The 112,345-nt window shown below is 57.9% G+C and carries 111 protein-coding genes and 4 pseudogenes (1 of these 115 cut by a window edge); 66 read left to right on the forward strand and 49 right to left on the reverse strand.

Translation table 11 applies throughout. The features are described from left to right. Window positions 1-556: 556 nt before the first annotated feature. Window positions 557-1,084 carry a JAB domain-containing protein gene (locus tag CR159_RS04290; RefSeq protein WP_102072788.1) on the forward strand — a complete coding sequence of 176 codons (528 nt, stop codon included), beginning with the start codon at window positions 557-559 and terminating at the stop codon, window positions 1,082-1,084. A gap of 125 nt (window positions 1,085-1,209) precedes the next feature. Here CR159_RS04290 and herA read toward each other — a convergent pair whose 3' ends face one another. Beyond that, the gene (gene herA, locus CR159_RS04295) at window positions 1,210-2,979 is read right to left on the reverse strand and encodes an anti-phage-associated helicase HerA (RefSeq protein WP_102072789.1); all 1,770 of its coding nucleotides are present in this window, start codon (window positions 2,977-2,979) and stop codon (window positions 1,210-1,212) included. Next, a complete protein-coding gene (locus tag CR159_RS04300; protein WP_102072790.1) occupies window positions 2,976-4,211 on the reverse strand; it encodes a DUF4297 family anti-phage-associated protein in 1,236 nt (411 codons plus the stop codon). The genes herA and CR159_RS04300 overlap by 4 nt, the downstream gene beginning before the upstream one ends. A 684-nt stretch (window positions 4,212-4,895) precedes the next feature. Here CR159_RS04300 and CR159_RS04305 point away from each other — a divergent pair. Both CR159_RS04305 and CR159_RS04310 read left to right on the forward strand, forming a co-directional pair. Further along, the gene (locus CR159_RS04305; protein ID WP_102072791.1) at window positions 4,896-5,720 is read left to right on the forward strand and encodes a DUF932 domain-containing protein; all 825 of its coding nucleotides are present in this window, start codon (window positions 4,896-4,898) and stop codon (window positions 5,718-5,720) included. Between the two features lie 83 nt (window positions 5,721-5,803). After that, the gene (locus CR159_RS04310) at window positions 5,804-7,876 is read left to right on the forward strand and encodes a ParB/RepB/Spo0J family partition protein (RefSeq protein WP_102072792.1); all 2,073 of its coding nucleotides are present in this window, start codon (window positions 5,804-5,806) and stop codon (window positions 7,874-7,876) included. Window positions 7,877-8,293: 417 nt separating this feature from the next. On the opposite strand, the gene CR159_RS04315 is transcribed toward CR159_RS04310, so the two are convergent. After that, on the reverse strand, window positions 8,294-9,544 hold the full coding sequence (locus tag CR159_RS04315) for a hypothetical protein (protein WP_102072793.1): 1,251 nt from the start codon (window positions 9,542-9,544) through the stop codon (window positions 8,294-8,296). A gap of 259 nt (window positions 9,545-9,803) precedes the next feature. Further along, window positions 9,804-10,058 carry a hypothetical protein gene (locus tag CR159_RS04325; RefSeq protein ID WP_102072794.1) on the reverse strand — a complete coding sequence of 85 codons (255 nt, stop codon included), beginning with the start codon at window positions 10,056-10,058 and terminating at the stop codon, window positions 9,804-9,806. A 271-nt stretch (window positions 10,059-10,329) separates the two neighbouring features. Between CR159_RS04325 and CR159_RS04330 the strand changes: the two genes are divergently transcribed. Beyond that, window positions 10,330-10,644, forward strand: coding sequence for a DUF736 domain-containing protein (locus tag CR159_RS04330; RefSeq protein ID WP_102072795.1), 315 nt, complete (start codon window positions 10,330-10,332; stop codon window positions 10,642-10,644). Window positions 10,645-10,716: 72 nt separating this feature from the next. Here the strand turns inward: CR159_RS04330 and CR159_RS04335 are convergent, their stop codons facing one another. Further along, a complete protein-coding gene (locus CR159_RS04335) occupies window positions 10,717-11,013 on the reverse strand; it encodes a helix-turn-helix domain-containing protein (RefSeq protein ID WP_102072796.1) in 297 nt (98 codons plus the stop codon). A gap of 300 nt (window positions 11,014-11,313) precedes the next feature. Between CR159_RS04335 and CR159_RS04340 the strand changes: the two genes are divergently transcribed. The 4 genes from CR159_RS04340 to CR159_RS04355 all read left to right on the forward strand — a co-directional run bounded on the left by CR159_RS04340 (window position 11,314) and on the right by CR159_RS04355 (window position 14,037). Next, window positions 11,314-11,664 (forward strand): DUF2958 domain-containing protein, encoded by a 351-nt coding sequence (locus CR159_RS04340; RefSeq protein WP_102073059.1) that lies wholly within the window; start codon window positions 11,314-11,316, stop codon window positions 11,662-11,664. A gap of 344 nt (window positions 11,665-12,008) precedes the next feature. Beyond that, window positions 12,009-12,797, forward strand: a complete 789-nt coding sequence (locus CR159_RS04345; RefSeq protein ID WP_102072797.1) for a DUF2285 domain-containing protein — start codon at window positions 12,009-12,011, stop codon at window positions 12,795-12,797. Between the two features lie 83 nt (window positions 12,798-12,880). Beyond that, window positions 12,881-13,165 (forward strand): helix-turn-helix transcriptional regulator, encoded by a 285-nt coding sequence (locus CR159_RS04350; RefSeq protein ID WP_102072798.1) that lies wholly within the window; start codon window positions 12,881-12,883, stop codon window positions 13,163-13,165. Window positions 13,166-13,191: 26 nt separating this feature from the next. Next, a complete protein-coding gene (locus CR159_RS04355) occupies window positions 13,192-14,037 on the forward strand; it encodes a replication initiator protein A (RefSeq protein WP_102072799.1) in 846 nt (281 codons plus the stop codon). Window positions 14,038-14,199: 162 nt separating this feature from the next. On the opposite strand, the gene CR159_RS21525 is transcribed toward CR159_RS04355, so the two are convergent. Next, the gene (locus CR159_RS21525; RefSeq protein WP_158238502.1) at window positions 14,200-14,349 is read right to left on the reverse strand and encodes a hypothetical protein; all 150 of its coding nucleotides are present in this window, start codon (window positions 14,347-14,349) and stop codon (window positions 14,200-14,202) included. On the opposite strand from CR159_RS21525, the gene parA reads away from it, so the two are divergent. The 7 genes from parA (at window position 14,348) to CR159_RS21530 (ending at window position 18,993) form a co-directional block, all read left to right on the forward strand. Continuing rightward, window positions 14,348-14,986 (forward strand): ParA family partition ATPase, encoded by a 639-nt coding sequence (parA, locus tag CR159_RS04365; RefSeq protein ID WP_102072800.1) that lies wholly within the window; start codon window positions 14,348-14,350, stop codon window positions 14,984-14,986. The two genes, CR159_RS21525 and parA, sit on opposite strands and share 2 nt — an antisense overlap. After that, complete coding sequence (locus CR159_RS04370) at window positions 14,983-15,258, forward strand: chromosome partitioning protein ParB (RefSeq protein WP_102072801.1); 276 nt, start codon at window positions 14,983-14,985, stop codon at window positions 15,256-15,258. Before parA ends, CR159_RS04370 begins: the two co-directional genes overlap by 4 nt. Then, the gene (locus tag CR159_RS04375; protein WP_102072802.1) at window positions 15,255-15,800 is read left to right on the forward strand and encodes a DUF2840 domain-containing protein; all 546 of its coding nucleotides are present in this window, start codon (window positions 15,255-15,257) and stop codon (window positions 15,798-15,800) included. Before CR159_RS04370 ends, CR159_RS04375 begins: the two co-directional genes overlap by 4 nt. Then, the gene (locus tag CR159_RS04380; protein WP_102072803.1) at window positions 15,797-16,348 is read left to right on the forward strand and encodes a S26 family signal peptidase; all 552 of its coding nucleotides are present in this window, start codon (window positions 15,797-15,799) and stop codon (window positions 16,346-16,348) included. Before CR159_RS04375 ends, CR159_RS04380 begins: the two co-directional genes overlap by 4 nt. 150 nt (window positions 16,349-16,498) lie before the next feature. Continuing rightward, on the forward strand, window positions 16,499-16,822 hold the full coding sequence (locus CR159_RS21645) for a hypothetical protein (RefSeq protein WP_199173236.1): 324 nt from the start codon (window positions 16,499-16,501) through the stop codon (window positions 16,820-16,822). Further along, window positions 16,803-18,749: a relaxase/mobilization nuclease and DUF3363 domain-containing protein gene (locus tag CR159_RS04385; protein ID WP_102072804.1), complete on the forward strand. Its 1,947-nt coding sequence runs from the start codon at window positions 16,803-16,805 to the stop codon at window positions 18,747-18,749. The genes CR159_RS21645 and CR159_RS04385 overlap by 20 nt, the downstream gene beginning before the upstream one ends. 97 nt (window positions 18,750-18,846) lie before the next feature. Beyond that, window positions 18,847-18,993 (forward strand): ACT domain-containing protein, encoded by a 147-nt coding sequence (locus CR159_RS21530; RefSeq protein WP_158238503.1) that lies wholly within the window; start codon window positions 18,847-18,849, stop codon window positions 18,991-18,993. A gap of 152 nt (window positions 18,994-19,145) precedes the next feature. On the opposite strand, the gene ccmI is transcribed toward CR159_RS21530, so the two are convergent. From ccmI to CR159_RS04440, 10 genes are all read right to left on the reverse strand, one after another. Beyond that, window positions 19,146-19,997, reverse strand: coding sequence for a c-type cytochrome biogenesis protein CcmI (ccmI, locus tag CR159_RS04395; RefSeq protein ID WP_102072806.1), 852 nt, complete (start codon window positions 19,995-19,997; stop codon window positions 19,146-19,148). Beyond that, window positions 19,994-20,449, reverse strand: a complete 456-nt coding sequence (locus CR159_RS04400) for a cytochrome c-type biogenesis protein (protein WP_102072807.1) — start codon at window positions 20,447-20,449, stop codon at window positions 19,994-19,996. The genes ccmI and CR159_RS04400 overlap by 4 nt, the downstream gene beginning before the upstream one ends. Continuing rightward, window positions 20,446-20,970 (reverse strand): DsbE family thiol:disulfide interchange protein, encoded by a 525-nt coding sequence (locus tag CR159_RS04405; RefSeq protein ID WP_102072808.1) that lies wholly within the window; start codon window positions 20,968-20,970, stop codon window positions 20,446-20,448. The genes CR159_RS04400 and CR159_RS04405 overlap by 4 nt, the downstream gene beginning before the upstream one ends. Further along, entirely contained in the window at window positions 20,967-22,928 is a 1,962-nt protein-coding gene (locus CR159_RS04410) for a heme lyase CcmF/NrfE family subunit (RefSeq protein WP_102072809.1), read from the reverse strand. Before CR159_RS04410 ends, CR159_RS04405 begins: the two co-directional genes overlap by 4 nt. A gap of 5 nt (window positions 22,929-22,933) precedes the next feature. Then, window positions 22,934-23,374, reverse strand: a complete 441-nt coding sequence (gene ccmE, locus CR159_RS04415; RefSeq protein WP_102072810.1) for a cytochrome c maturation protein CcmE — start codon at window positions 23,372-23,374, stop codon at window positions 22,934-22,936. Further along, window positions 23,358-23,654 (reverse strand): heme exporter protein CcmD, encoded by a 297-nt coding sequence (ccmD, locus tag CR159_RS22185; protein WP_369406244.1) that lies wholly within the window; start codon window positions 23,652-23,654, stop codon window positions 23,358-23,360. Before ccmD ends, ccmE begins: the two co-directional genes overlap by 17 nt. Next, on the reverse strand, window positions 23,549-24,286 hold the full coding sequence (gene ccmC, locus CR159_RS04425; RefSeq protein WP_102073061.1) for a heme ABC transporter permease CcmC: 738 nt from the start codon (window positions 24,284-24,286) through the stop codon (window positions 23,549-23,551). The genes ccmD and ccmC overlap by 106 nt, the downstream gene beginning before the upstream one ends. 11 nt (window positions 24,287-24,297) lie before the next feature. Beyond that, window positions 24,298-24,981: a heme exporter protein CcmB gene (gene ccmB / locus CR159_RS04430; protein WP_102072812.1), complete on the reverse strand. Its 684-nt coding sequence runs from the start codon at window positions 24,979-24,981 to the stop codon at window positions 24,298-24,300. After that, complete coding sequence (gene ccmA / locus CR159_RS04435) at window positions 24,978-25,592, reverse strand: cytochrome c biogenesis heme-transporting ATPase CcmA (RefSeq protein ID WP_102072813.1); 615 nt, start codon at window positions 25,590-25,592, stop codon at window positions 24,978-24,980. Before ccmA ends, ccmB begins: the two co-directional genes overlap by 4 nt. Window positions 25,593-25,834: 242 nt before the next feature. Further along, window positions 25,835-28,540: a heavy metal translocating P-type ATPase gene (locus tag CR159_RS04440; protein ID WP_304528617.1), complete on the reverse strand. Its 2,706-nt coding sequence runs from the start codon at window positions 28,538-28,540 to the stop codon at window positions 25,835-25,837. A 151-nt stretch (window positions 28,541-28,691) separates the two neighbouring features. On the opposite strand from CR159_RS04440, the gene cadR reads away from it, so the two are divergent. Then, the gene (cadR, locus tag CR159_RS04445) at window positions 28,692-29,102 is read left to right on the forward strand and encodes a Cd(II)/Pb(II)-responsive transcriptional regulator (RefSeq protein ID WP_102072815.1); all 411 of its coding nucleotides are present in this window, start codon (window positions 28,692-28,694) and stop codon (window positions 29,100-29,102) included. Between the two features lie 96 nt (window positions 29,103-29,198). Here the strand turns inward: cadR and CR159_RS04450 are convergent, their stop codons facing one another. The 3 genes from CR159_RS04450 to CR159_RS04460 all read right to left on the reverse strand — a co-directional run bounded on the left by CR159_RS04450 (window position 29,199) and on the right by CR159_RS04460 (window position 30,765). Next, complete coding sequence (locus tag CR159_RS04450; RefSeq protein ID WP_102072816.1) at window positions 29,199-29,789, reverse strand: class I SAM-dependent methyltransferase; 591 nt, start codon at window positions 29,787-29,789, stop codon at window positions 29,199-29,201. 96 nt (window positions 29,790-29,885) lie between these two features. Then, complete coding sequence (locus tag CR159_RS04455; protein ID WP_102072817.1) at window positions 29,886-30,431, reverse strand: rhodanese family protein; 546 nt, start codon at window positions 30,429-30,431, stop codon at window positions 29,886-29,888. Window positions 30,432-30,453: 22 nt separating this feature from the next. Continuing rightward, window positions 30,454-30,765, reverse strand: coding sequence for an ArsR/SmtB family transcription factor (locus CR159_RS04460; RefSeq protein ID WP_102072818.1), 312 nt, complete (start codon window positions 30,763-30,765; stop codon window positions 30,454-30,456). An 81-nt stretch (window positions 30,766-30,846) separates the two neighbouring features. On the opposite strand from CR159_RS04460, the gene CR159_RS04465 reads away from it, so the two are divergent. Beyond that, window positions 30,847-31,716 carry an MBL fold metallo-hydrolase gene (locus tag CR159_RS04465; protein WP_102072819.1) on the forward strand — a complete coding sequence of 290 codons (870 nt, stop codon included), beginning with the start codon at window positions 30,847-30,849 and terminating at the stop codon, window positions 31,714-31,716. A 146-nt stretch (window positions 31,717-31,862) separates the two neighbouring features. Here the strand turns inward: CR159_RS04465 and cueR are convergent, their stop codons facing one another. The 4 genes and pseudogenes from cueR to CR159_RS04485 form a co-directional block, all read right to left on the reverse strand. Next, window positions 31,863-32,309, reverse strand: a complete 447-nt coding sequence (cueR, locus tag CR159_RS04470; protein ID WP_102072820.1) for a Cu(I)-responsive transcriptional regulator — start codon at window positions 32,307-32,309, stop codon at window positions 31,863-31,865. A gap of 19 nt (window positions 32,310-32,328) precedes the next feature. Further along, window positions 32,329-34,841 (reverse strand): annotated as a pseudogene (locus CR159_RS04475) (heavy metal translocating P-type ATPase). Between the two features lie 248 nt (window positions 34,842-35,089). Further along, entirely contained in the window at window positions 35,090-35,281 is a 192-nt protein-coding gene (locus CR159_RS04480; RefSeq protein WP_102072821.1) for a heavy-metal-associated domain-containing protein, read from the reverse strand. Between the two features lie 65 nt (window positions 35,282-35,346). Continuing rightward, window positions 35,347-35,529, reverse strand: a complete 183-nt coding sequence (locus CR159_RS04485) for a hypothetical protein (protein WP_199173237.1) — start codon at window positions 35,527-35,529, stop codon at window positions 35,347-35,349. A 340-nt stretch (window positions 35,530-35,869) separates the two neighbouring features. Here CR159_RS04485 and CR159_RS04490 point away from each other — a divergent pair, with 340 nt between their 5' ends. Together CR159_RS04490 and CR159_RS04495 are read left to right on the forward strand one after the other, a co-directional pair. Next, window positions 35,870-36,958, forward strand: a complete 1,089-nt coding sequence (locus CR159_RS04490; protein ID WP_102072822.1) for an LLM class flavin-dependent oxidoreductase — start codon at window positions 35,870-35,872, stop codon at window positions 36,956-36,958. A 297-nt stretch (window positions 36,959-37,255) separates the two neighbouring features. Then, window positions 37,256-38,422, forward strand: a complete 1,167-nt coding sequence (locus tag CR159_RS04495) for an MFS transporter (protein WP_102072823.1) — start codon at window positions 37,256-37,258, stop codon at window positions 38,420-38,422. 19 nt (window positions 38,423-38,441) lie between these two features. On the opposite strand, the gene CR159_RS04500 is transcribed toward CR159_RS04495, so the two are convergent. From CR159_RS04500 to CR159_RS04530, 8 genes and pseudogenes are all read right to left on the reverse strand, one after another. After that, complete coding sequence (locus CR159_RS04500) at window positions 38,442-38,993, reverse strand: cysteine hydrolase family protein (protein WP_102072824.1); 552 nt, start codon at window positions 38,991-38,993, stop codon at window positions 38,442-38,444. 145 nt (window positions 38,994-39,138) lie between these two features. Continuing rightward, on the reverse strand, window positions 39,139-40,116 hold the full coding sequence (locus CR159_RS04505) for a GlxA family transcriptional regulator (RefSeq protein ID WP_102072825.1): 978 nt from the start codon (window positions 40,114-40,116) through the stop codon (window positions 39,139-39,141). Between the two features lie 131 nt (window positions 40,117-40,247). Next, entirely contained in the window at window positions 40,248-42,116 is a 1,869-nt protein-coding gene (locus CR159_RS04510) for a heavy metal translocating P-type ATPase (protein WP_304528619.1), read from the reverse strand. 117 nt (window positions 42,117-42,233) lie between these two features. Beyond that, window positions 42,234-42,410, reverse strand: a pseudogene (locus CR159_RS22305) (cation transporter); the annotation flags it as partial. Window positions 42,411-42,459: 49 nt separating this feature from the next. Beyond that, on the reverse strand, window positions 42,460-43,596 hold the full coding sequence (locus tag CR159_RS04515) for a c-type cytochrome (RefSeq protein ID WP_102072827.1): 1,137 nt from the start codon (window positions 43,594-43,596) through the stop codon (window positions 42,460-42,462). After that, a complete protein-coding gene (locus tag CR159_RS04520; protein WP_102072828.1) occupies window positions 43,586-44,437 on the reverse strand; it encodes a c-type cytochrome in 852 nt (283 codons plus the stop codon). The genes CR159_RS04515 and CR159_RS04520 overlap by 11 nt, the downstream gene beginning before the upstream one ends. Window positions 44,438-44,444: 7 nt before the next feature. Beyond that, the gene (locus CR159_RS04525; protein ID WP_102072829.1) at window positions 44,445-45,098 is read right to left on the reverse strand and encodes a cbb3-type cytochrome c oxidase subunit II; all 654 of its coding nucleotides are present in this window, start codon (window positions 45,096-45,098) and stop codon (window positions 44,445-44,447) included. Further along, on the reverse strand, window positions 45,095-46,690 hold the full coding sequence (locus CR159_RS04530; RefSeq protein WP_102072830.1) for a cbb3-type cytochrome c oxidase subunit I: 1,596 nt from the start codon (window positions 46,688-46,690) through the stop codon (window positions 45,095-45,097). The genes CR159_RS04525 and CR159_RS04530 overlap by 4 nt, the downstream gene beginning before the upstream one ends. Before the next feature lie 246 nt (window positions 46,691-46,936). Here CR159_RS04530 and CR159_RS04535 point away from each other — a divergent pair, with 246 nt between their 5' ends. The 27 genes from CR159_RS04535 (at window position 46,937) to CR159_RS04660 (ending at window position 76,762) form a co-directional block, all read left to right on the forward strand. Continuing rightward, window positions 46,937-47,614 carry a response regulator gene (locus CR159_RS04535; RefSeq protein WP_102072831.1) on the forward strand — a complete coding sequence of 226 codons (678 nt, stop codon included), beginning with the start codon at window positions 46,937-46,939 and terminating at the stop codon, window positions 47,612-47,614. Continuing rightward, window positions 47,611-48,969: a sensor histidine kinase gene (locus tag CR159_RS04540; RefSeq protein ID WP_102072832.1), complete on the forward strand. Its 1,359-nt coding sequence runs from the start codon at window positions 47,611-47,613 to the stop codon at window positions 48,967-48,969. Before CR159_RS04535 ends, CR159_RS04540 begins: the two co-directional genes overlap by 4 nt. Window positions 48,970-49,078: 109 nt before the next feature. Then, window positions 49,079-50,929, forward strand: coding sequence for a protein-disulfide reductase DsbD (gene dsbD, locus CR159_RS04545; protein WP_102072833.1), 1,851 nt, complete (start codon window positions 49,079-49,081; stop codon window positions 50,927-50,929). After that, window positions 50,926-51,759, forward strand: a complete 834-nt coding sequence (locus CR159_RS04550; RefSeq protein WP_102072834.1) for a TlpA disulfide reductase family protein — start codon at window positions 50,926-50,928, stop codon at window positions 51,757-51,759. Before dsbD ends, CR159_RS04550 begins: the two co-directional genes overlap by 4 nt. Window positions 51,760-51,764: 5 nt before the next feature. After that, window positions 51,765-52,307, forward strand: coding sequence for a TlpA family protein disulfide reductase (locus CR159_RS04555; protein WP_102072835.1), 543 nt, complete (start codon window positions 51,765-51,767; stop codon window positions 52,305-52,307). A 35-nt stretch (window positions 52,308-52,342) separates the two neighbouring features. Beyond that, window positions 52,343-53,116, forward strand: coding sequence for a thiol:disulfide interchange protein DsbG (gene dsbG / locus CR159_RS04560; RefSeq protein ID WP_102072836.1), 774 nt, complete (start codon window positions 52,343-52,345; stop codon window positions 53,114-53,116). A gap of 49 nt (window positions 53,117-53,165) precedes the next feature. Beyond that, window positions 53,166-53,969, forward strand: a complete 804-nt coding sequence (locus tag CR159_RS04565) for a sulfite exporter TauE/SafE family protein (protein WP_102072837.1) — start codon at window positions 53,166-53,168, stop codon at window positions 53,967-53,969. Between the two features lie 82 nt (window positions 53,970-54,051). Then, entirely contained in the window at window positions 54,052-55,419 is a 1,368-nt protein-coding gene (locus tag CR159_RS04570) for a dihydrolipoyl dehydrogenase (protein ID WP_102072838.1), read from the forward strand. A gap of 35 nt (window positions 55,420-55,454) precedes the next feature. Continuing rightward, window positions 55,455-55,778 (forward strand): DsrE family protein, encoded by a 324-nt coding sequence (locus CR159_RS04575; protein WP_102072839.1) that lies wholly within the window; start codon window positions 55,455-55,457, stop codon window positions 55,776-55,778. 170 nt (window positions 55,779-55,948) lie between these two features. Continuing rightward, window positions 55,949-57,598 (forward strand): apolipoprotein N-acyltransferase, encoded by a 1,650-nt coding sequence (gene lnt, locus CR159_RS04580; protein ID WP_102072840.1) that lies wholly within the window; start codon window positions 55,949-55,951, stop codon window positions 57,596-57,598. A gap of 103 nt (window positions 57,599-57,701) precedes the next feature. After that, window positions 57,702-58,631 (forward strand): LysR family transcriptional regulator, encoded by a 930-nt coding sequence (locus CR159_RS04585; RefSeq protein ID WP_102072841.1) that lies wholly within the window; start codon window positions 57,702-57,704, stop codon window positions 58,629-58,631. Between the two features lie 11 nt (window positions 58,632-58,642). Then, window positions 58,643-58,897, forward strand: a complete 255-nt coding sequence (locus tag CR159_RS04590) for an EexN family lipoprotein (protein ID WP_102072842.1) — start codon at window positions 58,643-58,645, stop codon at window positions 58,895-58,897. Between the two features lie 233 nt (window positions 58,898-59,130). Continuing rightward, entirely contained in the window at window positions 59,131-61,125 is a 1,995-nt protein-coding gene (locus CR159_RS04595) for a conjugal transfer protein TraG (protein WP_102072843.1), read from the forward strand. Continuing rightward, window positions 61,122-61,586 (forward strand): ribbon-helix-helix protein, CopG family, encoded by a 465-nt coding sequence (locus CR159_RS04600; protein WP_102072844.1) that lies wholly within the window; start codon window positions 61,122-61,124, stop codon window positions 61,584-61,586. The genes CR159_RS04595 and CR159_RS04600 overlap by 4 nt, the downstream gene beginning before the upstream one ends. Then, window positions 61,583-62,647, forward strand: a complete 1,065-nt coding sequence (gene trbB, locus CR159_RS04605) for a P-type conjugative transfer ATPase TrbB (RefSeq protein ID WP_102072845.1) — start codon at window positions 61,583-61,585, stop codon at window positions 62,645-62,647. The genes CR159_RS04600 and trbB overlap by 4 nt, the downstream gene beginning before the upstream one ends. Then, window positions 62,634-63,011, forward strand: coding sequence for a TrbC/VirB2 family type IV secretion system protein (locus CR159_RS04610; RefSeq protein ID WP_102072846.1), 378 nt, complete (start codon window positions 62,634-62,636; stop codon window positions 63,009-63,011). The genes trbB and CR159_RS04610 overlap by 14 nt, the downstream gene beginning before the upstream one ends. Further along, window positions 63,008-63,280, forward strand: coding sequence for a VirB3 family type IV secretion system protein (locus CR159_RS04615; RefSeq protein ID WP_102072847.1), 273 nt, complete (start codon window positions 63,008-63,010; stop codon window positions 63,278-63,280). The genes CR159_RS04610 and CR159_RS04615 overlap by 4 nt, the downstream gene beginning before the upstream one ends. A 10-nt stretch (window positions 63,281-63,290) precedes the next feature. Then, window positions 63,291-65,747, forward strand: a complete 2,457-nt coding sequence (gene trbE / locus CR159_RS04620) for a conjugal transfer protein TrbE (protein WP_102072848.1) — start codon at window positions 63,291-63,293, stop codon at window positions 65,745-65,747. Further along, on the forward strand, window positions 65,744-66,484 hold the full coding sequence (gene trbJ / locus CR159_RS04625; RefSeq protein WP_102072849.1) for a P-type conjugative transfer protein TrbJ: 741 nt from the start codon (window positions 65,744-65,746) through the stop codon (window positions 66,482-66,484). The genes trbE and trbJ overlap by 4 nt, the downstream gene beginning before the upstream one ends. Window positions 66,485-66,496: 12 nt before the next feature. After that, a complete protein-coding gene (gene trbL / locus CR159_RS04630) occupies window positions 66,497-67,699 on the forward strand; it encodes a P-type conjugative transfer protein TrbL (RefSeq protein ID WP_102072850.1) in 1,203 nt (400 codons plus the stop codon). 11 nt (window positions 67,700-67,710) lie between these two features. Then, complete coding sequence (gene trbF, locus CR159_RS04635; protein ID WP_102072851.1) at window positions 67,711-68,415, forward strand: conjugal transfer protein TrbF; 705 nt, start codon at window positions 67,711-67,713, stop codon at window positions 68,413-68,415. Continuing rightward, a complete protein-coding gene (gene trbG, locus CR159_RS04640; protein ID WP_102072852.1) occupies window positions 68,412-69,404 on the forward strand; it encodes a P-type conjugative transfer protein TrbG in 993 nt (330 codons plus the stop codon). The genes trbF and trbG overlap by 4 nt, the downstream gene beginning before the upstream one ends. A gap of 2 nt (window positions 69,405-69,406) precedes the next feature. Then, window positions 69,407-70,717 carry a TraB/TrbI/VirB10 family type IV secretion system protein gene (locus CR159_RS04645; protein WP_102072853.1) on the forward strand — a complete coding sequence of 437 codons (1,311 nt, stop codon included), beginning with the start codon at window positions 69,407-69,409 and terminating at the stop codon, window positions 70,715-70,717. Further along, on the forward strand, window positions 70,714-70,845 hold the full coding sequence (locus CR159_RS22310) for a hypothetical protein (protein WP_439650486.1): 132 nt from the start codon (window positions 70,714-70,716) through the stop codon (window positions 70,843-70,845). The genes CR159_RS04645 and CR159_RS22310 overlap by 4 nt, the downstream gene beginning before the upstream one ends. Before the next feature lie 103 nt (window positions 70,846-70,948). Further along, window positions 70,949-71,158 carry a DUF2274 domain-containing protein gene (locus tag CR159_RS04650; RefSeq protein WP_102072854.1) on the forward strand — a complete coding sequence of 70 codons (210 nt, stop codon included), beginning with the start codon at window positions 70,949-70,951 and terminating at the stop codon, window positions 71,156-71,158. A 196-nt stretch (window positions 71,159-71,354) separates the two neighbouring features. Next, window positions 71,355-75,017, forward strand: a complete 3,663-nt coding sequence (locus CR159_RS04655; protein ID WP_143705441.1) for an AAA domain-containing protein — start codon at window positions 71,355-71,357, stop codon at window positions 75,015-75,017. Then, window positions 75,017-76,762 (forward strand): phospholipase D-like domain-containing protein, encoded by a 1,746-nt coding sequence (locus CR159_RS04660; RefSeq protein ID WP_102072856.1) that lies wholly within the window; start codon window positions 75,017-75,019, stop codon window positions 76,760-76,762. The genes CR159_RS04655 and CR159_RS04660 overlap by 1 nt, the downstream gene beginning before the upstream one ends. A gap of 82 nt (window positions 76,763-76,844) precedes the next feature. Here the strand turns inward: CR159_RS04660 and CR159_RS22315 are convergent, their stop codons facing one another. After that, the gene (locus tag CR159_RS22315; protein ID WP_439650487.1) at window positions 76,845-77,111 is read right to left on the reverse strand and encodes a Fic family protein; all 267 of its coding nucleotides are present in this window, start codon (window positions 77,109-77,111) and stop codon (window positions 76,845-76,847) included. A gap of 158 nt (window positions 77,112-77,269) precedes the next feature. Then, window positions 77,270-77,866, reverse strand: a complete 597-nt coding sequence (locus CR159_RS04670) for a DUF6088 family protein (protein ID WP_102072858.1) — start codon at window positions 77,864-77,866, stop codon at window positions 77,270-77,272. Between the two features lie 710 nt (window positions 77,867-78,576). On the opposite strand from CR159_RS04670, the pseudogene CR159_RS04680 reads away from it, so the two are divergent. The 5 genes and pseudogenes from CR159_RS04680 to CR159_RS04700 all read left to right on the forward strand — a co-directional run. Beyond that, window positions 78,577-79,116: pseudogene (locus CR159_RS04680) on the forward strand (tyrosine-type recombinase/integrase); the annotation flags it as partial. A 411-nt stretch (window positions 79,117-79,527) separates the two neighbouring features. Further along, entirely contained in the window at window positions 79,528-79,776 is a 249-nt protein-coding gene (locus tag CR159_RS04685; RefSeq protein WP_102072860.1) for a FitA-like ribbon-helix-helix domain-containing protein, read from the forward strand. Continuing rightward, window positions 79,773-80,198, forward strand: a complete 426-nt coding sequence (locus tag CR159_RS04690; RefSeq protein WP_102072861.1) for a PIN domain-containing protein — start codon at window positions 79,773-79,775, stop codon at window positions 80,196-80,198. The genes CR159_RS04685 and CR159_RS04690 overlap by 4 nt, the downstream gene beginning before the upstream one ends. Before the next feature lie 291 nt (window positions 80,199-80,489). Further along, window positions 80,490-81,020: an NADPH-dependent F420 reductase gene (locus tag CR159_RS22200; RefSeq protein ID WP_369406246.1), complete on the forward strand. Its 531-nt coding sequence runs from the start codon at window positions 80,490-80,492 to the stop codon at window positions 81,018-81,020. Continuing rightward, complete coding sequence (locus CR159_RS04700) at window positions 81,013-81,417, forward strand: ester cyclase (protein WP_102072863.1); 405 nt, start codon at window positions 81,013-81,015, stop codon at window positions 81,415-81,417. The genes CR159_RS22200 and CR159_RS04700 overlap by 8 nt, the downstream gene beginning before the upstream one ends. A 69-nt stretch (window positions 81,418-81,486) precedes the next feature. Here the strand turns inward: CR159_RS04700 and CR159_RS21400 are convergent, their stop codons facing one another. Beyond that, the gene (locus CR159_RS21400) at window positions 81,487-81,729 is read right to left on the reverse strand and encodes a hypothetical protein (RefSeq protein WP_143705442.1); all 243 of its coding nucleotides are present in this window, start codon (window positions 81,727-81,729) and stop codon (window positions 81,487-81,489) included. Between the two features lie 137 nt (window positions 81,730-81,866). Between CR159_RS21400 and CR159_RS04710 the strand changes: the two are divergent. Continuing rightward, window positions 81,867-81,974: pseudogene (locus tag CR159_RS04710) on the forward strand (IS3 family transposase); the annotation flags it as partial. Between the two features lie 186 nt (window positions 81,975-82,160). Further along, the gene (locus tag CR159_RS04715; protein WP_102072865.1) at window positions 82,161-84,365 is read left to right on the forward strand and encodes an OsmC domain/YcaO domain-containing protein; all 2,205 of its coding nucleotides are present in this window, start codon (window positions 82,161-82,163) and stop codon (window positions 84,363-84,365) included. Here the strand turns inward: CR159_RS04715 and CR159_RS04720 are convergent. Further along, entirely contained in the window at window positions 84,352-84,792 is a 441-nt protein-coding gene (locus CR159_RS04720) for a winged helix-turn-helix transcriptional regulator (protein ID WP_199173239.1), read from the reverse strand. The genes CR159_RS04715 and CR159_RS04720 overlap by 14 nt on opposite strands. Before the next feature lie 134 nt (window positions 84,793-84,926). On the opposite strand from CR159_RS04720, the gene CR159_RS04725 reads away from it, so the two are divergent. From CR159_RS04725 to CR159_RS04735, 3 genes are all read left to right on the forward strand, one after another. Then, window positions 84,927-86,288 (forward strand): NTP/NDP exchange transporter, encoded by a 1,362-nt coding sequence (locus CR159_RS04725; protein WP_102072866.1) that lies wholly within the window; start codon window positions 84,927-84,929, stop codon window positions 86,286-86,288. After that, window positions 86,278-87,195, forward strand: coding sequence for an SDR family oxidoreductase (locus tag CR159_RS04730; RefSeq protein ID WP_233208172.1), 918 nt, complete (start codon window positions 86,278-86,280; stop codon window positions 87,193-87,195). Before CR159_RS04725 ends, CR159_RS04730 begins: the two co-directional genes overlap by 11 nt. A gap of 326 nt (window positions 87,196-87,521) precedes the next feature. Continuing rightward, window positions 87,522-88,679: a metallophosphoesterase gene (locus CR159_RS04735; protein ID WP_102072867.1), complete on the forward strand. Its 1,158-nt coding sequence runs from the start codon at window positions 87,522-87,524 to the stop codon at window positions 88,677-88,679. Here the strand turns inward: CR159_RS04735 and CR159_RS04740 are convergent, their stop codons facing one another. From CR159_RS04740 to CR159_RS04765, 6 genes are all read right to left on the reverse strand, one after another. After that, complete coding sequence (locus tag CR159_RS04740; protein ID WP_102072868.1) at window positions 88,680-89,705, reverse strand: XdhC family protein; 1,026 nt, start codon at window positions 89,703-89,705, stop codon at window positions 88,680-88,682. It lies immediately after the preceding gene. Next, window positions 89,692-90,324: a nucleotidyltransferase family protein gene (locus CR159_RS04745; protein WP_102072869.1), complete on the reverse strand. Its 633-nt coding sequence runs from the start codon at window positions 90,322-90,324 to the stop codon at window positions 89,692-89,694. Before CR159_RS04745 ends, CR159_RS04740 begins: the two co-directional genes overlap by 14 nt. Window positions 90,325-90,330: 6 nt before the next feature. Then, entirely contained in the window at window positions 90,331-92,601 is a 2,271-nt protein-coding gene (locus tag CR159_RS04750) for a xanthine dehydrogenase family protein molybdopterin-binding subunit (protein ID WP_102072870.1), read from the reverse strand. Continuing rightward, window positions 92,601-93,071: a (2Fe-2S)-binding protein gene (locus CR159_RS04755; protein WP_102072871.1), complete on the reverse strand. Its 471-nt coding sequence runs from the start codon at window positions 93,069-93,071 to the stop codon at window positions 92,601-92,603. Before CR159_RS04755 ends, CR159_RS04750 begins: the two co-directional genes overlap by 1 nt. Window positions 93,072-93,116: 45 nt before the next feature. Further along, on the reverse strand, window positions 93,117-94,955 hold the full coding sequence (locus CR159_RS04760) for an ABC transporter ATP-binding protein (protein WP_102072872.1): 1,839 nt from the start codon (window positions 94,953-94,955) through the stop codon (window positions 93,117-93,119). A 141-nt stretch (window positions 94,956-95,096) separates the two neighbouring features. Beyond that, window positions 95,097-95,990, reverse strand: coding sequence for a LysR family transcriptional regulator (locus CR159_RS04765; protein WP_102072873.1), 894 nt, complete (start codon window positions 95,988-95,990; stop codon window positions 95,097-95,099). Between the two features lie 220 nt (window positions 95,991-96,210). Here CR159_RS04765 and CR159_RS04770 point away from each other — a divergent pair, with 220 nt between their 5' ends. The 3 genes from CR159_RS04770 (at window position 96,211) to CR159_RS04780 (ending at window position 98,224) form a co-directional block, all read left to right on the forward strand. Next, window positions 96,211-96,369 (forward strand): hypothetical protein, encoded by a 159-nt coding sequence (locus CR159_RS04770; RefSeq protein WP_199173240.1) that lies wholly within the window; start codon window positions 96,211-96,213, stop codon window positions 96,367-96,369. 96 nt (window positions 96,370-96,465) lie between these two features. After that, window positions 96,466-97,515 carry an NAD(P)-dependent alcohol dehydrogenase gene (locus CR159_RS04775; RefSeq protein ID WP_102072874.1) on the forward strand — a complete coding sequence of 350 codons (1,050 nt, stop codon included), beginning with the start codon at window positions 96,466-96,468 and terminating at the stop codon, window positions 97,513-97,515. Between the two features lie 52 nt (window positions 97,516-97,567). Beyond that, on the forward strand, window positions 97,568-98,224 hold the full coding sequence (locus CR159_RS04780) for a DsbA family oxidoreductase (RefSeq protein ID WP_102072875.1): 657 nt from the start codon (window positions 97,568-97,570) through the stop codon (window positions 98,222-98,224). Between the two features lie 8 nt (window positions 98,225-98,232). On the opposite strand, the gene CR159_RS04785 is transcribed toward CR159_RS04780, so the two are convergent. Together CR159_RS04785 and CR159_RS22205 are read right to left on the reverse strand one after the other, a co-directional pair. Beyond that, entirely contained in the window at window positions 98,233-98,583 is a 351-nt protein-coding gene (locus CR159_RS04785; protein WP_233208173.1) for a putative quinol monooxygenase, read from the reverse strand. Window positions 98,584-98,977: 394 nt separating this feature from the next. After that, complete coding sequence (locus tag CR159_RS22205) at window positions 98,978-99,187, reverse strand: type 2 periplasmic-binding domain-containing protein (RefSeq protein ID WP_369406245.1); 210 nt, start codon at window positions 99,185-99,187, stop codon at window positions 98,978-98,980. Between the two features lie 99 nt (window positions 99,188-99,286). On the opposite strand from CR159_RS22205, the gene CR159_RS04795 reads away from it, so the two are divergent. Further along, window positions 99,287-100,291, forward strand: a complete 1,005-nt coding sequence (locus CR159_RS04795; protein ID WP_102072877.1) for a zinc-dependent alcohol dehydrogenase family protein — start codon at window positions 99,287-99,289, stop codon at window positions 100,289-100,291. Window positions 100,292-100,359: 68 nt separating this feature from the next. Further along, entirely contained in the window at window positions 100,360-101,859 is a 1,500-nt protein-coding gene (locus tag CR159_RS04800) for a catalase (protein WP_102072878.1), read from the forward strand. Window positions 101,860-101,899: 40 nt separating this feature from the next. On the opposite strand, the gene CR159_RS04805 is transcribed toward CR159_RS04800, so the two are convergent. From CR159_RS04805 to CR159_RS04820, 4 genes are all read right to left on the reverse strand, one after another. Beyond that, the gene (locus CR159_RS04805) at window positions 101,900-102,853 is read right to left on the reverse strand and encodes a rhodanese-like domain-containing protein (RefSeq protein ID WP_102073065.1); all 954 of its coding nucleotides are present in this window, start codon (window positions 102,851-102,853) and stop codon (window positions 101,900-101,902) included. Window positions 102,854-102,873: 20 nt separating this feature from the next. Continuing rightward, complete coding sequence (locus tag CR159_RS04810) at window positions 102,874-104,100, reverse strand: alpha-hydroxy-acid oxidizing protein (RefSeq protein ID WP_102072879.1); 1,227 nt, start codon at window positions 104,098-104,100, stop codon at window positions 102,874-102,876. A gap of 10 nt (window positions 104,101-104,110) precedes the next feature. After that, window positions 104,111-105,097, reverse strand: coding sequence for a glutathione S-transferase family protein (locus CR159_RS04815; RefSeq protein ID WP_102072880.1), 987 nt, complete (start codon window positions 105,095-105,097; stop codon window positions 104,111-104,113). Window positions 105,098-105,159: 62 nt separating this feature from the next. Then, the gene (locus CR159_RS04820) at window positions 105,160-105,738 is read right to left on the reverse strand and encodes a YceI family protein (RefSeq protein ID WP_102072881.1); all 579 of its coding nucleotides are present in this window, start codon (window positions 105,736-105,738) and stop codon (window positions 105,160-105,162) included. Window positions 105,739-105,925: 187 nt separating this feature from the next. Between CR159_RS04820 and CR159_RS04825 the strand changes: the two genes are divergently transcribed. Then, window positions 105,926-106,864 (forward strand): LysR family transcriptional regulator, encoded by a 939-nt coding sequence (locus tag CR159_RS04825; protein WP_102072882.1) that lies wholly within the window; start codon window positions 105,926-105,928, stop codon window positions 106,862-106,864. Between the two features lie 86 nt (window positions 106,865-106,950). Beyond that, window positions 106,951-107,724: a DUF72 domain-containing protein gene (locus CR159_RS04830; protein WP_102072883.1), complete on the forward strand. Its 774-nt coding sequence runs from the start codon at window positions 106,951-106,953 to the stop codon at window positions 107,722-107,724. A 27-nt stretch (window positions 107,725-107,751) separates the two neighbouring features. Here the strand turns inward: CR159_RS04830 and CR159_RS04835 are convergent, their stop codons facing one another. Both CR159_RS04835 and CR159_RS04840 read right to left on the reverse strand, forming a co-directional pair. Continuing rightward, window positions 107,752-108,558: a DUF72 domain-containing protein gene (locus CR159_RS04835; RefSeq protein WP_102072884.1), complete on the reverse strand. Its 807-nt coding sequence runs from the start codon at window positions 108,556-108,558 to the stop codon at window positions 107,752-107,754. Between the two features lie 361 nt (window positions 108,559-108,919). After that, a complete protein-coding gene (locus CR159_RS04840) occupies window positions 108,920-110,134 on the reverse strand; it encodes a PQQ-dependent sugar dehydrogenase (RefSeq protein WP_102072885.1) in 1,215 nt (404 codons plus the stop codon). Between the two features lie 124 nt (window positions 110,135-110,258). Between CR159_RS04840 and CR159_RS04845 the strand changes: the two genes are divergently transcribed. The 3 genes from CR159_RS04845 to CR159_RS04855 form a co-directional block, all read left to right on the forward strand. Further along, on the forward strand, window positions 110,259-110,954 hold the full coding sequence (locus CR159_RS04845; protein WP_233208174.1) for an MFS transporter: 696 nt from the start codon (window positions 110,259-110,261) through the stop codon (window positions 110,952-110,954). Between the two features lie 115 nt (window positions 110,955-111,069). After that, window positions 111,070-111,678, forward strand: coding sequence for a TetR/AcrR family transcriptional regulator (locus tag CR159_RS04850; RefSeq protein ID WP_004393990.1), 609 nt, complete (start codon window positions 111,070-111,072; stop codon window positions 111,676-111,678). Continuing rightward, window positions 111,675-112,345: the 5' portion of an efflux RND transporter periplasmic adaptor subunit gene (locus CR159_RS04855; protein ID WP_003056109.1), read on the forward strand. The gene runs 481 nt beyond the window's last position; 671 of the gene's 1,152 nt are visible here — the first part of the coding sequence; its start codon is at window positions 111,675-111,677; its stop codon lies off the right edge, out of view. Before CR159_RS04850 ends, CR159_RS04855 begins: the two co-directional genes overlap by 4 nt.

Genomic DNA, 112,345 nt, shown 5'->3' on the forward strand with positions numbered 1-112,345 from the left:
CCGCTTCCATCCCGACCTTGGCCTTGAATTCTGCGCTGTGAACCTTGCGTTTCCTGACTTCGACCACCTTGTAATCCTCCTCGGACTACAGCTTAAAGCGCTGTCTCGATTCCAGGGTCCACTTTAAGGCTCTAACCTTTTCATGGCTGTTGAACGCAATAGCACTGCTTACGAATGTATCAAAAATAAACAAGATGGTGTTGTCGCTTTTGAAATTCATTGCCTGATTAAGCCATTGCGTCTGTGCTTTGCACACCGCGCTGCTCCAGGTTTCGCTATACGCTCATCCCTTAACGGGACGGGCCATGCCCGCCTTGCACATCGCTGACGCCTGCCGCGTGCCGGTCGGCACTTACCTAACCCCGAGATCGTTGGCTGTTGGGGGAGGGGCGGCCTTGCTTTCCTCCTAGTGTTTCACGCCGGTCTGGCCGTCAAGGGCGGCGCGCATAGATGCGCTTGCGGCCGGTGGCCGTCTGCGACCCTGTGACGGCTGGCGCTGCGGCGTGACCCCTTCGGTTCCAGGCAATTCCGCCTGAGTTCTGAACCGGAGGCAGTTATGCAGCAATATTCTCTTTCCCTTGATTCCGATACTTTGAATGCCGGCGCGTTGCTGGTGCGTGAAGCCGATGGTGGCGTGCGGGCGGCCAGCCGTAAGGAAATCCTGACGGTGGCGCGCGAGCTGGTCAATGTCGATGAACTGCATGGGCAGGATCTGTCCCAGCCCAGGCTTGTTAAAGACTTTCTACGAGTGCGGTTGAACGCCGCGCTGGAGCACGAAGTCTGCGGGCTGATTCTGCTGGACAGTCAACATCGGCTGATCGACTATCTGGAGCCGTTTCGCGGCACCATCAATCAGGCGTCGGTGTATCCGCGGGAGATCGTGAAAATTGCCCTGCATCGAAACGCGCTGTCGATCTTCCTGGTGCACAATCACCCAAGCGGGCTGGCCGAAGCGAGCCAAGCGGATATTGCGCTGACCAAGCATCTGAAGCAGGCGTTGGCGCTGGTTGATGTCCGGTTGCTGGATCACTTCATTGTGGCGGGGTCCACGGTGCTGTCGATGGCGGAGAGGGGGCTTTTCTAAGTCATTATCGGCAAGCCTGCGGGCTTGCCTTTTTCTGCGGTGATGGAGTCGATGGCACGACGCTGCCCGCCCGTCTGCTGCCATTATTGCCGACGTTTGCAAACCAGGCGGGAGTGTTGCCCTCGCTATTCCTTGAGCCAAGTCTTCTTGATGCCTGGAAAGTCAAGCTTCTTCCACTCTTCTTTCCAGAGCTGGTAATACGGAATGTCGGTGGACGAAGGAGCTGGGCTACATGGGTCGACCTTCACCAGCGATGGCATTACGACAGCCTCACCAATGAGCAAGGCTTCTCCCGCTCCCAAGGTGGGTAATTTCTCACAGAGATTGCCAAGCGTGTCTGGTAGCAGGCGCGACACGTAGCTTTGGTCGCTCGGGTTAGTCAGCCGCATAGCTAGGAAGTTGCTGCATTGTGAGAAGATCGTCTCGGAAATCTCAGATGGGCGTTGGCTTGAAAGTAGCAGTGTGACGCCGTACTTCCGCCCCTCCTTAGCGATCCGCTCAATTGAAAACTTCGAGGCTCGGAATCTGGCAAGGTCGCTGTTAGGCACGTATTTATGCGCTTCTTCATAGACCAGAAGAAGTGGGGCATCGTTGTTGATTGACTCGTTCGCATTGGTTCTCATCACCTTGTAGTGATAGCCATACTCGAACAGAATCCGGGAAATCAGCGAAACGGTGATACTGAGCACTTCAAAGGGCACGCCACTCAGGTCGACTATGGTGACATTCGACGAAGTGTCGCCATAGCCGAGCAGGCTCATCAGTGTACCTTCAAGAGTCGCCGTATCTGCGGTAGGACCAAACAAGAACTGAAGCCGATCTTGAGCGACTTTCGATTCGAAGCGAGTGAAGAATTTGTCGAGAGATTTATCCGCGTAACTGCCGGCTGTGATGCTATGAGTTTTCGTTGGATGGAACGTGAGCCGGCTCGCAAAATATTTGTCGAGTCTCTGATCTGCGTCCAGAAGAAGGCCATGTGTTGCATCCGTCTTCCCTTCAGTAAGAAGCGAGTATGAGCCATCGGCCACCATGTACCGCGTCTCATTTTTGGAGTTCACGGTTTCGTTCTTGATATTGTGCAGCGCGTTCAACACTTCGTGAATGTTGAACTTCAGTGGACTATCGTAGAAGACGAACTTCGCCCCGGCGTTGTGCCTTTTTTTGTTCTCCGTGACGAGTTGGCGAAACACGGCTTGTTGATTGTAATTGTCACGTTCCCCGGTATCCAGAAGCACCTCCTCAAGCTCATCGCTGTTGAGGAGCCAATATGGTAGCGTCAGGTTGCTCGCATCGAGAAAATTTGCGTTTGGAAACGCTGATTTATATTCGGAGTGGATATCAAAAATGACAACGTGAGAATTATTGAGAGCGTAGTCTCCATCCTTCGCACTAACAGCTGTCTGAACAATTTTTGCTATCGTGTGCGATTTTCCCGCGCCTGTCGAACCGACAACAGCGATGTGCTTGTTGAAAAAACGATCACCGTTCACTGGCACCTTAATTGCCGCATTGGAAACTAACGAGCTGAATTCAAATTTCAGCTTGGGCTCAACGGAGTCTTCAAAAATCTTTTTGATATCGGCTTCTGTTGCTGGCGCCACTCCTGTCGGTGGGATAGTGAGCGTGTCACCGCCACGGATAAATTTTCCATCAGTAATGATGCCGAGTGGTAGCGCTTCAATGATGTGGCGACGTTCTGCTTTCTCGGTCACTTCAATGCAGAAGTTCTCGATGATTGCGATCAGCGCGCAGTCTTCGCTATCAGTAATCCGTAAATAGGAGCCGACGCGAATGCTTTTACCATCAGAGAATGCTGCGATGTCGCTTACCGAGATCCTCACTTTATCGGGGAATACTGCAATCACCTCTGCTTTTATATCGCTTAAATCGCTCATGCTTGTATGACCTCTTGAATGAAATAGGAACTGTTGCTTTTGATCGGATGATACGTTTTTCCCTTTGGGATAAACGTATCGCCTAACGGTATTGATTTGTAGAAGTCGTAGACTTCAATCTGTGATCCCGCAATTGCAGAGACGGTCGCCATCAAATGGTCTTCGGAGGGAATGAACTTAACTCGCCAGAGGTTTTCCTTAGTTGGATCAGCTACGAGCAGAGTGGCGGAAAAACCCGCTCCCTGGAACGGATATCCTTCGTCAAACTTGACCCCTTGTTTCCAAAGATTTTCTTTGAGTTCGATTAGTTCTGCGGGGTCGAGACCTCGTAGCAATACGTATGGACAGAATCTATCCTGCTGTGGGGTTCTAACAAGCTCTTTGTGCGAAAAAAAGTCTGCAAGTCTGATAAGCATCGCAGCCGCCTTGCGCGCTTCATACTCGCCATTCATGTCAATCACAAAGATCCTCGACGCCTTCGGCATTTTTGTTGTCTTGGATTTGAAGAATTTTCTTCGAATCATTTTTGCGTAGTGGTCGGCACCGAATTTCTGTTGTAGCCAGCCGCTGAAGACCATTTCTTTGCGATTTATTGCTTTGAGAAATTCGCTTCTGGTGACAGTGCGCTTCGCCTCATCAGCTTCGACGGCCAGCCCCTGAATTACGTTTATCGCGGCCGGGTAATAGAAGACCTCAGCATCAGTAGCATTGCAGTCAGGGATTTCAGAGATCAAAAGATCGACAATCTTTTTTTGCTGATTCTCATAGGCAGGCGCGCTCAGATCAATTTCCAGAAGTGCTAAAAAAGCGGCGAGCTGCGAAGGCTTTATTGATAACTCTTCATGAACTTTATGCTCTTTCTTTTCGTGTGAGTAAGTCAAGAAATTGTTAATCAAGAAAGCTTCCGTGACAGGGAGCTCAAGCTTGTGCTGTCCACCTTTGTAATGTCCATAGAGACGGTACTTGAAAACTTGATCGCTCGGGCACCCTGCTGCATGAAAGTGTCTGAGCATGTGAATCACAGCTTGCTTGATGACCGAGTGGTTATATTCGGTTCCTTCGTAATATTTGCACTGGACAAATGAGCTCGCGCTTCCGTCGTTCAGGTCTATATCCTCAATACCCTCGACCGTTACGCTCCCATGTTTAGTGGCTTCGAGCAGCCGCACGATCGTTTGGTCGAACTGGTAAAAATAGCCTTTTATGGTTGCTGTAGCGCTGCGATCTGTCACGGTTAGTCCTGTAAGTCTTTAACTTCGGGAGCGAGGAAGGATTAAATTTCGGACCTTCGCACGGCTCAAAGCCATGTCGCTTGCTCTTACTAGCCGCTTTGTTGCCAATGCATTGGCAGTTATTGGCTATTCTCATCCAATCGTATCAAAAATAAACAAAATGATGTTGCCGGTCTTGAGACTCATCACGTAAGCAAGCTATAGCGTCTGCGCATAGCGCACCGCGCTGCTTCAGGTTCGCTCCTCGCTCATCCCTTAACGGGACGGGCCCACGCCCGCCTTGCACATCCCTGACGCCTACGGCCCGACTTCCAGCTTCGGGCCTGCGCGCTCGCGCTTGCGTGCGGGCAGCACCAGATAACGGCCGTTGCCTGCCTAGCCATCTTTCCTGACCTCATCACCTTGTCCGCGACTGTAGCCAGTGTCCGCGTGCCGTCAAGGCGCGCCAGGCCGTGTCCTCGGCTGCGCCTGCGGGCCGCACCTACCTGACGCTTGTTTCCTTGACGGCCCACGTTCGTGGGCTTCTGACCGTCGCGGGCGACGAACTCAGGAAAGACGGTGGCAACGAGGCCAACCGGGTTCTTCGTGCCGACCGCACAACAACAGCTCAAAAGCGCTGGGCTTCCGAATCTAGAAATCCGGTGTGCGGTTTGAACAGCAACCCTTTTTGTCAGGAGAAACACCATGCTTGCATCCCGTTTTGCTTCCCGCTCCCCGGTGCTTCGCAGCGACACTCCGCTGTCGGACGATCAGATCAGGGCCGTGGTTCCGTCCATCTATGCCGAGGCACCCCACGAAAGCCGTTCAGAACGCTACTGCTACATCCCGACGGTGGCGGTACTGACGGAACTGCGGAAAGAGGGGTTTCAGCCCTTCATGGTGACGCAGACCCGCGTGCGCAACGACGACCGGCGCGACCACACCAAACACATGATTCGTTTGCGCCATGCCAATCAGGTCAATGACAGCATCGCCAACGAAATTATCTTGCTCAATTCCCACGATGGTTCCAGCAGCTACCAGATGCTGGCCGGGGCGTTTCGTTTTGTGTGCAGCAATGGACTGGTGTGCGGCGACACCGTGGCCGATGTACGCATCCCGCACAAGGGCGATGTATCCGATCAGGTGGTGCAAGGCGCTTACGAGGTGCTGCAAGGTTTCGAGCGGGTGCAGGAATCCCGCGAAGCCATGCAGGCCGTGACGCTCGATGAAGGCGAAGCCCAAATTTTCGCCCGCGCCGCGCTGGCGCTCAAGTACGACGACCCCGACAAGCCCGCGCCCATCACCGAGAACCAGATTCTGCTACCGCGCCGGTTTGACGACCGCCGCCCCGATCTGTGGATGGCGTTTAACCGTGTGCAGGAAAACCTCACCAAAGGCGGTTTGCGTGGCCGCAGCGCCAATGGTCGCCGCCAAAGCACCCGAGCGGTGCAAGGCATTGATACCGACATTCGCCTGAACCGCGCCCTGTGGCTGCTGGCCGAGGGCATGCGCCAGTTGAAAGCCTGACCCCCTTACGTGGCAGGGGCAGGCAGCAACCCTTGCCGCATCTTTCATTGCTGCATTTTCCGCAAACTGCAAGGAGTTTTATCATGAACGCAATCACCCAAACCGAAACCCAAGCCATCGCCACCCCCGCGCAGGAAGTCGCTGACCCGGCCAAGAATATGATGCTGGTGTCGTTGTCGCGGCTGGTGGCACGGCCCACGGGCCGCAACGTGCGGAAGCAACCGCGCATGTCGATTCCCGAACTGGCCGCCAGCATCCAACGAGTCGGCCTGCTGCAAAACCTGATCGTGACTCTGGCCGCCGATGGCGAGCATTACGAAGTCGTGGCCGGTCGCCGCAGGTTGGCCGCGCTAAAACTGCTGGCCAAAAAATGCCGCATCGCCAAGGATTGGAACGTGCCGTGTTTGCGGGTGGCCAACGCCAGCGCCCGCACCGTGAGCCTGACCGAAAACGTACAGCGCGAAGCCATGCACCCGGCCGATCAGTTCGAGGCGTTTTCCGCGCTGGTGTTGGAGGGTCGGCCCATCGAAGACATTGCCGCCGATTTCAGTGTCACGCCGCTGGTGGTGCAGCGCCGCTTGAAATTGGCGAACGTGTCGCCGCGTCTGTTGGCCGATTATCGCGCCGATGCGGTGAACCTTGAGCAGTTGATGGCGCTTGCCATCACCGACGATCACGCCGCGCAGGAAGCCGCGTTTTACGAAGCGCCGCAGTGGCAGCGCCAACCCCATGCCTTGCGTGAGCGACTGACCGAACGCGAGATCGATGCACAGCATCCGCTGGTGCGTTTCGTGGGGCTTAACGCCTACGAAGCCGCAGGCGGTGGCATTCGCCGCGATCTGTTTGCCGAGGACGATAGCGGTGTCTATATGACCGATACGATGCTATTGGAAACGCTGGTGCGCGAGAAGCTGGACAGCCACGCTGCCGAGGTCAAAGCCGAAGGGTGGGCATGGGTGGATATAGCACCCGCTGCCACGTATGCAGACTTGCAATCTTTCCAGTCGGCCCCGCGAGAGCGGCGCAGCCCGACCAAGCGGGAAAGCGAACGCATCGGAAAACTGGAAGCCAAGATGCAAGCGATTGGCGAAGCCGTCGATGCCGCGCTTGAAGCCGACGACGAGGAAAAAGCCGACGCCTTGCAGACCGAAGGCGACCGCGTAGGCGAACAGTTGCAGGCGCTGGAAGAGGGCTTGCTGAACTACAGCCCGACCGTCAAAGCCGCCGCCGGAGCCATTGTCACGCTAGACCGGCAAGGCGATATTGTCGTGCATCGCGGCCTGATGCGGGAAGCCGAAGCAAAGGCGCTGCGCACTTTGGAACGCTTGCGCCAAGGCTTTGGCAACGAGGAGGGCGCGCACGATGACGAGGGCGACACGGCAAATGAGCCGCCCACGAATGCCGTCCTGTCCGACCGACTGGCGCAGCGCTTGAGCGCCCATCGTACCGCTGCCCTTCAAATTGAACTGGCCCGGCACCCACACGCGGCGCTGGCGGCGGCGGTGGTGCATGGCATGGTGCAAACCGTCTGGCAGCCTGACCGCTACCATCGTGAGCGCTTGCCGTTGAGCATCAGCCTGACCGTGCAAGACCGGCTCGAAAGCATGGCTCCCGATTGGCCGAAGTCGCCCGCCGCCGTGGCGTTGCGCGAATGGCAGCAGGTCGCGGGCCAAGCCTTGCCGCAGGACAGCGCCGACCTGTTCGCCGCCTTGCTGGCGATGCCGCAAAATGAACTGGTGCGGCTGCTGGCGGTCTGCGCCGCCGTTTCGGTCGATGCGGTGACGCCCCGCGCCACGTCGCCGCAACCGGGCGGGGCACTGGCGCAGGCCGTGGGGCTGGACATGGCGGCGTGGTGGCAACCCACCGCTGAAGGCTACTTCAAGCATGTGTCCAAGGCGGTCATTCTGGAAACTGTGGGCGAGTTCGCGCCCGAACAGGTTTCCCGGCTGGCGAAGCTGAAAAAGGCCGATATTGCCAGCGAAGCCGAACGGCTGGTCGACGGTACAGGCTGGATGCCCGACGTGTTTCGTCTCGATGCCTGCGCCACGGTGACGGCCCGCGCAGCGGATGACGATGTACAGGCCGTGGTGCATGACGATGAAACCGGTGATCACGACGCCATGCAGGCCGATGCGGTAGTGCCTGTGGCTGCTTAAGCGAATCGCCCGGGTTTGACCGGGCGAGGGTAGGCACCGGGCCGGCCTGCGGGCAGGCCCGGTGCCGGGAATTCAAGGCCTTGCATCGCAAAACCGCCCCGGTCCCATCCCTGATCGGGTGGGGCCGGGGCGGCCCGCGTTGGGTTGCCCACGCGGGCAGAGGCGCTTAGCGTCGCCGCTGGCTGACCGCGCCTGAAATCAGGCGGCCATGGCCGCACTGGATAAACGCCGACCCAGTTAGGCGTGTGGCACGCGCTATAAGGCTTGTCATAAAAACTTCACCAGTTATGCACAGGCTTGCGCACAGAATATGTGGATAAGCTTGGGCAGGGAGGCGACCTACACGCCCGGTACGGTGCGTGCCCAATCTTAAAGGCCAACTGCCCAGCATTTGAGCTTGGTGCAGCGATACGCCTTCTACACTTCGCTTGAGCCTTGGTCGCGTGACAAAGCCTTTGCGTCATTCATGCCAAAGCGGAGCCGTGGAAATGATTTAAGCCGGCGTGCGTTGTCGAATACCTGAAAGTAAGCGCCCAGAAAGCTACTTTCGTCTTTGCAAAAACTTGTGTAACTGTGTAGTTCCGCATAATCAAGTGCGATGCACGGCAGGTTGATTTCATCGAAAAATCTGAATAGCTCCTGGCTGTATTCGTCATACATATCGACAAAAAGTTCTCGTACTATCGCCAAGGAGAGCACGTTGCGTTTGCCGAGATCGATTGAAATCTCTTGCTCACTCATGAGCATCCGAAGCGGGCGATTCCTGTCAACATACTTTACGGCACCGGAGAGTTGCTTTAGCGCATCTTTCAGCATGTGTGTTGATGCCAGTCGTTTTCTTTGTAGCGTGCGATTCAGCGTTAGCTCGGTATTGGGTGCGTCTTTTGCCTGAATTATCAGGCAGGTTGTGTCGGTGATGACCACAATATCGGCAATCTCTTCCTTGTCGTAATATCTTTTGGGCGCGTGATAAATCTGATCGGGCCGAAAGACCCTCTGAAGCAAATTAATGATGTCCCTTTCTTGATAGAGGCCAGGATCAGTTCTTTCAAGAGAGGTGAAGCCGTATCCCTTGCTCCCATGAAACTTATGCAGGTCAGGTCGCATATCTAGGACGGTTAGATCTTCAGGAAATAGAGGCTCAATGACGCGGATGTGAATGGCTTCGGCATCATCTTGTGTACTTCTCAAGCCAAACCATGCTGTTGCCTGCTCATGCGCGACGTTATAACTCTCATGAGTGAGGTCAGGGTTCCTAGCGTGTTCCAGCCGAATTTTTGCCATTAGCGGCATGTCAATTTCAGCAAGATAGCCAAGCAACTCCCGATTCTGATCGTCAAACAGGTGCAATAAAACTTCGTGTTTGGTGAGTGCATGTAGCAGGTCTAGGGTTTCGCTGCCTGAGTCCAATAACCGCCAGCATACTAACGGGTTATCGGCATCTTCAAAAAATGCACACATCAGACCGATAGAGGAACTTCCAGACACATCGACAGGTACTGCGTAGATTTTGAAGTTCTTGTTGATTTTTATCGGCAACAGGTAGTTGGCCGGTAGCTTCAAAATAATCCGCGGTCTATTTTCTCCAGGTAGGCGAATACAGTGGATCCCACCAGGGAATTGCAGAATTTGCTGGCATAGCTCGGGTTTTTCAATGGAAAGCATCATAGGGGCTCGCGTATGGATCACAATTTAATGGTGCTCTGATCATTTGTATCAGCGTACTCTGTTATGCGATTTCCTGTTGCATGGGGAGAAGACTTTAGCCGTGTCGGCGCAATGCGCCGCCGGGCTTTCGGGCTGCGCCCCGTGCTGACTTCGCTGTCACGGCCATTCGGCTTTAATCCCTCACGCCTTCGCGCCTAGGGCGCTGCGCGCTTTGCTTGCGGTAAAAGCAGCGCCTCGCCAAAAGGCGGTGCGGGTAACGCTACGCCAGGGCTTGCTGCGGCAGGTTGCACGCAAGCGTGCCGTCCTCGATGCTGGCAGTTCCTTTTCTGGACATCACGAGGGGCGGTTCACCGACATGCCGCTCAGCCTGCTTATGGAACTTGTACACCACGCCTTCAATGCAGCGCCGCACTCTGCGGCGGGGGCGTTTGCGCCCATCATTGGGGGGCTGGAGCCCGCCCATGTCAGGACACACACCGGTAAAGCCGTCATGCGGAGAAACCGAGTTCGCCATCTCTCCTTGCAGGATGATCGACCGGTACGTCCTTGTCTTGTCGTGAATCCTGGCGGGGGACGGCAAGGCCTTGGACTTATTGGCCGCAACCCTTCAGCACAAACAATTTCCCCGCCGCCGGGGCCGGCTTCCTCGCGAGACAAATTCTTTGTGCTTCCCGGTCCTTCACCTTGTTGCGGCCGCTGTCGCGGTGCGTCCAGCCCACCCCCGCCGACCGGATCACAACAAGGACGCACTGGCGCGACCTTGATTCACTGAAAGGAGAATGACCATGGCCAACATCGGCACCTTTACCGCAGACAAAGACGGCTTCACCGGCACACTGCGCACCTTGACGCTTAACGTCAAGGTTAAGCTGATACCCAACGACAAGGGCGAAAACGGCAAAGCCCCCGATTTTCGCCTTCAAGTGACCGGTTATGACATCGGCGCGGCGTGGCGTAAAACCAGCGAGGCTGGGCGGGAATACCTGTCTGTGACTCTGGATGACCCCTCGTTCTCGGCCACGATCTATGCTCGCCTGATCGAAAACGAGGACGGCACGCACGACCTGCTCTGGTCGCGCAGCAAGCCGCAAGCGGCTTAACACACCGCGCCCCGCCTTTTGGCGGGGCGCATGTCCACCCAATGGCTAATAGCGGCGCCGCCGCCGTAGACCTTACCGTTGGTCCTGACCGTCGGTAAGCTGGCCTTCGGTTTGGGTCATGAGCACGGCCGTGCCGCATTCCAGCGCACGGGCGATCTTGAAAATGGCCGCCAAGGTGGGCGTGTGTTCGCCACGCTCGATCTTGCCCAGGTGGGAACGCTCGATGCTGGCCAGGTTCGCCAGCGTTTCCTGGGCGATGCCGCGTTCCGTGCGTAGCGCACGCACCGCCATGCCGAAGGCTTGCGCCAACTCGGCGTCAAAAGTGGTGGCGCCGACGGGTCGGCCGCGCTGGATGGATCGCTTCTGCATAGACAGAAGCGTCGTTTGTCGGCACAATTAAAACCACGTTATATTTAACTCATTCATCTGTATTTCATCTTCTTTTTGTGTAATGACGGAAATCCGTATGGGTGGATTTCCTCAAAACCAGGAAACCGCTACCGTGCTTTCTATGACTCGCGCAGAAACGACTTTACGATTACACGATTCCACGGATTTAATGGAAGCCGCCTCCATGTCTTTGCAGGAAAGCACGGATACAGATTGGCGGCTTTGCGCTTGGGTGGGCCAGCGTTTTTTCGCATCGATGGCTTGGTGGGCAGCGCAACCATGAACAACCCACTCATCACCGACGAAGAACGCGCACAATTGCTGGCCAACGGGCAAGCCCGCATCGCCGACTCAAGCATCGACCCGCTGCCGGTCGTGCGGCTTTTTACTCCGGACGCTCATGTGACTTGGCTGCTCGTTTCGCTTGACCCTGAAGACGGCGACACGGCCTATGGCCTGATCGACTTGGGGTTGGGAATGCCGGACGTGGGAACCGTGCAGCTCTCCGCCTTGGCGTCCATCGTCGGGCCGCGTCAACAGCCCGTGATGCACGACCGCTATTTCCGGGCCACGCGCGCGCTGTCAGACTATGCGCGGCTGGCACAGGCCAACGGCTCCATCGTTGATTGACCGGAGCCGTCCGTAACCCTGCAAGGCTGGGCATTGAGACTCTTTTCTTCTCACTTCAGACCGATTCGGTCTGAATTAGGGGTGTTGCACTAAAGCGATGTTGTCCTGACGTAAACAGTCATGATCTTTGGCGCGGAATACGGCATGGTGCTTGATGTTGCATCCTGATTTTTCAGCGGTGCCAGCGTCGCATAAGGATGATCTGCGCAACGGTTAAGACTCAATCGGACTTGATTCTTTTAGTTTCATTTTAATTAATTAGCAATCAAATATTAACTAATTGAAACTTCGTTGTGCTCGTTTTGTTCGGACGTCGCCCCCGCTGAGCCACGGAGGTTTGCGTTATGGCTGATTCGAGCGCCAAACATTGGCATCCGACCGCCGCGTATCTTTACGTGCTGCATCTTGATGGCCCAGCTCTTGCCTGGGAGTATTTGCGCCGCCATCCCGATTACCGGCGCGACTGGCTGCGCCGTCGCCGCCGGCAAGAGGCCGCCGAGTGCTGGGGGTTGCGCGTGCTGGAAGATCCCGGCCTGGATGCACGCAACGCGCACCCGGCCTGGTTTCCCGATCACGATAGTGTGGTGCAGCTCTATCCTGATGCCGATCCGCCGCCAGATGCCCTGGTCTTCGAGTTTTGGCGTATTCCTGGCGACAAGCGCCTGATCCATGATGGCAAGCGCTTGGTGCTGGTCACGCAGTGGCCAGGCTACTGCGTGCGGCTGGCTTTCGCGCCGGGCTTGGGCGATGGCATGGCCTACGTCCATGCCATCCGCGCCTGCGTTACGGCTTATCCCCGTTATCAGGCACTTGTCGCGGAGTTGGATAAGCTGGTCATCGGTGCCGTGCTTGCAACCGCCAAGCCGCGGCCATCTCCGGCGTCGCTGCTGGAGTTGCACACCTTACAGGCGCTCGACGCCACTCTGGCGGGCGCGTCCCTGCGCGAGGTGGCCGAAGGACTGTTCGGCGCAGAGGCGGTGGCCGAGGGCTGGTACACCGACGGTGGCTTGCGCTCCAAGGTGCGCCGCCTGGTGCGGCGCGGCAAGGCGCTGATGAGTGGTGGCCATCGTCGCTTGGCACAGTTCGAATGCCCTGGGGAGGGTCGTTCTGCACGCACGGCAAAACGACCCTGAGCAAGCCGCCCACATTTCTTGAGACTACCTCCATCCGGTCGCGCTGTGTGGCCGGGCTTTCCTGACCGATGGAGGTCTACCCCATGCGACCCGCACCTGTCCGACCCGCTACCGCTGCCGTCATCACGACCGCGCAACCTCAACGCTACCTGACCAACGACGAAGCTGCCGACTACCTGCGCCTGTCGCCCCGCACGCTGGAAAAGCAGCGCGTGATCGGCGGCGGGCCGAAGTTCCGCAAATTCGGTCGCCGCGTCATGTACGCGGTCGCCGACCTCGATGCCTGGGCCGATGCGCGCAGTTTTGAAGCCACATCCGATCCTGAATACGCTGAGCGTTACCCGGGTGATTACCGTGATGGCCGCTGATCGTCGGCGCGCTGGTAGCCATCGCCATGTCCAGCCCACCAGGGCAAGCCTTGCCGTCACGGGAACAGCTCGACCTGTTCCAGGCGCTGCCGGGGGACATGGCGCCGCGCGACGCTCAGGACTTGATGGCCTATCCGTTTTTTTCGCTGGCGAAGTCGCGGCGCGTAGCGCCCATCGACTTCCGCAATGGGAACACCATACTTCGTGTGGAGGGCACGGCCGAGCACGGCATTGCCACGATTTGGGATGCCGACATCCTGATCTGGGCCGCCAGCCAGATCGTGGAGGCGAAGGACGCGGGCTTGCCCACCTCGCGGCTGATGCGGGCCACGCCCTACGAGATACTGCGATTTATCGGGCGCGGCACGGGCTCGCGCGACTACCAGCGCCTCAAGGCCGCGCTGGATCGGCTGCAATCGACCACGGTGGCCACGTCCATCCGCGAAACCACCGGGCGGCGACTGCACCGTTTTTCCTGGATCAACGAGTGGAAGGAACTGGCCGATGCTCAGGGTACGCCGTTGGGCATCGAACTGATTCTGCCAGACTGGTTTTATGCGGGCGTGGTGGATGCCGCCCTGGTGCTGACCATCGACCCGGCGTATTTCAAGCTGACCGGCGGCATCGAACGCTGGCTGTACCGTCTGGTGCGCAAGCATGGCGGCCGACAGGAAGCCGGCTGGCAATTCGACTTTCGCTATCTGCACCAAAAATCCGGCAGCCACGCGCGCTTTTCGGATTTTGCCTACGACCTGCGCGCCCTGGTGGCCAAGCAATCCTTACCCGGCTACGAGTTGGGCATCGTGTGCAGGCCCAAGGACCACAGGGAGTTGCTGACGTTTCGGCCCGTGCCGCTCACGGCACGGGGATAACCACGGGAAAACCTGTGAATAGTGTCGTGCTATCGGGAGTAAGGGGTATCGTGCTATCGGGAGTACGGCTATCGTGCTATCAGGAGTATGAAGTCGCTGCAAAGCCAATAAGGACGCTGGTTTGCGGGCGCTCTAACTTAGGTAACTTCACTACTCTAACGTTTAGAAGGGCGCCATTCCGGTGGATAAGTGCTCAAAAGCATAAAGCGCTGCCACGCCAACAGCAAAAAAATCTGCAAAAACAGCCCCAAAACCAACCCCGTTCAGCAGAACAAAAACAGGCCAGCTTTCCTGACAGGAGGGCCACGTCATGATCGTCGCCTTACTCAACCAAAAAGGCGGCGTGGGTAAGACTACGCTTGCCACGCACATCGCCGGCGAATTTGCGCTGCGCGGTCAGCACGTGGTGTTGCTGGACGCCGACCCCCAGGGTTCATCACTGGATTGGACACAACGGCGTAGCCAGCAAGGCTTGCCAAGGCTGTTCAGCGCTGTAGGTCTGGCAAGGGAAACCCTACATCAGGAAGCGCCAGAGATCGCCAGACGGGCCGATCATGTCGTTATTGATGGCCCACCCCGAATCGCCGCGTTGGCACGCTCCGCGCTGCTGGCAGCCGATTGCGTGCTGATTCCGGTGCAACCCAGCCCCTACGACCTGTGGGCCAGCGCCGAGATGGTGGCGCTGATCCGCGAGGCGCAGGTGTTCCGACCCCAGCTTGCCGCCGCCTTCGTCATCAATCGCCGTGTCAGCACCACGGTGATCGGACGCGAAGCCCGCAAGGCGCTGGCCGATCAACCGCTACTGGCGCTGCGCGCCGAGGTTCGTCAACGCATCGTCTTTGCCGACAGCGTGGCGGCCGGTCGGCTCGCGCGTGAATTGGCACCGGACAGCGCCGCCGCACGCGAAGTCACCGCATTGGTGGATGAACTATTGCGGTGGTCGCCATGAGCAGCGAAAGCAACACGTCGAACGGCAAACGCATGGGCAAGCGCATCACCATCGGTGCGCGTCCGCCCACGAATCCGCACGCCGAGGCGTGGATTCGCCAGGGCGATACCGTCGACCTCCAGAAAGGCGACCCCCACACGGCCCGCCTGACCATCGACATCACACTCGCCTTGCGGGCGCGCATCAAGGTCTCGGCCTTCACGCAAGGCGTGACTGTGGCCGCCTTGCTGCGCGCACTGCTGGAGCGCGAGTTCCCGGAGAACACACCATGACTGCAAACCACGAGGCGCAGCCGGTAGCAGAATCGGCTGTGCTAACACAACCGCCGCATAAACTTGCCAGCCCGACCGACAGCGTGCCACTGATTCGCGTCTCGCTGGCGTTCGTCGAACGGCGTTTCAATCTCTACCTGCGCTTTGGCGAACCGGTGCGCACGCTCCAGCTCGATCGCTGGCGGCGCTGTGCAATGTTCCTGCCCGCGTCCATGTTCTGCCGCATCCGCTGGGAATCCAATCACTACGGAACGATCCGCTGGCAGCTTATGGTGATGCAGGCTTGCACGCCACTGGACGCGGTGCAGCGCATCCCCGGCGTACAGCCCGGCGCGCGCCTGCTGCTGCACGTCGAGGGCGAACAAAAGGTGCGCGCCGTGCTGGAGAGGATCGACGCTATCGAAGCGTTGGGTATCGCCGCCATTGACGTGTCGCCCGCGTACTGGCGCACGCTGGGCAACCGCGTGGCCGCGCGCCTTTCGCTGCCGGATTACAGCGCTGGGCGGCACATCGCTTGGATGGCCGGGAGGGGATTGCAATGACAGTAGAACCTCGCTCGCGCCTGCGCGTTCGCATCGTGCTGGCCGTCCTGTCCGCCTGCGGCCTCGCCGCGTTGGCCTGGGCGTCCTTCGTGCCGTCTGCGGTGCATATCATCTACAACCCCTCCGACAGTGTTTCAGTCGGCTGGTATCGCATCGAGCGTGCCGATTCGCTGTCACGTCCGTTGTCCGTGGGCAGCATCGTTCTGACCCGGCTTCCGGCAGACGTAGCCGCACTGGCTGCACAGCGCGGCTACCTGCCGTTGCACATCCCACTGCTTAAACGAGTGGGTGCCGTTGCGCCGCAACATGTTTGTATCATCGCCGGCCAAGTGTGCATCGACGGCGTGCCGGTGGCTGCCGTACGGCCTGCCGACCGCATGGGCCGGTCCTTACCATCCTGGCCGCAGTGCCGCCCGCTGGCCGATGGCGAACTGTTTTTGTTGAGCACGACCAATCCGGCGTCGTTCGACAGCCGCTACTTCGGACCGATCAATGCATCCGCCGTGATCGGCACCGCGCATCCTATCTACCTGGAGACGCAACCGTGACCTTGGTTGACTTCCGGCCTCGCTGGCGCGTTGGCCTTCGTTTTCCATGCAGCCCATCCGTCGCGCTGCCGCCTGTCGTTGACGTGCTATCAGGCATGCCGATCGACGTGTGTTCGCCGTGTCGTCATGCGCGCTTCGGCGTGCATCCCCATGTGCAGATTGTTTGCCCCGAACGTACCCAGCGAGCGGCATCGCGTGCGTTCAGGCGGGCTGGCTGCCAGCAGCGTAGTACCGCCGGACCGCCGATGCCAGGAGCGGCAGCGAGGGGCAAAGGCGGAAGGCAAGATAAAAGGTCGCGGCACGTCGTTGCGCGAAAAAGCAGTCTGCACGTGGGGGCGACGCGGCACGCGCCGGTTGCGGCACCGTGCCGCGTGGATAGTCAATGCCTTGTCGATGTTGAAGAAAGCGCGTGCCTCGCACGCTTGGCTGCGACCGTCTTGGATGGGGGCACCGCATGAGCCGCAACGACGATGACCGTTTCCGCCTCCACCCAGGGGCGCCCAAGCAGCGCGGCGATGCCTTCATCAGCCAGGTGCTGCGCCAGACAAGCAAGGCCGGTGTCAAGGCCGCCAAGGCAAGCCGTCGACCCGGTGCCCGACTGGGACGCGGGCACGTCGCGGCCCGCTTTACCAGCGCTTCGCTCACCACTGGTTTCCGGCGCGTGACCATTAAGACTCGGCTGGTCAATCTTGCCAAGGCCGGGCCGCGTTCGACGGCGACGCACCTGCGCTATGTCGAGCGCGAAGGTGTGGGGCGCGATGGCGAACCGGGCAACGCCTATGGCCCGGCGACTGATGATGCCGACTTGGCTGCCTTTGAGGAACGTGGCCGCGAGGACCGGCACCAGTTCCGCCTTATCGTCTCGCCCGAAGAGGCCGAACAGCTCGACGATCTGCGCACCTACACCCGCCACCTGATGGCCCGCATGGAAGCCGATCTGGGAACCCGACTGGAATGGGTGGCGGTCGATCACTGGAATACCGACAACCCGCATACGCACGTCGTGCTGCGCGGCAAGGACGACGGTGGCCGCGACCTCATCATCTCCCGCGACTACATCAGCCAAGGCATCCGCGAGCGGGCTTCGGAGCTGGCGACCGAATGGCTGGGGCCGCGCACCGAACTGGAGATCCAGCGAGGCATGCAGCGTGAAGTGGATCAGGAGCGGTGGACGGGTTTGGATCGCACCTTGCAATGCGAGGCGGTGGATGGCCTGGTGCGCACCGAACGGCTGGAAGCGGAACCCCGGCTGCAACGCCAGCGCCTGCTACTGGTCGGCCGATTGCAACGCTTGCAGCGTATGGGGTTGGCAAGTGAAATCCAGACTGGCGTATGGGCCATCCATGCCGATGCGGAGTCCACCTTGTGGGCGATGGGCGAGCGTGGCGACATCATCCGCACCATGCAGCGTGCCATGAGCGGCAAGCCGCGTGAACTGGCCGTGTTCCAGCCTAGCGAGGATGGCCGCACCGTTGTCGGTCGGGTGGCCGGTAAAGGACTGGCTGACGAGCTGTACGACAAGGGTTATTTGATCGTCGATGGTACCGATGGCAAGGCGCATTATGTGGCGCTGCCTTCCAGGACAGAACTGGAGCAATACCCAACAGGGGCTGTGGTGGAGGTTAAGGGATCGACCGCCGTGCGCGCAGCGGACAAGACCATCACCGCGTTGGCCGTTGATGGCATCTACCGCACCGATCACCATCTGGCGGTTGCCAGTGCCCAGCCACACCCAGACCGGCATCCGCACGAAGTGGTTGAAGCCCATATCCGGCGGCTGGAAGCCTTGCGTCGCGCTGGCCTGGTGGAACGGCAGAGCGAAGGCGTCTGGAAAGTACCGAATGATCTGCCGGAGCGCGGCCGCCAGTACGACGCGCAGCGCCTGGGCGGCGTGGCCGTGGAGCTGAAATCACATCTACCCATCGAGCGGCAAGCCCGCGTGATCGGCGCGACCTGGCTAGATCAGCAGTTGATTGGCGGCGGCAAGGGGCTGGGCGATATGGGTTTTGGTAGCGAGGTAAAACAAGCCTTGCAACTGCGCGGCGATTTCCTGGGCGAACAGGGGCTGGCCGAGCGGCGTGGTCACCGCATGATCCTCGCGCGCAACCTGCTGCGAATGCTACGCAATCGGGAAGTGGCGCAGGCCGAACAGGATATTTCCGTCGAATCTGGTCTGGAACATCGTCCCGTGGCCGATGGGCAGCGCGTGAGCGGCATCTACCGCCGCAGCGTCATGCTAGCCAGCGGGCGCTACGCCATGCTTGATGACGGCATGGGGTTCAGCCTGGTGCCGTGGAAGCCAGTGATTGAGCAGCGGCTGGGGCAGCAGATTGCCGCGACGGTGCGTGGCGGCGGGGTGTCATGGGAGATTGGGAGGCAACGAGGACCAAGCGTTTCGTGATACTCCCGCTTTGCTCCTCTCACCGGGTATCCTCTGCCTGTCCGTCGGCGACGGCCGATACAACCGTACTTGGTTGCTGGTCAATGAGGACCGGGGGTTGCCGCAAATTATCCGCCAGATCGAAAAGCTCGAAGATGTCACCGCAGTGAGCCGGCACTATGCTGAGCATGCGGTATTCGCGCAACTGGAAGGATTTTTCCAGCCTGTTGAGCCAACCAGTGGGAAAGGTTTGATGCGTTATTAGCATATACCGCGTAGCACCTGAGACGGTGAGAGCCGACAGTCGGATGCTCTGTGCACCTTTTACAAAGAACTCGACCAAGGCCGCGTCAAGAACGAATCGCGTAGCGCTTAGGTAGACTGTTCCATCGTTGCTTGCTACTCAATGCCAGCAGTTTATGGAGTCATAACGCTGGCCTTTTCCTGCTGTATTTGCTCAATGGTGTTTGCGACAGCTTGTGCCGCATTTGAGTCAACCGGCAGTTGCTCAAGCAATTGTTGCCAGTGATTAATAGCCGATTGATAGTCGCGGCGCTCAAGTGCTGCGGCACCCGCCAAAGTCAGGGCGAATGGTTCACGAGGATTGAGCGTTAGAGCGCGCTCCAGCAATTGCGTCGGCTCTCCTTTAAATCCCATTTGATTGATTCTGGCGAGTGTTTCGGCATACTCGGTTAACGCCAGCGGATCCGCCTGGACGATGGGCGAGGCCTTATCGAAAGCGGTGGCTGCATTTTCATACTTTCCGAAGTAACGGTAAGAACGGGCCAGCATGAGCCATCCAGCGGGATCGTCAGGATTGCTTGCCAGACGGGCCTCAAGTCCATTGACCATGGCTTGTACATCGGCTTGTGTCATCGCGGGAGCGCTTTGCACCGGCGTTGGAAGAGTCGCCGCCGGATTGCCCAACGAGTAGTATGTTAATGCGGTGGCCAGAGGTAGAACGATAATCAAAGCCACCGCGGCGCGCTTGCCGCCAAGGCTTTTTTGGGATAGGTTCGTATTGGGTTCTGCTTCGTGGAGAGCCCGTCGCTGCAGCTCTTGCTTTGCGTCAGCGAAATCGCGCGAAGATAAGATACCGTTGGCGAAGTCTTGTTCCAGCTCAGCCAACTGGTCACGCAGTACCGTCGCATTGACGGCATGATGCTCAACATCGCTATCGGATGTTGGGCCGCGCCAAAGAACTCGCCCCAGCCAAAGCGCAACACACACTAGAAGCAGTGTCGCACCACTGAGAAAAATTAGATTCATGGTTGATTTCCGGTATTTATTGAGTGCCCTAGCAGTGTCTCGGCTCTTTTCTGCTCGTCGTCGCTTAGCGCCAACTCGATGACGCTAAGCTTTAGACGGCGCAGCGTTCTTACCAATATGAGCAGCCCCGAAAGCAACAACAGCATGGGCCCGAACCATAGCAATAACGTGGTGGCCTTTAACGGCGGACGGTAGAGTATGAATTCGCCATACCGGGCGACCATATAGGCCTGGATCTCGGTGTCGCTTTTTCCCGCATCGATCTGCTCACGGATTCGCTCACGCAAGTCCACAGCAAAATCAGCGCGTGAAGCGGCGATCGTTTCGTTTTGACACACAAGGCAGCGTAGCTCGGTGGCTATATCCAGCATACGTGCTTCCGTTGCGCCACTATTGCCGAACGAGGGCAGGGAAACAGCGGCACAAAGCAGAAACAGCCATAGACGTTTCATTGCTGAAGCTCGCGTATTAGCGGCATGATCGTGTCGCGCGCTTCGCTGTAGCTTACCGCTCCGGTATGTTTATAACGGATGACGCCTGATTTATCGATAACGTAGGTTTCGGGTACGCCATAGACACCGTAGTCGTTACCAGCCAGCCCTTGCTCGTCGGATACCGACGTCTCATAGGCATTGCCATGGCGTTTGAGCCATGAGATTGCGTCTTCGGGTGCATCTTTGTAGTTAAGGCCGACAATGGACAATGCATGCGTTGTCGCCAGGTCCGTAATGACAGGATGCTCCTCAAGGCAAGGCGGACACCAAGACGCCCATACGTTCAACAGCCACACCTTGCCTTTCATGTCTTGTGGCGTGAATGTTTCGTCCGCAGAGGCCAACTGGGGCAAGGTGAAATCGGGCGCCGGATTATTAATGAGGGGCGAAGGTACGTCGCTGGGTTTTAGCGTCAAGCCAACCGCCAGAAAACCGACCAGCACGATAAAGGCCGCTAGCGGCAGTAAGAAGCGAGTCATGGCGTGGCTCCTTTAGCAACTAAAACTTTTCGCCGTTCGCGACGCTTAAGCCGATAGCGGCGATCACTAATGGCTAATAGCCCTCCCACAGCCATCAAGATGCTACCAATCCAGATCCAGTCAACGAAGGGCTTATAGTAAATACGCACCCCCCAAGCTTCGTTGTCAATAGGTTCGCCCAAGGCGACGTAGATGTGGCGTAGACCGTTGGCATCAATCGCGGCTTCCGTCATCGGCATATCCGATGAAAGGTAAGTGCGTTTCTCGGGATGGAGGGAACGTAAGGCACGCCCATCTTTTGACAGCAAGACATCACCGACGTCCGCCTTGTAGTTTGGGCCTAAAGCTTTATTGACACCCTGAAACGTCAGTTCATAGCCTCCCGACGTAGCGGTATTGCCAGGCACCATGCGCAGGTCCTGTTCCGTTTCGTAGCCCGTGACTAGTGTTACACCTGCTACGAACACGGCGATGCCCAAATGTGCCACATGCATGCCTAGCCAGCTACGCGGCTGAGCCAGCAGACCGCTACGGGTCGCACGCATACGTTGAAGGATGCCGGTAACGACCGCCGTGGCTATCCACCCGGCCACGGCCACACCCATAGCCACGGCTACAGACCAGCGCCCCATCAGAAATGGCACGCCGATACCAACGATCACCGCGACCCCAGCGGGTAGACGCAGTTGTTTTATCAGAGCCTTAACCTTTGCCGATTTCCAGTTAGCCACTGGCCCCACGGCCATGAGCAGCAAGGCGGGTACCATCAACGGTACGAAGACGGTATCAAAGTAGGGCGGCCCGACAGACAGCTTGCCCAGTCCTAGCGCGTCAAGAATAAGTGGATATAAGGTTCCAAGAATGACAGCGCCGGTGGCGACAACCAACAACACATTGTTCGTCAGCAAAAGAGATTCACGCGATAACAACGCGAATCGGCCTCCCATTCCGATTTGGGGCGCACGCAAAGCGAACAAAAGCAATGACGAGCCCGTCACCACCGCGAACAGCATCAGGAGAAACACGCCTCGGCGCGGGTCGGTAGCAAAGGCGTGGACGGAGGTCAGCACCCCTGAGCGCACCAGGAAAGCGCCCAGCAACGACAGCGAGAAGGTACTGATGGCAAGAAGTACTGTCCAGTTTTTAAAGCTGTTGCGTTTTTCCGTTACAGCCAGCGAATGAATCAACGCCGTACCCACCAGCCATGGAACAAATGATGAATTCTCTACAGGGTCCCAGAACCACCATCCACCCCAGCCCAGTTCGTAGTAGGCCCACCAACTGCCCAATGTGATGCCCAAGGTTAGAAACAACCATGCTGCCGTCGCCCAGGGTCGAGACCATCGGGCCCAGGTCGCATCCAATTGTCCAGCCAGCAGGGCGGCAATGGCAAATGCGAAGACCACAGAGAATCCGACATAGCCCATATAAAGTAGCGGTGGATGCATGATCAATCCAACATCTTGGAGCAGTGGATTCAGATCCATTCCTTCCAGCGGCGCAGGCACCAGGCGCTCAAAGGGGTTGGAGGTCAGCAACACAAAGAGCAAGAACCCGGCGGTGACCAAGCCCAACACCCCGAGTACGCGGGCGACCATGGCATCGGGCAGTTGTTTTGAAAATATGCTTACGGCATACGCCCAACCGGTTTGCATGAGCAGCCACAGCAAAAGCGATCCTTCATGGCCACCCCACGTGGCGGCTAGCCGGTAAAACCAGGGCAATTGTGTATTAGAGTTATGGGCGACGTATGCCACTGAAAAGTCGCTAACGGCGAATGACCACACAAGCACCATAAAACTTATGATGACTAGTAGAAACTGCACGCGCGCAGCTGGCCGAGCAAACGCGATCCATGCCGAATTGTTGCGCGCGGCACCTGCAAGGGCTATGCCCCCCTGTGCAAGCGCGACGAATAACGTCAAAATCAAAGCGAAATGGCCGAGTTCAGGAAACATAATGGTTATGGACTCGCTGTTAGGATGTTTTTACTGGCCTCATCCAAGGCATGTTGTGCTTCCGGCGGCATATAGTTCTCATCGTGTTTGGCGAGCACTTCTTGAGCTAGGAACCGGCCATCAGGTTCTAGCTTGCCTTGGGCAACAACACCTTTTCCTTCGCTGAACAGATCGGGAAGTAGCCCCGTGTAACTTACCGGTACCATTTTTGCGTTGTCGGTTACGATAAACTGCACCGTAAGTCCATCGCGCTGCACACTGTCTGCTTGTACTATTCCTCCCACGCGAAAAGTGCGTTCTTGAGGTGCTTCGCCGGCGCTGACTTGTGTCGGTGTAAAAAAGAACACAAGATTGTTTTGGAACGCATTGAGCACCAATGCCGTGGCTAGGCTGAGTGCGACCAGGCCGCCTGCGATGAGTGCGATACGTTTATGACGATTCTTCATTGAGCAACCTTTTGTCCAGACTGAGTTCATGCTTTACCTGTGTTAAGGCCCCTTTACGGCGTTGGCGAAGCAAAAAGCACTCGATGTAGATAACCGCGATGGTCACACCTAGGGATCCCCATACGTATGTCCCATAATCGCCCATGGCGAAGAATTCGGCGGGGCTTGACCAGATCATCGCTTTATCTCCTTTAATTCGTTTAACCAACCCGCATGGCGCTCGCGTACCAGGATGACGCAACGTATGCGTATCAGTGCGACCGTGATCGTATACATCCATGACGCTAAAGCCATAAGCAGCATGCCTGCCAGCATGATCGTGGCCATGGAGGGCGCCTGCGTTAATGAGACAGAGGCTCCTTGATGCAAGGTGCTCCACCATTGAACCGAAAAGTAAATAATGGGAATATTCACCACGCCGACGAGCGCAAGCACGGCACCAGCCTTGTCTGCCCGCCGAGGCTCTTCCACGGCTGACTGAAGCGAAATGAAGGCCATATACAAGAAGAAAAGGATCAGTTCGGACGTCAGGCGCGCGTCCCAGACCCACCAGGTTCCCCACATTGGCTTACCCCACAAGGCACCCGTCCATAAGGAAAGGAAAGTGAACATGGCACCGGTGGGCGCCAAGGCCGACGCCATCATGGCGGATAGGCGGCTGTTGTATACCAATCCGACTCCAGACCAGAAGGCCATGATCAAATAAATGAACATCGACATCCAAGAGGCTGGAACGTGCAGGAAAATTATGCGGTAGCCCTCGCCTTGCTGGGCGTCGGTAGGCGCCACAAAGAAACCCACATACAGGCCTGCGGCGGCCAGAAGTGCTGCCGCCGCGCCAAACCAGGGAATAAGCTTCCCGGCAAGCGGATAAAACATTCTTGGTGATGAGTACTTAAACCAATTGATCATGTGTCTGGCCATTACTCCAATGCAATTCGCAACGCCGCCGTGGTGGCCCAAGGCGCGAAAAAGCTGGCCAAAGCCAGTATGGCCGCCAGTAAGGAAAGATTTGCGCTGGCGCTTGAACCGGCTGCAGCGGCATCAACAGCACCGGTACCAAAGATCAGAACTGGCGTATAAAGCGGCAATACAAGTAATGCCACCAGAACGCCGCCACTTCGCAGACCCAGCGTTAGGCTCGCTCCGATTGCTCCAATCAGGCTAAGTACCGGAGTGCCGATTAACAGCGCAATGGCCAGTACAAGTAAAGACGGAGTCGGCAAATCGAACTGCAAGGCCAAGAGCGGCGCAAGCAATGTCAATGGCAAGCCCGTCAATAGCCAGTACGCGATCACCTTACCCAGCACCAGCACTCCCAATGGAGACGGTGAAAGGACCATTTGCTCCAAAGTGCCATCGATATAGTCTTGTTCAAACAACCGGTTGAGCGATAGAACGGTGGCCAACAAGGCGGCCACCCAGAGAATGCCAGGGGCGATTTGTCGAAGCGTATCGCGTTCAGCGCCTATGCTTAGTGGGAACAGGCTGACCACGATCACAAAGAACGACAAAACTGTCAGCACATCGGACTTGCATCGCATGGCAAGCCTTAGGTCTCGCTTAATGATCCCGTAAAGCGCGGTCAGACCGAGCGCGTCAATCATGCGCCGACTCGGATGGTCTGCGTTGCATGCGCCAACTTCATGTCTTGATGCGTCGTCAAAACGGCAATGCCGCCGTCGCCCAGATGACGGTCGATCAATTCGACTATCCACCGACTTGCCTTCGTATCCAATGCGGTCAAGGGCTCGTCCAGCAGCCACAACGCACGTTTCTGGAGTAATAACCTGGCTAAATTTACGCGGCGTTTTTGTCCCTGCGACAAGGCTCGTACTGGAAGGTGTTCGCAACCCCGTAATCCCGCTTGATGCAAGACGTCATACACAGTAGATGAGCCAACCTGTATATCCGCTAAGGCTGATCCGAAGGTTAGGTTTTCTGTTGCACTTAGATCTTCTTTCAAACCCGGAGAGTGACCGCAATAAAGTAGTTCGCGTCCATATTCGTCGCCCCATTGTTTTATCGGCCGTCCATTCCAATGGACGGTTCCGGTAGTCGGAGGTGTTAGGCCGACGAGCATACGTAGTAGGCTGGTTTTGCCACTGCCGTTTTCGCCCTGAAGCAATAAGCACTCGCCAGCCTTGAGCTGAAAGCTCAAGCTATCAAATAGACTGCGCTCACCGCGCACGCACTGCAGATTAATGACTTCAAGCAACGCCGACCTTGTTTCCAAGTTAAATGACCGTCTCAGCAGTCGTCAGCTCACTACATAATTGCTAAAGACTTTTTGAGACAACGCATATAACGCAACCCGCTGGATGCGCTATTGCGTAGCATACGTTGCTCCGATTAACCGAGAGTTAAGAGACTTGCTTGGCCGAAGTCATGTTATGTAGAGAGGGTTATGGTGGAGCCGCTGACCCAGCTTCTTGTCAGCAGCCCTTATCGGTGAATAGGTTAACGGCTCTGAATCGCTGCCAATGGGCGAATCGCTTCGCCTTTGTTACGGCTATTATCTGCCGCGTTTGCGCCCTTGAAGCGTAGCAGACGCAATGCATTAAGCGTAACAATGGCCGTTGCTCCAGTGTCGGCCAACACGGCGACCCATAGGCCGGTGAAGCCCAGCACCGTGGTGACCAGGAACACGCCCTTGAGACCCAGTGCGAATATCACGTTTTGGTGGATGTTCGCCATGGTTGCACGCGAGAGGGCGACCAGGTGGGCCACATCGGTGACGCGACTTTTCAGCAGCGCTGCGTCGGCTGTTTCGATCGCCACATCGGTGCCACCGCCCATCGCGATGCCGACATCCGCCGTTGCCAGTGCCGGTGCATCATTGATGCCATCACCCACCATGGCGACTTTGGCGTTCTGCTTCATCTCATTGATCAGGCGCAGCTTGTCCTGAGGCAGGAGTTCGGCTTCCCATTCCATGCCCAAGTGGCCAGCGATGGCCTGGGCGGTAAGGCGGTTATCGCCCGTGAGCATGACTGAGCGCACGCCCATTGCTTTGAGCTGGGCCACGCCTTCTTGCGCGTCTTGCCTGGGCTCGTCGCGCAGCGCCACCAGCCCAAGTGTTTCACGGGTCTGCTCGTCCAGCAGAACGGAAACGGTTTTTCCGTCATATTGCAGCGCTTCGATGCGCGCGCGTTGTCCGGGTGTTAGGGTTGCTGCCTGGGCGGCGTAGACAGGCGACCCTATGGCCAGAAGGCGTCCGGTCACGGTCGCATGCACGGCTTTACCCGCCGTAGCGGAGGCGTGCGAGGCCGCAGGGATGATGATGCTGGCCGCTTCGGCATGGTTGACGATGGCTTTGGCCAGCGGGTGATTAGAGCCGGACTCCACGCTTGCGGCGAGCGCCAGAACCTCGTCCTCGCCCCCTTGCGTAAAGGCAACGACATCGGTGACGCGTGGCTTGCCTTCGGTCAGGGTGCCGGTCTTGTCGAACGCAATCGTTTTCACCCGACCGATGATTTCCAGGGCATTACCGCCCTTGATGAGCAATCCACGGCGCGTCCCGACAGCCAGACCTGAAGCGATAGCCGCCGGTGTTGAGAGCACGAGTGCGCAGGGGCAAGCAATCAGCAACAGCGCCAGGCCGCGATAAAGCCAGGTTCCCCAGTCTGCCCCCACTGCCAGCGGCGGAACGACCACGATCAGCGCGGCAATGACCATCACGGCCGGCGTGTAGTAGCGGCTGAACTGTTCAATGAAACGGGCGGTGGGCGCTTTGGAGGCCTGCGCCTGCTCGACCAGCTGAATGATGCGCGAAATCGTGTTGTCGGCGGCGGCTTTGTCGACGCGCACCTGAAGTACCCCATCGACGTTAATGGAGCCCGCAAATACGCTGTCGCCCGCAGCCTTCGCGCGAGGAATGGACTCACCGGTGACGGGCGACTCATCAAGGCTGGATGTGCCTTCGATAATGACGCCATCGGCCGATACCCGGTCGCCAGGGCGCACGAGCACATGGTCATTCACGCGCAGCGAAGCTGCGGGGACCTCGCGTTGCCCACCCGCTGGATCGAGTAAAACCGCCGTTTTCGGAACCAATGAGTCCAAGGCTCTGATACCGGCGCGAGCGCTGCCGGCAGCCACGCTCTCCAGCAGCTCACCGACGGAGAACAGAAATACGACGGCCGCTGCTTCTTCCGCTTCACCAATGAAGAGGGCGCCAAGCGCGGCCACAGACATCAGTGTCTCGATCGAGAAGGGCGAGCCAGACCTGGCCAGCGCAAGCGCTTTGCGCGCAAAGGGAAAAACTCCGACAATCACGGCTGCAGAGAACACCCAGCTTCCATAATCGGGGAAAAACAGCGCCATCGCGTAAGCGGCGCCCATCAAGATGCCGAGTCCGACGACCTGTTTGCCTTTCCTGGTTTGCCACCAACGCGGGTGGCGTGCGACGGCTGGATTGTCGGCTTCAATGCCTGACGCGGTCTTTTGGCTGGTGCTGGCGGAGACGCCAAAGCCAAGACTCTTGATGGTTTTTTCGATGTCACTGATCTGAGTGGCTGAATCGGGCGCGAGCGTCAGTTCCAGCTTCTCTGTGGCAAAATTTAGTCGAATGTCAGAGATCCCAGGCATGCGTGTTAGAGCCGTTTCTATCTTGCCGACGCAACTTGCGCAGTCCATGCCTTCTACCTGCCAGGAGATGCTCGGATGCATCTCCTGGGCGACATCAATGTCCGACGCGGTCTTTTGGCTTGTGCTGGCAGATACGCCAAAGCCAAGGCCCCTGATGGTTTTTTCGATATGGCCGACCTGAGTGACCGAATCGGGCGCCAGCGTCAGTTCCAGTTTCTCTGTGGCGAAGTTCAGCCGAATATCAGAAACGCTGGGCATGCGTGCCAAAGCCGTTTCAATCTTGCCGATGCAGCTTGCACAGTCCATGCCGTCTACCTGCATGGAGACACTCAGAGGCATTCTCTGGGCGGGAGCGGGGGCCACGCTGTTGGCGACCGGCGCATCGCTTCCACGCGGCGGGTAACCTGCCTGGTGCAAGGCGGCTTCAAGCTGTGCGCTTGTCGCTGATGAGGTGACTTGCACGCTGCGCGTGGGTGGATCGGTAATGACTTGCGCGTTTGGGTCAACCGAGTGGATGGCTTTGACGACCTTGCCCGCGCAACCACCGCATGTCATGTCTTCGATATGAAACTGCATGAGAATTTCTCCTGTGAATGGAGTCATTAGAAACCCTCTTGCGACTTCAGAGTCAAGCGTTTTCATTCCACCTGCACCCAATCCAATGACCTTGATTTCTTTGCTGTTCAAGTCTATAGTTACTGTAATGTTTTAGAGGATGGAGACCCTCATGCCAATCAAGATCGGTGAGCTTGCTAAACGTACAGAATCCACGGTGGAAACCATTCGGTATTACGAAAAGGAGGGGCTGCTGCCGGAGCCTGCTCGTAGCGACGGCAATTATCGTTTGTATGGCGAGGCGCACATTGAACGCCTACGATTTATCCGGCATTGCCGCACGCTCGATATGGCGTTGGACGAAGTGCGAACCTTGCTTCAGTACCGGGATACGCCCAATGAAGAGTGCGGCGATGTGAATGCTTTATTGGACGAGCATATCCATACAGTAGAAACACGCGTCGAAGAATTAATGCAATTAAAGCAGCATCTACTGGCTTTGCGCCAAAAATGCGCGAGCACGGCACCAATTGCGTCATGCGGGATCTTGCTCGCCCTTACTGATAGTTCTTGCCATAGTTAGAAGCATCGATTTTACGGCGTAGAGGCTGTTTGATCCCACGGCAGCGATGCGGGGATATATGATGCCCTGAAACGACTACAGTCGTTTGAAGGCATATCACTTTGCTTTTCTTTTTCCGATAAATTGTACGACGCTGGCCAAACCTGTATGGAAACTGCCTTCAATGACTTCTCGCTCTACCTCGCGGGACAGGAGCACTTCGAAATCCGGAAATTCCTGTTCGATATCCGACTGAGCCAACAGCATGTCGGCATCTTTGGGGCCACCTGTGTTCCGATTGATCTGTGCTTGGCTGTAACCCTCCAGCATTATCACCCCGCCGGGCTTTATTGACTGCGCGACCAGCCAATGCAATCTTTTGCGTACTTGGCTGGGCAAATGAGCAGAGATTGAAACGACAGCACCGAAGGAATCAGCCGGCGGTGTATAAGTCGCGAGGTCAACCGTTGCCGTTTGAATTGATACTCCCTTCAACGCTGCAAGTTTCTGTGCCTTCGCTAGTCCCACAGTCGAGCTATCGACACCCAATACCTGAAGGCCCAACGACGCCAAAAAAACAGCGTTTCGCCCCTCGCCTTCCGCAAGGCTTAGCACCGGACCAGAAAGCATGCTTGCATGTTCCATCAGAAAATCATTCGGTTCTGTTCCATACGCAAACACATCACTGGCATAGCGTTCGTCCCACATAGTATTTCCTCAATGATTGAAAGCAATCTTTTTTATTGTACGTAATGGATTCATTTGGCTTGATCGAGCATCAGTAGTGACGCAGAGAATGTTTATTCAATCCCCTGACCGCATGTGGGCGGTAACGGGGCTTTGATTCCACGGCATTTTCATGAGCACACGGGCCAGGCCGCAAAAGCCAGAGACTCCCGCAAACACCAGTCCCGCACCGACAAAACCAGAGAGCAAGAAGAACCATGGCGAGACCATGGCTCCCAACGCTGTTCCGAGCACAATCATTGAGCCTGCGGCGATCTGGACTTGCCGCTGCAACTCCAGCGGCTGCGAGGCATCGACTACGACGGGAAGCCCGGCTTTCTTCCACGCATCTAGGCCGCCTTCAAGCACATAGGCCTCGCCGGTGACGCAGGCGCTTAGTATTTGCGCGCTCATTTGTGTTCGGTTGCCAGAGCGGCAGTGAAAGACGACGGCCTTCGCGTTCTGGAGGGCGGCCGCGCCTTCGGTCAACTGCTCCATCGGAATATGGCGGGCCTGTGCAATATGTTCACGGGCATACTCATCCGCAGAGCGGATGTCTACGAGCAGGGCGCCCTGATCCAGATGTTGACGGATGGCTTGGGGAGACAGTGGCTTCAGAGACATACAGTGTGATTCCTGGTAATGGTTATGGGCAGAAGATTTCTTTGAGCGTGGTAACAATCTTGGCGACGGCTGGGTTATTGATGCGGTAGTGCAGGGTTTGTGCTTCGCGCCTGAATGCTACTAAGCCTTCCTCGCGCATTTTGGCCAGGTGCTGGGACAGCGCGGACTGGCTCAAGGCAACGTATTCATTTAGGGCGCCTACAGTCATTTCGCCATGCTCAATCAGCAGGCACAGCACCAGTAATCGGTGCTCGTTGCCAATGGCGCGGAGTAAGGCGGAAGCCTTCGAGGCACCTTCCTGCAGAAATAGATTATCTTGATTTTTTGTTGGCATGATGCGTTATTATATTAGAATTAGGTAAATTAGTATATTCTAATATTTGTTGAGTAATCACCTAGAAGAATGGATCACACTATGCAATCAGCCGCTCAGATTCAAGCGTTCTTTGACAAGTCCACCAATACGGTGACCTATTTGGTGTCCGATCAACGAACGGGGCTTGCCGCTGTAATTGATCCCGTACTGGATTACAACCACTCCAGTGGCCAGGCATCGACTGCGTCAGCAGATCGTGTTTTACAGGCTGCGAGCCAAGCGGGCTTGCGCATTATCTGGGTGCTTGAGACCCATGCGCATGCAGACCATCTGAGTGCGGCGCCGTATATTAAGCAACGCACTGGTGCGCAAGTTGCCATTGGCGAGCATATCCGTGAAGTGCAAACGATTTTTCGACCTATATTCAACCTTGACGATGTGTCGGGGGACGGCAGTGAGTTCGATCGATTGTTGAGTGACGGAGACACTTTTATGATCGGCGAGTTGTCGGTAGAGGTATTGCACACGCCTGGTCATACTCCTGCTTGTGTGTCCTACCGTGTTGGAGATGCCGTGTTTGTTGGCGACACGCTTTTCATGCCCGACTACGGTACCGCTCGCGCTGATTTTCCAGGTGGCAGCGCACAGATTCTGTACCGCTCGATCAGGCGGATATTAGCGCTGCCAAAGGACACGCGAGTGTTCGTGTGCCATGACTACAAAGCCCCCGGACGTGATGCCTACGCTTGGGAAAGTACGGTGGCTGAGGCGCGTGCGCGTAATGTCCACATTCATGATGGCGTGTCTGAAACGGATTTCGTTACCATGCGTCAGCGGCGCGATAAGACGCTGGCTGCGCCCGCTTTGTTGCTACCGTCGGTCCAGGTCAATATCCGCGCAGGCCAACTACCCAAAGCAGAGTCCAATGGCGTTACTTACTTGAAAATCCCAGTTCGTCTGACCGAATAGGTTCCGACGACTAAGGAGCGACTTTAGCGAGCATCAGGGTTTGTATGAGCAATACCAATGTATCTGGAGCCCAATAGCGCACGCTGGAATAGTTCGTCCGCCATGTCACGCTTCTACGACGTACCTGCGGTCCTCTGCAGTCATAGTTAGTGCCGTAGATTCTTTAAGCTCCCTGGTGATGGATTGGAGAGCTGCTGCCTATCGGCTGTGTTCTCGAGATCGGCCAAAATCGGACAATCGGGACGGTCATCGCCGGTGCAGCACTCTATCAGGGTCTGAAGCGTGCTAGCAATTTGTTCTAGGCTATCGATCTTCTCGCGCAGTGCTGTCATGTGAGCCGTCGCGATCCGTTTTACCTCAACGCTCTGGCGCGATCTGTCGCGCCAGAGGCCCAAAAGCTCATTGATCTGTGCCATCGGAAAGCCCAGATCGCGCCCCCGGCGGATAAACCGCAGCATATGCACGTCAGACGCAGAATAATGGCGATAACCCGACTCCCTGCGATTCGCCGGGGGGATCAGTCCGATCTGTTCATAGTAGCGGATCATCTTCGCCGAGATCCCCGAGGCTTTCGCCGCTTGCCCGATATTCATTTCAATGCCTCCTTTCCATTTACGCCGACTTCGCCAGATGAAAGGACTCGGTTGCTTCTATCGGTGGGCGGAACCCACGCAAGCGCAGCGCGTTGCCCAGGACGAAGACACTCGAAAGCGCCATCGCCCCGCCGCGAAAATCGGTGACAAGAGGATGCCCCAGGCGGGATACAGCACACCCGCCGCCACCGGAATCAGGGCAGTGTTGTAGGCGAAGGCCCAGAATAGGTTCTGACGGATGTTGCCGATGGTCGCCCGCGACAGTGCGATGGCAGTGGGCACACCCATCAGGTTGCCCGACATCAATACTACGTCGGCCGCCTCGATGGCGATGTCCGTGCCGGTACCCACAGCCAGGCCGACATCGGCTTCGGCTAGTGCAGGCGCGTCGTTGATCCCGTCGCCCACGAAGGCAAGCCGTCCGTGCTCGGCTTTCAGCTTGCGTACGGCGTCGACCTTACCTTCCGGCAGGACTTCGGCGATCACTTCGTCGATACCCAGCTGGCGTGCGATGGCTTCTGCAGTGCGGCGGTTATCGCCCGTGATCATCGCGACCTTCAGGCCAAGACTGTGCAACGCTTTGATGGCATCGTGTGTCGTTGCCTTGATGGGGTCGGCAACCGCGACGATCGCAGCCAGCCGGCCGCCAATAGCCGCATAAAGTGGCGTCTTGCCTTCATTGCCCAGGCGCTCGGCGCTAGCCGCGAAAACGCCAACATCGAGCCCTAGTTTGCGCATGTAGCGGTCCGCCCCGACTTCAACCAACTCCCCATTCACGTGGGCTTTTACGCCAAAGCCGGTGATCGATTCGAAGTCCGTGATGTCGGGAATGGTGATCCCTTCGTTGTCGGCGGCCTCGACGATGGCGCGCGCGATGGGGTGCTCGGACTTCGCCTCGACAGCGGCGATCCGGCTAAGCACGTCCTGGCGCTCGAAGCCTTCGGCGATGTCCAGATCGGTCAGCGTCGGGCGGCCCTCGGTCAGCGTGCCGGTCTTGTCCACGGCGACGACCTTGGCGTCTTTGAGCAATTGCAGCGCCTCGCCTTTACGGAAAAGCACGCCCAGCTCCGCCCCGCGCCCGGTGCCCACCATGATAGAGGTGGGTGTCGCCAGGCCCATGGCGCAAGGGCAGGCAATGATCAGCACGGCCACGGCATTGACGAGCGCAAAGGTCAGCGCCGGCTGCGGCCCGAAGACGAGCCAGACAAGAAAGGTCAATGCGGCGGCCGCCATGACAGCCGGTACGAACCACATGGTCACCTTGTCCACCAGCGCCTGGATGGGCAGCTTCGACCCTTGCGCCTGCTCGACCATGCGTATGATTTGCGAGAGCACGGTGGCGCCACCCACCGCCGTTGCGCGGAAGGACAGCGCACCCTTTTGATTGACGGTGCCCCCGACCAGCTTGCCGTTCACCGTCTTTGCCACCGGGATGGGCTCGCCGGTGATCATGGACTCATCGACATAGCTTTGGCCCTGCGTGACTTCGCCATCAACGGGAATGCGCTCCCCAGGCCGCACCTCGATGATGTCGCCGGCCACGACATCGGCGATCGGAATTTCCAGCACCATACCGTCACGCTGGACGCGCGCAGTTTTCGCCTGCAAACCGACCAGTCGCTTGATGGCCTCAGACGTGCGGCCCTTGGCGCGTGCTTCCAGAAAACGGCCAAGCAGGATTAGCGTGACAATGACAGCCGCCGCTTCGTAATACACATTGACCGTGCCCGCGGGCAGTAGCGATGGCGCGAAGGTGGCGACCAGGGAATAGGCATAGGCCGCGAACGTGCCGACCGCGACCAGCGAGTTCATGTCGGGCGCCAGACGCAAAAGCGCCGGAACGCCCTGGCGGTAAAAGCGCAAGCCCGGCACCGCCAATACCAGTGTGGTCAGCACAAACTGGATATACCAGTTCCATTGCATGCCCATGGTGCGCAGGATCAACTCATGCACGCCGGGAATCAGGTGCGACCCCATTTCCAACACGAAGACCGGCAGCGTGAGAGCGGCGGCAAGGGCCAGGTCGTGCTTGAGTGCCGCGCGCTCAGCGTCTTTGCGAGCATTCACGGCCTCGTCGTCGGCGGATGCGCCAGCGTCGATGGGCCGCGCTTCATAGCCTGCCGCCGCGATCGCGGCGATCAGGGTGTTGGGATCGACGCTGCCGCGCACGTGGGCGCGTTCGGTGGCCAAGTTCACCGTGGCCTCGGCAACACCGGGAATGGCTTTGAGCGCTTTTTCGACCCGGCCGACGCACGATGCGCAGGTCATGCCTTCAACCGAAAGGTCGATGGTGGTCGCGGGTACGCTGTAACCGGCGGCCTCGATAGTGTCGACGAGCGCCTGGCGGTCAAGCGGGCCGCTCGCCTTGATGTCGGCTCGCTCGGTCGCCAGGTTGACCGTTACCGAGTCAACGCCGTCGACCTTGCTGAGGGCTTTTTCGACGCGGCCCACGCACGATGCACAGGTCATGCCTTCGATCGGAAGACTGATCGCGGTTACCAAATCGCTTTCTTGATGGGTCAGGGCATTCAAATCGCACCTCCTTGTCGTTCAATTCAACTAGATTAGGATGAGAATAAGGCTTCCCATCGTTGGAAGGTCAAGCGAAAAAAATCAGCAGCATGGAAGTCGAGACAGGCGTCGACGGCTACCACAGACATCGAGACGTGGTGTTCTCCAAAATATACGAAATGGGGTGATGTCCTTGCGGTCATCACCCCATTCGTTCACTGCCTCATTCGCGCCGCTCCTTGATAGAACGATCGGTGGCAACGTACCACTTACACCCGCGGTGGGTAACCTGCTTCTCGTAAGGCCGCTTCAAGTTGTTCTTGGGTAGCAGACGATGTGATCTGCACGCGACGGCTGGGCGGATCGGTCACGATTTCGGCGTTGGCATCCACCGATTGGATCGCCTTGGTCACGCTGCGCGCGCATCCGCCGCACGTCATGTTGTCGATATGAAGTTGCATGAGAGTCTCCTTTGAATGATCTCAATAACAGCATAAAGCTTGCTACCGTTGGAAGGTCAAGCGGCTTAGAATTCGACGGTAGCGCCGTCCTCAGGGATTTCGACGCGATCCTGTATGCTCTTTTCCTTCACGTATTCCCTCAGTTCTTTACGGCTTTGGAACATATGATTGATCGCATCCATGTGCGTGGCGACGATTGTCGCGTCAGGAGCTGCTTGAGAAGCGCGTAGCACGTCTTCCTTACCCATGATTATGGAGTGGTCTGGATAGTCGCAACTGGGAACGTCGCCATCAAATTATCGACGCAACTTCTGCAAAACGTTGGGGCCGACAGGGCAACTGTAAGCTTTGCGCGCCGAGGCCGCTTAACGTCACTGGAGCTGTCCAGGCAATCAAGGTCAATGACGGTCACCAAGCCGCTGGCATACCGACATGCGCGCCCTCTGAGCGCGAGTTGGCCCAAATTAATCTAACATTGTCATTCAGGTCAATTGTGGGAAACGTGAGTGTCACGCAAACTCTCAGGTACTTACCGGACAACTCGCGTTTGCACAGTCCGGACGACTGAACCTTCAAGAGAGAAACAACGTGAATGATTCGATTAAGGGCGTGCGCCAGGGCGCGGCGCCATTTCCCCTATCCATCCTGGACTTCGCCATGGCGGGCAAAGGTCTGACAGCCCGGGAAGCTCTGGCCGCCAGCATCGAGCTGGCACGCCTGGTGGACCGGCGTGGCTTCACCCGCTACTGGGTCGCTGAACATCATTCCAGTCCAGGCGTCACCACCTCGTCGCCTGCGATGCTGCTAGCACGCCTGGTTGGCGAGACGAAACGGATACGCCTGGGGGCGGGCGGCATGATGCTGCCCAATTTCCCGCCGCTGGTCGTCGCCGAGCAGTTCGGGTTGCTGGCGTCCATGGCGCCGGGGCGCATCGACTTGGGCGTAGGCCGAGCACCAGGCACGGATATGAACACGGCGGCCGCATTGCGGCGCGGCCAGGTCGGTGCCGAGGACTTCCCGGCGCAGCTTATGGAGCTGCTGGCCTTCCTGGACGACGACTTTCCAGACGACCACCCGTTCAAGGCCGATGTGTATGCCGTGCCCGGGCCCAGGCAGGACCAGGAGAATGGTGTGCCGCGCTCGTTCGCACGTCCGCCGGTCTGGCTGCTCGGGTCGTCGGACTACTCGGCGCGCCTGGCTGCAAGGCTGGGCTTTCCGTTCGCCTTCGCGGCGCACCTGGCGGACCAGAACGTAATGATGGCGCTTGATATTTATCGCCGCTCCTTTCAACCCTCAGCCGTGCTTGACCAGCCGTATGTAATCGCCAGCTTTGGCGTCATGGCTGCGGACGATGAGCATGAAGCGCGACGGCAGGCTTGGGCCTACTCCCACGCCATGATGCGCATGAGCACACGTCGCCCGTTCGTTGTTCCTACGGCGCAAGAAGCCGAAATCTACGACTACTCGCCCACCGAACACCGGATCACCGATATGTGGAACGCCAAGATCATGAGCGGCACCGGTGCGCAGGTTATTGAGCAGCTCAATGCCTGGCAACAGCGCGTCAACGCCGATGAGCTGATGATCCTGAACCTTGGGCATTCCCCGCAAGCCATTTACCGTTCGACCGAACTGATAGCCGACGCATATGGCATGCCGCAGAACATCGTGGAGTAAGGCAACCTAGGTTTTCAAGTGTTATCTTTGTCAGTTTGGGTGTATAGTCTTCGGCTATTAGTTTATATCTAAAAGTAATAAGTATTCGGCGCTGTGGGACACTATCTCCCAGTTGAGATGGGCGGGTAGATCGCGTGAACGATGTTCGAGTCGGTGAAATCAACGTGGTCGATTCGTCAACGCAGGCACAGCTGCCGGAACGCCTTTCACACGAGATACATCTTGACGAACACAGCCTCCCCAGCCGGACAAACAGAATCCCCCACGTTGTCGGAAGGTGTGCAGCGCGGCAACATCATGCGCTTGACAGTGGCGCAGGCACTGGCTGGTGCGAACTCAGTAGTCGTTTACGCCACCGGGGCCATCATCGGCCACATGCTGGCGCCCGACAAGACGCTGGCGACCTTGCCGATATCCATCTTCGTGGTGGGCATGGTCGCCAGCATCTTGCCGGCTGGTGCAATCGCACGTCGGTATGGCCGTCGCATGGCTTTTCTTGCGGGGGCCGGTTGCGGTGTCCTGGTGGGTGTGTTGGCGGCGCTTGCGGTGATGATCGGCTCGTTCTGGCTGTTCTGCCTGGCGACCTTTTTTGGCGGGGCCTACGCTGCCGTCGTGCTCTCGTTTCGCTTTGCCGCTGCCGATGGTGTCAGTCCCGCGATGCGGCCACGCGCACTGTCTTTCGTGATGGGCGGAGGCGTGGTCGCAGGCATTGTCGGACCGCAGTTGGTCACCTACACCATGAATTTGTGGCCTGCGCATATGTTTGCGGCCACCTTTATTGCCCAGGCGGCCGTCGCTGCGGTGTCTGCCCTTGTGCTCTTCGGTGTAAAGCTCCCTAGGCCCACGGCGGCAGAACTCGCCGGAGGCAGGCCGCTAGGCGTCATTGTGCGCCAGCCGCTCTTTGTCACTGCGGTGATTTGCGGCGCGGTCTCGTACATGCTCATGAATTTCCTCATGACGGCTGCGCCGCTAGCGATGCAAATGTGCGGCCACTCGCAGGAAAGCTCCAATCTCGGCCTTCAGTGGCACGTGATCGCCATGTACGCGCCCAGTTTTTTTACGGGTCGGCTCATCATACGTTTCGGCGCCGGGCGAGTGGTGACGGCTGGCTTGGTGCTTACTGGCGCGGCTGCCGCCGTGGGCTTGACAGGCCTGGATGTCGCCCACTTCTGGCTCACCTTGATCCTGCTCGGAATTGGCTGGAACTTCGGTTTTGTGGGCGCTTCCGCGCTAGTGCTGGAGTGTCATCGTCCGGAAGAGAAAACGCGGGTTCAGTCATTCAATGACTTCATCGTTTTCGGCACGATGGCGATAGGCTCGTTTGCCTCCGGTGGATTGTTGGCGGCCTACGACTGGGACATGGTGCTTTGGGTGTCGTTCGTTCCGCTCGCGCTGGCCGTCGCCGTGATGGCGGCGACCTCGGCAAGTAACAGGCGGGCTCCGGCGGTGCAGAGCCGCGGTTGATGCGCCCGCCGTCGCCCAATCAAGCGGCCGAAAGGTAGTCCTGCGTGGACTTCACTGTACCGTAGCCGAACTCGAGGGCCGCCATCATTGCCGCATGCACATGGGCTGCGGGTACCGTCACGCCGCCAAAAGTGAGATCAAGCGTGGCACAGGCGTCATGCAGTACCGTAGCCGGGTAACCCATGTCGACCGCGGCGCGCACGACAGCGTCAATACACATGTGGCTCATTGCACCAACAACCACAACCTCTTCGACACCTTTCGCATCGAGCTGTTGCTTGAGATCGGTTTCGCGGAACGAATTGATGTGGTTCTTGACGATGACCGGCTCGTCTCCGACCGGAGCCACGGCCGGCTGAATCTCCACGCCATCGGAGCCCGGAACAAACAAGGGGGCATCGGCAGTGGGAAATTCGTGGCGGATATGGAAAACCGGAATGCCCTTGCTTCGGGCGTCGGCGATGGCTAGCGCCGCATTGGCGGTAGCATCCTCGATGCCCGACAGTGGTAGCTTGCCAGTGGGCAGGTATTCGTTTTGCAGATCGACGACGATTAGACCGTGCTTTTTCATGGTTCCATTCTCCTGATTTGAGTAACTGAGAACTTGTATCTTCGCCTGTAGACCGTTCGACGTGAAGTGGCGCCATCGACAATATGAGGGTCAATATCGACATCAGGCTCGAGCGCGGCGGATACTATTGCTGACCCCCTCATGCTTATTTGACAGCGCCTTGGCCAGCACTAAAGCGGCGACGGTATTCGCTCGGGGATAGTCCCACGATGCGCGTGAAGACCTTTCGAAAGGCGCCTGGATCGCTGTAGCCGACTTCCCAAGCCACGCGCTCGACGGACGCGTTTCCGAACTGCAGCAGCTCTCGCGCTTTGCCGACCCGCAGGCGTTGAGCGTACTCGGTGGTCGTCATGCCGGTCGCCTTCTGGAAGCGGCGCAAGAAAGTCCGCTCTTCCAACCCGGCCTGGGCGGCCAGTGTGGCAAGGGCTACATCCTTGGCTTGAGTCGCCTGCAACCAGTGCTGCACTTTGAGCACCGCCGCATCGCCGTGCGTCAGGCGGGGGGAGAACACGCTGTAGTAGCGTTGTTCACGGCCAGGAGGGTCGACGAGCAATATGCGCGCTGTCTCGAACATGACCGTCGGGCCGAGAAAACGATCCACCAACTTCAACCCCAAGTCGGTCCACGCCATGAGGCCGCCGGCCGTAATGACATCACCGTCATCGATAATCAGTTGATCGGCATCCACGGACACCTCTGGAAAGCGTTCTTGGAGCAACTCGGCATGGGACCAATGGGTAGTCATCCTGCGGCCGGCCATCAAGCCGGTGGCCGCGAGCACGAATGCGCCAGCGCAAACCGAACCCAATGCGATCCCGTGCGCATGCCGATTCCGCAGCCAGGCTGTTAACGAGGCGGCATCGTCCACGCCGATCGGTTCGCTTAAGGAGGGCGGCAAGATCAGGGTCGACAAAGCCTCAGGAGGCTCATCCGGACAACTGTCGAACACACAGTTTGGCGGGCGATTGGAGTCATCTTGGCGCCAGTGAGTGATGCGCAATGCCGGCACTCGTTCTTTCTGGTGGGAAACCACTATCCGGTTCGCGACGCCGAACAGGTCTGTCAGCCCCAGCACGGCGGCCTGCTGTGCGCCTGGGTAAATTACCAGTCCGATGCCAATCATGTTTTACCTCCTTTGCGGGAGTGTTGCATGCGTTTCAAGTACCCCTCCTTGCTTATTCATTTTAGCGGTGCAGGTACGCCTACGGGCAGTTAGCATTGAAACTGGCTTAAGCTAGGCGTGGCATCGCTTATTTATGGAGCAAGCGGTCGCATCGAATTGCCAATGACGGTCAGGCTGCTAAGACACATGGCGATGGCGGCCGCCAAGGGAGTGACGCCGATATGAAAGAAAAGCCCCACGATGGCGACGTTGTAGATAACCGAAAAAAATAGGTTCTGACGTACCCGTCTCAGGATATGGCTAGCCAGGTGTCGTGCTCGGACGATTTGTTCTACGCCGCCTTTCGTAATCACGACGCCGGATGCCGTGACGGCGATGGGGTTTGCGCCATTTATAGCTACTCCACAACCTGCGGCAGCCAGGACCAGCGTGTCATTAACGCCATCGCCCACAAATGCGGTGTCTTGGCCATGCTGCTGCAGGATCTGAACTTTCTCGTCGGGGTCGCACGCCGCGTATATGTGTTGCGGTGTGAAAGCCAGTTCTTTGCCGACCCAATGGGCGGCTGCTGAATGGTCTCCTGTCACCAGCAAAGTCTGGCATCCTTGTGTGCGTAAGTCGTCCAACGCTGCCAAGGAACTGTCTCTGATGTGGTCGTGCAGGTCGAGTCGTCCTTCCCATTGGCCGTTGCAGGATATGTGCACAATGGCGCTTGGCGCGTAGGCTGTATTAAGGGCAGGGCATGTTTGCTCGGCGATATCGTGCACACTCTGCTGCGCCAGCCAGCTCGCTGTACCGAGCAGCCACACCGCCCCATTTGGTGCAACGTAGCGCACACCTGCCGCGTGCCGCTCAACGTTGTCCGCCGGAAACAGGTCATTGATTCCCTGAGATTGTGCATAGCTCACAATGGCATTAGCCACTGGGTGTGCAACACCGCTTTCTGCACTGGCGACGATGCGTATTAGCTCATCGGGCGGAAGGCGTGTGCTGGTGACCTTTGTGATAGCCAACTGCCCGGTAGTCAGCGTGCCCGTCTTGTCAAAGGCGAAGACCCGCGCACGCGCCAAAGCTTCGACGCTTGCAGGGTCACGAAACAGAATGCCCGCATGCGATGCTCGTGCGCTGCCCGCCGAGAATGCCAGAGGCAGGGCAAGTCCCACAGCGCAGGGACAAGCGGCTACGAGCACAGACAGAGAGGCCAGCAATGCGTAGTCGATAGCCATGCCCATCCAGAGGTGCCGGATCAGGGCGAGCGCAGCGACTGCGCATACGACAGGCAACAGCAATCGCATAAACCGCTCGGCCATTTTAGACATCGACGACTTGGCACCGAACAGTTCAAGCATTCGCAAACCCAGTGTGTCGATGCGGCGTTCTCCCTGGCTTTTTTCCACCCGTAACAGTAGCGGCGATTGCAGGTTCACCATACCAGCATGCACCGGTTCGCCAGCTTCTCGCCGAAGAGGCAGGGATTCGCCCGTCAACAAAGACGCGTCGAGTTGCGAGCTGCCGGTTTCTATGATGCCGTCGACGGGGATGCGCTCGCCAGCCTGCACATAGACCAGCGCGCCAGGCTGTATGTTTTCGAGCGGAAGCAAATCTTTTTTCCCATCAGCGCGGACTAAGCGTGCTGTTTCGGGAAGGAGCTGACGCAAAGCGTCGATCGCCACCAAATTGTGCTTGCGCGCATGGATTTCGATCAGACGTCCTATCAGCAAGAAGGTGACCAGCATCGTGGCCGCATCGACATAAACTGCCGCTGAACCGCGTGACAGGTTCCATATTGATAGAAGCAGTGATCCCCAGACACCAAGGGACACCAGGGCATCCATGCCAGGCACGCCAGCGCGTAAGGTTTTCCAGCCCGCCCGGTATAGATCCAGGCCGCTGTAAAGTATCACGGGCAGACTGGAAACCGTGGCTGCCCACCCCACCCACAGAGCATTAATGCCCGTTACGGCGTCCATGCCAAAGTAGAGCATCCACGAACCAAGCATGCTCCACATGCCGAAGAATGTCCCAATAATTAATTGGAGCCGAATCCGCGATGCCTGAGCCAGCAACGATTGATCCAGTTCACTACTGTCTAATAGCGGTGATAGCTCGTAACCTAAAGCATGAACGCGGTTGAAAAGACTTTTGAAAGCAAAACTTTCTGGGTCCCAGCGTACCATCGCCGCTCCAGACGTGAAGTTCACGTTAGTGTCCAGGACCCCAGGTACTTTTTCGATAACGCGCTGCACCGCCATGGCGCAGCTGGCACAGAACATTCCACGCACGGAGAAAATCATCCGCCCCGCAGGATGCAGCTGTTCCAAGTCGGGCGAATCAGGACTAGAGTTAATCACTGCGCTCGACTGCCCGGGCTAAAGACTGTTCGTGGCTTACGCCGCCACCAACAATCTTCCCGCTCACTTCCTTGCCATAGTAGCTTTCTTCATCTTTGTGAAACTTCAGACGGGCCTCTTCCAATGTGCCGGTTTGCCGCGGATCTTTGGGGCGTTCATGGCTATTAAGATACGCTGCCACATCCCAGGCTTCTTGATCGGTAAGCGAAAACGGCTTGCCCAATGGCATGTTGGCCTTGATGAAGCCTGCGGCGGTATCGATACGCGCCATGCCGGCGCCCCAATTGTATGAATCTGGCCCCCATAGGGGAGGGAAAACCACACCACTTTCAGAATCCCGCTGACCCTGGCCGTCAGCACTATGACAGAGCGCGCAGTTCTGCGCATATACCTTCCCGCCCCGGATCAGGTCGTAACCTTGCTCTGGTTTCTTAACCTTGGGGTAACCCGCGCCGGGCATCTTTTCACCCGTCGGTGCGCCATCGGACATCCAGTAAAAATACGTCATGAGGTCACGATAAACATCGCTGCCCGCTGCCGGAGGTTTGCCGGAGGGGGAAGCCTGCGCATTCATAGAGTAAGTAAAGCATCCGGTAATACGATCTTCGAGTGTGCTGATCGACTTGGTTTTGCCACGGTAGGCCGGATAGCGCACATAGGCACCCCACATGGGGGCCGAATTCTCACGCCGACCTGCATCGAGATGGCAGTTGACGCAAGATAGTGTATTGCCGACGTGGTCGGATACCTGGGAGGGCGTTTCCAGGAAAATGGCGCGACCTCGCCGGACGGCGTCGCCATAGGGAGTCTCTGGGATACTTTTCTCAGATGGGGGCAAGTAATAACCGTCAGAACCGACGGGCGTACTGGCCGTGGGGGTAGTCCTGTCCTTGCTATGCGTGCCACGATCGGATTCCATTGCTTCACGCGTATAAACGGCATTGCCGATTTGTGTGGTGCCAGTCTTTTGTGAGGTGAATGAAAAGGACAGCAATCCACTACTGTCGATCGCGTAGCCAACACCAAACAGCACAATGCCGAGCCCGGCGGCCCACGCCAGTCGGCGCGCGCCAGACATTCGTTGTGGCTTGGCTGTTTCAAATTTGTCCGAAGATTTATTATCTTTCATCTGAATTCTCTGTACTAAGATTCACGAGGGAGCCGCCACCAGGATGACGTACAGACGCCGCGTAATACGAAACGGCATATAAGTCCTCGTATGAAAGTCGGCTGGCAATGTCATCCATCAAATTTTGCGGCGAGTTGTGCCGGTGCCCGCCTTTCCAGGCTGTTAATTGGCTGAACAGGTACTCAGGTTGCTGGGCCGCGAGCGGCGGGAACGCCGCGCCTACGCCTTCACCCTGGCTACCATGGCAACTGATGCAGGCTGGCACGTCCAGTTTCCAGTCTCCTTGTTCGAACAACAAGCGTCCTCTTTCGAGATCGGCGTCTGACGGTGGCAATACCAACAGGGGAACCGGCAAGCGGGCGTAGTAGGCGGCAAGTTCGGTGATGTCCCGCTGCTGCAGTTCGCGGGCAACATAATGCATGGATTCGTGAAGCCGCTCGCCGGACGCGAAATCGTGCAGCTGCTTGGTCAGATAGTCTGGCGATAGGCCAGCGAGCCGCGGCGTTATGCCTGCTCCTTCGCCTTGGACCCCATGGCACGATGCACAACTCCAAACACTGCCGGCGCCGCTGTGAACCAACTCCGGCGCGTCACCATGGACCGAGCCGACGGGCAGCGGATATTGAGTCAAGGGCGCGACTGGGCCGTTGGCGACTGTATCGGGCGATCCAAAGTCGGTCCACGGCGCAAGGTCGCTTAAGTACATGCCGACGCCAGTGATCGCCAACGCGACCAGGATGCCCAGTAAAAAAATAGGGATAGGGCGAGACGGCTCCCAAGGCTCGAAAGTGGGATCGATGTCTTCGACCCGTGGCAATGTTGGTTCAGGTTCAGTGTTCATGCTGTTTCTATCCGGCATTTGAAGGAGTCTCCGTGGTTTCCGGACGGTGGTCATAGCCCCTATCCCGTTTTTGCAGCTCGCCTTCACTGGCTGGATAGGTGCGATCAAGACTCAGAAGGTAGTCCACCAGATCCAGTGCTTCTTCGCGTGCGACGACGACCCTGCCGCCCGAGGGCTGAAACTGGGCGGGCAATCGTACGACGACATCGTCTGGAGCCGCTTCGTCTTTCACCTCGAACATATACGGGTACGAGGGCATGAGGCTCCAGTCAAAAATTGCGCGTGGTTGGTACAGGTGAGTCAAGTGCCAGTCACGGCTTTTCATACGAGCCCCGATATTCAACAAGTCAGGACCAGTACGCATCGTGCCCAATAAGTGAGGGGCATCGTAGAAGTAATCGCCTGGGGTAGAGGCCCGTCCCCATCCCTGTGCGCCATCGAATAGCGTCTGTCCGGTGGAACGGGGCTGCTGGCTGTGACAGTAGATACATCCGTTGGCAACGTATTGCTGGCGCCCGAGGAGCTGCTGCTCGGTGTAAGGCTGCAGTCGTTGCGGTGGTTCCGCCGTACGCATCTGCCAAGCGGGCAGGATGACCAACATCAATGTGGCAAGTAGCAGGACGCCAATCGCGCCAATAAGGAGGGGCAACAGTTTATTCATGACGCTTCGGCAGGAGCAAAGGTATCAACAGCTTTACTGCGGCCTTCTTTTTGTAGCAGCAATAAGGCGAAATGGGCGGCAAAGACGAAGTGACCCAATGTCATCAGCGTGCCGCCAATGGAGCGGCCTTCAAGATAGGGCACCATCGTCTTCGTGATCTCGGCAAAGCTTGACCCAGGATCCATTAGGGCTGTGCCTTGGAGTATGCCCGCAGTGGTAAGTGATACGAAGTAGATGGCGAATCCGACCACCACAAGCCAGAAATGGGTTTGGATCAGCTTCGGGTACGGCCAGCGGCGGCCCAGAATGTGCGGCATCATGTAGTACACGGTGCCAAACAGCACCAGTGAGACGAAGGCGTAGGCGCCCAGGTGTGCGTGACCGACCGTATAGTGAGTGAAGTGGGTAATCGAATTCATAGACCGCAGTGCTTCGAGCGACCCCTGAAAAGACGACAGCGTATACATCAGTGCGCCAATCCATACAAAGCGCAAGGCCATTGATTGTTTGAACGCCCACATGTTGTTGGCTACGGTAACGTGCTGGTTGATTGCCACGGCAATTACGGGGACAAACATCATGATGCTATGAACAACAGACAACGTAACTGCCCACGTCGGAATCGGCCCGCCCATAAGGTGGTGAATGCCCACTTGGCTGTAGAACAGCGCCAGTCCCCAGAAACCTAGAAGCGAAACGCTATATGAGAAGACGGGCTTGCCGATTATTTTAGGGATGACGTAGTAGGCCGCCCCGACGCCGATTGGCGTGAGCCACAGTCCAAGCACGTTATGGGCAAACCACCAGTTCACGGTTGCCTGCTGTGCTCCCATATGTAGTCCCGGGATGTTCGCCACCAGAAAAAGAAACGGAAACCACACCATGCCAGCCAGAAAATACCAGCCTGAGACATAAATGTGACGGGATTTTCGACGTGCTGCCGTTTCAATAGCGGGCCAAGCCAGAAAGAAGCCGCCCGCTGCGAGCAATATATCGATCTGCCACGGAAACTCCAGCCACTCGATGCCGTCCGACCAGCCACTGGCGATGGCTAATGTGCCGCCGAGTACGCCCAGCGTCCATAGAAAGGCGCCGAGATACGCCATATTGGGGCGGCGTAAGGGTGTATGGAAAATGCGGGGCAGAACCCATAGCGCCACGCCTATACCAGTTACCGACAACCAGCCATAAGCAACGATGTTCAGGTGCAACGTTCGCGCCCGGCCAAATGTAATGGGCGCAATATCCGCGAGCCAATCGGGCCAGTGCAGTTTCAGTGACGCTATAACGCCGAATACAGAGCCAATCAACAACCACAGGATGCCGGCAGTTACCAACACCATGACCGGTCCTTTACCCGCGCGGTCAATGCCGGCTCTAAGCACATCAAAGCGGTGCGACTGTGCTTCGTTCTCACCGCCAAAGGACGCGCTGTCGTCCGGATGGCCAATTTCACCCTCCATAAAGATGGTGGACGCTTCAGCCTTACCAGCAAATATCAAATTGTTGGCGACTGCCCAGATAAGAATGCCCAGTGCGACCAGAGATGCGACAAAGCTTGTCGCTAACAATATTCCAAGTATTGGAGTCATAGCCTATTTGCTCGATGTTTCATGACAGCCGAGTCATCCCTTGTGCTGCAATGGGGCTTGCAGCACACTTGCCAAGCGGAACTTTGGTGGACGAAGCAGCGAAATTGTTGACACCTTAAGCAGTCAGGATTAAGGCAGGATTAAGAGATGTTCCGAGGAGGGTGGATCTGGAAAGCCTGATAAGATATTTGCTCTCGTTGCAATAGCTGCGAGGATTTTTAGGGCCGGCAGGTCAAGGAAAACAATATGCATGTTCTGCTCGTCGAAGACGACCCACTGGTGGCTAGCGGCATTGAAACCGGGTTGAAACTGCACGGTTTGACGATAGATCATGTCGGTACCGCCAGCCAGGCCGACACCGCTTTAGCGTTGTCGCATTTTGATGTTTGTATTCTGGATCTTGGACTACCCGATGAGGACGGCATGGAGCTGTTGCGCCGCTGGCGCGACCAAGGCCGTAACCTGCCCGTTCTCATCCTGACTGCCCGTGACGCGCTGAGCCATCGTATAGATGGATTGCTTGGCGGCGCCGATGACTATTTGATCAAGCCGTTCGACTTGGACGAGCTGCAAGCCCGTTTGCATGCCTTGACACGCCGGATGGCCGGTCGCAGTAAAGACTGTATCGAGCACGGAAGCTTGGTTTTTTGTTCTTCGACGGGCGAGGTGTGGCTCGATGATGCGCCCGTCACGCTGGCTCGTCGCGAGCTTTCTTTGTTACGTGCGCTATTGCAGAATCCTCGCGCTATTCTCAATACACAGCAACTTTGCGATAGCGTCTATGGCTACGAGCAAAATCTGGAAAGCAATGCGATCAACGTCCATATTTATCATCTGAGACGCAAGCTTGGGAACAATATCGTTCAGACGGTGCGGGGGCTTGGCTACCGACTCGGCTCCGCCGAGAAGGTAGAAGAACAATGAGTCTGCGCCTGCGGCTTTTGCTGATTATCGGTATTTCACTGTCGGTGCTGTGGGCTGCAGTGGCTGGCTGGATGTTCATGGATGCACGGCAATCCTTGCGCGACGCGCTAGACAATCGGTTGGCCGCCTCGGCTCGGATGGTGGCCGGGCTGGTCTCTCAGTTTCCCGAGCCCGGAGATATCGCTGCAAACAGCAGTAAACCGTTGGACGTCGTGGCGCGCGATGGGGTGGCTTGTGAAGTGAGCCTTGTGCGTGGCGAAGTGACGATCGAAACCGTCGCCCGTACAGCAGGCAGCCCCGACCTGACTCGGGCTACTCCGGGGTTTGGCACGCATGCATACGGAAATAAGCGTTGGCGAACTTATGTGCTGCGTCAAGGCAATATTCAGATTGCCACGGCGGACAGCATTGAAGTGCGAGAGGCCCTGGTTAAAGAGTTGGTGCTATCGGCGGGCTTGCCATTTGTTGTCGCTCTGTTTGGAACGCTGGTCCTGCTCTGGATTGGCATTACTCACGGGCTGGCTCCCGTGGAGCGTATTCGTCTTCTATTGGCGCGGCGCCGCCCGGGTGACGATAGTCCCTTGCCCAAAGTCAAGGCGCCGGTTGAGCTCCAGCCACTCCTGCATACTATCCAGCAGCTCCTTGAAAGATTGCAGGGCGCAATCGTGCGTGAACGCCGCTTCACTGATAGCGCCGCACATGAATTGCGCACACCTCTCACAGGCATTAAGACACACATTCAGGTCGCAAAGCTGGCATCGCAACGGCCCGAGGAAGGTGCAACGCTGGACGCTGCGTTGGTCAAAGCCGATCAGGGAGTGCAGCAGTTGCAGAATATTCTTCAACGTTTGCTCGAGCTGGCGCGGCTGGAGGGTCAGCCTGTTGAAATTGAGATCAGTGACCCGTTTGACGCCGTGTACGCTGCGATCGAGGCGGTGCAGCCTCTTTACGCCGATGCTACAAGCAGGGTAATCGTACAAGGCGCTGCTTATTCCCGCCCGGTACGTGTTGCACGGCCCCTCTTACTGGCAGCCCTTCAGAACCTGATTGATAATGCAATACGCTATGCGCCTGCAGACACGTCCATTACTATTCACATCGAAACGCAAAGCAATGACACTCTGCAGATCAGCGTACTTGATGAAGGACCAGGCCTGGATGCGGAAGGGCGGATTCAAGCGGTTAACCGGTTCTGGCGTGGAAATATAAAAATCCCGGGCTACGGTCTGGGTCTGTCGATTGTCGATGCCATTGCACGCCGACATGGCGGCACGCTTGAGCTTCTGGAGCGGGATGGCCCAGGCCTCGAGGCTAGGCTTGTGCTGCCTCTTGCACTCAAAACTACGGCTTCTTGATGCTCCGTCCCGCCGGGGCGAGCTTCCACCTTGCGAATATTGCTTCGCCTTAAGCTTCTCTTAATCCTACAGGTGCATTATCTACGGAAATCACTTGTAGGAGTTGAGCTTGTCTGTCTATCGGATCGCCCGTGCGGCTATTATCCTGTGCTGTTTTGCCATAGGGAGTGCCTCGGCAAGTAGCAGTCTATTCTCTTCGGGTAACGAGCCCGAATTTCTCGACCCTGCAGATGTCTTCACGTTGGAGCAAGTTCAACAGCAAGGAGACGAGTATGTGGTGCAAGGGCATGTTGCCGATCGCTACTATGTTTACCGTCATTCATTGAAGCTGGTCGACGCTCAAGAGAATGATGTCAAGTTGGCTATTCCTGCTGGAACCGCCAAGCACGACGAATTCTTTGGCGACACGGAAATCTATACAGGCAACACCGCCCGCATGCGTTTTCCCGCGATAGCGTCTGGTCCGCTGACGCTGCATTGGCAGGGGTGTGCGGAAGAGGGTATTTGCTATCCGCCGCAGACCATACAGATCAGCGCGGCAGCGGCAACCGCGGTTGTTGAGGGGCAGACGGACGCACAACCGCCTGAGGCATCGCCGTCTGAACTGGCCTTAGAGGGCGGGCGTGATTCGGCCGGCATGTCTTCGGGTGCTAGCGTTGGCGAGGATCAGGTGGCGGCTCAGCGGCTTGCGGCGCTGGGGCCTGTCGCCGGCACACTGCTGTTCTTCGGATTCGGCCTGCTGTTGGCCTTTACGCCTTGCACTTTGCCGATGATTCCCATCGTCTCCACCATGGTCGTTGGTAGCCAGGCCAAGCCGCGCCAGGCTTTTTTTCTATCTTCATCGTACATCCTGGCGATGGCTGGCACATACGCGGCGGTGGGGGTGGCGGCTGGCCTGGCGGGTGCCAATTTACAAGCCACGCTGCAGTCGCCATGGCTTCTCGGCTCTTTCGCCGCGCTGTTCCTCATCCTGGCCAGCTCACTATTCGGCCTATTCGAGTTGCGCTTGCCATCCGCCCTAATGAATCGCCTCCAGTCCACGGGGCCTACACGTTCAGGCGGTAGTGTCACAGGTGCGGCAGCGCTGGGTTTTCTGTCGGCTCTTTTGGTCGGCCCGTGCATGACGGCCCCCTTGGCAGGCGCGCTGTTGTATATCGGGCAGACGGGCAGTGCGGTCCAAGGCGGACTGGCCTTGTTTGCGCTGGGTCTGGGAATGGGCCTGCCGCTATTGGCTATTGCGGTGTTCGGCGCCCGTGTCCTGCCCAAGCCCGGCGCGTGGATGGATCGGGTACGCGTCGCCTTTGGCTACGTCATGGTGGGGATGGCGGTGATGATGTTGACGCGTTTCCTGACAGGCGCGATGAGTCTGTTGCTCTGGGGGGGCTGGATATTGTTAGTGGCAGTTGGTCTCGTCGCCTGGGCGCAAGCCGTGGCGGCCAGGCGACGGTTGGTGTGGGCCTTGCGTTCGGCGGCGGTATTCACCGGCCTGTGGTCCGTCTTGATGCTTGTGGGTGCCGCTTCAGGGGGCGATGCCATTTTGCAGCCCCTGACGCATCTGCGCGGTGCGCCGGTTGCGGCTGCGGCAACAGCAGAGGTCACCTATGTTCAGGCAAAATCGGTGACTGACGTCAATGCGCGTCTGGAGGAGGCGGCCGCGCGCGGCCAGTGGACACTGATCGACTTCTACGCCGACTGGTGCGTCAGTTGCCACGTGATCGAGCGCAACGTGTTCGGTGACGCCGTCGTTGCAGCACGGATGGCGAACATGCAAATCGTGCGGCCCGATGTGACGCGCAATGACGCGACAGATAAGGAGTTGCTCAAGCACTGGGGCGTCATGGGTCCGCCCACGCTCATACTGGTGGGGCCGGATGGTACGGAGCGCCGGGATCTGCGCGTGGTGGGCGAGATTAATGCGAGTGACTTTCTGGAGCGCCTAAACACGGCAGGTGTGTCATGATCGGTATAGGGCCATTCCCCATACATGTCTTCACTACCATCGCCGCTGTGCTGCTGGCTTGGATGACGGCGCGCATGGTGGCCCGACGGCTACCTGATGTGTCTTACAAGGCCGCCGGCTCAATGATTCTTGATGCCGTGGTTTGGGGGCTGTTGGCGGCCCGGCTGGCATATATCGCCCAATGGTGGGAGGAATACTCAGCCACGCCCATGTCCATGATCGCCATCGGCGATCGCGGATTTACGTGGTGGGCCGGTGTCTTGGTGGTGGTTGTCTACATCTGGCGGCGAACCCGCCTGACCCAGGCGTTGCGCGGTCCTGTGCTGGCAGGCGTCATGGCGGGTGTCGTCGCCTGGGTTGTCGCGGGTGGTGTGCTCGATCTGATGCAAGGCTCCGCGCCACCTTTACCAGACTTGCAGTTGGTTACGCTGGATCAAAGTCCCATTTCACTGAGTGAGTATGCGGGACGTCCGGTCGTGCTTAATCTTTGGGCGAGCTGGTGCCCGCCATGCCGCCGCGAGATGCCGGTATTCGAACAGGCCCAGACGGAATTTTCGGACGCTGCTTTCGTCATGATCAATCAAGGGGAAAGTGCGGAGCAGGCACAGGCCTTTCTTGAAAGCGAGAATCTGACTTTGACGGATGTGCTGCTCGATCCATCATCCAGCACCATGCAAGCAATGCGTTCACGCGGCTTACCAACGACCTTGTTTTTCGATGCGCAGGGGCGTTTGGTGGACTCGCATTTGGGCGAGATCACCATGCCCAGCCTTAAGGACAAGATGTCGCGTCGTTTCGACTTGCCCTCCGAATCCAGTACTGATAAGTGATAACCATGTTTACACAGTCTTTACGATTGTCCTTCATCGCCGTCTTCAGCCTTCTGCTGTTAACCGGCTGTAATCAAGCGGACAACTCTGAAAGTCCGTTAGCCACCCAGACACTAGAAGCCGACAAGATGGCGCAGCAGGCCGCGCCATCTTTGCCGGACTTGCAGTTGGTGACGCTGGAGGAGCGTCCTGCTCACTTGAGTTCGTATATGGGAACGCCGGTCGTGCTCAACCTTTGGGCCACCTGGTGCCCGCCATGCCGGCGCGAGATGCCGGTACTTGAGCAGGCCCAGACGGCGTTTCCCGACGTTGCCTTCGTCTTAATCAACCAAGGAGAAAGCGCGCAACAGGCCAAGATGTTTCTTGAGAGCGAAGGCCTGAATTTGACGGATGTCCTACTCGATCCATCGTCTGAGGCTATGCGGGAAATGCGTACAGGCGGCTTGCCCACGACTTTCTTTTTTGACGCACAGGGGCGCATGGTGGATTTACATTTAGGCGAGATCACCATGGCTGATCTTGAGGCCAAGATATCACGCCATTTTTGATTAATCATCGAACCCAATACGGATAAGGAATGACTATGTTTGCACAGCGTGTGCTCTTCTCTTTCATTACGGCGGCTCCTCTCATTCTGATGCCGAGCGGCGGTCAGGCCCAGGCTACGGACAAGCCGCCGGTTATCGAGGCGTTGGAAGACCAAGGTGTCACCTTCAAGCAGGAATTTGACGCGGGTGAAGGCGTGCGTGCCTTCGCCGGAATCGTGGGCGACAGTCCCATCGCGGTCTACGTTCTGGCGGATGGGAATGCAGTTTCGGGCACGCGCCTTAACGCCAAGGGCGAGCCGATTGACCACGCGACACTGCAGAGCTTGGTTGCCAAGCCGATCAGCGATCAGGCTTGGGCGGATCTCGAGTCGGCCACGTGGGTGTTGGATGGCAAGGCCGATGCGCCGCGCGTTATCTATACCTTTACCGATGCGAATTGCCCCTATTGTCACCTGTTCTGGGAGGCCGCGCGTCCTTGGGTGGATGCCGGAAAAGTCCAACTGCGCCACTTGTTAGTCGGGCTCATCAAGGAGGACAGTCCAACCAAAGCGGCGGCGATTCTCGGCGCGTCCGATCGATCAGCGGCGCTGCGAGAAAACGAAGTCAAGTACGACCAGGGCGGTATAACGCCCGCCAAGAGCGTTCCGGAGGATGTGCAGCGGACCCTCGACGATAACCAGATGCTCATGCTTTCCATGGGGTTTCGGGGCACGCCTGGCATCATCGTTCGGGATGGCGAGGGGCTGATCCAGAAATACAACGGCATGCCGCAGCAGGGCGTGCTGGCCGAAGTATTGGGCCCACGCTGATGGGCAGCCCGAATGCAGACGTGTGGAACTATTTGTCCATTGGCGATACATGATGCTTATTGGCGGATTGCTCGGCCTTGTAATTGGCGCTGTTCTGGGATTGACAGGGGCTGGAGGCGGCATCTTCGCCGTGCCAGCGCTGGTGTTTGGGCTTGGTATGGACATACGTGGAGCCACTCCCGTGGCGCTCATGGCCGTTGGCTCCGCAGCGATGCTTGGTGCATTGCAAGGGCTGCGCCAAGGTCTTGTCCGCTATAAGGCCGCTATTGTCCTGGCGGCAGCGGGTACCATCACTGCGCCGCTTGGCGTCAGGCTAGCTAACTGGCTTCCGTCCCGGTGGCTGAACTTGATCTTTGTCGTCGCCATGCTTGTGGTCGCCTACCGCATGTTCATGTCTTCACGTGGCGCCCGAAACGATGGTGAGTTGTCCGTGGCGCAATCTGGAGTTTGTAAAGTATCCAAGGATACTGGGCGCTTCATCTGGAACCTACGCACCGTGACAACGTTGGCCAGTATCGGAGCAGTCTCGGGTCTTTTCACCGGCATGTTGGGTGTTGGCGGTGGATTCATCATCGTCCCGGCGTTGGGGTACTTCAGCGAACTTCGTATGCACAGTATCGTCGCGACATCTTTGTTGGTGATTGCGCTACTGTCTGCCGTCACCGTCTTCATTACATTCGGCCAGAGCCTTTCGCTTACCGCTCCGACCTGGGCATTCTCGGCAGTCGCACTCGTGGGCATGGCGGTCGCTCGTTTTCTGGGAGCGAAGATTCCCTCAACAGCACTGCAACGAATTTTTGCGATCGCCTGCATCGTGGTGGCGATCATGATGCTCATGCGCAACATGGGATAACGGCTCATCGACCTGCGCATCATCACAAAGCGGCTCGGCGTGCTCAACAGTATGTTTTCTTTACTATGGATAGGAGTGATCAATGCAAACGAGGAAAGTAGATGTTGCCATCATTGGCGCAGGAACGGCGGGGATCTCCGCATTTCATGCGATCAAGGCTGCGGGTAGGCAGGTGGTACTGATTGATCGAGGGCCGTTGGGAACGACGTGCGCCCGTGTGGGGTGCATGCCGTCGAAGGCTGCCCTGCATGCGGGTATGCGCTGGCTGACCGCCAGACAACTGCCTGTGGGTGCCGCACTATCGGCGCAAGGACCACAGGCTTTGTGGGCGCACGCTCGTCAGACGCGGGACGCGTTGGCCAGCGGCGCTGCGGAACGTATACACAAGGCTGCGGGCGAGAGCTTGATCATGGCCGAAGCGCGTTTTGTCGCGCCTGGCATTCTGGAGGCGGGCAATCAACGCATCGAAGCTGATGCCTTCATTGTCGCGACAGGTTCCAGCCCGGTGGTGCCTCAAGCACTCAATGCTGTAACGTCTCGAATTTTGACTACCGACACGCTTTTTGAATTGGATATCCTGCCGAAACGACTGGGAATTGTGGGGTTGGGTGCAATCGGGCTTGAGCTTGGGTTAGCGCTGTCGCGTCTGGACGTGGAGGTGATAGCGGCCGATCAACTCTTCACTGTTGGAGGCATTGAGGATCCCGATGTTCAGAATAGGGCGATCTCAAGATTCATGGGTGAGTTGCCGATGTGGCTAGGTTCTTCTATTGATGTCAGTATGGCCGGGGAGGATGTGCTCATGCATACGGGCGAGCACAGCGCCATCGTTGACCATCTTTTGGTCGCCACGGGACGCACGCCCAATACGACTGCGCTAAATTTGGCCGCAGCAGGCGTTTCGTTGGATGATGCGGGTCGACCGAGCATCGACCCCATCACCATGCGCGCCTCAGACGCACCGATCTTCTTTGCGGGCGATGTGCAGCCGGATCGTCCTTTGATGCACGAGTCGGTGGACGAAGGCCGGATGGCAGCGCAAGCGGTCTTATCCAGTTTGTCCGGCGGGCCATGGCATGGAGCATCCCGGCGCGTGCCGATCTCCATTCTGTTCACTGATCCAGACATCTGCGAGGTAGGCTTGTCCTACGACGAGGCGATGCAGCGGGGCGCAGTTATCGGCGTGGCCGAAGGCGGTGGCAACGGGCGTTCCAAGATATTGGGAGCACCATATAACTTGCTACGAGTTTACGTCGCCCCGGACACAGGACGGTTACTTGGAGCCAGCATGTTCCTGACTAAGGGCGAGCATCTGGCGCATCAGGTCGCATGGGCGATCCAGGCAAAGCAGACCGTCAGCGACATGCTGGCGATGCCGTACTACCACCCATCCATCGAAGAAATGCTGCAGAGCGCTTTGATATCTGCCTCCCATCAGATTAATCCCTGAGACAACCAACCTTTACCCACTTACTCTTTCTGATCATGACACAAGACACGCAACACCAAGAACTGAAGGTAATTTTGCATGCACCGACGCCTGCAGCCCTTGAGCGAGCACGCAACAACGCGGCCAACCTCCGACGAGAGGTTCCCGAGGCGGACGTACGTATCATTGTCAATGCACAAGCCGTAGCTGAGGCGTTGGATGTGGCGCACCCGGACCTGGATGCGCTCACCTGGGTGTGTCCGAACACCTTGGCGAGGACAAACAGGAAGAACCGGGCACCGCTTCGCCTGCTGGACGGGGCTGCTGTTCTCGAGATTGCGCGCTTGCAGCAGGGAGGGTGGGGCTATATTCGATCATAGTCGCGATAATATCGAATTTGTACGTACAAGCAGGTTTGCCGCGTTGCTCATTGGCGGGCGTGTGATCTGATATGCGTGAAAGACACACCCGGGCTGATACGCACCGTACGCTGTGGCGTAAGCAGCGTTTACAGCAACCCGTCAGCATCTTTCTTCGCGTGTTAGTAGGAATGAGCGTAGCCGTTCGCCGCCCCACGCGTTTGCGTGCTACCGCAGCGCTGGCGCTGGCCGGCGGCGTACATGCCTTGGCATTCGCTGTCGACCCGTTGCCGTCTTGGTCATTGGCCATTGTACAAGTCCTAGCGCTAGCCGTGCTAATACGCGCCGCCCGCGATGCCGCGTGCGCCTGGCAGGCTTTCGTGCGTGGCTGGTGGTTCGGCCTGGTGAATTTCGGGGTCGGCTTGTACTGGCTCTTCATTAGTATGAACCACTATGGCGGACTCTCAGCTCCGCTGGCGGTTGCTGGCGTGGTCGCGCTATCGGGCTTCCTGGCGTTGTTCACCGCCATGGCCTGCGGGTTGTTCGCCTGGTTGCGCCCCGCCTCTATTCGGGGAGCGTCGCTGGTTCAGGGGCTGGCTTGGTCGGGGGCCTGGGCGAGCATGGAGTGGCTACGCGGCGTGCTGTTCTCAGGCTTTCCGTGGTTGAATATCGGCTATGGCCATGTCGACGGCCCTCTAGCTGGATGGGCGCCGCTCCTGGGCGTGCACGGAATGGCGCTGCTGGCCGCATTTGCTGCGGCCGCCGTGGCTGCCTTGCGTCTGCCTCCCTCCGCTTCGACGCGCTCCACCGCTCCCGCGGTCACCATGGCGTTCGCCCTGGTTGCAGCAGGCGGGCTGCTTTCTCCTATCGATTGGTCGTCTAACGACGGAAAGCCGCTGAACATACGTCTGGTACAGGGCAATATTGAGCAGTCGCAGAAGTTTGATCCGGCATTGCTGGAACAGGGCATCATCAGCCACCTGCGCCTCGCGGCGCAGCCGCATGGCCCCGACGAGCCTCCTCCAGACCTGATCGTGCTGCCCGAGACAGCGCTGCCGGTATTTCAGGACCAGCTTGATTCGGATGTTTGGGAAGCTTGGCGCGGCGTAGCCCAGAGCCAGGGTAGCCCCATCGTTATGGGGCTACCCCTGCGCACTATGGAGTCGGACGACAGGCAGCGGTATACCAATAGTGCCATCAGCTTTGACGCCAATACACCGGTACAGCAACTCACCGCCGGAACTATGCCGCAACGCTACGATAAGCGCCACTTGGTGCCCTGGGGCGAATATGTACCGTCTGGCTTTGAGTGGTTCGTCCAGATGTTGGACATGCCGCTGGGCGAATTCGATCGTGGCCCCGTTCGTCAGACCCCATTCGAGGTGAGCGGGCAGCACTTGGCTCTCAACATTTGCTACGAGGATGTGTTTGGTTCCGAGCTGCTCCCAGCGCTGCTACCTGGCACTGACCACGGCTCGAGCGCGAGCATTTTGATTAACTTGAGCAATCTTGGCTGGTTCGGTGATACATGGGCGCTCCGCCAGCATCTACAGATTGGCCGACTGCGCAGCATCGAGACAGCTCGCCCCATGGTGACTTCCACCAATACCGGCATTACGGCCTCCATTGATCCCCATGGTCGGGTGATGGCCGCACTGCCGCCACACCAAGCGGGAGTGCTACCGGTCACCGTACAAGGTATGGCTGGCTTGACACCGTATACGCGCTTCGGCGATGTGCCGGTGCTGCTGCTGTCTGGCGCGTTTCTCATCATCGCTGCATGGTACCGCTTTAGGCGTGGCTCTTCCAGCGAAACAGCAATTCGGCAGTTCAAGGAATGACAGATTTTTTGACCTTTCCGTGATGGAAAAGTCTCAGGCGTCTGGTGTCGACGCCTGCTACCGACCATAGGCTTGGTAAAGCTATTGCATAGGGAGGTTTGTAATGGAACTTCGTCATCTACGTTGCTTTCTGGCGGTTGCCGAAGAACTCCACTTCGCCCGCGCCGCCGAGCGGCTGCACATCGAGCAGTCGCCGCTGTCGCGGGCCATCAAAGAGCTGGAAGAGGAACTGGGTGTGTCGCTGTTTGCACGCACGACACGCAGTACCCGACTGACCCGTGCGGGCACGCTGTTCTTGGAGCATGTGCCCCGGGTTTTCGCGGCACTTGAGCAAACGCGTGACAGCGTAAGGGCTGCGGCCAATGGTTTTCATGGTCAGCTACGCATTGCCTTGTCCGACGGCATTTCGCCGTCGCGCCTGCCCGCTTTGTTGGCACAGTGCCGTCTGGACGAACCCGAGGTCGATATTCGTTTGTTCGAGGTGCCACTGTCGCAGCAGCTCAAGGGTCTGAATGATGACCTGTACGACGTGGGTTTCGCGCAGTCAGACGAAGTGGGTGATGGCATCCTCGCTAAGCCGGTCTGGCGTGATCCGCTGATGGTCGTGGTGCCCGCTCGGCATCCGATCCTAAGCCACAAACGCATTCCACTGGACGAGGTGCTGCGGTATCCATTGGTGATGTGTGATCCAGTGGTATGCGAAGGTCATGCGCGTCAGATCGCCCGCGTGTTACGGGCCGTGGATGTAGAGCCATTGGTGGCCGAACAGGTCACGTCTTTGGACTTGATGATGGCACTGGTGTCGGCAGGTTTTGCCCTGGGACTAGCGGGTGCCTCGCAAATTGCCGCCAACCGTGAACCGGGCATTGTGGCGCGACCGCTGGCTGGAGGTTTGCCGATGTTGACTACCTATCTGTTGCGCCTAGATGGTGAGCCTTTCGAAACCTTGGCCCGCTTCATTGAGCGGGTCGGCGGCATCGAGTCACCCGCCGACAGCAAGCACGCCATACCTGCCCGACCTGATACCCTGTAGGAAATCGAGTCATGAAGAAAATCATACTGCTTTTGTTCACCGCAATGCTGGGGGCCTGCGGCCCATCCGAACCGACCGCCACTGAGACGGTGGAGTCGCTGGTATCAAATCCCGAGCGATTAAAGGAGCTGCGCCAGCAGTGCAAGCTGGAGCGCGCAAAGCTGGGCGACGAGCTATGCAACCGAGTGGCACAAGCCACCCGTAAGCGGTTTTATGGCGACGGCAAGGTGCCGTACACGCCATCGGATAAGCCACCAAAATTCTGATTGTTGGCAGTTAGCCTCACATTTCCTGTTTTCTCGTCCAACACGCCGCAACGCGCCTTCGCAGGCGGCGTTTTTCTTGTGTTCGCCCCTGCGCGAATTCATGCGTTTTTCTCGACCTTTGTCCTGATAACGGTCTTTGACCGGCACTGACCCGGCACCGATCCTGACCTTTGCGGCACGTGGTTGTGCCGTCTTTCAGCGCAGTGTTGCGCAGAAGAAATCGGAGGCCGGGAATGCAAGGGACGAACGTGCTGTTCGGGCAGATCGCCGTGGTATTCGGCATCGTGATCGCCGGTGTGTGGAGCGCCACACAATGGACAGCCGCCGCCCTGGGCTATCAGCTACGCCTGGGTTCGCCCTGGTTCGATTTCTTCGGTACGCCGGTCTATCACCCCTGGAAGCTGTTCGAGTGGTGGTTTTTCTTCGATGCCTATGCGTCGCAGGTGTTTGATATTGGCGGTGCCATCGCTGGCGGCAGCGGCATGGTGGCCGTGGTGGTCGCCATTACCATGTCCGTATGGCGTTCGCGCCAGTCCAAACTGGTTACTACCTACGGATCCGCCCGTTGGGCCGATGCCGTTGAAATCCGCAAGGCCGGGTTGCTCAACCCGGCAGGCGTTTTCCTCGGCCTGTATGACGATCAGTACCTGCGCCACGAAGGCCCAGAACACATCCTGACCTTCGCACCCACGCGTTCGGGCAAAGGTGTAGGGCTGGTGGTGCCCACCTTGTTGAGCTGGCCCGCGTCTGCCGTCATTCACGACATCAAGGGCGAGAACTGGGCCATCACCGCCGGCTGGCGCTCGCGTTTCTCGTACTGCCTGCTGTTCAACCCCACCGACCCTCAGTCCGCCGCCTACAACCCTTTGCTGGAAGTACGGCGTGGCACGCATGAAGTGCGCGACGTGCAGAACATCGCCGACATCCTGGTCGATCCTGAAGGTGCGCTGGAAAAGCGCAATCACTGGGAGAAAACCTCGCACGCGCTGCTGGTCGGCGCCATCCTGCATGTGCTGTACGCGATTGAGGACAAGACGCTGCGCGGCGTCGCCAACTTCCTGTCCGACCCGGCGTGTCCGTTCGAGTTGACGTTGCACCGGATGATGACCACCCGCCATCTGGGCGAGAGCGTCCATCCTGTTGTCGCATCGGCCGCCCGTGAAGTGCTCAACAAGAGTGATAACGAACGCTCGGGAGTGCTGTCCACGGCCATGTCCTTTCTGGGTCTGTACCGCGATCCCACAGTGGCTGAAGTCACCTCGCGCTGCAATTGGCGCATTGCCGATCTGATTTCTTCTGAGCACCCAGTGTCGCTGTACCTGGTGGTGCCGCCCTCGGACATCAGCCGCACCAAGCCACTGATTCGGCTGATCCTCAATCAGATCGGGCGTCGTTTGACGGAATCGCTCGACGGTTCCGACGGGATTGAGCGCCGCCACAAGCTGCTGCTGATGCTCGATGAGTTCCCGGCGCTGGGCCGGCTGGACTTCTTCGAGACAGCGCTGGCCTTCATGGCCGGCTACGGCATCCGCAGCTTCCTGATCTCGCAGTCGTTGAATCAAATCGACAAGGCTTACGGCCAGAACCATTCGATTCTGGACAACTGCCATGTGCGCGTGACCTTCGCCACCAATGATGAGCGCACCGCCAAGCGGATTTCCGAAACGCTGGGTACCGCCACCGAACTGCGCGCGCAGCGTAACTATGCCGGCCACCGGCTCGCGCCGTGGTTGGGCCATCTGATGGTGTCGCGTCAGGAAACGGCGCGCCCGTTGCTCACGCCCGGCGAAGTGATGCAACTGCCCACGGATGAGTCGGTGGTGATGGTGTCGGGCCATGCACCGATTAAGGCCGAAAAGCTGCGCTATTACCTGGACGTCAATTTCAAGCGACGGGTACTGTCGCCGCCGATGCTAGCTGACGGTGGCTATGCCGATATGCCTCCTGCCCGGCCCGATGACTGGAGCGGACTGGCGGTTCCTGCCGTGCCTGCCACCGCGGCTACCGTATCCGCCGATGGCGTGGGCAACGCCGATGATGGTGGCCCGCGCCAGCAGCCCGAATTTTCTGAAGTCGCCGCCTACGGTCCCGAGCCCGAATACCCAGTCAGCGACCTGTCGCTGCTCGATGACGACGTGCCGCCCATTTTCCCCAGCCAGCTCGATCCGACCCTGCAACGCACGGCCCGGCTGGCGTCCCTCGACCCTGACGACGGAATCCAGCTATGAGCCAATACCGCTTGAACCTCTTTATTCAACCCGAACACGCCAAACGGCTCGATGAACTGGCCGCCAAGAAAGGCGTCTCGAAATCGAGCATCGTTGCCGCCGCTTTGGCGTCCTGGCTGTCCCCGGACGCTGGCGACCAGCGCGAGGCGGCCATCGCCAAGCGGCTGGATAGCCTGTCGCGTCAGACCGAGCGCCTGGAGCGCGACCAGAACATCCAGATCGAAACCCTGGCGCTGTTTATCCGCTACTACCTGACCGTCAGCACGCCGGTGCCAGAAGCCCACCAGGACGCTGCCCGTGCTCACGGCAAGGTGCGTTTCGAACAGTTCGTTGAACAGCTTGGCCGCCATCTGCTGCGCGGCCGCAGTCTGGTGCGCGACGTGGTGGAGGAGCTGCACCCCGACCCGATGCGCATGGATGACGCCGCACTGTCGGCTGAAGCCAGAGAGCGTAGCTCATGAACGCCGTACCGCAGTTGCCGCCCGAGCCGCGCTCATCCGCTGCGACGTCACTGGATCGCCGCATTCAGATGCTGCGCACGGCGATGGGGCCATTGATCGCCGCCGCGCTGGAAGACCCGGACGTGGTGGAAATCATGCTTAACCCTGACCGCACGCTTTGGGTGGATCGGCTGTCATCGGGCCGTGCGCCGCTGGGCGTGGAACTGTCCGAGGCCGATGGCGAACGCATCATCCGACTGGTGGCCGCCCACGTCGGCGCGGAAGTGCATCGTGGTCAGCCGCTGCTGAGCGCGGAGCTACCAGAAACGGGCGAACGTTTCGAGGGCATCCTGCCTCCGGCTGCACCGGGGCCGGCCTTCGCATTACGCAAACGCGCCGTGGGCGTGATTCCGCTGGAGCGCTACGTCACTGACGGGATGATGACCGCCGAGCACGCGGACTTTTTGGTGCGCGCTGTGCATGAGCGGCAGAACATCCTGATTGCCGGTGGTACCAGCACCGGCAAGACCACGCTGGCGAATGCTTTGTTAGCCGAAATCGCCGCCACGGGCGACCGCGTGCTGGTGCTCGAAGACACCATCGAACTGCAATGCACGGCGCGCGACCATGTGCCGCTGCGCACCCGTGCCGGGGTCGTGACTATGCAGGAACTCGTGCGCGCCACGATGCGCCTGCGCCCGGATAGGGTAGTCGTCGGCGAGGTGCGTGGCGGGGAGGCGCTGGATCTCATCAAAGTCTGGGGCACCGGCCACCCTGGTGGGATTGCCACCATCCACGCCAGTTCCGCGCTGGGCGCGTTGCTGCGCCTGGAGCAACTGATTCTCGAAGTCGCCGTGAACCCGCCTCGGTCGCTGATCGCCGAGGCGGTAAATGTCGTGGTCTACATCGCCGGACGCGGCCGCAAGCGCCGCATCGACACCATAGCCCATGTCGTTGGCTTCGACGGTGCGGGCTACCGACTGGCGGATGCGCTGGAAGCGCCGTTTCCCGAATTGCCACCTGTTTCAGATCTTCCTGCCTCAACTCCCACCACTCTGGAGAATAGCCATGACGCCCGTTGATGCTTTCCGTATTTCCGCCAATCCGCTTTTCAACTTGGTACGGCTGCGCTGTCTGGCCCGTCCTGCTGGACAGGGACTGTTGCTGGCCGCTTTGATACTGCTATTGGCCAGCACGGCGCACGCCGCCGGTTCCAGCATGCCTTGGGAAGGGCCGTTGGAGTCCATCCTCGACTCCATCCAGGGGCCGGTGGCACGCATCGTGGCGGTCATCATCATTATTTCTACTGGGCTGGCACTGGCTTTTGGGGATACATCAGGAGGCTTTCGCAAGCTGATCCAGATCGTCTTCGGCCTGTCGATCGCCTTTGCCGCCTCCTCATTCTTCCTGTCGTTCTTCAGCTTCTCCGGCGGAGCCATCGTATGAGTACGCCGGAGGAATTTGCTGCCGGCTTTGAAGTGCCGCTGCATCGCTCGCTGACCGAGCCGATTTTGCTGGGCGGCGCGCCGCGCACGGTGGCCATTGTCAACGGCACGCTGGCCGCCGCCGTGGGGCTGGGCCTGCAACTGTGGATTCCGGGCGTTGTGTTGTGGATCGTCGGCCATTGCCTGGCGGTCTGGGGCGCACGGCTCGATCCCCAGTTCATGGCCGTGTTCGCCCGGCACATCAAGCACAAACCCCTGTTGGACGTATGAGGAGAATGCCATGTTGAATCTTGCCGAATACCGCCAGCGTCCCGCGCTGCTGGCCGACTGGCTGCCCTGGGCCGGGCTGATCGCGCCCGGTGTGGTGCTCAATAAAGATGGGGCGTTTCAGCGCACGGCGCGTTTTCGTGGGCCGGACCTGGATAGCGCCACGCAAGGCGAACTGATCGCCACCTCCGCACGCTTGAACAATGCGCTGCGCCGCCTGGGTTCGGGCTGGGCGCTGTTCGTGGACGCCAAGCGTCTGCCTGCGGCGGACTATCCCCACTCGGATTTTCCGGAAAGCCTGTCCTGGCTGGTCGATCAGGAGCGCCGCGCCGCGTTTGATCAAGCGCATAGCCACTTCGAGAGTAGCTATCACTTGACCTTGATGTATTTGCCGGCTGAGGAAGCCCGCGCCCGTGCGGCGGGCTGGCTCTACGAGAATCGGCCATCGCAAGGCGTGGACTGGCGCGGGCGGCTGGACGCCTTCGTCTCGGAGACGGATCGCGTCTTTGACCTGCTCGATGGTGTCATGCCGGAAATTGCCTGGGTGGACGACAGCCAGACGCTGACCTATCTGCATGGCACCGTCTCGACGCGCCGCTATGGCGTGGGCGTGCCGCAAGTGCCGTTTCACCTGGATGCGCTGCTGGCCGATTGCGCGCTGGTGGGCGGCCTGGCGCCGACGCTGGGCGAGGCGCATCTGCGCGTGGCCTCGGTGCGCGGCTTTCCAACCTCCACCTGGCCGGGGATTCTGGATGACCTGAACCGCTTGGGCTTTGCCTACCGCTGGAGCACGCGCTTTCTGTGCATGGACAAAGCCGAGGCCGAAAAGGAGCTTGTCCGCCTGCGCCGTCAGTGGTTCGCCAAGCGCAAGAACGTGGTCGCGCTGCTGCGGGAAACGATTTTTCAGCAGGAGTCGCCGCTGGTCGATACCGACGCAAGCAACAAGGCCGCCGATGCCGATGCCGCCTTGCAAGAGCTGGGCAGCGATCACGTCGCCTTCGGCTATGTCACCACCACCGTGACGGTGCTCGATGCCGACCCCGTCGTGGCCGACGAGAAGCTGCGCAGGGTGGAGCGCGTCATCCAGGGGCGCGGCTTTGTCACCATTCCCGAAACGCTGAACGCGGTGGATGCGTGGCTGTCGTCCATCCCCGGCAATGCCTACGCCAATGTACGGCAACCCATTGTGTCGACATTAAACCTGGCGCACATGATGCCGGTCTCGGCGGTGTGGGCCGGCCCCCAGAGGAACGACCACCTGGATGGCCCGCCGCTGATTGTCACGCGCACCGAAGGCGCGACACCCTTTCGGCTGGTCACGCACATCGGCGACGTGGGCCACACCCTGGTCGCCGGACCGACCGGCATGGGCAAGTCGGTCTTGCTCGCCGTCCTGGTTAAGCAGTTTCGTCGCTACCCTGGCTCGCGCGTGTTTGCCTTTGATATGGGCCGCTCGATGCGCGCCACCATCTTGGGTCTGGGTGGCGAGCACTACGACCTGGGCGCCGATGGCGGCATGGCTTTCCAGCCGCTCGCCCGCATCGACCAGGAAGGCTACCGCACCTGGGCGGCGGAATGGGTTGAAGGCCGCTTGCTGCATGAAGGCGTGGCCGCGAGCCCCGATGACAAGGCCGCCATTTGGTCCGCGCTGGGCAGTCTGGCCGGTGCGCCGGTCGAGCAGCGCACCATGACGGGCTTGTCCGTACTGCTGCAATCGAACGCCCTGCGCCAGGCGCTGGCGCCTTACGTGCTGGGTGGCGCGCACGGCAAGCTGCTGGATGCCGATCATGATCGGCTGGGCAAGGCCGACGTGCAATGTTTCGAGATGGAAGAGCTGATGCACAGTCCGGCTGCCGTGCAGGCGGTGCTGCGCTATCTCTTCGCCCGGTTCGATGAGCGTTTCGACGGTGCGCCCACGCTCTTGATTCTGGACGAGGCGTGGCTGTTTCTGGATGAGCCGGCGTTTGCCGCACGCATCCGGCAATGGCTCAAAACCCTGCGCAAGAAAAACGTCTCCGTGATTTTTGCCACGCAGTCGTTGGCCGACATCAAGGATTCAAGTATTGCGCCGGCCATCATCGAGAGCTGTGCCAGCCGCATCTTCCTGCCCAACCCGCAGGCGACCGAACCGCAGATTCGCACGATCTACGCGGGCTTTGGCCTGAACAGCCGGCAGATCGAGATTGTCGCGACCGCTGTCCCGAAGCGCGATTACTACTACCAATCTCGCCTGGGCAACCGCTTGTTCGATCTTGACCTGGGACCGGCCACGCTCGCCTTTGCGGGCGCGTCCACCCCGCAAGACCAGCGCGACATTGACCGCATCCTGCTGGATGCCGGCGTGCCCGGCTTCGCGGGCGCTTGGCTACGCCATCGCGGCCTGGACTGGGCGGCCGATCTGCTGCCGTCATTTCCCGGCTTGGCCACTGCTTCCTCTTTGCCCCCTTCATCACCGGAGAACCTGTCATGAAAACCCGCACGCTATCGCTGTCGCTTGCCTCCGTGCTCACGGCGTCCTTGCTGGCCGCGTCGCCCGCCTGGGCGTGGAAAACCGTCTTTGATCCGTCCAACTACACGCAGAACACGCTGACCGCCGTTCGCACGCTGCAGCAGATCAACAACCAGATCAACCAGCTTCAGAACGAGGCGCAGATGCTGATGAACCAGGCGCGCAACCTGACGAGCCTGGACTTTAATGTCGTCAACCGCTTGCGCACCACGCTGGCCACCAGTGAACGGCTGATTGGCCAAGCGCAGGGGCTGACGTTTGATGTGGCGCACATGGACCAGGCGTTTGCGCGCCTGTACCCCGATCAGTACGCCGCCACCGTCAGCGGCGATCAGATGGCACAGGACGCGCGCGCACGTTGGCAAAACACGCTGGACGGCCTGCACACCGCGATGCGCATGCAGGCGCAAGCCTCGCAAAACCTGCGCGACGACGAAAGCGCGCTGGCCGATCTGGTGGGCCAGAGCCAGTCCGCGACCGGCGCGTTGCAAGCCGCGCAAGCCACGAACCAGCTTCTGGCCTTGCAAGCCAAGCAGGCCATCCAGGCCCAGCAGCTTCAGATTACCCAGGATAGGGCGGCGGCGCTGGAACTGGCGCGCCAGGCGGCGTCTACCGAACGCGCCCGCGAAGTGCGGCGCCGCTTCCGTGGGGATGGGACGCCCTACACGCCGCATGCCGTGCAGTTCTACGGTCATTAAGGGGAACCGGCCATGAACGACGTGTCGGTCATCGACCGCTTTCTGGATACCTTCTCACGCTATATCGATTCCGGTTTCGGTTTGCTGCAAGGCGAAGTGGCGTTTCTGACCGCCACGCTGATCGTTATCGACATGACGATGGCCGGGCTGTTCTGGGCGATGAGCCACGCCAGCGGCCAAGGCGACGATGTGATCGCCAAGCTGCTGCGCAAGGTGCTTTACGTCGGGGCGTTTGCCTACATTATCGGCAACTTCAATTGGTTGGCCGGCATCGTGTTTCGCTCGTTTGCGGGGCTGGGCCTGACGGCCACCGGCTCGACACTGAGCATGGACAGTTTCCTTCAGCCCGGAGGCCTGGCCAAGATCGGGATGGATGCGGGCGCGCCCATTCTGGAGCAGATCGGCGACATGGCGGGTTTTCCCGAGGTGTTCACCAACATTGACCCCATCGTGGTGCTGTTCCTGGCCTGGCTGGTGGTGATCCTGAGCTTTTTTGCGTTGGCGGTGCAGCTGTTCATCACGCTCATCGAATTCAAGCTGACGACCTTGGCCGGCTTCGTGTTGATTCCCTTTGCGCTGTGGAACAAGACCTCGTTTCTGGCCGAGAAGGTATTGGGCAACGTCGTGTCGTCCGGCGTCAAGGTCTTAGTGCTGGCGGTGATCGTGGGCATAGGCTCGGGGCTGTTTGCCGAGTTCCAGACGGTGCCCGACGAGCCCTCCATCGACCATGCACTGGTGATCATGCTGGCGTCGCTTGCCTTGCTCGCGCTGGGGATCTTCGGGCCAGGCATCGCCACCGGGCTGATTTCCGGCGGGCCGCAGTTGGGCGCCGGCGCGATGGCGGGGGCTGCCATCGGGGTCGCCGCCATCGGCGCGGCGGCCACAGGCGTGGGCGGTGCAGTCATGGCTGGCGCGCGTATGGGGCCGGGGGCCGCCCGCATGGCCGCCGGTGCGGCGCCAGGCGTCGGCTCAACCGCGGGCAGTGCCCGGGCGGCGTTTCAGACAGGCTCTGCTGCCAGCGGTGGCTTTCAGGGCGCCGGTGTCGCATCGGGCGCTGCCGAGGCTGCCGGCCCCGGTGCGCAACCGGCCTGGGCCAAGCGCCTGCATCGCAGACAACAACTGACGCAAGCCGCCACGACCGCCGCCCACACGCTGCGCGGTGGTGACGGCGGCGGCGCGGGCCAAGGCCCGAGCCTGCGTGATTCCGATTCATAAGGGGAGCCCTCATGCGTTTTAAACGACCGCTGGTACGTTATGCCGAATCGCCGCAGCCGGCGACACCTTACCAATCCGCCGCCCAGGTCTGGGACGACCGCATCGGCTCGGCGCGCGTGCAAGCGAAGAACTGGCGGCTGATGGCCTTTGGTTGCTTGCTGCTGGCCCTACTCATGGCCGGCGGCCTGGTGTGGCGCTCGATGCAATCGACCATCGTTCCCTATGTCGTCGAGATCGATAGCCTGGGCAACACGCGGGCGGTTGGCAAAGCCACCGAACCCTACAATCCGAAGGAAGCGGACATCGTTGTGCATCTTGAACGCTTCATCAAGCTGGTGCGCTCCCTGTCGCTCGACCCTGTCGTCGTCCGAGAAAACTGGTTCGAAGCCTACAACTACGCGACGGATCGCGGCGCCGCCGTGCTCAATGAGTACGCGCGGCAGAACCGTCCTTTCTCAAGAGTGGGCAAGGAGTCCGTGTCTGTGGAGGTCTATAGCGTCGTTCGAGCCAGTGACATGACCTTCAACATCCGCTGGATTGAACGGCATTACGCCAACGGTGCGCTTTCGTCCACCCAGCGCTGGTCTGCCGTCATCACGCTGGTCCATAAGGCGCCGAAGAAGGAGGACGAACTGAGAAAGAATGCCTTGAGCCTGTATGTGCATGGCTTGTCTTGGAGTCGAGATTTGATCGTATCGGAAGGAGTCCAACCATGATTGCTGTCTCCCGCTTTTGCGCGTTGCCATTGACCCTGATCGTCTTATCGGGCTGCGCCACCCACGGCAAGCCGCCACCGGCCATTTCGCTCGATGAGCCGGTGCGGGCCGAACGGCTGCCCGAGCCGCCCAGCCCGGTCGAAGTGATTGCCGTACCCGAGCCCTTGGCGCTGCCGGCGCAATTAAAACCCTTGCCTGGCGTGGATGACGCCCAGCCCACACCGGAACCGGCGGATGAAACCGTGCGGGTCTCCCGCGCCAATGCCCAGGCACGGGTCGCACCCACCCGCGAGGGCTACGTCAACGCCATTCAGGTTTGGCCCTACAGCGACGGGGCGTTGTATCAGCTCTATACGGGCGTCGGGCGCGTGACGGTGATCGCGCTGCAACCTGGCGAGGAACTGGTGACGGTCGCCGCCGGCGATACCGTGCGCTGGATCGTGGGCGACACCTCCAGCGGCAGCGGCGCGGAGTTGCGCGTCAATGTGCTGGTCAAGCCCATCCGCTCAGGCCTGAAGACCAACTTGGTCATCACCACCAGCCGGCGCACCTACCTGCTGGAACTGACTTCGACCGAAAAAACATGGATGGCGTCGGCGTCCTGGGAGTACCCGAAAGATCGGATGCTGGCCTTGCAGCGTCAGAATCAGGCCGCGCAAGCCGCTGCGCCCGTCGATACAGGACTTGCCCTGGAAAAGCTGCGCTTTCGCTACGTGGTCAGCGGCAGCCATCCGCCCTGGAAGCCGCTACGCGCCTTTGATGATGGGCACAAGGTCTACATCCAGTTTCCCGCCGGCATCGCCCAAGGCGAGCTGCCGCCGCTCTTCGTGATCGGCGCTGAAGGCGACGGCCAACTGGTGAACTACCGTTTCCGTTCGCCGTACTACATCGTGGATCGGCTCTTCGGCGCGGCCGAGTTGCGCCTGGGCGGTGATCGGGGCGACGTGGTGCGTATCGAGCGTACCGATGGCGTGACGCGGAGGCACTGAGCATGAGCCAGGAAAACACGTCCGATCAAGCCGCGCCACAGGCGGCTAACAAGGTAGCGCCGGAAACCGTGGCGCTGCGCGCTCCGCCTCGGCCCGTCACGCGGCTGAACCGCCGCACGCTGGCGATGCTGGTGGGCGGCCTGTCGGTGGCGGTGCTGGGCGCCACGATCTGGTCGCTGCAACCGCACCGGCGCAGCGCAGGCCAGCAGACCGAGCTTTATAACGTGGACCGGGTATCGAAGTCGGAAGGGCTTGATGCACTTCCGGCCGACTACTCTTTGCTGCCCCAACCGGACTTGCCGCCGGAGGTGCCTGAACTCGGGCCACCGCTGCCGGGTGACTTGGGGCCAGCCATCGTGAACGCGCAACAGCCGGCGGTGGCCACCTATGCGCCGCCGGGTGTGGATGCACAGGCCGCTGAACGGGAGGCACGGCGCAATGAAGCCGAAGCGGCGGCCGCGTCGTCGGTGTTCTTTAGCTCGGGTCAGGGCCAGTCTGGCCAACCCTCGGCGACGGTCGCGCAGGCGATGCCTGTCGCCCCTGGCATGGACAACACCTTGGCCGCTTTCGACCCGCTGGCCGCGGGCCCGGCCTCGACGGCGGCGCAACCCACCGACCCCGCCGTCGCGCAAAACCGGCAAGACCAGAAAGAAGCCTTCCTGCAATCCGGTTCCACACAAACCCGTAATGCCGGAAACCTGCAATTGCCCGCCTCGCCGTATCAGGTCATGGCCGGTACGGTGATAGCCGCCGCGCTGGTCACCGGCATCAAGTCCGATCTGCCCGGCGACGTAATCGGCACCGTCACCGAGCCGGTCTACGACTCCGCGACCGGCACACACCTGCTGATTCCACAAGGTTCGCGCATCCTTGGGCGCTACAACAGCCAGGTGAGCTACGGGCAAAGCCGCGTGCAGGTCGTGTGGAACCGCATCATCCTGCCCGATACCTCCTCGCTGACGCTGGACAACCTGGTTGGCACCGACCCGGCCGGCTACGCTGGCCTGGAAGATGACGTGGATTGGCATTGGGATCGCATCCTCGGCGGGGCGGTGCTGACAACGCTGCTGGGCGTCGGCGCCGAGCTGGCCGCGCCCGAGAACCGCCAGGATGGCGACCGCATCATCATCGCCGGGCGCGACAGCGCGCAGGACAGCATCAATCAGGTCGGCCAGGAAATGACGCGCCGCAACCTCAACATCCAGCCCACCTTGACCAGCCGTCCCGGCTTGCCGGTGCGGATTATCGTTAATAAGGATCTAGTGCTGCGGATTTACCAGCCATTGTTCTTTAATAAGGGGGCTTCACAATGAGTACCACCAGAAAGCTGCGGTTGGGGCCGCTTGCCGCGCCCGACCAGTCCGGCAGTGACGCACGTTTTGATGGCCACCTGCGCCAATGTGCAGGCAGCGTCAACGAGGTGAGTCAGGAAATGACCTGACGCAACATGAATATCCGCCAGGGCCTGCCGGCGCGCTTCGTGGTGAATCGCGATGCCAATTTGTGGCCGTATCGGCCTTGGTTTATCAATCGCTGAGGACAAAATGACGACAAAGCTACGTTTAGGCCCGCTGCCGCGTCGGGAGAGCGTGAAGTTCACGATCAGCTTATCCGCACAATTAAAAGATGAACTGGAGCGCTATGCCCTTGCGCATAGCCAGTTGTATGGGGAAAAGGTCGATGCGGTGACCTTGATTCCGCACATGCTAGAACGGTTCATGACTAGTGACAGAGGGTTTAAAAGGTTAAGATAAAGTAACTTTGGGATTTCTTGGGGCTTTCGGCTATCTACAGTCGTCCACAATTTGTGGCTACATAGATGCCTGAGGAGCAGCGAGCACGCCCGTGATAACTGATAATCAGCTGAAGATGCCTGTATGAAGTATGTTTGATATGGGGGCTATCCGTTGTTCAACTGCACAACCGTAAATAACGAATAAGTATTCCAGTTTGGACCGTCTGACAATATTGCGTCTTTTAGCCTTGATGGGTCGAATAGAAATGGCAGCAACGATAACCTTGAAAAAGGGAGGGCCAGCAGGCTTTCTTTCCCAGTTTTCTCTTGAACGACGAATGCTTTTGCGTGCGGAAAGATCAAAGGGAATTCCTTCTCTCCGGGCTGGGACCGACAGCACGGGACATCCTGTGCTGATTAAGACTTGGGCCCGTGAAAACTCCGATGGGGTTATTCGCGATATCTGGCAAAATGAAATTAGACAGTTGCATCGTTTAGCTGGCTATCCAGGCGTGGCTGACTATATTGTAGAGTTGCAGGGGACTGGAGAAGACGAAGCAGGCTTTCATCTAGTGCTTAATCCAGGGCAACGTAGACCGTTGGCGTCGTTCCTGCAGAACGATGATTCAGGTGCATGGCTGGCTAGGGCGAGATCCCCTCAAAGTCGCATGACAATATGGAGAAACCTTCAACGTATAGCAAATGGTCTGGATTTGCTGCATTCACAGGGCCTCTTGCATAGAAATTTGAATGCGTGGTCTGTTTTGACCACCGGAAATGAAGAGCCGGATTTCCAATTGACTGGGTTTGAATGGTCAATGCGGCTCGTTGGCTCGGATACGCAACTGTTGCCTCGCGGGCCGTCGGGTGTGGAGTTAAGCGAGTCGTTTACGCGTGACTGGCAGCAATTTGGCGCGTTAGCGTCCACGCTCTTAGCCTTTGACTCAAAGAGACTCGCAAATCTTTCGCTGCCAAATCACGAAGTTTCAGAATACGCTTCTGCAGATGAAACAAGGCTTCTCCGAGAACTCTTGCAATTGATCCCAGCACGCCGAATTGATGGTCAGCTAGTTGAGGAACGTATTTCCGCGATTGTCACTGTGCTATCAATGCGCGCGCAGAAAAAAGAGCAGGGGTTTCACTTCGTCCTCGCTCTTGGGCGCTCTAACCCGCTTACCAATGCGATTCGAGAAGCGTCAGGCCAGGAAATAGAGGTTGACGATGTGTCGTCGCAATTTGAGTTTATCAAAAGTGACTTATACAGCCCGATCGCTTTAGCGACAAAAACCCGTGGGAAAACCAACGGATTTAGCTTGCGTCTCCGGGGCCGAAATCTTACATATGTCCTTGAAGCCTACAACGGCGGACAGGGAAACAATGCGTCTAATTGGGACTTTGCATATTGTGCCCGTGCTGACCTTGACTTGCCGTTTGAAGACTTAATTATTAAACGCATCGAACTTAATCCTGAAAGTTTGCAGCTAATTAAGTTAACGGATGCGAAAGCATTATATCGTCGCTTTCGAGGGAGGGTTGGTGCTTGGGAAAGTCTGAGGCAAGAGCTACGGCCCTTGACGGAAGATCAGACTGCACCGGCTCAGATGCGCAAGTCGCTGATGCTGACACAAGTGATTGAGTACTTGTATGCCGCGTCTGAAATGTTCCCGGTGAAGATAGTCCGAACTGAGTCGGTAGAGATGGATGATGAGGGAGGGCGTATCGCATTATTTGTCACCCCTCGCGAAGATTCGGATCGTGAGCGTCTTGCTGAAGCCTTAGGACTTGCTGTACCGAGTCGCCGTCTCAGTGAGGTGGTTGAATCTGATCGTGCTGAGGATACATTTGGCGGGCCAGTCACTTGGACCCTGACTGATAAGCCTCTTCTCGGGGACCGGTCAGCGCAGAATACTGAGTGGAGGTATGAGGCGAAACGGTCTACGCAGGATGGTTCAACTGAGTATTGCTTTCGAGGCGACGGCCTAGCGCCAACCATAGCAGATGCGTTCTTGATCGCTGACAGTTCGATTGGACGAGACTCCCAGCTCAAACGTAGGCTTCGAAGTTTCCAAGTCTTGGCAGAGCATGCCGAGTTGTCGCAGATGCTGCTGGATCCAAGGTCGCGGATATTAAACAGCGAGGAAACTGTTGAAGAGGACGAGGATTTTCTGGCGCTTGATCAGTCTAAGCAAAAAGCACTCAAGCTCGCTATTGAGACCCTTCCTCTTTTTTTAGTTCAAGGGCCTCCTGGTGTCGGTAAGACCCGTTTGGTAAGGGATCTCGTGAGAAGACGCTTCACAGAAAATGAGTCAACTCGACTTCTATTGTCCGCTCAGAGTAACTACGCTGTTGATCACCTTCTTAGTGCAATACAAGAAATCTTTTCAAACGAGACCGTAGAGTCTCCATTGATTGTGCGGTGCACAGCAAAGGATAAGACGGAACAGGGAAGCGAATTCGATGTCGGTCAGCAAACTAAAAAAATGCTTTCAAATCTACTACGAAGTGAACTTTATGCAAACGCGACGCCGAATATGCAGAGTCGGCTGGCGCAGCTAGGAAGGAGTGTTGGGCTTGGAGATGAAACAGGCCTTCCTAGCGCCGACGGTTTGCCAGCGGAGTCAATGGAGTATGCACGGCGGGCGCTCGAAGGATTGGTTCTGCGGGCCGCAAATCTTGTATTCGCCACAACTAATTCTGGAGACTTAGAGCGCCTTATTGAGGAGCGCGCTCAATTTGATTGGGCGATTGTAGAGGAGGCAGGCAAGGCAACCGGAGGAGAACTGGTAGCGCCTATGCTTTTGTCTCACCGGCGCTTAATGATTGGAGATCACCAGCAGCTTCCTCCCTTTGGAACAGAGCGTCTTTTGAAGTTATTCGAAAAGCCCGAGTCTGTTCGAACAGCCCTCAAGCTTGGTGATCCAATGGTCGGTCGCACATTTCGTGACACTACCGTAGATGGAATTTTCGTTGATGGAGATGAGGCCAGAAATGAGGAGACTGATCGAACTTTTTCAGATCTTTGTGCGATGGCGAGTAGGAATTTCACGTTGTTCGAAACAATGATCGAAAATGAGTTTGACGTACAAAGGTCTAGCCGAGGACGGCGACCTATTGCAACTCAATTGACTGCACAACATCGCATGCATCCTGCGATTGCAAGCATCATTTCCACATGCTTCTATGACGAACTTACTACGGATCCTGCTCGCGAGAGGGAATTCCGATCGGACCCGTCGCCAGTTAGTTCGATTGACGTGTCTCGGTTACCTGATGCACCCGTCGTTTGGGTTGACATGCCGTACTTGCAAAATACCATCGGAATGAAGAGGGCCGAACGTTTGCCACGCTATTGCAATGATCAAGAGGTCGATGCCGTAATACGCGTTCTAGAAATTATGAGATCAAACCCGAGGGCTGGGAAACAGGCGTCCTTAGCAGTGCTTTCGCCCTATAAGCGTCAAGTAGATCTTTTGTCAAAAAAAATCCTTTCCTTACGCTCAAATGACTTGAGCCATTTGTCGTCATTTTCGTCAGGAGGTCGACAAGAGGATTTTTGTAATACTGTTGATTCGTTCCAAGGGAATGAAGCCGATCTTGTGGTTGTATCACTCGTTCGAAATAATAATCACGGCTCGATATGGACGGCACTGGGTTTTCTTGCAGACGAACGGCGCATGAATGTTCTTTTGAGTAGGGCGAGATGGAAGCTGGTCGTGGTGGGCAGCCTTGATTTTTTAACGGCCATTTCACAGACCCCAAAGTCTGCTGAGGATGCGGAAAGAAGTGACTTTCTGAACAAGCTATTGAAGCTGATACGAACGGCGGACTCCCCGGACTTTGCTGTTGTGCCATACAAAAAACTCTGTAGAGGGCTGTAATGATGGTGGTGAAAGTTGCTGTTCCGGTTCTTAGAGGAAAGTTGAGTGTATTGCTTGAAAAGGGACGTCCATGGAGCCTAGTTGAGCATTTGATCTTGGAAGCCCTTTCACGGAGCGAGTTTTCGGCTACTGAACTGGCTGCACAGGGGCAGATTCCTCGTCGGGTTGTAATTGAGTCGATTATTCGGCTAATGCGGGCTGGGTGGGTGCAGCTTTCCAAGCATGAAAATACTATGTGCTTCTCAGCCACTGAATCTGGTAAAGAGGTAGCATTTTTTTCGGAGCTTCCAAATTTTCCTAAGCGCGTTCGCAAGTCGATTAGTTTCATCGTTGACCAAGCCGTGGGCCAGGTGTTCCGTAACCGAGAGTGGATCGTCGAAACGGAAGGTGTTGTTCGAGAGCGTACTAAGAATGACACTTTAGTTTGGATTCACCCAGAGAGTGAGGGGCTAAAGATAGATCCAGGCGCTTTTACGGCATCTCTATTGGAAGATGATGAAAAGCTTATCGATGCTGCGTCAGCTGGGGTCTCAAGAAGATTTGCACTTTTAACTGTTCGTGGTGAAATAGTTGAAGGACTTCCGGATCGAGAGCTTCCGGAGCTTCGCAAGATTGTCTTGCAGGCTGCCAAAAGCTTTCCGGTATCTTCAAAGCCTGAGCAAAAGTTGTATTCCGTCCCAGGTATAACTGCTGGGTCTGGTAAGGCCGAGACAGTAGATCGTCGCATTCATTTTGATCTGAAAGACCTGATACTTGATGGTGAAGCTCACAAGAAGGCTATTCTTAAGGTTCTTCATGATGCTAAATCAAGAATATATATACATTCGACATTTATTGGAAAAGATAGCTTCATGGGGCTGCTTCCGCACATGGAGGCTGCGATAAAACGTGGTGTTCAAATTCACGTCTTATGGGGGCAAAATGATGATCCGGAAGAGTTAATATCAACAAGAAGGGCGATTGGTGAGATTCGGGAAGATGATCGTATCCGAGATGTTAGTGGCTCATTGATTATTCACCCGTTTTCAACAAAATCACATGCAAAGATTATTGTTGCTGACTCTAAAGTAGATGGGAGGTTTGTCGCTTTTGTTGGCTCCTGCAACTGGCTGTCGTCAGGGTTCCATAGCTACGAAGCCTCAATTCGCTTAAGTGATCCTCAGATCGTAGCGGATGTTGTTGATAATCTGGCACGTTTAGTGTGTGCGGAGAACGGCATTTGGTCTGAGTTGATTACTGAGTTTGTGAACCTGAGTAAGCTGTTGAGAAAGCAGCCGCCCACGCAACCTCCTAATGCCGTTGCTCGCCTTGTAATTGGGCCAAGACACGGCGATTATATTTTGCGAGCTCGTGATGAAGCCACGTCGCGTGTTTTCTTAACCAGCCACAGATTGGGGCCGACTGCCTATCCTTCGGTGTTCTCCGCAATTGGTGCGCTAGCTGCGAAAAATGGAATCATGGCGGAATTGTATTTTGGACGATCGACGGGAGCGGTAAAGAATCGCCATACGGTGCAGGCAATCAATGATGCGGCGACTTCGGGCGTGACGCTTGTGCCGGTCTCATCGCCAAGGTTGCACGCCAAGATTTTAGCGTGGGATTCTCGTTCCGCGCTCTTGACTAGTTTAAATTGGCTATCTGGCGACCCGGTTGATGGGGTGGACGTTAAAGAGCTTGGCGTATTCATTGAGGCTGACGGGGTGGCATCTAAAATTATTGATAATTTCGAATGTGCGAAAGAATGAGTGGCACCATCACTTCAAGTTGACCCGAGAAGTGCGTTGGCAGAAAGTTACGCCAACTTTCTGCATCATGAGGTGCGTTTGGTTAAGACACCCGCTGAGCCAGAAGGGTCTGTCCTTGCTCGGTAATTCGATACTTTTGCAGGCGGCTATTGGGCTTGTCCGGTATGGTCATCCCAAGTAAACCTGCGTCAAGCGCTGGCTGTAGATAAGCCATGCGAAAATGTTTGCGATCTTTCAGCCCAAGCGCGTCCATTAGTTCCGTTCGGGTTTGCTCACCTTGAATCACGACAAGTAAGTCCCCGGCTTGGGGGGTGACTTGGGGGGGTGACTTGGGGGGTATCTTCGCCACGTGCCAGAACTTGAAGTAGCTCGGCTTCAGTCATAGGTTTACTCAATTGCAAAGAGCTGTTTGATCAGGTTGTCTTCAGATCATAGACGACTTCGGTAAGGATAATGGATCTATGCTGGAGACGTTCCAGGCGTTCTTTGATGGAAAGACCGAAGAACTCAGCCATGGGACACCAGAGCGCTGATTTCCTGTGCCATCCAGGTCGGCAGGCGTGCACGTGCTGAAGTCACTTTTTCCATTTCAGCGGGTGATAGTTTGGCGCGCAACGTACGTATTGCCTTACCGGACCTTTCTGGTCCCAGCCAGGCCAGGGCACGCACCACATCGCCAGCGGCGCGACCCGGGTAAATCAATTGCCATCCCGGGGCATGGCGCAGTTCTACTTTTTGTGCCCCTAGCTTCAAGCGTCGGCTTGGGCCGGATGTCAGGTAGATGGCCTGCATAGGAACTTGCGTCGTGAGACCGAGTGTATTGGCGGAGGACGCACCGTGCGGCACGATAATTTCGCCACGTTGTTTAGCCAGATTTTCGACCATCTTGGCTGTTGAGGGCGCACGGGTGCCAAAGCGGTTTTCGATCGGCAAGACATAGATGCCACGGCTCGCACGCAACAACGGACCCCGCTGAACGAGGCGGGACAGGGCTTGATCTACGGCAGCGCGGTTGCCCAGGTGCAGTAGCTCTTTTGCGACCAAAGGCGCGCCCTCCGGTAAGCCGGTAGCGTGCTCAAGTATTTTTTGGGAAAGGGTCTGCATAAGGTTGCCTCCTGATTGGTAGAAATATAGCAAAGTTTCTGACACTTTTTAATATGAACGGAAGATCGTATGGCTTGCGTGTATCATGGATTGTCTTGGGAGTCTTTGCCGTTATTGGAGGCAACCTTGGACACTGAAGCCATCGTCATGGAGACGTTATTGGCTCGTCAAATGAGTCGGATTGCTTGTCGAGGAGGGAGACAAGATGCGTCACCTCCTGTATCCTTATATTCTGATTGATAATGGTGTTGCATAACGTTTACGCCCCGCAATTCGCTCCATCTCCCGCGCCAGCAAAAGATCTGCGTTTCTGACGGTAAAAGCGACGATAAAGACACATCTCGATCACATCCAAGTCCTTTAACCATGCGGGTTGCGAGACCTATTGATGATGGAGTGGGAATGATCCCACGTCTGGCATCGCTAGGCACCTGATGGCATGAAATGCCGCTAAGCCCGCGTAATTGCGGGCTTTTTTGTGTTTTTGTCTGGCACGTTCTGACAATAGGAGGAAGCGTCAAGCACCGTTTTAGCATGGCATTAAAGCTGATGCTATCGACCGACGATACCATGATGAAAGCCGATATCATGTCGCCTTTTTCGTTGATTGCACGGTATCGAAATTAGTTGAGCCCTTTTTTTATTGATTTAATTTGTGTGTCTTTTGTCAGCTTTCAACATGGTATCGGAATCGAGAGAGGATAAGGTGAGTGCTGACCGATACCAAGCTGCGCAATCTCAAGCCGAGGGACAAGCTCTACAAGGTGAATGACCGGGAAGGTCTGTACGTGGCCCTGACCCCAGCCGGCTCCATCTCGTTCCGTTATAACTACTCAATCAACGGTCGGCAGGAGACCATCACCTTTGGTCGCGACGGCGTCGGTGGCATCACCTTGGCAGAAGCCCGTGAACAGTTGGGTGACGCCAAGAAGATGGTTGCGGCGGGCAAGTCACCGGCCAAGGAAAAAGCCCGAGACAAGGCGCGGATCAAGGATGCAGAGACGTTCGGTGCCTGGGCGGAAAAGTGGCTGCGTGGCTACCAGATGGCCGACTCCACCCGCGACATGCGCCTTTTGGTCTATGAGCGCGAGCTAGAGCCGAAATTCAGCAATCAGAAACTGGTGGAGATCACCCATGAGGACTTGCGGGCGCTAACTGATGCCATCGTTGAGCGAGGCGCACCTGCCACCGCCGTTCATGTGCGTGAAATCGTGCTTCAGGTCTTTCGTTGGGCAGTTAAGCGTGGGCAGCAGAGCGGTATGGCGACCGTATCACCGTCAACGGCACTACCGAGTTCAAGGCGCAAGCAATCCGGGCGGCCGTGGATGGCAAACTGGCCATTACGTTTGCCGATCCGGCCCTGGAGAAGCGCCGCTAGGCGCTACTGCAAGATAATTTCAGCGCGACCAGAGAGCCAAGTGTTCCTGGTGTCGGGAAAGTGCAGAACGAGGGGCAGCGGCGGCGGTTACGCCGCAAAGGCCGGCACCTGCACCGACGCCCGCGCCGACTGAGCTGGCCCGTCGCAAAGCCAAGCTACAAGCCGAGTTGAGCGCCAAGAAGGAAAGGACAAACCAGCGCAAGGGGCGGGGTCGGTAGCCCTTGATATGCTTGAATGCAGTTTGTATAATTGATTTCACGGCAATCAACAGGAGGTTGCAGACATGAGAGCAGTAACGATCAGGAATGTGCCAGAAGAGGTGCATCGTGCGATCCGGGTTAGGGCGGCGCAGAACGGCCGTACATTGCAAGCCGAGATGTGCGAAATATTGGCTACCGCCGTGAAACCGGAAGGCCGGGTAAAGCTGGGCGACCTGCTGGCAGACATCGGGCGCAAGGTGAAATTAACCAACGAAGAAATGGCGGTTTTTGACCCTGACCATTCACCAGCCCGCGCAGCGAGTTTTGAATGATTCTGCTGGATACAAACGTTATATCGGAGCAGTTTCGAGCCGTGCCCGATGAAACGGTGATTGACTGGTTGAATCGTCAGCCGCTGGAAACGCTTTATCTGGCATCCATGACCGTGGCCGAACTGCGGGCCGGTGTTGCCCTGATGCCCTCAGGTAAGCGCCGGACAGTGCTCAGTGACAGCATCGAACACCAGGTGTTGCCGGTATTTGTGGGCCGGGTGTTGTCGTTTGATATGGCTTGCACACGCGCCTATGCCGATGCGCTGGCAGCCGCCCGCAAGGTCGGCAGCGGCATCGAGGCGGCTGATGCCGTCATCGCGGCGATTGCTCTGGATAGCGGTTTCAGCGTGGCGACAAGGGACGTAAGCTCGTTCCTGGCGGCCGGCGTGAAAGTCATCAACCCTTGGGAAGACCAAGAATAAAGCAGTTATGCGTGCAGGGTTGCACGCCACACACCGATCTCAACAGAAAATTGCAAGGGCGTGACGGTGTCGCCCGGGCGGGTACCTTGGCAGATTTTGGCGAACTGCCACGTGATGGCCCAACCCCACAGAAACACGTGGGGCAGATTAGCCGCAATAGCTAACTCATCACATCGAGAGGTACTCGGCCATGAAACGTGTCCGTTTTTTAGCGGCTAAAACCGCGCTTGCCGCCGTCCTGGCTGGCAGCATCATCACATCGACGCACGCTGGGCCTTCGCACGCAAGGCGATCGGCGCCGGCCACAGGACTGTCCTCAGCAACAGCCGTGCGCCTGAAAAGCTGGCAGGCGTGATCGGCCGTCTTGGCTCCGGTGCGTCGGCGGCCCCGGTCGCAATCGCTGCGGAAAAGCCTCTCGTCCTTCTTGCCGTGCCTTGGTCCCGGGTTGAGGCGGCCTTGCGCGGATTGGCTGAATGGCAGGGCCGGATTCTGATCGACGCGACGAACACGTTCAGGGACGGCACACCCGCACAGGGCCTCGTCGATTTTCATGGTGGCAGCTCCAGCGAGCATGTTGCTGCCTCGGCGCCCGGGGCTCGCATCGTGAAAGCGATGAACACGCTCTTCATGTGCAATTTCGCGGCTGAGGCGCGAGAAGGCCGGTTTCGACGGGCAGCATTTGTCTCGGAAGCCTCACAACGGGTGGATGCATCCAAGCGGTCGGTGGGCCGGTTGCGGGCCATGACTTCTTCCTGCCTTGGCTCGCGCCTCGCGCGTTATCCGTACAGAACAGTGACGACAGGAGGGTCTGACAATGAATGAGCCATCACAAGCAACAGCGACAGCCAGCATGTACAAGCAGTACATCGCCTGCCTGAATGCCCGTGCTTGGAACGAGCTTAGCGAATTCGTGGCCGCAGATGTGATCCACAATGGGCGCCCGCTCGGGGTGGATGGCTACCGGGCCATGCTTGAAGAGAATTTCCGAGACATCCCGGACCTTCATTTCAACGCCGATCTCGTCGTGGCGAATGAAAGTCATGTCGCTTCACGGCTTCGTTTCGACTGCACGCCTGTCCAAGAGTTCCTTGGCGTTCCGGTCAATGGACGGCGCGTCGTCTTCCACGAACATGCTTTTTACACGTTGAGAGAAGGCAAGATCGCAGAAGTTTTCTCGCTCATCGATAAGACAGCAGTTGAAGCGCAGGTGAGGCCCTAACATGGCTACTCCCTTCACGATTCACATTTCCGACGACCGCCTGGTGCAAATCAGACGAAAGATTGACGCTTACGATCGGGATTTGCTCCCGGATGCCGAGGGCTGGACATCCGGCGTCGGCAAGGCCGACCCGCGACGGCTGGTCAGCAAGACGGCGACTGGGGCTCCGGCATCGCCACCCACATGGCGTATCGCAACCCCGACACTATTTTCGGCATCAACCTCAACATGGTCGCCATCAGAGCCGCGGATGTGCAGCGGGGGAATGCGCGAGGAATCTGGACGATTTCCGATCGCCTCGTGTTTCATCATGGCAGCCCGCTCGAGATCCTACAGGGATGGGGGATTTACCACGAAACCTACAGGAAGGTTTCCGGACGCTGGCGTTTTGCCAGTGTTCGGCTTGAACGGCTACTGGTGGAGCGCGTGGAAAGCACCGTTCCAGACAACGCCAAGACATCCGACAATACATCCACTACTACAATAACGACCGCATCAAGATCAAATTAAAAGGCCTGAGCCCGTTGCAATACCGAATTGAGGCCTTGGCTGTCTAGCTTTTAACTATCCAACTTTTGGGGTCAGTTCATTTTTACAGGGCTTTATATTCTGGATTGTCGCTTGGTGGTTCTCGCATTCTGGGGAATGCTGGAGGAACTCATGGCGATTCAGTTTGGTGCAATTGCACTTGGCGACGGATAATAGCGGCTACGTCATTTTTAGTACCATTTTTAGAAGTCCCCATGGAAATTAAAGTCAACTTTCTCGATAAGCTACGTCTTGAGGCCAAATTCGACGACTTCACGTTAGTGGCCGACCAGCCTATCCGCTATAAAGGCGATGGCTCGGCGCCTGGTCCCTTTGATTATTTCCTGGCTTCGTCGGCCTTGTGTGCCGCTTACTTTGTGAAGTTGTACTGCGTGACTCGCAATATTTCTACCGAAAATATCCGCCTGTCGCAGAATAATATTATTGATCCGGAAAACCGGTACCAGCAGATTTTCAAGATTCAGGTTGAGTTGCCATCGGATATCTCGGAAGTAGACCGCCGAGGTATTTTGCGCTCCATCGAGCGTTGCACGGTGAAAAAAGTGGTGCAAGCCGGACCCGAGTTTGTCATTGAAGAGGTAGAGAATTTAGATGCCGATGCTCAGTCGTTGCTGACGTTGAGGTCGGCAGCTGACGTCAGCACCTATATTGCGGGCAAGGATCTGCCGTTGGAGCAAACTATCGCCAATATGTCGGGCATTTTGGCGGGCTTAGGTATCAAGATAGAAATCGCTTCATGGCGCAATATCATTCCCAATGTGTGGTCGCTGCATATTCGCGATGCGCACTCGCCGATGTGTTTTACCAATGGCAAAGGAGCGACCAAAGAAAGCGCGTTGGCGTCGGCGTTGGGCGAGTATATCGAACGACTGAGTTGCAACCATTTCTATGCCGGTGCGTTTTGGGGCGAAGACATCGCTAATGCAGCGTTTGTACATTACCCGAACGAGCGCTGGTTCAAGCCTGGCCCTGAGGATGCGCTGCCAGCTGAAATTCTGGATGCGTACTGCCTGGAAATTTATAATCCTGATGGCGAGCTGTGTAGCTCGCATCTGTATGACACCAACTCTGGCAATATGCAACGCGGTATCTGTTCGCTACCGTATGTGCGGCAGTCGGACGGCGAAGTGGTGTATTTCCCGTCTAACCTGATCGAAAACTTATACGTCAGCAATGGCATGAGTGCCGGTAATACACTGGTTGAAGCGCAGGTTCAATGTCTGTCCGAAATTTTCGAACGGGCGGTCAAGCGCGAAATTTTGGAAGGTGAAATCGCATTGCCTGATGTGCCGCGCGAAGTGCTGGCGAAATACCCTGGCATTCTGGCCGGCATTCAGGGATTGGAAGAGCAGGGCTTTCCGGTGCTGGTGAAGGATGCGTCGCTGGGAGGGGTGTACCCGGTGATGTGCGTCACCTTGATGAACCCGCGAACTGGCGGCGTCTTTGCCTCGTTCGGCGCACACCCAAGCCTTGAGGTGGCGCTGGAACGGAGTCTGACGGAATTGCTACAGGGGCGCAGTTTTGAAGGCCTCAACGATTTACCTCAGCCCACCTTTGTCAGTGACGTCGTGACTGAGTCAAATAACTTTGTTGAGCACTTCATTGATTCCAGCGGTGTGGTGTCGTGGCGCTTTTTCAGCGCTAAAGCGGATTTCGAGTTTGTCGAGTGGGATTTTTCTGGCCAGGGTGAGAACTCCAATGCCGAGGAAGCAACAACGTTGTTAGGTATTCTCGAAGGCATGGGCAAAGAGGTATACATGGCGATGTATGACCAACTGGGTGCCATAGCCTGCCGGATTTTGGTGCCCGGCTATTCGGAAATATACCCAGTAGAGGATTTAATCTGGGACAACACAAACAAGGCGCTGTTGTTCCGAGCCGATATCTTGAACTTGCATCGCTTGGACGATGCCGGCCTGGCAGCACTGCTTGAGCGGTTGGATAATAATGAGCTCGATGATTACTCCGATATTGCCACTTTGATCGGCATCGAATTCGACGAGAATACGGACTGGGGGCAGCTAACAGTTCTCGAGTTGAAGTTGCTGATTAATCTTGCCTTGCAGCAATTTGAGGCGGCGCAAGAGCTGGTGGGTGCCTTCCTGCAGTACAACGACAACACGGTCGAGCGCGGCTTGTTTTACCAGGCCCTGAATGTGGTACTGGAGGTGCTGCTCGATGACGACCTGGTAATGGGCGACTACGCGGTCAACTTTCGTCGGATGTTTGGCAGCGCTCGGATGGACGCGGTAATGGGGGCATTGGACGGAAGCGTGCGCTTCTTCGGGCTAACGCCAACGAGTATGAAGCTGGAGGGTCTCGATAGACATCATCGTCGGATCGACAGCTACAAAAAATTGCATAAGGCGCGGGCTGCCGTGGCGGCTACAGGCAGTTAGGGTGACGAGTCGTGGCTGCACGCGTGTCGTAATCCTTACGTGCTTGGTCGATGGCGTTCAAGTTTTGTTCGGCCCATATCCAGACCCCGCAGAAAGCAGCTCCCAGCCCAAGGCCCAGATCCGTCAGGCGGTACTCCACCTTGGGCGGAACGACGGGATGTATGGTGCGTATGACCAAGCCGTCGCGTTCCATTGCACGCAGGGTCTGCGTCAACATCTTCTGACTGATGCCTGCCACCAATTTGGATAGTTGCGTGAAGCGCAGTTCGCCATGTTCCGCCAGGACGTCCAGAATAATCATGGTCCATTTGTCGGCGACCCGGGCAATCACTTGATTGACGAGTGCCTCGACACGCGGATCCAGCTTCTGGGCTTGGGCGAGCTTTTCCCTGACTTCAAGGTGCTTGGACGGATTCACAGCCATCATTTCTCTCTCAGTGAATGTTTATTCTCTCTTCTAGGTAAGTATATAACTTTTAAGTGTCTACTTCCTATTGGAGAGTGACTCTCTTATTATTCGTTATACACCAATAGATAGAACGAATGATAGGAGATCATGTAATGAATGAGTCCTCAAGACCGATACCGAGCGGCATCGCCAAGTTGTTCAATGTAGAGCAACGGGAAGCGCAGGCTGTCATAGCTGGCTTGCTGATGTTCTTCCTGCTGTTCACCGCCTATTTCATGCTGCGTCCCGTGCGCGAGACCATGGGAATCGCTGGCGGCGTGCGTAATCTTCAATGGTTGTTCACCGGTACGTTTGTGGCGACTCTGATTACATTGCCCGTTTTTGGATGGCTGGCATCCAGGCTCTCCCGACGAACACTGTTGCCATGGGTGTATGCCGGATGTGCGATGGTGTTGGTGATGTTTGCGGTAAGTTTCTGGATGGAACCGGACAACGTCTGGCTGGCCAGAGCTTTCTACATCTGGCTTTCCGTCTTCAATCTGATCGCCATATCTTTGGCGTGGAGCGTGCTCGCCGATGTCTTCGTGGCCTCACAGGCCAAGCGTACGTTCGCGCTGATTGCCAGCGGCGCCAGCATTGGCGGGCTGGCTGGGCCACTACTCGGAACCGTGCTGGTCGGCCCAGTGGGGCACGCAGGCCTGCTGCTTATCTCCGCGTCTCTGTTGCTGGCCAGTGCGGCCGCCGCTGCATGGTTGCATCGTTGGAGAGACGCTCATCCACAAGAGGAGGGTGCAGATACAACGGCTTCGCGGCGCAAGCCTCTGGGCGGTAATCCTTTTGCCGGCGCCACCGCGACGATGCGCTCTTCCTATTTATTGGGTATCACCTTGTTCGTATTGCTGTTGGCCAGCATCAACACCTTTCTGTACTTCGAGCAAGCCCGCCTGGTGGCCGAGTACTTCCCCGATCGGACAGAACAAACCCGGGTTTTCGGGATGATAGATGCGGTGGTGCAGGCCTTGTCGCTACTCATACAGGTGCTGGTGACGGGCCAGTTGGCAAAACGGCTGGGTGTTGGCGCGTTGCTCGTGTCGGTGCCCATCGCCATAGCCGCAGGATTTCTTGCACTGGCGGCTGCACCAGTGTTTACGGTGTTCGTCATCGTCATGGTCATACGCCGTGTGGGTGAGTATGCGCTGGTCAGGCCCGGCCGCGAGATGCTCTATACCGTGGTTCCGGCCGAAGAAAAATACAAAGCCAAAAACTTCATCGATACCGTTGTCTACCGGGGTGGTGACGCCATCAGTGGGTGGGTAAAGCGGGGGATCGATCTGGTCAGTGACAGCCCGGCTATTGCCATGATCATTGGCGCGCTACTGGCTGTCTGCTGGGGATTCTGCGGTTTTTTTCTAGGACGCCGCGAGCGGGCGTTCGAAGCATCACAGAAGCGCTCGGTAAGCCCAACGGGCATCATGATTTCGCCCATATTGAAAGGAGATAGTAATGCCATATAAGGTCCTGATTACCCTAAGCAACATGTGCCGTCCTATGCGTGCCACGCTCACCGCGGCGACGCTGGGCGCAGCCATGTTTGCCGGTATAGTCGAGGGTGCCGGTTCGAGTCAAGGGGCATCCCAGCAGGCTCGTGAAGCGATCTCGATGAGGGCAAGCGGCAACACCATTCTTATCACAGGAGGCGGTTCGGGTATTGGCCGCGAACTCGCCAGGCGGTTCAATGAACAAGGCAACACGGTCCTGGTGGTCGGGCGGCGTATGTCAACATTGCAGAAAACCATTGCAGGGCGAAAAAACATGAGCGCTTACGTGCTGGATGTCGATGACCCGGCTGCAATCGCTACCTTTACCAAACAAGTTGTGGTCGATCATCCGAAGCTCAATGTATTGATCAACAACGCGGGCATCATGCGTTACGAAGACCTGAGCAAGCAGCGCGACCTTAGCGATGCCGAAGCCCAGATCACAACCAATTTGCTCGGTCCCATACGGCTCACCAATGCATTGATCGATCATTTGAAAAGCCAGCCGAATCCAGTGGTGGTCAACGCGTCATCCGGCTTGGCATTCGTGCCCAGGTCGGACGCCGGAACTTACGGAGCCACGAAGGCCGCAATCCACTCCTACACCATGGCTTTGAGGGATCAGCTGAAGGGCAAGGTAAAGGTCATCGAAATCGTTCCGCCTGCCATCCAGACGGAACTTACTCCTGGGCAGTCCAGCCGCGAAGGCTTCATGCCGCTGGGCGATTTTATGGACGAGGTCATGGCCATCTTTGCGCAGCAGCCCACACCGGACGAGGTCCTTGTGTCGCGTGCCGTCTTTCAGCGCTGGGCCGAACGCGAGGATCGATTTGATCAGGCTTTCAAGGTGGTCAACGCTAAGGCCAGTGCGGTGCGTCGCTAATCAGGCGTGTTGTGCTTGTAAAACGAAACCGGCGGTGATGAAACATCAACGCCGGTTGTCATACTCGGTCCGGCAAATCTCCATTCTCCCTGATCCGCTCGAACCGGGCACGCAGCCACGCCTCGCCGGTCGCACGCGCATCGATCAGAATGTGCCTGTCGCAGGAATATGGCGTTGCGGTGTTCGCATATTTCTGTAGTGTGAGGAGGTTAAGATCGCAAGCTTGGCGTCACATGGCGGCGTTCTTTACGTAGCGCGTTGGCATCGGTGCTGCCGTATGCACCATGGCTTCGAACAATAAACTTTGCAGTAGGAACTGAAAATACGTGTTTCATGTCATCACCGCCAGTATTTGTTTCTACGTCATCTGGCGTTTTGTTTATCCACTACCGTGGAACACTGCAAGCAAAGTGCTGCTTGCCGTATTACTGCTTCTGGTGGCAGAACACCATCTGGTGACCCGGACCTTCTTTGGCTCCATGGCATCACCCGAGGTTCCGTCGGCGGTGCTCATCGTGTTGGGTTGGGCGTTCGGTGCCCTTATCCTGCTTGCCGTGCTTTTGTTGGTCAAGGACTTGATGGGATTGCTCTCCTATCCGTTCTTCGGCAAGCTTGGCCTGGCCTTGTTGTCGGCTCCCGGCTTGCTTTATGGCATGGGAGCTTCCGCCGTGGTGCTTGCGGGCGTAGGCGTATGGGAGGCCATCCGCATACCTGGCGTCAAGACCATAGAAGTCATTTTGCCGCGTTTGCCGCGGGAACTTGACGGTTTTCGGGTCGTGCAGTTAAGCGACCTGCATGCCAGCAGGCTGCTGCATGCGTCCTGGATGAAAGGGGTCGTCGAAAGAACCAATGCCTTGAATCCGGATCTGACGGTCATCACTGGCGATCTGACCGACGGCACGCCAGCGGCCCGCGCCCCAGATGTGCAGCCGCTGAAAAACCTCACCGCGCGGTATGGCGTGTTGGCGATACCGGGCAACCATGAATATTATGCCGACTACATGCGTTGGTTGCCCGCATTCGATCAGTTAGGCCTACGCATGCTGCTTAATGAACATGTGACGATCACCCACGGTGGCCGTGATCTCGTCGTAGCCGGCATCACGGATCACACGGCGGCTGTTTTCAAGCAAACGCCACCGAATCTCACGGCGGCGCTGGACGGCACGTCGCAAGCCGATCCGATAATTCTGCTTAGTCATCGTCCTATTGGCGCGGCGGCCAACGCCGCCGCTGGGGTGGACCTGCAGTTGTCAGGTCACACACACGGCGGACAAATCCTGGGCGCCCATGTATTGGCACAATGGGCCAATGAGGGCTTAGTTTCGGGACAGTACCAGGTGGATGGCATGCGCCTGTACGTAAGCAACGGCAGTGGCCTTTGGAATGGTTTTCCCATACGGCTGGGTCGCCGCTCGGAGATTACGCAAATCACGCTGCGAGCCACTGAAGATTCCGATACCGGGATTAAGCGAACCCAATGATCAGCCGGCCCGCATGGCCGCAGCCTCTTGCTGCTGCTTGGCCTGGGCGACAGACAGTTCGTGCGGCAGATCCACACCGTTCTTGACGGCAAGGATTTCAGCCATCACGCTCACCGCGATCTCGGCCGGTGTCTTGCTGTTGATGTGAATGCCTACGGGCCCCCGGAGACGCTCAAGCGATGCTTCAGTTTCATTAAAGTGCTCGATCATCCGGGCGCGCCGGCTCTGGCTATTGCGGCGCGAGCCGATGGCGCCCACGTAAAAGGCGGGGCTGTGCAGCGCCTCCAGCAGCGCTAGGTCATCGAGCTTGGGGTCATGGCTTAGCGCGATGATGCAACTGCGCTGATCGGGGCGGAAGGCGACCACCGCATCGTCAGGCATCTCGACCAGTTTCTTTACGCCGGGCAATGACCATGCATCCATGTATTCCACCCGCGGATCGCATACCGTTACGGAAAATCCGCTGAACAGCGCCATCGTGGACAGGTACTCGGTCAGCATGCCCGCGCCGATAAGCAGCATGCGGTATTCGGGGCCGAAGATGCTTGTGAGACGGCTGTCATCGAATTGCAGGTGTTCGGGCTCATCCGCATGGTCGAGTGTCACGCTTCCGTCCAGACGCGAGACCGTGCGGCGTACGAGTTCGCCGGTCTCCAGCCTTTGCACGAGCTCGGCCAATGAGTCATGCGGAGGGTCGAATTCCAGCAGCAGTTCCAAGGTGCCGCCGCAGGGCAGCCCGAACTGGTGTGCTTCGTCGGCACTCACGCCATAGCGCACTACTTGGGGCAATCCGTGGGGAATGCCCTGCGCCCCATGAGCGCGTGTATGGCGGAAGATCAGGTCGTCCTCGATACATCCGCCAGAAACCGAGCCGACGGCGCGTCCATCCTCGCGTAATGCCATCATGGCTCCTACCGGTCGTGGCGAAGATCCCCAGGTCCTGATGACTGTCGCCAGCAGCGCCCGATGACCATCAGCGCGCCAATCCCGCAAGGTGCGCAGGACTCTGACATCAATGCTTTCCATAACATCGCTCCTCGGCAGGTTCGGGATGAAGGGTGTGTAGCCGTGAAGCCAGAGCCTTCTCGGCATGTGCCAGGTTCTCCAGGGTATCAATATCTGCGGCGATTCCCGGATCATCCAGATGCAACTCCCGCAGCGCGCCCACCTGCCGAAACGCGCGTACGACGGAGGCCGCGCCGATATCACCGCGAAGCAAGGTCAGTGCCTCGAAGCATTCTGCGCGAAAGCCGACAGGATGACCCTGCTGCCCGTTCCAGAGTGGCGTGACCACCGGCTGCGCAGCCAGTTCCCGCGCCACGCGCAATAGGCTTTGTGCACGGACTAGCGGCAAGTCCCCGGGCAGGATAAGCCATCCTGCTGCATCCGCAGTGGCTCGCACGCCCCGGGCAATGGAGTCGCCCATTCCGGACAAGGCTGCACACGCTCCTTGTTCGGGACGTACGACATGGCAATCCAGGCCCGATGCGGCGACGGTGCGCAGCACGCGTTCCAGCACGGGCATGCCGCCGAGCAGGGCGTCCAGCTTGTGCATCGTGCCTCCAGACTGCCGAAAGCGACGGCCCTGACCCGCGGCCAGCACGATGACGATGGGCAATCGGGCTTGCGCTTGCTTGCTTGCCATAGGAATTTACAGGCGCACCGGCAAGCTGCGCACGCGCTTGCCGGTTGCGGCGAAGATCGCGTTGCACAGGGCAGGGGCAACGGGCGGCACCGGAGGCTCACCTACGCCGCCCGGGGGCGCTGCGTGGTTGTCGTTCACCAAGTGGGTTCGGATCGTGCGCGGCGAGGCGGCGTAGCGCAGCACTTCGTAGTCATGGAAGTTGCTTTGCTTGACGCGGCCGTTCTCAAAGCTAATTTCGCTGGTCAACGCCAGGCTCAGCCCCATGATGGCGCCGCCCTCCATTTGGGCGCGGATGCGCTCGGGATTGACCTGCGGACCGCAATCAATGGCCATGTCCACGGCCACGACCTGTACCTTCCCCTGGGCATCCACCGCCACTTCGACCACGGTAGCGGTGTAGCTCATGAAGCTGTAGCAAAAAGCCAGTCCCAGCCCATGGCCTTCGGGCAGTGTGCGGCCCCAGCCAGCACCGCGCGTTGCGGCTTCGATCACGTCGCGCAGGCGGCCGGTGTCATAGGGGTAACGCTCGGGTGACTCGTCGTAGTTCCAGGTGTCGGAGAGCTTGCCGGGGTTGATTTTGCGTGGGGGGCCAATCAGGTCCAGCGCGAACTGCTTGTGGTCCTGTTCAGCGCGATGCGCAAGTTCGGCGATGAAGCATTGCGCGGCAAACGCGTGGGGAATGTTGTACACCGAGCGGAACCAGCCGATACGGGCGTGCGCCTCCACCTCGGCGGTCTCGATGCGCACATGCGGAATCAGGTAGGGCATGTTGATGGCCGACATGGCAGCTTCGAACACCTGCAGGCCTTTGGCGCCTTCGGAGAATAGCGAACCGATAGTGGGGGCCGCGCTACGGTGCAGCCACGTCTCAGGTTGTCCATTCTTGCCAACCACGGCTTCCAGACGTTCGACGGCGACAGTATGCAGATAGTCGTGATGAATGTCATCTTCGCGCGTCCAGACCAGCTTGACCGGCGTGCCAGGCATAGTCTGGGCAACGATGGCGGCCTCGTCCACATAGTCGGGTTTGGACTTGCGCCCAAAGCCGCCGCCCAGCAGCAGCACGTTGACCTTGACGTTTTCGGGTTTGAGATTGAGCCGGGTCGCGACGACATTCAGCGCGGCTTGCGGGTTTTGGACCGAAGTCCAGACCTCGCAATGGTCGCCGTTGACCACGACGGTTGCCACAGGCGGCTCCATTGAGGCATGGGCCAGATGGGGTAGATAATATTCAGCGGCAAAACGCTCGGTTTCAGATGCTTTAGCCCAGACTTCAGGCGCGTTGCCGTCATTCCGCAAGGCTTTTCCGGGCGCGCCGGCGGCGGTTTCCAGGGTCTTGCGATACGCGACGGAGTTGTAGCTGGCGTTAGGCCCATCATCCCAATCGATTTCCAGCGCGGCGCGGCCCTGTATGGCGGACCAGGTATTGGAGGCGACCACCGCCACCCCGCCCAGTGCCTGGAAGGCCGGGGCGCCGCTGTAGGACGGGATCTCCATCACTTTCAACACGCCGGGCACCTGCAGCGCTTTGTCGCTGCGCACGCTGCGTAGTTTGCCGCCTACCACCGGCGGGCGGGCGACCACGGCGTAGACCATGTCAGGCAGATGCATGTCCATGCCATAGGTGGCCTGGCCCTTGCCTATGGCTTCCAGGTCTACCAGCCGCACTTTTTCTTTGCCGATGTAGCGAAACTCGGCGGGCGACTTGAGCTTGAGCGCATCGCCTTGGGGCACTTGTTGCTTGGCGGCTTCAGCGGCGAGTTCGCCATACCCCAGGCGCCGGCCGCTAGGCACATGTTCTACCTCGTGTTGCACGGCGCGTACTTCGGAAGCGGGTACTGACCAGCGTGCGGCGGCGGCAGCTTCGAGCATGTGCCGGGCGGCCGCGCCCACGCGCCGCATTGGGAGCATGAAGTGCCGCACGCTGCGCGAGCCGTCGACGTTCTGGTTGCCGTAGCGCGTCTCGTTGGCCTCAGCCTGAACCACATTCACACGGTCCCAGTTTGCTTCCATCTCGTCGGCGACGACCATGGGAAGGCTGGTGCGTATGCCGGTTCCCATCTCAGCGCGGTGCGCGACAATGGTGACGGCGCCGTCAGGTGCGATGGACACGAACACCAGGGGGTCGTCCACCACGCCACCAGGCATCGCATCGGCGCCGTATTTTTTGGCATCCGCCGCCCAGACCGCACCGTTGGCGCTGACGGCCAGAAATAGCGCGCCGAGGCTGCCTTGCAAAAAAGTACGACGGGAAAGATTTTGCGTTTTCGTCAACATTATTTTCCCCCTGGTGCCAAGTGGCTGGCGGCTTGCTGGATGGCCGCACGGATGCGCGGATAGGTGCCGCAGCGGCAGATGTTGCCGCTCATGGCATCATCGATTTGCTCCTCGGTCGGCGAGGGTGTGGTCTTGAGCAGGCTCACGGCCGACATGATTTGCCCGGCTTGGCAATAGCCGCATTGCGCGACATTGTTCTCAACCCAGGCCTGCTGCACGGCCTGGCCCACGTGGTCGCTTTCGATGCCTTCAATCGTCGAGATGGTATGCCCAGCCACGGCCGAGATGGGTGTGACACAGGCACGGATGGGCTGGCCGTCCATGTGCACCGTACAGGCGCCGCACAGCGCCATGCCACAGCCGAACTTGGTGCCCGTCATGCCGAGCTCATCGCGCAGCACCCACAGTAGGGGCATGTCCTCGGGGACGTTCACGTCCCTGGCTTGGCCGTTGACTTGAATGCTTGTCATGTTGAAATCCTCGGTTGAGTGAACAAATACGGTGCAAATTGGATGTCAGTACGAGGCTTCGTTGCCCAAAAATCCGCCGCTCTGATGGCGCCACAGTCGTGCATAGGTACCATTTTTCGCCAGCAGTTCGGCGTGACTGCCTTGTTCGATGATACATCCGTGGTCCATGACCACGAGGCGGTCCATGGCGGCGATGGTGGATAGCCGGTGAGCGATGGCGATCACGGTCTTGCCCTCCATCATTTCGTAGAGGCTTTCCTGTATGGCCGCCTCCACTTCCGAGTCCAGGGCGCTGGTGGCTTCATCCAGCAGCAGGATGGGCGCATTCTTCAGCATCACCCGGGCAATGGCGATGCGTTGACGCTGGCCGCCGGAAAGCTTGACACCGCGCTCGCCGACCAGCGTGTCATAGCCGCGGCGCTGTTCGGAATCGGTTAGCTGCTGGATGAAATCATCGGCATGGGCACCGATGGCGGCGGCGCGGATTGCAGTATCGTCGGCGTCGGGGCGGCCATAGGCAATGTTGTCGCGGATGCTGCGGTGCAGCAGTGAAGTATCCTGGGTGACCATGCCGATGGCGCTACGCAGACTGTCCTGCGTAACCTTGGCGATATCCTGTCCGTCTATGCGGATCTGGCCACCGTCGAGATCGTAGAAGCGCAATAAAAGGTTGATCAGCGTAGACTTGCCTGCGCCGGAACGGCCCACCAGGCCGATCTTTTCTCCGGGCTGAACAGTCAGGTTTAGGCTGTCGAATACTTGGCGTTCGCCGTTGTAATTGAAGCGGACGCGCTCGAACTCCACGTGGCCGCGCGTGACTTCGAGAGCAGGGGCACCAGGCGCGTCCTTCACGTTGGCGGTCCGTGTGAGGGTCGCGAGGCCGTCTTGCACGGTGCCGATATTTTCAAAGAGGGTCGCCATTTCCCACATGATCCACTGCGACATGCCGTTCACGCGCAATGCCATGGCTATAACGGCGGCTACGGCACCGGTGCCAATTTCGCCGCCATGCCATAGCCACAAGGCATAGCCGCCCGCCGCAGAAATCAACGTAGCCACCAGCGCCTGGTTGACGATTTCAAACTGGCTGACAAGGCGCATCTGACGATAGCCGGTATTCTTGAAGTCTTCCATCGCCGCGCGGGCGAAATGCGCCTCGCGTTGGGTATGCGAGAACAGCTTGACAGTGGTGATGTTGGAGTAAGCATCGGTCACGCGTCCGGTCATGGACGATCGGGCATGCGCCTGCTCCTGGCCCACCTTGCCCAAGCGCGGCACGAAATACAGCATGGCAAGGCCGAACAGCGTAATCCAGCCGATAAAGGGCAGCATCAGGCGCAGGTCGAAACTGCCCGCCAGCGCAAGAATAGTGATGAAGTACACGCCTATGCCAATCACAATCTCGGTGAAGGTCATTAATACTTCGCGTACAGCCAGTGCCGTCTGCATGACTTTGGTGGTGACACGTCCGGCAAACTCGTCGGCAAAGAACGACAGGCTTTGCCGCAGCATCAGGCGATGAAAGTTCCAGCGCAACCGTAGCGGCAAGTTGATGGCCAGCACCCGATGCTGCACCATAGTGCGCAACGTCACCAGGCCGATGCTGGCCAACAGTACAAGCCCTATGCCCCACAACACCCGGCGCTCGTGGGCGGAGGCGGGCTCGCCTATCTGCCAGGCGGAGAGCAAATCGATGACCTGTCCGAGAAAGGCGAACAGCCAGGCTTCGTAGATCGACACACTGGCGCTCAGCAGCGCCAGCACAGCAAGGTAGCGGCGTGAACCATGCGTGCATGCCCACAGGAACGGCAGCAAGCCCTTGGGTGGTACTGACGGAGTCTCGGGCGGAAAAGGATTGAGCAGACGTTCAAACATGCGGGGCAAAGAGCCTTCGAGAGCGTACTAGACACGGTAAGGGCGGGGCACGGGAGTCACGTGATATCCAGGATGATAGAGCGGGATGGTTATTCTTGACTACCCGCCACGAACTTGATGCGGCTGTGAGGAATATTCAGTAATCCGCAACTAGGCGCGATACCGCAGTGCTTCGACAAACGCCGAGAACGCCGGGGAGGCTTGGCGTCTATTTGGATAATATAAATGGTAGCCCTGGAAATGGGGACACCACTGGGCCAGGACTTCTTTAAGTCGGCCATCGGCCAGGTACGGTGCAAGCAGCTGTTCGGGCACGTAGGCTAAGCCGATGCCGTCTACGGCCGCATTGAGGACGTGCATGATGCTGTTGAAGACGAGCTGCCCTTCGACCTTGACGGTAAATTCCTTGCCATCCTTTTTGAATTGCCATGCGTAAATGGAGCCGGAGGGACGGTACCGAATGTTGACACAGGCATGTTTGGTCAGATCATAGGGTGTTTTCGGAGGCGGATTTCGGTCAAAGTAAGCAGGGGATCCCACCACGGCCAAACGCCAATCGGGTCCGATGCGGGCGGCGATCATGTCTTTGCTGATCGCCTCACCCAGGCGTATGCCGGCGTCAAATCGCTCTTCGACCACATTGGTGAACCCGTAGTCAACGTAGAACTCCAATGTTATATCGGGATAGGCTTTCAGAAACTCCGCCAGCATTGGACGTAAGCACAGTTCGATTTGATCATCAGTACACGTGATGCGGATTGTTCCCGCTGGTTTGTCTCGTAACTCGCTCAGAGATTCGACTTCCGAGGCAATCTGGTCGAATAGCGGCGCGACCGAACGCATCAGTCGTTCGCCTGCTTCGGTAGGGGCCACATTGCGGGTGGTGCGCGCGAGCAGGCGCACGCCAAGCCGCTCCTCGAGTGCCTTCATAGTATGACTGAGGGCGGAAGGGGTAAGGCCCAGCCTGGCAGCCGCTTTTGTAAAGCTCTGGTCTCGAGCCACGGCGATGAAGGCTTGCAGGTCACTGACTTTGTTAGGTTTCATTCTTGAAATTTTCTCACAACAGCATCAAGATTGCACCCACTATTCAACCGGTCCTTAATGGCTCAAGATTGATGCGCGATCATCAAGCAATTCGTCCTCAATTCAACACCTCGCATAAACAGCATTTCATGAGTGTTCACGTTTCCGAGACTTCCGCAGGCGATACGCCTATAAATCGCTACCCAACGACGCCGAAGCGGGCGGCGGTCTGATGGTGGCCATGATTGAACTCTCCATTGCGCTGGGCTCAACCATTGGCGGTATGCTGTTCGACGGGAGCAGTTATCGCGCGACCTTGGTGGCGAGGGCGGTCGTGTTGATGCTCGCGGCCTTACTGGCCTTTCTGACCTCACGTTCGCAAGTGCCACAAACAGCCTGAGCTATCTGCAGAGCAAGAAGAGATGCCGTGACCTTGAGCAGTACCTGGGTCGTAGTTTTCGAAAATCAGTTTCCGGTCTATATAGGAGTAGTCACCATGACCATCAAAGCCTACGGCGCCCAAGCGGGCGATCAACCCCTTGAGTCCATGGACATCACCCGGCGTACGCCGGGCGAGCACGATGTACAAATCGAAATCGCGTACTGCGGCGTGTGTCATTCCGACCTGCATCAGGTGCGCGAAGAGTGGGCCGGAACCTTGTTTCCGTGTGTTCCCGGTCACGAGATCGTGGGGCGCGTCGCGGCGGTTGGCGAACATGTGAAGGACTTCAAGTCGGGCGACCTTGTCGGCGTCGGTTGTATCGTCGATAGCTGCAAGCACTGCGAGGACTGCGACGAAGGACTGGAGAACTACTGCGACCATATGGTCGGCACCTACAACGGTCCGACACCGGACGCACCCGGCCACACGCTGGGCGGCTACTCCCAACAGATCGTCGTGCACCAACGCTACGTGCTGCGTATCCGCCACCCCGAGGCACAACTGGCCGCCGTGGCGCCGCTGCTGTGCGCCGGCATTACTACTTATTCGCCCCTGCGCCATTGGAAAGTAGGGCCAGGAAAGAAGGTGGGTGTGGTGGGCATCGGCGGCCTGGGTCACATGGGCATCAAGCTGGCGCACGCCATGGGTGGGCACGTGGTGGCTTTTACGACGTCTGAATCCAAGCGCGAGGCGGCCAAGGCCCTCGGGGCCGACGAAGTGGTCGTATCGCGCAATCCGGAAGAAATGGTCGCGCAGGCGAATAGCCTTGATTTCATCCTCAATACCGTCGCCGTGCCGCACGATCTGGATGCCTTCTTCGCGCTGCTCAAGCGTGACGGCACGATGGCCCTGGTCGGCGCGCCGGCCACGCCGCATCCTTCGCCCCAGGTGTTCAGCCTGATCACGAAACGGCGCAGCCTGGCCGGATCGATGATTGGCGGCATTCCCGAGACGCAAGAGATGCTGGATTTCTGTGCCGAACACGGCATCGTGGCGGATATCGAAATGATACGCGCCGATCAAATCAACCAGGCCTACGAACGCATGCTCAAAGGCGATGTGAAGTACCGCTTTGTCATCGATAGCGCCTCACTTGCTCTCTGACGTGCCCGTGTCTGGGATTGCGCCGTTTTTATTCTCTATACAGGAGTTGAGCATGACTGCTCGTATCAAGATTGATTTCGTCTCTGACGTTTCCTGCCCATGGTGCGCCGTGGGCCTCGCTTCGCTGGAGCGCGCGCTGGCTCGCCTCGATGGCGAGCTGGAGGCCGAGATTCATTTTCAGCCTTTCGAGCTGAATCCGGATATGCCGGCTAACGGCCAGGACACGGTGGAGCGGCTCTCGCGCAAGTATGGGCTGACGCCTGAACAGGTGCGACGCAATGGCGAGGCCATCACCGCGCGAGGGCGCGAGGTAGGCTTCACGTTCAACATGGACAAACGCACGCGAACGTACAACACGTTTGACGCGCATCGACTCCTGCACTGGGCCGGTCTTGAAGGGCATCAACTGGAACTGAAGCATGCGCTTCTGAAGGCCTATTTCACTGACGGCGAGAATCCCAGCGATCATGATGTGTTGGCCAGGCTGTGTGTCGAGTCGGGGCTCGATGCCAAGCGCGCCCGCGAAATTCTTGATTCCGACGAGTACGCTGCCGAGGTGCGTGAGCGCGAGCGGTTCTATATGGAGCAGGGAATTAATTCCGTACCAGCGGTCATCATGAATGATCGGCATCTTATACAGGGCGGACAAGCGCCCGACACATTCGAGCGCGCACTGCGTGGGGTGGCAGGCCTTCAAGCAGGGGGTTGAGGCCTACACTAAGGAAGCATGCCCCCGACAGAGCGCCGCATCGCATGTACGGTTTTCTGCGCTACCCAATCTTTGGTCTGTTCGCTGAATTCCAGGAAATGGCGCGAGCGCATATGGGCCTGGATCGCTTCTTGATTGTCGTAGAGTTCATACAGGAAGAAGACGGTAGGATCTGCAGGGTCGCGGCACACATCGAAGAATTTGCAGCCGGGCTCTTCGTTGAGGGAGGTGACTGCGTTTTGCTTTATGGCCGATTCAAATTGTTCTACGAACTCCGGTTTGATATGGAACTGGACAATCAAGGCTTCGAGCATGATGTCGTGCGTATCGGGATGGATTTTGTTGGACTGTGTCTTCATGGAATGAGCGATCCGCTGCAGAATGCATGCGCCTGTAAGTTTGTCTACGCATATAGTATAGGAAGAGGCGTAATCGCCGATATTCGTACAGGTTGCAGCTCATCTGCCTGCCAGAATAGGGCGGAAAACAGGCATTACATGCCGGCACGGGCAGGATTGAATACAGAATGATTGGGGGTGGTGAGCTGGACCAGCTCATCGACCGCGATCCGCACTTTTGGCTGTAGATGCCAAGTCTTTTGCCAAATGACATGAATCGGCATCACGCCGCCCGATATCTCGGAAAGAACTTGTGTAAGCACTCCGCTGCGTAGGGCGTCATCGGCCAGCTACGTCGGTAACTGGGCCAAGCCGCTGCCGACAAGGCATGCATGAAGCAAGGCATCGCCATCGGTCAACTCATGTCGGGATCGGATCTCTTGCGGTTCAATTTCCCCTGCTCATTTTTCAACAACCAGGCGGGCCGATGACCATGGCGCCAACCCGTGACGCAGTCATGGTTGCGCAGATCCGTAACGGTGGCGGGCACGCCGCGAAGCGCATATAAAACCAGGCGTTGCTCCCCCAAGCGGCGCGCGATGAGCTCTGAAGAGTCAGGCAGCACACCGATACGAACGGCCAGATCAAGCCTATGAGCATTTATCCAAAGGCGCGTTCGGTAAAATCGTGATCAAGATCGCCGATTAATGACGGGAGAACTCTGATGTCGCGTGTCGTTCGCTTCCACTCGCTGGGTGGGCCTGATGTGCTTCGGCTGGAAGAGCGGGAAGTCCCCGAGCCCGGTGCTGGCGAGGTGCTCATCAACGTCGAGGCCATTGGCCTGAACCGCGCCGATGTCATGTTCCGAACAGGACGCTATCTGGAAAAGGCCACATTTCCTTCCCAGATGGGCTTCGAAGCATCGGGAACCGTGCTTGCCTTGGGTTCCGGTGTTGAAGGCGTGCGCGTCGGCGACGCCGTGGGCGTCCTGCCTGGCTTTGATCTCAGCAAGTACGGTACTTATGCCGATCATGCCGTCATTCCGCAAGCCCATGTGTTGCCGCAGCCGCAAGGGTTGACGAGCGCTCAAGCGGCGGGGCTGTGGATGGCCTATTTGACCGCCTATGGCGGCCTCATCGAAGCCGGCAGGTTGACGGCGGGTGACTGGGTCGTCATTTCGGCGGCCTCCAGCAGCGTGGGGCTCGCCGCCATCCAGATCGCCCTGCAGGCGGGTGCCCGACCGATTGCCACCACATTAACGAGCGTCACGCGCGATGCGTTGATGGAGGCCGGAGCCTATGCGGTCATCGCGACGCAGGAAGAACCGTTGGGACAGCGCCTGCAGGAATACACCGGCGGCATGCTCAATTGCGCCTTTGATGCCGTGGGCGGGCCACAGGTAGTCGATCTTGCCCAGGCCATGGTGCCGAAAGGGCGAATTGTCATTCACGGCGCGCTCAGCCCTGAAGACACACCCTTTCCGTTGAAGCTTGCCTTGAGAAAAAGCCTGGCGTTTCGCGGCTACGTCTATACAGAAGTGACGAAAAACATCGACAGCCTCGCGCGTGCCCAGCACTTTATTGCGCAAGGTATCGCATCAGGCATGTTACGGCCGCATATCGACAGGACATTTTCATTGGATGAGGTGGTCGATGCGCATCGATACCTGGAGTCCAGCCAGCAGTTTGGAAAAGTCGTGTTGACGACTTCACCAGCGGCTCATGTATAGTAAGTCTGATAGGTTCTGTCGACGTACAGTTTCCACGAAAGATTGTTATCGCTCAAGGAGAATGCGCTATGGCTAATTCGAACGACAAGGCTGCTCACGGTTCAACCACGGGGTCCGGCGCGCCTGCGCCCAGCGACCGTAATTCGCTGACGATGGGCCCCAATGGGCCTATTTTGCTTCACGACGTTCACTTTCTTGAACAAATGGCGCACTTCAATCGCGAGAAGGTACCGGAACGCCAGCCGCATGCCAAAGGAGCGGGTGCATTTGGCGTATTCGAGACCACGGCGGATGTCTCCGCCTACACCAAGGCCGCTTTGTTCCAGAAGGGCTGTAGAACCGAAATGCTGGCGCGGTTTTCGACGGTAGCGGGTGAGTCGGGCAGCCCGGACACTTGGCGCGACGTTCGCGGCTTCTCGCTCAAGTTCTACACGGAAGAAGGCAATTACGACCTCGTCGGCAATAACACGCCTATTTTCTTCGTGCGCGATCCGATGAAGTTTCCGCACTTCATCCGCAGCCAGAAGCGCTTGCCAGACTCGGGCCTGCGTGACAACCACATGCAGTGGGACTTCTGGACCAATAATCCCGAATCCGCCCATCAGGTCACCTATCTCATGGGCGATCGCGGCCTGCCTCGTACCTGGCGCCACATGAACGGCTATGGCTCACACACCTTTATGTGGGTCAATGCGAAAGGCGAGAAATTCTGGGTCAAGTATCATTTCCATACCCACCAGGGCATGGAGTTTTTCAATAATGGCCAGGCCAAGGAAATGGCCGGGATGGATGCCGACTATCACCGTCGAGACCTGTTCGAGGCCATCGAGAACGGCGAGCATCCAAGCTGGACGCTGTCGGTACAGGTGATGCCCTACGGCGACGCCAAGGCCTATCGCTTCAATCCCTTTGACCTGACCAAGACCTGGTCACACAAAGATTATCCGTTGATTGAAGTGGGCACGATGACGCTCAATCGCAATCCCGAGAACTTCTTTGCCGAAATCGAGCAGGCCGCCTTTTCGCCCGGCGCCATCGTTCCTGGCATTGGACTGTCGCCCGACAAGATGCTGCTGGGGCGCGCCTTTGCCTATAACGATGCGCAGCGCAACCGCATAGGCACTAATTTCCACCAATTACCCGTCAACAAGCCCAAAGTTCCTGTCAACACTTATATGTTCGACGGGCAAATGACGTACGAGCACAGTGGCAACCAGCCGGTCTATGCACCGAACTCGCAAGGGCGCAGCTGGGCCGACGAAACCGGAAAAGTGGAAGATGGCTGGGAAACCGATAGCGATATGGTGCGCAGCGCCTACACCCTGCATGCCGAGGATGACGATTTTGGCCAACCCGGCACATTGGTCCGACAGGTGTATAACGACGAGCAACGGGATCGCCTGATTGAAACTGTTGCCGGCAGTTTGCTGGGTGGTGTGCGCAGCCCGGTACTCGAGCGCGCGTTTGAGTACTGGAAGAGCATCGATCCCGATGTGGGCCGGCGCATAGAAGAAAAGGTACGTTCGGGCAAGGCGTCCGAGCCGGCAGCCGGAATGAGCGAAGCCTAAGCTCGCCGACGTTCAATGTAACGCTGGTCGGAAGGTTTGATCATGCCTTGGTTGCCGTAGCGGCGGTGTCCGGATCGATATCGAATTCGATTGGATATCCCGCCGCCACCCAGGCCTCGATGCCACCGGCCAGCGGTCGAACCCTGCCATAGCCTTGTTGCATCAACTGTTTTGCAACCATGGCCGCCGATGCGTCGTTGGGGCAATCGCAGTACACGATGACTTCATCGGCAGGTCCCATATTTATTGCGATATCGCTGGCGGTAAGGGAGATCGCGCCTGGAATGCGGCCTTGCGCCTGTGCAAGCGCCGATCGTACATCGACGACGATGGCATGGTCGCCCGATTCCAGCATGCCGTGCAATTCATAGGGGGTGACCCGTTCCATGCACAGGAATTTGACGAAGCGTTTGCGCTGCCACCACTTGTTCGCCACGAACAACAGAAGCGCGATGCTCAGCAGCAGCCCACCCAGCATGCCAAGGCTGATCAGTATATCCAGCAGCTCGTCGACCGCCGTACTGAACAGGGATCCCAGATAGATGGCTGACCCGGCCCAGAGCGCCGCGCCTATGACGTCGAACAGCAAGAAGCTTCTTTTCGGGGTTCCGACGGCGCCTGCCAGCACACTGGCGATGGAGGCAAATCCAGGAATGAACTTGGCCACCATCAGCGATGGCGGCCCCCAGCGCAAGTAAATGGATTCCGTCTGCCTGACGCATGAGTCAGGCGACAGGGAAATGCGGCATAGCGTCGACAGCATTTTGCGGCCATAACGCCGACCGGCCAGGTACCAGCCGAAGTCCGCAAGCAACGCGCCGAAGACGGCAACGCCCAGCAAGGCGAACGCGGAATAGCCGCTGGTATCGAGCAGCGCGCCCGCAACGACCAGGATGGGGTAGGCCGGCACGGGCGCACCTGCCTGCTCGACAAGCACGTTGAGGAACACAACAACAAGGCCGTGTTCCTCAATGAGTTGCAGTATGGATTGCATCATGGCGTGCTTCGATAAGCTTAGGCGCGCCGCACGTGGCTTTCGTTCAATTTGCCGATGCTGTCGACGCCGCTATGCAGCACGGTATTGATCAATTCGCGGTTCATGAATTCCATTACGCCATTCACACCGCCCGCGCCACCCGCGGTCAGGCCGTACATCAATGGACGGCCGATCGCAACGGCATTCGCGCCCAGCGCCAGTGCTTTCACGATATCGGTGCCGCGGCGGATGCCGCTGTCCATGATGATGGGCACGTCGCCTTGCAGTGCTTGAGCGATTTCAGGCAAAACGGTAATTGCCGCGGGCGTGCCGTCCAAGGCCCGGCCACCATGGTTGGAAACCTGGATGGCGGCCGCACCCGCCTTCACGGCTGCAACCGCATCTTCCGGCCGGGTCACGCCCTTTACGATGACCGGCAGGCCAGTGGTGGCGCCGATGAATTCCAGGTCATCCCAAGTCAGGTTCGTCTTGAACGCATTGGGATTGCCAGTGGGGAAATTGCCATAGGGCAGCCATGGCCGGGGGTTGCCCAGGCGCATGTATTCATCGGACGAGCCTTGGCCGATGGCATCCACCGTGAAAACGATGGCCTTGAAGCCGGCGTCGCGTGCACGCAGGAGCACTTCCTTGGATTGGCCCGCATCGACCGTCAAATACATTTGAAACCATTTCGGTCCTGCCGAGGCTTTGGCAATGTCTTCCATGCTGCGCGTGGAAGCGCTTGATACGGTCAACAGGGCGCCGGAGCGGGCTGCGCCTTCGGCGGTGGCGACTTCACCGGCGGGGTGGTGCAGTCCATGGCTGCCGAATGGCGTCACAATAACCGGGTGGGGAAGTTTCTCGCCCAGCAGCGTCACCGAAGTATCGATCTTCTCGCGCACGATACCTTGCATCCGGTGAGGGGTGAAGACGTAGTCGCCAAAAGCGCGGCGGTTCTCGCGCAAGGTCCACTGGTCACCTGAACCGTGGGAGACAAACACATAGGTGCCGTGCCCGTACTTCTGCTTGGCTTCCTCTTCCAGGAGATCGATATTGAATACGCGAAGGTCTTTGTTGATCCCTTTGCGCTCGATCATCATCGACTCGGTACCCGCTTCTTCCTTTACCTGGGCGCGTGCCAAGCCCGAAGCCGACAGCGCAGCGGTCGCAAAACCCGCCCCGGCCAGCCGGAACATATCACGGCGTGTACGGTTCGCAGGCTCGGATACAGTAGCGGAAATCAGATCGTTCGCAGAGTCGTTCATGGTACTTCTCCTAGGTAATTTCGTGAGGCTTGCGGGTTGGTGTGCCTTCCAAGTCCAGTATGGGGCCCAGCGGAACGATGCCGTTGGGATTGATGCTGTCGTGGCTGCGGTAGTAGTGCTGCTTGATATGGTCGAAATTCACCGTCGCCGCAATGCCGCGCCATTGATAGAGTTCGCGCGTGTAACTCCACAGGTTCTCATAATCGGCCAGGCGTCTCAGGTTGCACTTGAAATGGCCGTGGTAAACGGCGTCAAAGCGGATTAGCGTGGTGAACAGGCGCCAGTCAGCCTCGGTGACCTGGTCGCCCAACAGATAGCGTTGCCGCCCCAGCCTGGTTTCCAGCTTGTCGAGATAGGCAAACAGCTTGCCGACCTCCTGCTCATAGACGTCTTGGTCGGTCGCAAATCCGACCTTGTACACGCCGTTGTTGACGGCATCATAGATTTCAGCATTGATGGCATCGATCTGCGGCAGCAGTTCCACAGGGGCGTAATCGCCTCCGCTGGCACAGATGCCATCGAATGCCGAGTTGAGCATGCGAATGATTTCGGACGACTCATTGCTGACGATGGTGTTGCGTTCCAGGTCCCAGAGGACAGGCACCGTCACGCGCCCGCTGTATTGGGGCTGCGCGCGCAGGTAGACCTCATACAGGTATCGGGCTTGGCCCACCGGATCGGCCACCACGCCGGGCGCGGGCTCGAAGGTCCAGCCGTGCTTGCCCATATAAGGGTTGACGACGGACACACTGATCATGTGCTCCAGGCCTTTCAAGGCTCGCAGGATCAATACGCGGTTTGCCCAAGGGCAGGCCAGCGAGACATAAAGGTGATAGCGGCCGGGCTCGGCCCTGAATCCCTCGCCACCGCTAGCACCGGCGCTGCCGTCTGGCGTAATCCAGTTGCGAAACTGTGCGTCGTTGCGTACGAAGCGGCCGCCCGTGCTTGCCGTGTCATACCACTGTTCATGCCATTTTCCGTCTATGAGAAGTCCCATATTGCTTCCTTTTCCTGGTGGCATCCCCACATGGGAACGCGATACAGTTACCTCGTGCCAGCTTACTCCGTGATTGCTTCGAGGGCGATGTCCAGCGTTACGTCGTCACCCACACCGGGTGCAAACTTGCCGGCATTGAATTCGCTGCGTTTAATGACCGTGGTCGCATTGGCACCGATGGCGTCCTTCTTTAGCATAGGATGTGCGCCGTTGAAAAAGGAGGTTACGGCAAGGGTGACCGGCTTGGTAATGCCTTTGATCGTCAGGTCACCTTCGATGCTTGCGGGCTTGCCGTCCTCAAAAACCACCTTGGTTGATGTGAAGGTGGCCGTCGGGTATGTGGCAGTGTCCAGGAAGTCAGCGCCCTGAATGTGATCGTCGAACATCTCGAAACCCGTATCGATCGACGTCATGTCGATGGTGACATCAACACGGGCTTGCTTTGCCTGTTTATCGAGCACGACCGAGCCCGTGGTTTTGTTGAAGCGCAGGATCTGCGTGGACATGCCCATGTGGTCATACGAGAAGCGCGGGAATGAATGGGTGGGGTCCAGAACATAGGTCTGCGGCGCGGCCATCGCTTGTCCGGCGAACAGGGCGGAGAAAGCGAGGGCGACAGCGGAAACTTGAGTGCGGGTCATGATGTATATCCTTTATGAACTAAGTTGGACTGGATCGTCTGAAACATGTGTCGCCAATTCGGCGAGCTGTTTATCTAGTGATCTCGTCGACGGAGCAACTTTAGTCGTTCCATTCAAATGAATAAATGGATATACTGGACATATACAATTCCTATATATGGAATAGTGTGGTTTTCAGGAGGAGTCCATGGATCGTTTGGTTGCAATGCAAATCTTTGAACGGGTAGCGGAGGAAAACGGCTTTGCGGCCGCAGCGCGCGCCATGGATATGTCGCCTCCCGTAGTGACGCGTCTAATTGCCGAACTCGAGGCCTATCTCGGTACGCGACTGTTTCAGCGAACTACCCGGCGCGTTTCGCTGACGGAAGCGGGCGAGGCCTATCTGGTTCGTGTCCGTCAAATTCTGCAGGACGTCGACGAAGCCGATGCAGTCGCCAGTGCACATACCAATGAGCTTGCCGGCCGCTTGCGTGTGCATACACAGCCGGCCCTGGCAAGCTATGTGATCGCTCCTTTGCTGGCGGAGTTTCGCCGCCGTCATCCTGGCATTGTGGTTGACATTGACGTCGAGGCACACAGAGACCCGCCTATCGAGGACTTCGACATTACTTTGCTCGGCACCGATGCAAGCTTCGACGCTGATATCGTCGCCCGTAAGGTCATTGAATCCGAAGTCATCCTGGTGGCGTCGCCGGCGTATGTGAAACATAGGGGCTCGCCCAAGGCGCCTGAGGACTTGGCACAGCATGCCTGCCTGCGACTTAAAGGACCCGATGGTCCCCTGCGGGCGTGGCGCATGTGGTCAGGTCAACACCCGGATCATGTGCTCGAGATGAACGTCGACCCTGTCGTTATTGCAAACCATACCGACACCTTGCTGCGCGCTGCACTGGATGGTGCCGGCATTACATCGATATCGCTGGATATCGTGGCGCCTTACCTTACCCGTGGAGAACTGGTTCGGGTGCTTAGTCCATGGACTACGGGTCGGCTTGCGATGTATGCGGCACTGCCAAGCCGAAAGTTCATTCCGCAACGATCCCGTGTGTTCCTGGACTATTTGGTCGAGCATACCCGCGCGCAGAATAACGAGGCCTTGAAGGTGTGCGCGGCTTGTGAACGGTGATTCCGGCGACGGTTGTGCGGTGACCGTGATCGGTGTCAGGGTACGTGTATCGCCCAATGAAAATTTACATGGAGATGAATAAAGCTATGAGCAAGCCTTGGGAAGCGAACCATTCCGGCGCTCTATCGGAGTATGTAGGGTGCGCGGGCTGGGGCCTGTCCTCTAAAGTAGCATCGCATTTCCCCTCCGAGGGCAGTCATCTTGAACGGTACGCCCAGGTGTTTTCGTCGGTGGAGATCAACTCTTCGTTCTATCGCCCACATCAGGCCAAGACCTATGCGCGCTGGGCGGCGAGCGTACCCGACGGGTTCCGGTTTTCTGTCAAGCTGCCACGCAGCATCTCGCATGAGCTCAGGCTGCGGGCGGCGGAAGACACCTTTCGGACGTTCGTGGATCAGGTCTCCGCGCTGGGCGATAAACTGGGGTGCCTGCTGTTGCAGCTTCCGCCCAGTCTGGCGATGAACGCTTCAGAAGCACTGGACTTTTTCTCCACGGTGCATGGTCTTACCAGCGCGCGGGTAGTCTGCGAACCACGTCATGTGAGCTGGTTTACGCCGGCGGCCGCGGATCTGATGAGAGATGCAGGTATCGCCTGCGTCCAGGCGCACCCGCTTCCGGTCGCCGACGTTGAGCCGCGCGGCGATCCTCATGCCCTCTATGTTCGGCTGCATGGCGCGCCTCATATTTATTACTCGTCGTATAGCGATGCATTCATCGACGCCGTAGCCCTGCAGATTGCCGAGGCGCGCCGTTCGCAGCGCCAGGTGTGGTGCATATTCGACAATACCGCGCAAGGCGAAGCAATACCCAATGCGCTGACCTTGATGGAACGGTTGAAGGCGATGGGCCGGGCTTCGTGAATGGATGGCCGTATGCCCGGCGATCGTTCAAGCAATGGACTTGATCAGTGACATGGCGGCGGCAGGATTAGACACCTTGTGTCCGCCGATCACATATAGATAGACATCGCGCTTTTCGGTGCCAGGCATGGCCGGCGCAAGCTGATCCAGACCATCCGGCGCTGCACCCCTGGCCCAGTCCTTTGCACGCTGCGACCATGATTTCAGGGTGGCCGCGGGATAGCCAAGTGGTTCGCCTTCTTGTGTGCCCATCAACCGGACATAGACGAAAGGCGCGGTGGCGTCCGCGATCAGCGGATATTTCGAGTCAACAGCTATCACCACGGCGATGCCATACTGCCGAGCCAGTGCAATGAACTCCGGTGTTCGAAAGCTATCGTTACGGGCTTCGACCACGTGTCGCAGCAAAAAGCCATCGACCTTTTGCGGAAGCAGCTTGAAGAACGCCTCAATGTCGTCGGCGTCGAAAACTTTACTGGGGGAAAATTGCCAGTTGATCGGACCGAGCTTGTGTTTCAGTTCGGTCAAGCCCCCTGTCAGGAAGCGTTCTATGGATTCTCCAGCGTCGGCCAATACCTTTCGGTGAGTGGCATAGCGCGGCGCTTTTACAGAGAAAACGAAAGTCTCGGGCGTTTGCTCATGCCACTTTGCGAAGCTTTCCGGCTTCTGCGCGCCGTAGAAGGTGCTGTTGATTTCTATCGAAGTGAGCTGTCGGCTGGCGTATTCGAGTTCGCGTTTTTGCGGGTGCTTCTCAGGATAGAAGGCGCCTCGCCATGGCTCGTAGGTCCATCCACCGATGCCGACCCCGATAGTTCCGCTATCCTTTGTGGCCATAATCGTTCTCCGTAGGCAGGTCAGAAAACCGCGCTAAAATCGCTGAACATCGGGCAGACGCCCCCGTAGTGCCGTAAACCCCGGCGGGAGTTGTAAATTGATAAGTTTGGCCAGCGGCATCATACTTGTAGTGGCATTCGCAGTAACCTTTATTATGGCCCGGTTCATTGTAAAAAGCCGCGCAAGGCGAGCCGCGACGCAGGAACGGATGCGCATTGAATTGCTTAGGCGGAATGCTCTGCCGGCAGCACCATCGAAGAATAAAAGCAAAAGGCGGCGACAACAACGCATGCAAGGCTGACGGGGTTTTCCGGCGGCCCGCCATGGACCTTATTGGGCATGTTGTGGGACGCTTGCCGGCTTATTCCTTCAAGCCTATCTTCAGAAGCCGGCCTCGCGACGCGTCGGTCAATACGTATACATAGCCGTCGGGGCCGACACGCACGTCGCGAATGCGATCGTTTAGCGGCCCGAGCAGCCGCTCTTCGTGCACGACTTTATCGCCATCCAGTTCAAGCCGTATCAATGCTTTATCCTTCAGCGCCCCGATGAATAGCGACTGCTGCCAGGCAGGATAGCGCCTTGCGTCGTAGAACGCCATGCCCGATATGGCGGGCGATACTTTCCAGTAGTGGATGGGCTGTTCCGTCCCGTCAACGTGGGCACCTTTCGCTTCCGGTATGGCGGAGCCGCTGTAATCCACGCCATGGGTTGCCAGCGGCCAGCCGTAGTTCTTGCCGGCTTCCGGGATGTTGATTTCATCCCCGCCACGTGCGCCATGCTCGTGCGTCCAGAGCTTGCCGGTCGAGGGATTGAGCGCTGCTCCCTGCTGGTTGCGGTGTCCGTATGACCAGATTTCGGGTCGCGCCTGCGCATTTCCCACAAATGGATTGTCGTCCGGCACACGACCGTCGGGGTGCAGGCGAACGAGTTTGCCTTGCAGCTTGTCCAGGTCTTGCGAGGTGGAGCGTTGATTATTCTCGCCCAGGGCAATGAACAAATAGCCTTGCCGGTCAAACACGAGGCGCGATCCGAAATGCGCGCCGTTGGACAGTTTGGGCGTTTGCCGGAAGATGACGGTAAAGTTTTCCAGCTTGCGCCCGTCGGCAGACAAAACCCCGTAGCCTACGGCCGTGCCCGCTTTCCCGTCATCGCCTTTTTCCGCATATGACAGGTACACACGCCTGTTTTGGGCAAAATCGGGTGCCAGGACGACATCGAGCAAACCGCCCTGTGATCGTGCATAAACGTCGGGCACGCCGCTGATCGGCTCCGACAAGCCGGCATCGTTTTTCCATAGCCGTAGATCGCCGGATTTTTCCGTGATCAATGCGCCCGCGTCATCCGGCAGGAAGGCGATGGACCAGGGATGGTCCAGGCCGGTGAGCAGCTCGGTGACGACGATTTCCCCCTTCTCGCTAGGAAAGCGTTGAGTCGCCTGGGCTTGCGCTTGAGCTTGCCAGGCGAGCAGGGGCAGTACAGCCGCGACAAGAAGGCTGCGCAGCTTTTGGCTGCCTGGCTGCCCGCCGCTGGGGGAAAGGGTGTTTTTGGATGGGGTAGTGTAAGGTAGCGTCATCGATGGTCTCCGGGGTCTGAATGATTGAAGAGGCCCGCTGTTTGCCTTGCTTTTGAAACCATATCACGTTGTTAAGACACATGGCGGCTGGTTGCGACTGGCATTGAAGATAAGAGGGCGGCACATGGCTATGACATTACAAGGCATGCTCAACGTGCGCCGGACGGAAGTCCTGCCGGTGAGCTTGGCAATGGTGTTTTTCTTTTGTGTCCTGACGGCGCTGATGATGCTGCGGCCCGCGCGCGAAGCACTGGGCATGCAGGGCGGGCTCGACGCCGTCAGGTGGCTGTTCGTCGGTACAGCGCTCGTGACGCTGCTGGTGAATCCGATATTCGGGATGTTGGTCAGCCGTTTTCGCCGGATGGTGTTTATTTCCATCACGTATGTGTTCTTCGCGTCCAGCCTGCTGGTGTTTTACCTGTTGATTGCGCTCTCGCCTGAAGCCATTGGTGTGATCTCCGGCCAGGTATTCTATGTCTGGTTCAGCGTTTTCAATCTATTTTCCTCCATGGTTTTCTGGGCGCTGATGTCCGACCGGTTCTCGTTGGAGCAGAGCAAGCGGTTCTTTGCGTTGATTGCCGTGGGCGGGACCTTGGGCGCCATTTTTGGCCCCTGGCTGGCTTCAGTGCTCGCGGCGCCGCTGGGTACGCCCGCTTTGTTGCTGGTGTCCAGCGGCTTTCTGATATTGGCGTTATGCGCGGCCGCTACGTTGGTCCATATTCAACCCGCGCAGACGGTGCCGAACCAGGTCGGGCGGCCCGGAGTTCAATCCGAGCCCGGTGAAGGCGTTATTGGGGACGTCTCAGAAAACGGAAAATAAAGCACGTTAAGCCCATTGCAGACGCTAGATATTGACGAGTACGTCGGGTTTTCTCTTGTTTGAGTTGCCTCTTGTGGTAAGATAGTAATCAATTACTATCTTACAAGGAGTGCTCGTGGACACCCATCCAAAGCATCTGCCGGCCGATGAACGTCGTGCCGTAACTGTCGAGTCCGTCGTGGCGCTTGCCGGTTCACAAAACCCAAGCGAGATAACCACTGCGGCTATCGCTAAACACATGAACTTGACCCAGGGTGCGCTGTTTCGGCACTTCCCGAACAAGGAAGCCATTTGGCAGGCGGTCATGGAGTGGGTAGCAGAGCGCCTATTAGCCAGAATCGATCGATCCGCACAAGGAATCGAGTCGCCCTTGGCAGCCATGGAGGCGATGTTCATGAGTCATATCGAATTCGTAGCTGAGCACCCAGGCGTGCCAAGAATGATGTTTGGTGAGCTTCAGCGTGCCGAATCGACACCGGCCAAGCGCATGGTGCAAACCTTGATTCAGCGCTACGGCGAACGTTTGCATCGTCTCATCGAGAAAGGCAAGGCCAGCGGCGAGTTGTCTCCCTCGCTTGACAACGAGGCGGCGGCAACGCTGTTCATTGGCACGATCCAGGGCTTGGTCATGCAATCGCTGTTGGCGGGTGATGTGGGACGTATGCACCGCGATGCGCCGCGCGTCTTTGCAATTTATCGGCGTGGCATAAGGAGTGCGCAATGAAAAAGTTACCCTTGCAAGGCCGCACCCTGGCGCTGCTTGCCGTCATCATTCCTTTGCTGGTGCTTTTTATTTATGTCGGTCTGCGATCAGGGCCGCTCGCCCCGGTCGCTGTGACGGTGGCAAGCGTGGAATCACGGGCTATCACACCGGCGCTGTTCGGCATCGGCACGGTGGAGGCGCGCTACACCTACAAGATCGGGCCGACGTTTGCCGGGCGCGTCAAACGCCTGGAGGTGCATGTAGGCGACCAGGTCAAGGCCGGACAGGTGCTCGGCGAGATGGAGCCGGTCGACCTCGATGATCGGGTGCGCTCACAGGAGTCGGCATTCAAGCGTGCGGAAGCGGCTTTGCGCGAGGCAGAAGCCCGGCAAGCCTACGCGCAAACCCAGGCGCGCCGCTACGAGCAATTGTTTGCGGTGCGCTCGACCAGCGAGGAAATCGTCACCACCAAGCGGCAGGAACTGCAGATCGCCGATGCCGCCTTATCTGCCGCTCGGGAAGATATTGTCCGGGCACGCTCCGACCGCGAAGGACTCGTCGCGCAGCGGAGCAATCTGCGCCTGATCGCGCCGGTCGACGGTGTAGTCGCCGTGCGCGATGCCGATCCCGGCACGACCATCGTCGCGGGCCAGGCCGTGGTGGAAGTGATCGACCCCAAGAGTTTGTG

Source organism: Pollutimonas subterranea, assembly GCF_002849655.1.
GTDB lineage: Bacteria > Pseudomonadota > Gammaproteobacteria > Burkholderiales > Burkholderiaceae_B > Pollutimonas > Pollutimonas subterranea.

Excerpts from the sequence above, each read along its gene's own strand:
- CR159_RS04290 (WP_102072788.1), top strand. The coding sequence starts at position 557 with ATGCAGCAATATTCTCTTTCCCTTGATTCCGATACTTTGAATGCCGGC.
- herA (WP_102072789.1), bottom strand. The coding sequence starts at position 2,979 with ATGAGCGATTTAAGCGATATAAAAGCAGAGGTGATTGCAGTATTCCCC.
- CR159_RS04305 (WP_102072791.1), top strand. The coding sequence starts at position 4,896 with ATGCTTGCATCCCGTTTTGCTTCCCGCTCCCCGGTGCTTCGCAGCGAC.
- CR159_RS04310 (WP_102072792.1), top strand. The coding sequence starts at position 5,804 with ATGAACGCAATCACCCAAACCGAAACCCAAGCCATCGCCACCCCCGCG.
- CR159_RS04315 (WP_102072793.1), bottom strand. The coding sequence starts at position 9,544 with ATGATGCTTTCCATTGAAAAACCCGAGCTATGCCAGCAAATTCTGCAA.
- CR159_RS04325 (WP_102072794.1), bottom strand. The coding sequence starts at position 10,058 with ATGGCGAACTCGGTTTCTCCGCATGACGGCTTTACCGGTGTGTGTCCT.
- CR159_RS04330 (WP_102072795.1), top strand. The coding sequence starts at position 10,330 with ATGGCCAACATCGGCACCTTTACCGCAGACAAAGACGGCTTCACCGGC.
- CR159_RS04335 (WP_102072796.1), bottom strand. The coding sequence starts at position 11,013 with ATGCAGAAGCGATCCATCCAGCGCGGCCGACCCGTCGGCGCCACCACT.
- CR159_RS04340 (WP_102073059.1), top strand. The coding sequence starts at position 11,314 with ATGAACAACCCACTCATCACCGACGAAGAACGCGCACAATTGCTGGCC.
- CR159_RS04345 (WP_102072797.1), top strand. The coding sequence starts at position 12,009 with ATGGCTGATTCGAGCGCCAAACATTGGCATCCGACCGCCGCGTATCTT.
- CR159_RS04350 (WP_102072798.1), top strand. The coding sequence starts at position 12,881 with ATGCGACCCGCACCTGTCCGACCCGCTACCGCTGCCGTCATCACGACC.
- CR159_RS04355 (WP_102072799.1), top strand. The coding sequence starts at position 13,192 with ATGTCCAGCCCACCAGGGCAAGCCTTGCCGTCACGGGAACAGCTCGAC.
- parA (WP_102072800.1), top strand. The coding sequence starts at position 14,348 with ATGATCGTCGCCTTACTCAACCAAAAAGGCGGCGTGGGTAAGACTACG.
- CR159_RS21525 (WP_158238502.1), bottom strand. The coding sequence starts at position 14,349 with ATGACGTGGCCCTCCTGTCAGGAAAGCTGGCCTGTTTTTGTTCTGCTG.
- CR159_RS04370 (WP_102072801.1), top strand. The coding sequence starts at position 14,983 with ATGAGCAGCGAAAGCAACACGTCGAACGGCAAACGCATGGGCAAGCGC.
- CR159_RS04375 (WP_102072802.1), top strand. The coding sequence starts at position 15,255 with ATGACTGCAAACCACGAGGCGCAGCCGGTAGCAGAATCGGCTGTGCTA.
- CR159_RS04380 (WP_102072803.1), top strand. The coding sequence starts at position 15,797 with ATGACAGTAGAACCTCGCTCGCGCCTGCGCGTTCGCATCGTGCTGGCC.
- CR159_RS21645 (WP_199173236.1), top strand. The coding sequence starts at position 16,499 with ATGTGCAGATTGTTTGCCCCGAACGTACCCAGCGAGCGGCATCGCGTG.
- CR159_RS04385 (WP_102072804.1), top strand. The coding sequence starts at position 16,803 with ATGAGCCGCAACGACGATGACCGTTTCCGCCTCCACCCAGGGGCGCCC.
- ccmI (WP_102072806.1), bottom strand. The coding sequence starts at position 19,997 with ATGAATCTAATTTTTCTCAGTGGTGCGACACTGCTTCTAGTGTGTGTT.
- CR159_RS04400 (WP_102072807.1), bottom strand. The coding sequence starts at position 20,449 with ATGAAACGTCTATGGCTGTTTCTGCTTTGTGCCGCTGTTTCCCTGCCC.
- CR159_RS04405 (WP_102072808.1), bottom strand. The coding sequence starts at position 20,970 with ATGACTCGCTTCTTACTGCCGCTAGCGGCCTTTATCGTGCTGGTCGGT.
- CR159_RS04410 (WP_102072809.1), bottom strand. The coding sequence starts at position 22,928 with ATGTTTCCTGAACTCGGCCATTTCGCTTTGATTTTGACGTTATTCGTC.
- ccmE (WP_102072810.1), bottom strand. The coding sequence starts at position 23,374 with ATGAAGAATCGTCATAAACGTATCGCACTCATCGCAGGCGGCCTGGTC.
- ccmD (WP_369406244.1), bottom strand. The coding sequence starts at position 23,654 with ATGGATGTATACGATCACGGTCGCACTGATACGCATACGTTGCGTCAT.
- ccmC (WP_102073061.1), bottom strand. The coding sequence starts at position 24,286 with ATGATCAATTGGTTTAAGTACTCATCACCAAGAATGTTTTATCCGCTT.
- ccmB (WP_102072812.1), bottom strand. The coding sequence starts at position 24,981 with ATGATTGACGCGCTCGGTCTGACCGCGCTTTACGGGATCATTAAGCGA.
- CR159_RS04440 (WP_304528617.1), bottom strand. The coding sequence starts at position 28,540 with ATGCAGTTTCATATCGAAGACATGACATGCGGTGGTTGCGCGGGCAAG.
- cadR (WP_102072815.1), top strand. The coding sequence starts at position 28,692 with ATGCCAATCAAGATCGGTGAGCTTGCTAAACGTACAGAATCCACGGTG.
- CR159_RS04450 (WP_102072816.1), bottom strand. The coding sequence starts at position 29,789 with ATGTGGGACGAACGCTATGCCAGTGATGTGTTTGCGTATGGAACAGAA.
- CR159_RS04455 (WP_102072817.1), bottom strand. The coding sequence starts at position 30,431 with ATGTCTCTGAAGCCACTGTCTCCCCAAGCCATCCGTCAACATCTGGAT.
- CR159_RS04460 (WP_102072818.1), bottom strand. The coding sequence starts at position 30,765 with ATGCCAACAAAAAATCAAGATAATCTATTTCTGCAGGAAGGTGCCTCG.
- CR159_RS04465 (WP_102072819.1), top strand. The coding sequence starts at position 30,847 with ATGCAATCAGCCGCTCAGATTCAAGCGTTCTTTGACAAGTCCACCAAT.
- cueR (WP_102072820.1), bottom strand. The coding sequence starts at position 32,309 with ATGAATATCGGGCAAGCGGCGAAAGCCTCGGGGATCTCGGCGAAGATG.
- CR159_RS04480 (WP_102072821.1), bottom strand. The coding sequence starts at position 35,281 with ATGCAACTTCATATCGACAACATGACGTGCGGCGGATGCGCGCGCAGC.
- CR159_RS04485 (WP_199173237.1), bottom strand. The coding sequence starts at position 35,529 with ATGGGTAAGGAAGACGTGCTACGCGCTTCTCAAGCAGCTCCTGACGCG.
- CR159_RS04495 (WP_102072823.1), top strand. The coding sequence starts at position 37,256 with ATGCGCTTGACAGTGGCGCAGGCACTGGCTGGTGCGAACTCAGTAGTC.
- CR159_RS04500 (WP_102072824.1), bottom strand. The coding sequence starts at position 38,993 with ATGAAAAAGCACGGTCTAATCGTCGTCGATCTGCAAAACGAATACCTG.
- CR159_RS04505 (WP_102072825.1), bottom strand. The coding sequence starts at position 40,116 with ATGATTGGCATCGGACTGGTAATTTACCCAGGCGCACAGCAGGCCGCC.
- CR159_RS04510 (WP_304528619.1), bottom strand. The coding sequence starts at position 42,116 with ATGCTTGGTTCGTGGATGCTCTACTTTGGCATGGACGCCGTAACGGGC.
- CR159_RS04515 (WP_102072827.1), bottom strand. The coding sequence starts at position 43,596 with ATGAAAGATAATAAATCTTCGGACAAATTTGAAACAGCCAAGCCACAA.
- CR159_RS04520 (WP_102072828.1), bottom strand. The coding sequence starts at position 44,437 with ATGAACACTGAACCTGAACCAACATTGCCACGGGTCGAAGACATCGAT.
- CR159_RS04525 (WP_102072829.1), bottom strand. The coding sequence starts at position 45,098 with ATGAATAAACTGTTGCCCCTCCTTATTGGCGCGATTGGCGTCCTGCTA.
- CR159_RS04530 (WP_102072830.1), bottom strand. The coding sequence starts at position 46,690 with ATGACTCCAATACTTGGAATATTGTTAGCGACAAGCTTTGTCGCATCT.
- CR159_RS04535 (WP_102072831.1), top strand. The coding sequence starts at position 46,937 with ATGCATGTTCTGCTCGTCGAAGACGACCCACTGGTGGCTAGCGGCATT.
- CR159_RS04540 (WP_102072832.1), top strand. The coding sequence starts at position 47,611 with ATGAGTCTGCGCCTGCGGCTTTTGCTGATTATCGGTATTTCACTGTCG.
- CR159_RS04550 (WP_102072834.1), top strand. The coding sequence starts at position 50,926 with ATGATCGGTATAGGGCCATTCCCCATACATGTCTTCACTACCATCGCC.
- CR159_RS04555 (WP_102072835.1), top strand. The coding sequence starts at position 51,765 with ATGTTTACACAGTCTTTACGATTGTCCTTCATCGCCGTCTTCAGCCTT.
- dsbG (WP_102072836.1), top strand. The coding sequence starts at position 52,343 with ATGTTTGCACAGCGTGTGCTCTTCTCTTTCATTACGGCGGCTCCTCTC.
- CR159_RS04565 (WP_102072837.1), top strand. The coding sequence starts at position 53,166 with ATGATGCTTATTGGCGGATTGCTCGGCCTTGTAATTGGCGCTGTTCTG.
- CR159_RS04570 (WP_102072838.1), top strand. The coding sequence starts at position 54,052 with ATGCAAACGAGGAAAGTAGATGTTGCCATCATTGGCGCAGGAACGGCG.
- CR159_RS04575 (WP_102072839.1), top strand. The coding sequence starts at position 55,455 with ATGACACAAGACACGCAACACCAAGAACTGAAGGTAATTTTGCATGCA.
- lnt (WP_102072840.1), top strand. The coding sequence starts at position 55,949 with ATGAGCGTAGCCGTTCGCCGCCCCACGCGTTTGCGTGCTACCGCAGCG.
- CR159_RS04585 (WP_102072841.1), top strand. The coding sequence starts at position 57,702 with ATGGAACTTCGTCATCTACGTTGCTTTCTGGCGGTTGCCGAAGAACTC.
- CR159_RS04590 (WP_102072842.1), top strand. The coding sequence starts at position 58,643 with ATGAAGAAAATCATACTGCTTTTGTTCACCGCAATGCTGGGGGCCTGC.
- CR159_RS04595 (WP_102072843.1), top strand. The coding sequence starts at position 59,131 with ATGCAAGGGACGAACGTGCTGTTCGGGCAGATCGCCGTGGTATTCGGC.
- CR159_RS04600 (WP_102072844.1), top strand. The coding sequence starts at position 61,122 with ATGAGCCAATACCGCTTGAACCTCTTTATTCAACCCGAACACGCCAAA.
- trbB (WP_102072845.1), top strand. The coding sequence starts at position 61,583 with ATGAACGCCGTACCGCAGTTGCCGCCCGAGCCGCGCTCATCCGCTGCG.
- CR159_RS04610 (WP_102072846.1), top strand. The coding sequence starts at position 62,634 with ATGACGCCCGTTGATGCTTTCCGTATTTCCGCCAATCCGCTTTTCAAC.
- CR159_RS04615 (WP_102072847.1), top strand. The coding sequence starts at position 63,008 with ATGAGTACGCCGGAGGAATTTGCTGCCGGCTTTGAAGTGCCGCTGCAT.
- trbE (WP_102072848.1), top strand. The coding sequence starts at position 63,291 with ATGTTGAATCTTGCCGAATACCGCCAGCGTCCCGCGCTGCTGGCCGAC.
- trbJ (WP_102072849.1), top strand. The coding sequence starts at position 65,744 with ATGAAAACCCGCACGCTATCGCTGTCGCTTGCCTCCGTGCTCACGGCG.
- trbL (WP_102072850.1), top strand. The coding sequence starts at position 66,497 with ATGAACGACGTGTCGGTCATCGACCGCTTTCTGGATACCTTCTCACGC.
- trbF (WP_102072851.1), top strand. The coding sequence starts at position 67,711 with ATGCGTTTTAAACGACCGCTGGTACGTTATGCCGAATCGCCGCAGCCG.
- trbG (WP_102072852.1), top strand. The coding sequence starts at position 68,412 with ATGATTGCTGTCTCCCGCTTTTGCGCGTTGCCATTGACCCTGATCGTC.
- CR159_RS04645 (WP_102072853.1), top strand. The coding sequence starts at position 69,407 with ATGAGCCAGGAAAACACGTCCGATCAAGCCGCGCCACAGGCGGCTAAC.
- CR159_RS22310 (WP_439650486.1), top strand. The coding sequence starts at position 70,714 with ATGAGTACCACCAGAAAGCTGCGGTTGGGGCCGCTTGCCGCGCCCGAC.
- CR159_RS04650 (WP_102072854.1), top strand. The coding sequence starts at position 70,949 with ATGACGACAAAGCTACGTTTAGGCCCGCTGCCGCGTCGGGAGAGCGTG.
- CR159_RS04660 (WP_102072856.1), top strand. The coding sequence starts at position 75,017 with ATGATGGTGGTGAAAGTTGCTGTTCCGGTTCTTAGAGGAAAGTTGAGT.
- CR159_RS04670 (WP_102072858.1), bottom strand. The coding sequence starts at position 77,866 with ATGCAGACCCTTTCCCAAAAAATACTTGAGCACGCTACCGGCTTACCG.
- CR159_RS04685 (WP_102072860.1), top strand. The coding sequence starts at position 79,528 with ATGAGAGCAGTAACGATCAGGAATGTGCCAGAAGAGGTGCATCGTGCG.
- CR159_RS04690 (WP_102072861.1), top strand. The coding sequence starts at position 79,773 with ATGATTCTGCTGGATACAAACGTTATATCGGAGCAGTTTCGAGCCGTG.
- CR159_RS04700 (WP_102072863.1), top strand. The coding sequence starts at position 81,013 with ATGAATGAGCCATCACAAGCAACAGCGACAGCCAGCATGTACAAGCAG.
- CR159_RS21400 (WP_143705442.1), bottom strand. The coding sequence starts at position 81,729 with ATGATGAAACACGAGGCGATCGGAAATCGTCCAGATTCCTCGCGCATT.
- CR159_RS04715 (WP_102072865.1), top strand. The coding sequence starts at position 82,161 with ATGGAAATTAAAGTCAACTTTCTCGATAAGCTACGTCTTGAGGCCAAA.
- CR159_RS04720 (WP_199173239.1), bottom strand. The coding sequence starts at position 84,792 with ATGATGGCTGTGAATCCGTCCAAGCACCTTGAAGTCAGGGAAAAGCTC.
- CR159_RS04725 (WP_102072866.1), top strand. The coding sequence starts at position 84,927 with ATGAATGAGTCCTCAAGACCGATACCGAGCGGCATCGCCAAGTTGTTC.
- CR159_RS04730 (WP_233208172.1), top strand. The coding sequence starts at position 86,278 with ATGCCATATAAGGTCCTGATTACCCTAAGCAACATGTGCCGTCCTATG.
- CR159_RS04740 (WP_102072868.1), bottom strand. The coding sequence starts at position 89,705 with ATGGAAAGCATTGATGTCAGAGTCCTGCGCACCTTGCGGGATTGGCGC.
- CR159_RS04745 (WP_102072869.1), bottom strand. The coding sequence starts at position 90,324 with ATGGCAAGCAAGCAAGCGCAAGCCCGATTGCCCATCGTCATCGTGCTG.
- CR159_RS04750 (WP_102072870.1), bottom strand. The coding sequence starts at position 92,601 with ATGTTGACGAAAACGCAAAATCTTTCCCGTCGTACTTTTTTGCAAGGC.
- CR159_RS04755 (WP_102072871.1), bottom strand. The coding sequence starts at position 93,071 with ATGACAAGCATTCAAGTCAACGGCCAAGCCAGGGACGTGAACGTCCCC.
- CR159_RS04765 (WP_102072873.1), bottom strand. The coding sequence starts at position 95,990 with ATGAAACCTAACAAAGTCAGTGACCTGCAAGCCTTCATCGCCGTGGCT.
- CR159_RS04770 (WP_199173240.1), top strand. The coding sequence starts at position 96,211 with ATGATTGAACTCTCCATTGCGCTGGGCTCAACCATTGGCGGTATGCTG.
- CR159_RS04775 (WP_102072874.1), top strand. The coding sequence starts at position 96,466 with ATGACCATCAAAGCCTACGGCGCCCAAGCGGGCGATCAACCCCTTGAG.
- CR159_RS04780 (WP_102072875.1), top strand. The coding sequence starts at position 97,568 with ATGACTGCTCGTATCAAGATTGATTTCGTCTCTGACGTTTCCTGCCCA.
- CR159_RS04785 (WP_233208173.1), bottom strand. The coding sequence starts at position 98,583 with ATGAAGACACAGTCCAACAAAATCCATCCCGATACGCACGACATCATG.
- CR159_RS04795 (WP_102072877.1), top strand. The coding sequence starts at position 99,287 with ATGTCGCGTGTCGTTCGCTTCCACTCGCTGGGTGGGCCTGATGTGCTT.
- CR159_RS04800 (WP_102072878.1), top strand. The coding sequence starts at position 100,360 with ATGGCTAATTCGAACGACAAGGCTGCTCACGGTTCAACCACGGGGTCC.
- CR159_RS04805 (WP_102073065.1), bottom strand. The coding sequence starts at position 102,853 with ATGCAATCCATACTGCAACTCATTGAGGAACACGGCCTTGTTGTTGTG.
- CR159_RS04810 (WP_102072879.1), bottom strand. The coding sequence starts at position 104,100 with ATGAACGACTCTGCGAACGATCTGATTTCCGCTACTGTATCCGAGCCT.
- CR159_RS04815 (WP_102072880.1), bottom strand. The coding sequence starts at position 105,097 with ATGGGACTTCTCATAGACGGAAAATGGCATGAACAGTGGTATGACACG.
- CR159_RS04820 (WP_102072881.1), bottom strand. The coding sequence starts at position 105,738 with ATGACCCGCACTCAAGTTTCCGCTGTCGCCCTCGCTTTCTCCGCCCTG.
- CR159_RS04825 (WP_102072882.1), top strand. The coding sequence starts at position 105,926 with ATGGATCGTTTGGTTGCAATGCAAATCTTTGAACGGGTAGCGGAGGAA.
- CR159_RS04830 (WP_102072883.1), top strand. The coding sequence starts at position 106,951 with ATGAGCAAGCCTTGGGAAGCGAACCATTCCGGCGCTCTATCGGAGTAT.
- CR159_RS04835 (WP_102072884.1), bottom strand. The coding sequence starts at position 108,558 with ATGGCCACAAAGGATAGCGGAACTATCGGGGTCGGCATCGGTGGATGG.
- CR159_RS04840 (WP_102072885.1), bottom strand. The coding sequence starts at position 110,134 with ATGACGCTACCTTACACTACCCCATCCAAAAACACCCTTTCCCCCAGC.
- CR159_RS04845 (WP_233208174.1), top strand. The coding sequence starts at position 110,259 with ATGGCTATGACATTACAAGGCATGCTCAACGTGCGCCGGACGGAAGTC.